The organism is Chromobacterium haemolyticum DSM 19808, from assembly GCF_000711885.1.
GTDB classification, from domain to species: Bacteria; Pseudomonadota; Gammaproteobacteria; order Burkholderiales; family Chromobacteriaceae; genus Chromobacterium; species Chromobacterium haemolyticum.
This window is the reverse complement of record NZ_KL543996.1, coordinates 44061-159403: the sequence shown is the minus strand read 5'-3', so window position 1 is coordinate 159403 and position 115343 is coordinate 44061. Positions and strand designations below refer to the sequence as shown.

Below are 115343 nucleotides of genomic sequence, written 5' to 3'. Positions count from 1 at the left end.
GAAGCGGAAACTCTAGAGGTGATCCAGGCCGCGCGCGACGCCAGCTTCAAATCCGTCAGCGTCGACCTGATCTACGGCCTGCCCTTGCAGACCCGTGAATCGGTGCGTCGCACGCTGGACAAAGTGATCGCCATAGGACCGGACCGGCTGGCACTGTACAACTACGCCCATTTGCCCACCGTGTTCATGCCGCAACGCCGCATCAACGAGGCCGATCTGCCGTCGCCGGAAACCAAGCTGGACATCCTGCAGGACTCGGTGCAACGCCTGGCCGACGCCGGCTATGTGTTCATCGGCATGGACCACTTCGCCAAGCCGGACGACGAACTGGCCTCCGCCTTGCGCCAGGGCCGGCTGCAGCGCAATTTCCAGGGTTATTCCACGCATGCGGACTGCGACATGATTGGCCTTGGCCTGTCCTCCATCGGCAAGGTCGGCCCCTGCTACAGTCAGAGCGCCAAAGATCTGGACAGCTACTACGCGGCGCTGGACAGCGGCCATCTGCCGGTGCTGCGCGGGCTGACGCTGGACAATGACGACATCCTGCGTCGCAGCATCATCCAGGGTCTGATGTGCCGTTTCTCGCTGTCCGTGGAAGCGCTGGAGGAAATTCACGGCATCAACTTCGCCGAGTACTTTGCGGAAGAGTTGCCGCAGATCCGCGAATATCAGCAACTGGGGCTGCTGTCCTTCGACGGCGACTTCATCATGGTGGAACCCAAGGGCCGTCTCCTGATCCGCAATATCGCGATGATCTTCGATAAGCACCTGCGCGAGCGCCGCACCCAGGCTCGCTACTCCAAAACCATTTAAGCCAGTCCCAGACAAAACAGCCCGCGTCTAAACGCGGGCTGTTTATCGTTGGAGCCTGGCAAAGGCTTACCAGATGTCTTTTTCCACCTTGGCCGCCAGTTCCGGGTAATCCGCCACCTTGAACACAGGGGTGGACTCTCCTTGCTTCAGCTGACGCTCATAGTCCTTCAACACGATGAAGAAGTAACGCGACAACAACACAATGGCCACCAGATTAATCAAGGCCATCAAGCCCATGGCGAAGTCGGCCATGTCCCATACCAGCGGCAGGCTGGCCACCGCGCCGAACATCACCATCGCCAGCACGATCAGCCGGAACACCAGCAAGATCCACTTGTTGCTGCGAATGAATTCGACATTGCCCTCGGCGTAAGCGTAATTGCCGATGATGGTGGAAAAGGCGAACAGGAACATCGCCACCGCCAAGAAGGACGCCCCGATCGGGCCGAACTGGGCCTCGATGGCCTTCTGCGTCAGCGCCACCCCGCTCAAACCCTGATCATGCACGCCGGACAACAGAATGATGGCCGCCGTGGCGGTACAGATCACCATGGTGTCGATGAAGACGCCGAACATCTGGATCGCGCCCTGGCTTGCCGGATGGCGCGAGGTCGCCGTCGCGGCGGCGTTGGGAGCGGAACCCATGCCCGCCTCATTGGAAAACAAACCGCGCTTGATACCCAGCATCATCGCCTGGCTCACGGCGTATCCGGCAAAACCGCCCGCGGCCTGCTCCAGACCAAAAGCGCTCTTGACGATCAACACAATCAGACCGGGCAACTCGGCGGCATGCACCGCCAACACATAGAAGGTCATCAGCAAATAGACGGCCGCCATCACCGGCACCAGCCATTCGGCCACCCGCGCCACCGAGCGCACGCCGCCAAAGATGATGGGCGCGCTCATCACCACCAGGGCGATGCCCACCATATAGCGGTTCCAGCCCCAGGCGCCCTCGGTGGCCGCCACGATGGAGTTGGCCTGCACCGCGTTGAACACCAAGCCGAAAGCCAGAATCAGGCACAAGGCGAAGATCACGCCCAGCCAGCGTTGCCCCAGGCCTTTCTGGATGTAGTAGGCCGGACCGCCGCGGAAGGTGTCGTCATGGTGATTGGTCTTGAACAGTTGCGCCAAGGTCGATTCGGCGAAAGCGCTGGCCATGCCCAGCATGGCGGTCAGCCACATCCAGAACACCGCGCCGGGTCCGCCGGCGGCAATGGCGATGGCCACGCCGGCGATATTGCCTGTGCCCACACGGCTGGCGAGGCCGGTGGCGAAGGCCTGAAACGGCGAGATGTCGTCCTTGCTGCGGTGGCCGCCGCGGCCGCCCATCATCTCGCGCCAGCCGCGCGCAAAAAGCCGCAACTGCAACAGGCCGGAGCGCAACGAGAAATACAAGCCGACGGCCAATAACAGGCCAATCAGCACTTTGCCCCAAATCACATCATTGGCGGCATTGATAAACGAATGAAGCAAGTCCATGGATCCTCTATAAAGCTCTGAGCGTGGCAATCTGGAAAATAGGCGACGCGCGCCGGAAGGATTGCAGACAGGAAGGTTGTCCTCGCCGCGGTCTTGGCGCCGGGCTTGAAAATTGCAGCCTTGACGAAACCGTTCCCCGCGACCGTCGGGTCGCCTGGTTCAGGACACTGCTTCATCAGACTGTTCGATGCAAAACCCGGCGAATTTAGCAAAATAGAGTGATTGCTGGCAATGCCGGGCAATCTTGGCCAAAGCCTCGCAAACGTCCATTCCCCCGTTTCAACGCACGCCTTTGTCATTGAATCGTTCCGAATAGCCGGACGCTGACCCAATGCCAAAACAATCCAAAGTCATTTTCAATGCCCCAGGCATTATTGCCGGTTATTCGCCCTAGCCAGACAAGCCAAAGCTCAGGCCCCTTAGCTAAACGAACTGATAAGCGCCTCATCCGACAAGCCATCGCATTTCATGCGGCAATCGCAGCCCGTGAAAATTGCCTATTCTGGAACTGGCGAAGCAGACGTCCACATTGCGTGCGTCTGCGCCACAGTCAGGAGCGAAATCATGACAACACCCGTGGTAAGGCTGATGCAGCGCTTGAGCTACCCCAGCCGCTTTGCGCTGATCGGCACGGTCTTTGCCGTCGCCTTACTGTACATGGTGTACGGTCTGTATCGAACCAATCAGGACAATATCGACTTTTCGCAAAAAGAAAGAGTCGGGGTGTCCTATATTCAGCCGCTGCAGCATTTGCTGGGCGCGCTGGAGCAAGCTCAGGACCTGGCCGTGCGCGCGGCTCAGGGCGAAGCCGCCGCCAAGGCCGCGCTTCCCGCGGCGCAGGCGCAGCTGGAACAAGGCTGGAACCAACTGCAAAGCGCTCACGAACGGTACGGCGGCATCTTGCAAACCGACGAAGCCTGGAAAACCGCCAGCGCCGCGCGAGGCACGCTGTCGCGGATCGGAGGCGCCCCGCCGCCCCAAGTCATCACCAGCTTTGACAGCACGGCGGACAAACTCAACGCCTTGCTAGGCGCCGCCAGCGACAACTCCAATCTGACGCTGGACCCGGACATAGACAGTTACTACCTGATGGACGCCGCAACCACCAAACTGCCCGCGCTCAGCAACTACATCGGCGAAGCGCTGGCCTGGGCCGCCAAGTCGGAGGCCGGCCAAACGCTGACACCAGCCGAGCGCGACCGCTTGGTGGAGCTGCGCCCGCTGATCAATGGCACGCTGGACGGCTTGAACAGCGATCTGGCCAAGGCGCTGGCCTACAATCCGTCGCTGAAAAACGCGCTGAGCGCAGAATCTCAGGCGCTCGCCGCCTTCCACCAAGGCCAGGCCGCGGCCATAGACAAAGCCATCACCGGCCAGACCGGCGCAGCCTTGGCCCTGAGCGGGATGGCGGCGAAAAACGCGGAGATCGGCTCCCGCTTCAGCGATGTCACGCTGAAAAACCTGGAGGCGTTGCTGCAAGCCCGCATCGACCGCATGCAGGCTCAGCGCAATCTTTACATCGGCATCGGCCTGGCCGCGATGCTGCTGGCCAGCTTCCTGTTTCATCAGCTCTACCTGTCCATCACCTTGCAACTGGGCGGCGAGCCTTTCTACGTGCAAAGCGTGGTCGAACAATTAGCCGCAGGCCAGCTGGGCACCCGGATCCAACTGCGCGAGCAGGACAGCAATAGCTTGCTGGCCTCCATTGGCAAGATGCGCGACCAATTGCGCGACACCGTGACGCAGTTGCTGGACACCTCGCGCGAAGTCAACGCGGCTGCGGACCAGATGGCTCAAAGCGCCCAGAACGTCTCCCATAGCAGCACCCGGCAAACCCAGGCCGCGGCCAGCATGGCGGCGGCGATCGAGCAACTGAGCACCAGCCTGATGGTCAGCGCCGAGCAATCGGAGCAAGCCAATCAGCTCTCGCGCGCCGCGGTCAGCCAATCCAGCGAGGGCAACGCCATCATCCACAACGCCAGCGCCAGCATGGACAGCATCGTGCGCGACGTGTCTTCTGCCTCGGAAACCATAGGCGCGCTGGGCCAGCAATCGGAGTCCATCGCCAGCATCGTCGATGTGATCCGCGATGTCGCAGACCAAACCAATCTGCTGGCGCTTAACGCCGCCATCGAAGCCGCGCGCGCCGGCGAACAAGGCCGCGGCTTCGCCGTAGTGGCCGACGAGGTGCGCAAGCTGGCGGAACGCACCGCGCAATCCACCACCGAGATCAGCACCATCGTTTCCGACATTCAGCGCACCTCGCAGCAGGCCATCACCAATATGCAAACCGGCATGAGCGCCATCATGAAAGGCCAGGAGAACACCCGCAACGCCGGCGCCAGCATCGCCTCCATCCGCCAATGCGTGGATCAGGTGCTGGACAGCATCCATCAAATCACTCAAGGTCTGAAGGAACAGAGCAGCGCCAGCCAGTCGCTGGCGCAAAACGTGGAAAGCGTGGCGCGGATGTCGGAAACCAACGCCAGCGCCGTCGAAGCCAGCGCGCAGACCGCCGGCGAACTGCAATCGGTGTCGCAACGGCTGGGGCAGCTCGCCGGCCGTTTCAGTGTCTAGACTACAATGCCGCGCCCGCTGATAAAGCTGATCGCGGCGTTGGCTTCGGCGCCCGCCGCGGCGGCCGGGCTGACCATTCTGGTCAGCCCTCAGCCTCCCATCATCGAAGTCTCCGCCGATCAGCAACACGTCTCCGGCGCCGCCATCGACTTGATGCGCGCGCTGTCCCTGCGCGCCGGCCTGCCGTTCAAGTTTACGCCCTACCCCACCGCCCGCGCCGTGCTGCTGGTCCAGCAGACCCCGGACGCCTGCTTGACCGCCGCTCGCTTTCCGGAACGGGAAACGCTGTTCCGCTGGAGCGAGCCTGTCATCCGCCTGCGGCTGGTGCTGCTGGCGCGCCATGACGAAACCCGCGACTTCGGCGGCGTGGAGCAGGCCAGGCAATTCCATATCGGCGCCGTACGCGGCACCGCCGTGGCCAGCCGGCTAAAACAGCAGGGCTGGACACTGGACGAGAGCGCCGACGCGGCAAGCAGCCTGCGCAAGCTGCAATTGGGCCGCATCGACTTGCTGGCCACGCTGGACGTGGGCATACAGGGCCTGGCCGACAAAATGAAAATGGCGACGCCGCGTGTCGCCCTGGTGGTGAATGAAACGGATATCTATTTCGCCTGTCATCCGCAGTTGAGCGACGACGCCATGCAGCGGCTGAACCAAGCCATCCTGGCGATGAAGGCGGACGGCAGCATCAAGGCTTTCAATCTGAAATAGGCCGCAGCAAATCCAAACGGTCGGTGCAGACGCTATCCACGCCCCAGGCCAGCAAACGTTCGGCATCGGCCGGCTGATTCACCGTGTAGCACAGCAATTGAAAGCCCGCTTGCTTGACGCTGGTCGCCAAGGCCGCGTCCAAGCTCTGATAGTCGCAATGCAAGGCCACGCAGTCCAGATCGCGCAAGCGCGACAGCCAGTCCGCCGGCACTCGCTCCACCAGCCAGGCGCGCGGCAGAGCCGGCGCAGCTTCCCGCGCAGCGCACAGCGCCTCGGCGGAAAAAGACGACAGCAAGGGCTGCAACGCGGCGCCGGCCCACAACCGGGCGGCTTCCGCCGCCACCGCAGCGCCGGTTTCCGCCTCCCGTCCCAGGCAGGGCTTGATCTCGATGTTCAAGGCAATGCCGTGCGCAAGGCAGCAGGCGGCGACCGTGTCCAGCGTCGGCATGGGCTCGCCGGCAAAAGCCGCGCCCTTCCAGCCGCCGGCGTCCAGCCGCGCCAATTGCGCCATGCCCAGCGCCGCCGCCGCGCCGCGGCCATTGCTGGTGCGCTCCACCGTGTCGTCATGCAGCAGAAAACAGACATTGTCGGCCGACAGCTTCACATCGCATTCGGCGCCTCGGTAGCCGTAGCGCAAACCTTCGCGAAAACCGGCCAGAGTATTTTCCGGCGCCAGAACGCCGCCGCCGCGATGAGCGATGAAGCGGGGATAAGGCCATTGCAGGCCGGGCGTGGAGTAAGACATGGGCGCTTCCTTGCAGACCTCGAACAAAAGGCATCATTGTCGCCGGCGAGGATTGCAGACGGATGACGCGCTCCCAGTATGGCAAAAGCCGCCTTCGCAGAGCAAAGACGGCTTGGTCAAACACGGCGCCAGATACCGGGCTTATTGGTAAGTCAGCGCATTGGCCTTGCCGTGGAACACCCGGTAGACAAAGGCGGTGTACAGCAGAATCACCGGCAGCACCACCGCCGCGCCCCAGAAGATCACCCACAAGGCCGCGGTGTCGCTGGCCGCCTGCCAGATATTCAGCCGGCCAATCACCACCTCGGGGAACACGCTATAAGTCAGGCCCCAGAACGACAGCAGCACGATGCCGACGGTGCAGGCGAACGGCGCCCAGCACCAATTATCATTGCCGGCGGCCTGACGCGCCGCCAAGCGCGGCAGGATCACCCACAGCGTGGCGAACAACACAATGCAGCCCAAGGGCAAAGGCAGCAGCAGCAAGAACTCCGGCAGGGCGAACCACTTTGCGGCGATATGGCTGCTGGCCAGCGGCGTGGCCGCCGACACCAGCAGCACAGACAGACCGGCGCCGGCCAGGCTGCGCCGCGCCCAAGCCACCGCCTTGGCTTGCAAAGCGCCGCTGGTCTTCATGATCAGCCAACCGGCGCCAAGCAAAGTGTAAGCCGCCGCCAAGCCGATGCCGGCCAGCAAGGCAAAGCCCCAGGCCAGCCAACCCTCGGCGAAGCCGGTCAGGTAGCGGCCCAGCATCACGCCCTGAGTCAGCGCCGCCAACAGCGAGCCACAGGCGAAAGCGACATTCCACCACGGCTTATGCGGCTCGCGCGCCTTGACGCGGAAGTCGAAGGCCACGCCGCGCACGATCAAGCCAGCCAGCATCAGCGCCACCGGCAGATAGAGCTCGCCCAGAATGATGCCGTGCGCCAGCGGAAAGCCCACCAGCAATAGGCCCACGCCCAGCACCAGCCAGGTTTCGTTGGCGTCCCAGAACGGGCCGATCGACGCGATCATCATGTCCTTCTCGTCGTCCTTGGCGAAGGGCAACAACAAGCCCACGCCCAGATCGTAGCCATCCAGCACCACGTAAATCAGCATGGCCAGGGCCATCAGGCCGGCGAACACCACCGGCAACCAATACACAGCGCCACTCATGCCAGTTTCTCCTCAAGATGCGCGGCCTCGCCGCCGGACTGGCCGGCCGCCTTGCCCGCCATGTAGAACAAGACCGACACATAGGCGGTCAGCAACACCAGGTACAAACCCAGGTACATCGCCAGCGTAGACGCCACCATACCGCCGGTCGCCGGACCCGCCGCCTGAGCGGTGGTCAGCACGCCCTCCACCAGCCACGGCTGACGGCCGATCTCGGTCACGTACCAGCCTGCCAGGGTCGCGACCCAACCGGCGAAGGTCATGCCCACCAGCGCCCGCAGCATCAGCGGCGCCAACTGGCCGCGGCGACGCAGTTGCCAACAGGCCAGCCAAGACACCAGCAGCATCAGCGCGCCCACGCCGGCCATCACGCGGAAGCTCCAGAACACCTTGCCCACAGGCGGATGCTGAGCGAACTCATTAAGACCGCGGATCTCGCCGTTGGGATCATGAGTGATGATCAGGCTGGCCAGCTTGGGAATGCCCACCGCCATATCGTTCTGACGGGTTTCCGCATTGGGCAGAGCGAACAGCAACAGCGGCGCGCCCTTCTCGGTATGCCAGATACCTTCAATCGCCGCCAGCTTGGCGGGTTGATGCTTGAAGGTGTTGAGGCCGTGCATGTCGCCCACGAAAATCTGCAGCGGAATCAGCAAGGCCGCGGTCACCACGCCGGTTTTCAGCGCCATCTTCGCGCCGTCGCTGCGATCGCCCTTCAGCCGGCGATAAGCGGACAGACCCGCCACCAGAAAGGCTGTGGTCAAGCCGGAGGCGATCAGCATATGGGTCAGCCGGTAGGGCAAAGAGGGATTAAAAATCACCTCCAGCCAACTGGTCACCACCGCCTTGCCGTCCACCATCTTGAAACCGGTCGGGGTCTGCATCCAGGAATTCAAGGCCAGAATCCAGAACGCCGACACCGTATTGCCGAAGGCGACCAGGAAGGTGGCCCAGGTATGCACTCGCTCGGACACCCGCGAACGGCCGAACAGCATCACGCCCAGGAAGGTGGCCTCCAGGAAGAAAGCGGTCAGGATTTCATACGCCAGCAGCGGGCCGGCGATATTGCCCACCGTCTGCATATAGCCAGGCCAGTTGGTGCCGAACTGGAAGCTCATGGTCACGCCGCTGACCACGCCCAGGGCGAAGGACAAGGCGAAGATCTTCACCCAGAAGCTATAGGCGTCCATCCAGCCTTGCTGACCGGTTTTCAGGTAACGCAGCTTGAAGAACAGCAGCACCCAGCCCATCGCGATATTGATGGTGGGGAACAAGATGTGAAAGGAAATATTGGCGCCGAACTGAATGCGCGCCAATACCAGCGGGTCAAAGTCCATAGCTACTCCCTGTCGCCGTCGCGACTGGTCAGTTTCGAAAGCGAGTGGGTGAACTGCAGGATTTTCTGCACCTGCGAACCCAGTTTCATCAGGCGCTGCAAGGTCTCCACGTCCATGTGCTGGATATCGGAGAACCAGGTGGTCACCAGTTCGATCAACTGGTGCATCTCCTTCATCCGCGCTTGGGCATGGCGTTCAGCGTCGCTGGCCGGCGTCTCCATGATCGCGCCGCGCAACATGGTCAGCGTAGGCTCCACCTCGCGCTTTTTGCGCTCCTCGGCCAGGGTTTTGAAAATGGCCCAGACATCGTCGGGCGTGGAGAAATATTCGCGGCGATCTCCGGGGAAATGCTGCAGCCTGACCAGCCGCCAGGACTCCAGCTCCTTGAGACCCATGCTGACGTTGGAGCGTGAAAAGCTCAGGCTCTCTGCGATTTCATCCGCGTTCAGCGGCTTCTCCGATACATAGAGCAGCGCGTAGATCTGCCCGACGGTGCGATTGATGCCCCAGCGGCTGCCCATTTCACCGAAATGCAGCACGAAAGACTGGACGAGTGGCGATAAATTCATGACGTTCTCAATTTTCAGGAATTTCTGAAACTTTGATATAAATCATAAATTCGCAACGAAACCAAGTCAATCACAACCATCATTGAGCCGCACGCTTGACAGAACCCCAAACCATGCATCTCGCATCTTTGCAGTCTGTGCCTGCACGGCTGACGCCGCAGTCGGGCTGCGCTAAAATAGCGCCGACTCTCCAAAAGCCCCGCCGCACGCGGGGTCGAAACATTAATCAGGGATGCTCTGGCGCCCGCGCGCCCTTGATCCGCGGGCAAAGGCCACGGCATCCTGTTGTCCATTCATAAGAGCCCACAGCCAATGAGCACGCCACAGCACACCCCGATGATGCAGCAATACCTAGCCATCAAACGCGAACACGCCGACAAGCTGGTTTTCTACCGCATGGGGGACTTCTACGAACTGTTCTATGAGGACGCGGAGAAGGCGGCGCGCTTGCTCGACATCACCCTGACCACCCGCGGCACCAGCGGCGGCAACCCGATCAAGATGGCCGGCGTGCCCTATCACGCCGCCGAAGGCTATCTGGCGCGCCTGGTCAAAATGGGCGAGTCCGTCGCCATCGCCGAGCAGATTGGCGACCCGGCCTTGTCCAAAGGGCCGGTGGAACGCAAGGTGGTGCGCATCGTCACCCCCGGCACCCTGACCGACGCCGCTTTGCTGGACGACAAGCGCGACAACCTGGTGATGGCAGTGAACATGGTCAAGGGCGTGCTGGGCCTCGCCTGGCTATCGCTCGCCAGCGGCGAGTTCAAAGTATTGCAGACCCGGGTAGACGAGCTCCACAGCGAGTTGGAGCGCTTGAAACCCGCCGAACTGGTGATCCCGGACGACACCGGCCTCAATGTGTTCGAAACCGTGGCCACGCCCAAGAAAAAGCTGCCGCCGTGGCAGTTCGACATCGAGTCGGCGCAGATGACGCTGACCCGGCACTTCGGCACCCGCGACTTGGCCGGCTTCGGCGCCGACACCCTGCCAGTGGCGGTGGGCGCCGCCGGCGCGCTGCTGGAGTACGTCAAGACTACTCAGAGCGTCAACCCGGCTCATATCGCCAATCTGGCGGTGGAGGACGCCGGCGAGTTGATCCGCATGGACGGCGCCACCCGCCGTAACCTGGAACTGACCGAAACCATACGCGGCGAGCCGTCTCCGACGCTGGCCTCGCTGCTGGACGGCTGCGCCACCAGCATGGGCAGCCGTCTGCTGCGCCATTGGCTGCATCACCCCATCCGCAGTCACGGCAAGCTGTCGCGCCGGCTGGAAGCGGTGCGCGCCTTGCTGCCGGCCTACGACGACGCCCATGCCCAGCTGCGCGAAGTGGCTGACATCGAACGCATCACCGCCCGCATCGCCCTGCGCAGCGCCCGCCCGCGCGACCTGGCCGCGCTGCGCGATTCGCTGAAGGCGTTGACCGGCGTCAAACGGCTGGCCGCCAATCTCGACGCAGAACTGCTGGGCGAACTGGCGCGCCTGCTGCCGGACGATTCCCCAGTGGAAACCATGCTCAGCCAGGCCATCCTGCCCGAGCCCTCCACCTTCCTTCGTGACGGCGGCGTGATCAATCACGGCCTCAACGCCACGCTGGACGAATTGCGCGCGATCCAGACCGACTGCGGCGCCTTTCTGCTGGCGCTGGAAGCCCGCGAAAAAGAACGCACCGGCATCCCCACCCTGAAAGTGGAGTTCAACCGCGTGCACGGCTTCTACATCGAAGTCACCAAGGCCCAAGGCGACAAGGTGCCGGACGACTACCGCCGCCGCCAGACGCTGAAGAACGCCGAGCGCTACATCACGCCTGAACTGAAGGAGTTCGAAGACAAGGCGCTGTCCGCGCAAGACCGCGCGCTGGCGCTGGAAAAGCAACTGTACGAAGACCTGCTGGATCAACTGGCGCCGCACATACCCGACCTGAAGCTGATAGCGCAAGCGGTGGCCGGACTAGACGTGCTGTCCGCCTTCGCCGAGCGCGCCAGCGTCAACAACTACGTGGAGCCGGAGTTCGTGGCCGAGCCGCGGCTGGAAATCATCGAAGGCCGCCACCCTGTGGTGGAGGCGGAGGTGGAACGCTTCATCGCCAACGACACCCGGCTGTCCGACACCCGCAAACTGCTGCTGATCACTGGCCCGAACATGGGCGGTAAATCCACCTATATGCGCCAGAACGCGCTGATTACGCTGATGGCGCACGTCGGCAGCTTCGTACCGGCCCAACGCGCGGTGATTGGACCGATAGACCGTATCTTCACCCGCATCGGCGCCTCCGACGACCTGGCCGGCGGCCGCTCCACCTTCATGGTGGAGATGACCGAAACCGCCAACATCCTCAACAACGCCTCCGAACACTCGTTGGTGCTGATGGATGAAGTGGGCCGCGGCACCTCCACTTTCGACGGCCTGGCGCTGGCCTGGGCCATCGCCAAGGCGCTGATAGAGAAAAGCCGCGCCTATACGCTGTTCGCCACCCATTATTTCGAGCTGACCAGCCTGGAAAGCGAGTACCCCAGCGTCGCCAACGTCCACCTGTCCGCCGTGGAGCACAAGGACCGCATCGTGTTTCTGCACCATGTGGAGGAAGGCCCGGCCAGCCAGAGCTATGGCTTGGCGGTGGCTCAGCTGGCCGGCGTGCCCGGCAAAGTGATCCGCGAGGCGCGTCGCTATCTGACTGAATTGGAGAACCACTCCGCCAGCCGCGTGCAGCCAGACCTATTTATCAGTTTACCCGCGACGACAACTGTGGAACCTGAAGCGAATCCGGCAGTCGAACGCCTTCTGGAGGTCGATCTAGACGATCTCTCGCCACGGGAAGCCCAGGCCCTGCTCTACGAATTAAAGAAACTGGCCAAATGACCAGGCCAGACCCGGGGACGTTTCCTATATTACTAGAAGGTAACATCCGAGACAGGAGCAACAACAATGTCGCTTGAAAACACTGCCACCGCCCCGGGCCTGGTCACACTGTTCAGTCAGGTCACGGACGATGGAAGCATTGCCCTTTCCTCCATCCGCGAGCGGGCCAACCTCGAATTGTCCAGCTTCGCCGAACTGGCGAGCCAACAATTGAAACAACTGGACATCAGCATGCCGCCTGCGATCAGTCTGATCAGCACGCCGGCCTGCCAGTTGGACTTGGAAAACAACCACCCGCATGCCGAGGAAATCCGGGCCTGGTTGCAGGGCAATGACAACATCACCCGAAAATTCAAGGAAGTGGAAGTGCTGTACGAGATCGTGCGCGCCGCGGAAAGCATAGGCGAAACCTTCCCGGAAAGCTCAACTTTCCACATCGGTTTAACCAGCGCCGGGCCCATCGCCTACTTCGAGGACAGCCATCGCGCTTAACGTCGGCACAACCAAGTTGGCCGCGTTCAACACCCAAAACGGGGAAGCTTTCGCTTCCCCGTTTTTCTTGCCCTAATCCTCCCTTGGCCAGGCCGCCCGCTCCCGCCGGTAAAACCGCGGATAAGCATTGATCAAACGCATCTCCTCCGGATAAGGGTAAAAATCTTCGATGTGGCCGGCGCGGATGCGGCGCTGGCGCAGCTGCCAAAACTCGGGACTCAGCAAATCCCGGTGATGGCGCAGAAAAACCTGCCTGACCTCGGGGTCGCCCAATAGAAAAACGCCGAACTCCTCGGGAAACACATCATTGCGCGCCACCGGGTACCAAACCTCGCCGGACATCTCCATTTCCGGGTTGGGCGCCTCCGGAATCCGCCGGAAATGGCAGTCGCTCAGGTATTCGATCTCGTCGTAGTCGTAGAAAATTACCCGCCCGTAACGCGTCACGCCAAAGTTCTTGAACAACATGTCGCCGGGGAAAATATTCGCCGCCGCCAGCTCCTTGATCGCCAGGCCGTAATCGCGCACCGCCCGCGCCTTCTCCGCCGGTTCGCAATTCATTAGGTAGAGATTCAACGGCTTCAGCCGCCGCTCGATGTACAAGTGCTTGATCACCACCTGCTCAGCGCCCTCCTCCATCATCGACGGCGCTTGCTCGCGCAACTCCCGCAGCAACTCTTCGGTGAAGCGCGCCTTGGGAAACGCCACATTGGAAAATTCCAGCGTATCCGCCAGCCGTCCCACCCGGTCATGGCGCTTCACCAGCTGGTACTTTGCCTTCACCGTGGCCCGGTCCACTTCCTTTGGTCCGCCGAACACGTCCTTGATCAGCTTGAACACATAGGGATAGGACGGCAGAGTGAATACCAGCATCACCAGGCCGCGGATGCCGGGCGCGATGACGAAACTGTCGTTGGAATGTTTCAGGTGCTGGATGAAGTCGCGGTAGAAGGTGTTCTTGCCCTGTTTCTGCAGCCCCAGCATGGTGTAGAGCTCAGCCTTGGTCTTGCCCGGCAGCATCCCTCGCAGGAACTGCACATAAGCGGACGGCACCTCCATATCCACCAGGAAGTAAGCGCGGCTGAAGGAGAACAGCACGCCGATGCGCCAGGGCTCCAGCAGCAAGGTATCCAGGTACAGCCCGCCCAGTGCGTCGTGCAATACCGGGACTGCGAATGGGTAATGCGCGCCGCCGTTGATTACCTTGCCGAACACATAAGCGGTCTTATTGCGGTAGAACGGCGACGACAGCACCTGTATCTGACAATTGGCCTCCGGCTGCGGCCAGCCCCCCTCCAGAAAGGACTCCGCCTGGCGCAACAGCAGGGCGATGTCCCGCCGCAGCCAGGTGAACGGCCGCCGCCAGCCAAAGTCCTCGACGATGCGACGCAATGCCCGCCGCAGGCCCTCGCGCGCGGGGTAATAGCTGCGGTAGGACGGCGGGTCTGACTCGATGTACTCGGTGGAGATCGCCGGCCGGATGAAGATGAAATCGTTGTTGAAGTAATCGCGGTGCAAGATGCGGGTGAACACGGAATTGAAGAAGGTTTCCGCGCACTCCGGTTGCTTGTGATTGGCCAACAGGCCGATGAAGTAAAGCTTGGCCTGCTGCCAGATCTCGTCGTCCAGCAGATCGGCGTGGAATTCGCCATGCAGCCTCGCCACCGTTTCCGCCACCCGTTCGTCGTAGAACTGGATACGGTCGCGAACCGCCTTTTGCACCCCTTGCCAGTCCCCGGACTCGAACAAATCCTTGGCGCCGCGATTGCACTCGCGGAACAGGCGGTAATGCTTGTCGAAACCGTCCACCAGCGCCTGTGCGATATCGCGCGCCACCGGGTTGTAGTACTCGGGAATCTGCATGCGCTCGCCCTCTTGAATCGCCAACGGCCGCGCCCTCGCTCAGGGCTTGCGCGGACCTCCGCGCCGGTCCCCGCCGACGCCGCGCGGCCGCGCGCCGGGCTTGGCGATGCGCTGAGCATGCGACACCCTCGGCAAATCCGCAAGATCCACCTCCAGCTCGCGCATCTCCCCCGGCTGCAGGCCGTCCAGCGTCCACGGTCCTATCGCCGCCCGCACCAGGCGCAACGTCGGCAGCCCCACTTTGGCGGTCATGCGCCGCACCTGGCGGTTCTTGCCCTCGCTGATGACGATCTCCAGCCAGCCGTCCGGCACCGTCTTGCGAAAACGCACCGGCGGCGTGCGTTCCCACAGCGCGGGCGCGTCGATGCGCCGCGCCTGTGCCGGCTGGGTGGTGAAATCGCCCAGGTCGACGCCGCGGCGCAGTTGTTCCAGTTGTTCGTCGCGGATCTGTCCCTCCACCTGCACCCAATAGGTCTTGGGCAGCTTCCAGCGCGGATTGGCGATGCGGTGTTGCAATTCGCCGTCGCCCGTCAAAAGCAGCAGACCTTCGCTGTCGGTGTCCAGCCTGCCCGCCGGGTACACGCCCGGCAACGGCACGCAGGACTTGAGCGTCGGATGCTTGGGATGCTCTGAAAACTGGCAGATGACGCCGTAGGGCTTGTTGAGCAGGATGAGTCGGGACATGGCATGAAGAGCGGCGAGAAAAGAATGAGGCGAATGATACAAGAGCCTGCCGCCGCGCGCCGCAAGTTTGCCGGCGAAGACGCTCCAGGCGCGGCCTATAATTCGCATTCGAACCCCTGCCGCGCAGTTATCAAGCATAAAAGTTCAAATGCGCAGCGAGCCAAGCGCGCGCGGAGAGGTATAATTCGCTTTTGAAAATTACCCGAGAGTCTCCGGACCGTGTTCAGGCCGCGTCGCCTGAACCGCCATCCGCCTTTCCAAGGTCTTTCCATGCGCCGGCAGCGCCCTGCGCAACCGTTCTGTCGTCACAAGATAAAAGGAGATAGAGTAATGCCTTCGGAACAGCCCAAAATCATCTACACCCTGACCGACGAAGCGCCGGCGCTGGCCACCAGCGCCTTCCTGCCGGTCGTGCAAGCCTTCGCCGGCTCCGCCGGCATTGAAGTCGCCACTGCCGACATTTCGCTGGCCGCGCGCGTCCTGGCCGAATTCCCCGACTATCTGGCCGACGAACAGAAAGTGCCGAACACGCTGGCCGAACTGGGCAAACTGACCCAGCACCCCGACACCAACATCATCAAGCTGCCCAATATCAGCGCCTCCGTGGCCCAATTGATCGCCTGCGTCAAAGAATTGCAGGCCAAGGGCTACCCGCTGCCGGACTATCCGGAAAACCCGGCCTCCGACGCCGACAAAGCCATTAGGGACCGCTACGCCAAATGCCTCGGCTCCGCGGTGAACCCCGTGCTGCGCGAAGGCAATTCCGATCGTCGCGCGCCGCTGGCGGTGAAAAACTACGCCAAGAAGCATCCGCACTCGATGGGCGAATGGAAGCAGTGGTCGCAAACCCACGTCTCCCATATGCACCACGGCGACTTCTACCACGGCGAGAAGTCGATGACGCTGGACAAGGCGCGCGACGTGAAGATGGAACTGACCACCAAGAGCGGCCAGACCATCGTGCTCAAACCCAAAGTCGCGCTGCAGGCCGGAGAGATCATCGACTCCATGTTCATGAGCAAGAAGGCGCTGTGCGACTTCTACGAGCGCGAAATGGAAGACTGCCGCGAATCCGGCATCCTGTTCTCCCTGCACGTCAAAGCCACCATGATGAAGGTGTCCCACCCCATCGTGTTCGGCCACTGCGTCAAGATCTACTACAAGGAAGCCTTCGAAAAACACGGCAAGCTGTTCGAAGAGCTGGGCGTCAACGTCAACAACGGCATGGCCACCCTGTACGAGAAAATCGAAACCCTGCCGGCTTCCAAGCGCGAAGAAATCATCCGCGACCTGCACGCCTGCCAGGAGCACCGCCCGCGCCTGGCCATGGTGGATTCGGCCAAGGGCATCACCAACTTCCACTCGCCCAACGACGTGATCGTGGATGCCTCGATGCCGGCGATGATACGTGCTGGCGGCAAGATGTGGGGGGCCGACGGCAAACCTTACGACGCCAAGGCCGTCATGCCGGAGTCCACCTTCGCCCGCATTTATCAGGAGATGATCAACTTCTGCAAATGGCACGGCAATTTTGATCCCAAAACCATGGGCACCGTGCCCAACGTCGGCCTGATGGCGCAGAAGGCCGAAGAGTACGGCTCCCACGACAAGACTTTTGAAATCCAGGAAGATGGCGTCGCCAACATCGTCGACCTCGCCACCGGCGAAGTGCTGCTGTCGCAAAACGTCGAGCAAGGCGATATCTGGCGCATGTGCCAGGTGAAGGACGCGCCTATCCGCGACTGGGTCAAGCTGGCCGTCACCCGCGCCCGCAACTCCGGCATGCCGGCGGTGTTCTGGCTGGACCCGTACCGCCCGCACGAGAACGAACTGATCAAGAAGGTCCACGCCTACCTGAAGGATCACGACACCAGCGGCCTGGAAATCCACATCATGTCCCAGGTTCGCGCAATGCGTTACACCCTGGAGCGCGTGGCGCGCGGCCTGGACACCATCTCGGTGACCGGCAACATCCTGCGCGACTACCTGACCGACCTGTTCCCCATCATGGAACTGGGCACCTCGGCCAAAATGCTGTCCATAGTGCCCCTGATGGCCGGCGGCGGCATGTACGAGACCGGCGCAGGCGGTTCCGCGCCCAAGCACGTGCAACAGCTGCTGGAAGAAAACCATCTGCGTTGGGACAGCCTGGGCGAGTTCCTGGCGCTGGCGGTATCCTTGGAAGAACTGGGCATCAAGACAGGCAACGGCAAAGCCAAGATCTTGGCCAAGACGCTGGACCTCGCCACCGGCAAACTGCTGGACGAGAACAAGTCCCCGTCGCGCCGCACCGGCGAGCTGGACAACCGCGGCAGTCAGTTCTACCTGACCCTGTACTGGGCCCAGGCACTGGCGGAACAGTCCGAGGACAAAGAGCTGCAGGCCCGCTTCGCCCCGCTCGCCCAAAACCTGGCTAGCAACGAGCAGAAAATCCTGGACGAGTTGAAAGCCGTGCAGGGCAAAGCGGCCGACATCGGCGGCTATTACCATCCCGACGCGGCCAAGTGCGGCGCCGTGATGCGCCCAAGCGCCAGCTTCAATGCCGCGTTGGCCGCCGTGCTCGGCTAAGCCCTTCCCAGTACCCCCGGGAACTTCCCGTCCGACAAAACGCCAAGACATAGGTCTTGGCGTTTTTTTTTGCGCCGTGTCAGCGACCCAGGCGGCAAGCTTTTCATGATTTTTCATAGATAATCAAAATACAAGCCTGCCCAGCGGCGTGCCGTTGCGCACCCCACCCTCAGGAGAGAAAGTATGAGCGTCACCCATATCAAGGTTCCGGCTAACGGCGAGAAGATCATCCCCGGCCAGCCGACGCCCGACCATCCGATCATTCCTTTCATCGAAGGCGACGGCATAGGCGTGGACATCACCCCGGTAATGATCAAGGTGATAGACGCCGCGGTGACCAAAGCCTATGGCGGCAAGAAAAAGATTCATTGGATGGAAGTGTACGCCGGCGAAAAATCCACCCGGCTCTATGGCCCGGATGAATGGCTGCCGAAAGAAACCTTCGACGCATTGAAAACGTATTCAGTGTCCATCAAGGGCCCGATGACCACCCCGGTGGGCGGCGGCATCCGTTCGCTCAACGTGGCGCTGCGCCAGGAGCTGGACCTGTACCAGTGCGTGCGGCCTGTTCGTTACTTCAAGGGCGTGCCCTCGCCGCTGAAACAGCCGGAACTGACCGATATGGTGATCTTCCGAGAGAATACCGAAGACATCTATGCCGGCATCGAATGGCAAGCGGGCAGCGACGCCGCCAAGAAAGTAATCGCCTTCCTTCAGGACGAAATGGGCGTGAAGAAGATTCGCTTTCCAGAATCCTCGGGCATCGGCATCAAGCCGGTGTCCAAAGACGGCACTGAACGCCTGGTGCGCGCAGCCATCCGCTACGCGATAGACAACGACCGCAAGAGCGTGACCATCGTGCACAAGGGCAACATCATGAAGTATACCGAGGGCGGCTTCCGCGACTGGGCCTACGCTCTGGCGAAAGACGAGTTCGGCGCGACGCCTGTCGATGGCGGCCCGTGGTGCGCGTTCAAAAACCCGAAGACTGGCCGCGACATCATGGTCAAGGACGCCATCGCCGACGCCTTCCTGCAGCAAATCCTGTTGCGCCCGGCGGAATACGACGTGGTGGCCACGCTGAATCTGAACGGCGACTACATCTCCGACGCGCTAGCCGCGCAGGTGGGCGGCATCGGCATCGCGCCCGGCGCCAACATTTCGGATCAATACGCGGTGTTTGAAGCCACCCACGGCACAGCGCCCAAATACGCGGGCCAGGACAAAGTCAATCCCGGCTCGCTGATCCTGTCCGCAGAAATGATGCTGCGCCACCTCGGTTGGAAGGAGGCCGCCGATCTGGTGATCAAGGCGATGGAAGCCGCCATCGCCGACAAGCAGGTGACTTACGACTTCGCCCGCCTGATGGACGGGGCCGTCGAAGTCAGCTGCTCCGCTTTTGGCGACGCGATGATCGCGCGAATGTAAAAAATCGCGGCGACACAAAAAGCCCGCGTTGCCGCGGGCTTTTTGAATTGGAGACCCGGCCGGCCTCAACGCCGCAGGTAATCGACGAAGGCGTAAGCCAGGCCATCGGCGCTGACGTGCGCCTCGCGGCTGTCCTCGCGCCAGAGTTCGGCGGACACCTCGGGGAAATGGGCGTCGCCCGGATACTCTCCGGCGATCTCGGTCAGCCGCAGACAGTCCGCGCTGGAGATCGCCTGGCGGTACAGCTCGGCGCCGCCGATCAAACACACTTCTTCCACCGCGCCGGCCAAAGCCAGCGCCTGCTCCAGCGAATGCGCGGCCTCCGCGCCGTCGGCGCTCCAATCCGCTTGGCGCGTCACCACGATGTTGCGGCGGCCCGGCAAGGGCCGGCCGATCGAATCCCAGGTCTTGCGGCCCATGATCACCGGCTTGCCCAGCGTCACCGCCTTGAAATGCTTGAGATCCTCCGGCAAATGCCAAGGCAAGCGGTTGTCTATGCCTATCACCCGCTTGGCCGCCATCGCCGCCACCAGGGTCAAGCGCGGCCTTCCCGCCGCCGTCATACCGCCACCGCCGCTTTGATGTGCGGATGCGGATCATAGCCTTCCAGTTCGAAATCCTCGAACTTGAAGCCGAAGATATCCTTGACCTGCGGATTGAGTTTGAGCGTCGGCAAGGCGCGCGGCTCGCGCGACAGTTGCAGCTCGGCCTGCTCCAGATGGTTGCTGTACAGGTGCGCATCGCCCAGGGTATGCACAAACTCGCCCGCTTGCAGCCCGCACACTTGCGCCATCATCATGGTCAGCAAGGCGTAACTGGCGATATTGAAGGGCACCCCCAGGAAGATATCGGCGGAGCGCTGATAGAGCTGGCAGGACAGCTTGCCGTCGGCCACGTAGAACTGGAACAGGCTGTGGCAGGGGGGCAGCGCCATCTCATCCACCAGCGCCGGGTTCCAGGCCGACACGATCAAGCGGCGCGAATCCGGATTGTTCTTGATCATCGCCACCACATTGGCGATCTGGTCGATGTGGCGGCCGTCCGGCGCAGGCCAACTGCGCCACTGGTAGCCGTAGACCGGCCCCAAATCGCCGTTTTCATCTGCCCACTCATCCCAGATCGACACGCCGTTTTCCTTCAGATAGCGGATATTGGTGTCGCCGGACAGGAACCACAGCAGTTCGTGGATGATGGAACGCAGATGGCATTTCTTGGTGGTGATCAGCGGAAAACCCTGTTGCAGGTCGAAGCGCATCTGGTGGCCGAATACCGAACGGGTGCCGGTGCCGGTGCGGTCGGACTTGTCGTGGCCATGTTCCAGCACATGGCGCATCAGGTCGAGATACTGTCGCATTGTGTTCATTCCATCGTTGACGCCGCCATTGTACCCGACTTGAAGCCGCCTCGGAAAAGCTGGCCCGGCCTCGCCGCTTCGGCTACCATTCTCTTTAAAATCAAGACAGAAGCATGAAACACCGGACATGGCTGAAGATTCCGACCTCGAACGCACCGAACCCGCCACCGCGAAACGGCTGGGCCTCGCCCGCGAAGACGGCAACATCCCCCGCTCGCGGGAACTGACCACCTTCGCCATCACCATGGCCGGCGTGGCGCTGCTGATGGCCCAGGGCGGCCATATCGCCGCCAATCTGGCGCAGACCATGCGCGCCCTGCTCACCTTCGACCAGACCACGGTGCGCAATGTGGAGCCGGCGCTGCTCCGCTTCAAGGAAACCATTTTCAGCGCGCTGTGGAGCCTGGCTCCGCTGCTGACCGGCCTGGCGCTGGTGGCGCTGTTCGTGCCCATGCTGGTGGGCGGATGGAACCTCACTTTCAAAGCGATCGAGCCCAAATTCAGCAAACTCAACCCGCTGCCCGGCATCAAGCGCATGTTCTCCGTCAACGCCGCCACCGAGGCCGTCAAGGCTATTCTCAAAAGCGTGCTGATCGGCGGCATCGCCACCTGGTTCATCTGGCGCGAACGCACTGAGATCATAGGCTTGATTTCCATGCCCCTGCCTACCGGCATCGCCAAGATGACCGATATGATCATCACCACCTTCTTCGTGGTGACTTCGGCGATGATTCTGCTGGTGGCCATCGACGTGCCGTTTCAGCTGTGGAGCTATCACAAGAAACTGCGCATGACCAAGGAAGAGGTCAAGCAGGAATACAAGGAAGCCGAAGGCTCGCCCGAGGTCAAAGGCCGCATCCGCCAAATGCAGCGCGAAGCCGCCCGCAAACGCATGATGCAGGAGATCCCCAGCGCCAACGTCATCGTCACTAACCCTACCCACTACGCGGTGGCGATCAAGTACGACGACGGCATGCGCGCGCCGCAAGTGGTGGCCAAGGGTTCGCTTAAGCTGGCGGAAAAAATCATAGACACCGGCAAAGAGCACCGCGTCATCGTCATGCGCTCGCCCAGCTTCGCCCGCGCGCTGTACTTCCACGCCGAGCTAGGCGACGACATCCCCGCCAAGCTCTACGCCGCCGCCGCCCAAGTGCTGGCCTATGTGTTCCAGCTCAAGAGCTACCAGGACAACGGCGGCCTGGCCCCGGTGTTCCCGGACCAGTTGGACGTGCCCGCCGAACTTGACCCGCAAAGCAAACGCCAGCAAGATGCGACGCCACCATAATGATAAGGTCGACGAACCGATTCGACCGGCTTGAGCCATAAATCCAGCATGGACTCCATACTAGACATACTGAAGCGCTTCAAAGTCACCCAGTTGGCCGGCCCCGTGCTCATCATCCTGATTCTGGCGATGATGGTACTGCCGCTGCCCCCGGTGCTGCTGGACATTTTCTTCACTTTCAACATCGCCGTCTCGGTGATCGTGTTGTTGGTGGGGATCAACGTGCGCAAACCGCTGGACTTTTCCGCCTTCCCCACCGTGCTGCTGGTCACCACCCTGCTGCGGCTGTCGCTGAACGTAGCCTCCAGCCGGGTGATTCTGCTGGAGGGGCACTCCGGGCCGGACGCCGCCGGCAAGGTGATCGAATCCTTCGCCCACTTCCTGATCGGCGACAACGTCGCCATCGGCATCGTGGTGTTCGTCATCATCACCATCATCAACTTCGTGGTGATCACCAAGGGCGCCGGCCGCATCGCCGAAGTCAGCGCCCGCTTCACGCTGGACGCGATGCCCGGCAAACAGATGGCGATCGACGCCGACCTCAACGCCGGCCTGATCGGCGAGGACGAAGCGCGCACGCGCCGCTCCACCATCGCGGAGGAAGCCAACTTCTTCGGCGCGATGGACGGTGCCTCCAAGTTCGTGCGCGGCGACGCCATGGCCGGCATCCTGATCATCGTCATCAATATCTTGGGCGGTCTGATCGTCGGCATGGTCCAGCATGATCTGGACGCCGGCGTCGCCGCCAAGACCTATACTCTGCTGACCATCGGCGACGGTCTGGTGGCGCAAATCCCCGCCCTCATCATCTCCACCGCCGCCGGCATCGTGGTGTCGCGCGTGGGCACCGACAAGGACATGTCCGAGCAATTCCTCGGCCAGATGTTCACCAAACCTCAAGTGCTGTATATCACCGCCGCGGTGATAGGCATGGTCGGCCTGATTCCCAATATGCCCCACTTCTCCTTCCTGCTGATCGCCGGCAGCCTGGGCCTGCTGGGCCGGGTGATGGAGAAGCGCCAGAAAGCCGAGGCGCTGCAGGCCGAACAGCAGCAACAGGCCGCGCCGCCGCCGGAACACACCACGACGGAGGTGAGCTGGAACGATGTACAGCACGTGGACCAGCTGGGCATGGAGGTGGGTTACCGGCTGATTCCGCTGGTGGACCGCAGCCAAGACGGGGAGCTGCTACGCCGCATCCGCGGCATCCGCAAAAAAATTGCGCAGGAGCTGGGCTTTCTGGTGCCGCCGGTCCATATCCGCGACAACCTGGAAATCAAGCCCAACGCCTACCGCATCCTGCTCAAGGGCGTGGAGCTGGGCACCGGCGAAGCCTTCATCGGCCAATACCTGGCCATCAATCCAGGCCGGGTCAACGGCGAACTCGCCGGCACTCCCACCACCGATCCGGCCTTCGGCCTGCCGGCGATCTGGATAGACGCCGGCAAGCGCGAAGAGGCGCAGAGCCTGGGCTACACCGTGGTGGACGCCAGCACCGTGGTGGCCACCCACATCTCCAACTTGCTGCAGACCCACGCGGCGGAGCTGCTGGGCCGTGAGGAAGTGCAGGCCTTGATTGATCACCAGGCCAAGGAGTCGCCCAAGCTGATCGAAGACCTGGTGCCCAAGGTGGTGCCGGTGGGCACGCTGCAAAAAGTGCTGCAGCAGTTGTTGACCGAAGGCATCCACATCCGCGATTTCCGCACCATACTGGAAACGCTGGCCGATCACGTGACCACCACCCAGGACATCGACGAGCTGACCAACATCGTCCGCACCGCCTTGTCCCGCGTCATCGTCCAGCAATTATTCCCCGGCGAGCAAGAATTACCCTTGATGACCCTGGAACCGACATTGGAAAATGTGCTGATGCAGGCGGTCCAGTCCAAGACCGGAGGCGGCCTGGAACCCGGCCTGGCGGAAAATCTGCTGGCCAGCGCCGCCCAGGAAACCGAACAAGTGGAAATTCAAGGGTACAATCCGGTACTCTTGACCGCGCCGGGGCTGCGGCCCTTGCTCGCGCGCTTCTTGCGCCGCGCGCTGCCGCAGCTGCGTGTTATTTCTCATAATGAGATACCGGACAATAAATCAATTCGTATAATTGCTGTAATTGGGGGAAGCAAGGGCTAATCGAACATGGTGGTGAAAAAGTTTTTCGGCAAAACCACGCGTGACGCGCTCAGACAAGTTCGAGAAGAACTGGGCGCGGACGCCCTGATTTTGTCCAACCGCCCCACCATGGGCGGAGGGGTGGAAATCATGGCGGTGGCGGACGCCGACGTCGCCAACCTCGCCACCAACCTGGCCACCTCCTCCAGCAAGCACCCGCCGCGCAACGCGCCGCCGGTGGTCAACCGCGCGCCCTCGCCGCTGCCCACCCCGGCGGGAGCGGCGGTCAACCGCGCCATTGCCCGCACTTACGCGATGCCGGTTGAGCCGCTGGACAGCCCGCCGCCGCCGCGCATCGAGGCGCAACAGCCGCGCCAGCGCATCGAACCGGCCTTTGCGCCGGAACCCCAGGCCGCGCCCCGGCCGGTCCAGCCCTCCTATACGCCACAGCAATACGCGCAAGCCGCGCCTCAAGCCGCCGCCGCGCCGCGCGCGCAAGCGCCGGCTGCAAGCGCCCCGCCGCCGCGCCCCGCTGTGCCTCCCGTCGCAACCAACGGCGAGGAGCCGGAGGTGATGGCTCAGGAACTCAAGCAGATCGGCGACGAGATCAAACTGCTGCGCAGCCTGCTGCAAAGCCAGTTGGCCAGCTTCGCCTGGTCCGATATGGAAGGCAAGGCGCCCAATCGCCTAGAATTGTTCAAGCACCTGCTGGCCATGGGTTTTTCCGCCCACCTGATCCGCCAACTGATCGAAAAGATGCCGGCTCAGTACGAGGCCGAGGTCGCGGTCAAATGGGCGCGCTCGGCGCTGATGCACAACCTGAAGTGCGCGGACTCCGACAAGGAAATCATGGACCGCGGCGGCATCTACGCGCTGGTCGGCCCCACCGGCGTGGGCAAAACCACCACCGTGGCCAAGCTGGCGGCGCGCGCCACCATGCGCTTCGGCGCCCAGCATGTGGCTTTGATCACCACCGACAGCTACCGGATCGGCGCTCAGGACCAATTGCGCATTTACGGCAAGATTCTCGGCATCCCGGTGTTCTCCATCCAGAACGAGGGCGATCTGCAGCTAACGCTGGCGGATCTTTCCAACCGCCACATCGTCTTCATCGACACCGTGGGCATGGGCCAGCGCGACGCCCGCGTACTGGCGCAGATTGAAATGTTCCGCACCGCCGGCCGGCCGATAGAGCGGCTGCTGCTGCTGGCCTCCAACGCCGACGGCCAGACGCTGGAAGACGTGGTGCGCCGCTATCGCGGCGACGGCCTCACCGGCTGCGTCTTGTCCAAAATAGACGAATCCGTGGCGATGGGCCCCAGCTTGGACGTAATCATTCGCAATAGGCTGCGTCTGTTCTACATCACCAACGGACAGCGCGTGCCGGAAGACCTGCACGCCGCCCACGCCGGCTTCCTAGTGGACCGCGCGATGCGCTCGCAGCAGCAGCATTCCCCCTTCACCCTTCAGGCCGACGAACTGCCCATCATGAACGCGGCCCAGGCCGGATGGCTGTAAGCGCGATGCAGGATCAAGCCGCCAGCCTCCGCCTGCTCAGCGCCCGGTCCGCGCGCGCGCCCAGCTTCGCCTTCATCGGTTCCGCCAGCGCCGGCGCCAGCACTCTGGCCACCGAACTGGCGCTGGGCCTGGCCTACGCCGGCCAGCGGCCGCTGCTGGTGGACTGCACGCTGGGCCAAGTGCAGGCGCGCCGGCTGGGCGTGCCCACCACCGCCACGCTGGAAAGCCAGGTGCTGACCCTGGGCGGGCTGGATGAGATGATGGTGAGCTCGCGCCAAGGCATTCAGTTGATCAATCTCTACGCGCGCCCGGAAGAGCGCGCGCTGTTCTCCGCCCAGTTGTGGCTGCGCTTGGGCAGCGAGTTCGCCGCGCTGGAGCGCGACGCCTCGGTGTTATTGGTTGACGCCCCCAGCCCCGCTCACGACCCGGTGCCCGCCAGCGTGGCGGACAATTTGGTATTAGTACTCACGCCGGCGGCGGAGTCGCTGACAACGGCCTACGCTAATATCAAGAGGTTGTCCGGCAGCTACGGCCGCCAGCGCTTCAATGTGCTGATCAACCGCGCGCGCCATCTGGAGGAAGCGCGCGAACTGTTCACCCGGCTGTCCGCCGCCACCGGCGAATTCTTGTCGGTGTCGCTGCGCTGGGTAGGCTTTGTGCCGATGGACAACGCGGTGCGCCGCAGCCAGACGCTGCGCCGGCCGCTGATGGAGGCGTTTCCGGACAGCGAGGCCGCGATGGCCTTCTCTCAGCTAGCCGCGGTGCTGCCGCAGTGGGACACCCAGGAAACGCCGCGCAGCGGCACCGGATTCATGGATTTGTTGATTGCCGCCTCGCGCGACTGGGCCGAGGCGGATGGAGTCAAACCGCTATGACCTTGCCGTCCTTACGCCGAACCGGCTACGTCGCCGCCTCGCCCCCCGTCGAGATCGACGTGGAGGCTTACGCGCCGCTGGTCAAGAAGCTGGCCGGCATGATGATCGCCCGCCTGCCGGCCTCGGTCGACATCGACGACCTGATTCAGGTCGGCGTCATCGGCCTGATCGAGGCCGCGCGCCAGTTCGATCCGGCCCAGGGCGTCATGTTCGAAACCTTCGCCAGCCAACGCGTGCGCGGCGCGATGCTGGACGAACTGCGCCGCGAGGACTGGATGCCGCGCCAAGCCCGCCGCCACTCGCGCCAGATCGAGGACGCCGTCCGCCAGCTAGAACATCAGCTGGGCCGCTCGCCTCTGGAGTCGGAAATCGCAGCCCAGATGGGACTGGAGCTGGAGCAATACCAGGACATGCTTGGCGATTGCCGCGGCATGACCTTGCTGCATTTCGAGGATTTTTCCAACGACGACGGGGGCGCGCTGCCGGACGCGGTGGCTAATGTCGCCGACGAGGACTCTCCGGACCCGTTCGCCGCACTGGCCGACGGCGGCTTCCGCCAAGCGCTGATAGATGGCATCAAACTACTGCCGGAACGCGACCAGCTGGTGATGTCCTTGTACTATGAGCAGGAGTTGAACCTGAAGGAAATCGGCGCGGTACTGGGTGTCTCCGAATCGCGGGTCAGCCAACTGCACAGCCAGGCCATCGCCCGGCTGCGCGCGCGCATCAAGGACTGGCTCTGAACCTCCGCGCCCTGACGCGGCATAACATTAAAAACCGGAACTTCGCGTGGACAAAATAAGCATTGTAGCCATTCTGATGGGCCTGACCGCCATTATCGCGGGACAGGCGCTGGAAGGCGGCAACATCGGCTCCCTGATGCAGCTGACCGCCTTCATGATCGTCATCGGCGGCACGATCAGCGCGGTGATGCTGCAAAGCACGCCCAAACAATTCGCCGCCGGCGTGCGCATGCTCAAATGGATTTTCCAGCCGCCGGTGCTGGACCACGACAAAATGATCCGCGAGATCATCAACTGGAGCCAGACCGCGCGCAAGGGCGGCCTGCTGGCTTTGGAAGGCTACATCAACCTTCAGAAAGATCCCTTCATCAAGAAGGCGCTGCAAATGCTGGTGGACGGCGCGGAGCCGGACACCTTGCGTTCAGTGATGGATGTGGAGATCTCCATGTTCGAACACGCGCGCAAACAAGCGGCGCGGATCTGGGAATCCGCCGGCGGCTACGCGCCGACCATGGGCATTCTGGGCGCGGTACTAGGCCTGATCCACGTAATGGAAAACCTGTCGGACCCGTCCAAACTGGGCGCCGGGATCGCCGTGGCCTTCGTCGCCACCGTCTACGGCGTCGGCTCCGCCAACTTGCTGTTCCTGCCCATCGCCAACAAGCTCAAGCACCTGATCGCCTCGGAAGTCGCCTTGAAAGAGCTGGTGGTGGAAGGCCTGGTCTCCATCGCCAACGGCGAAAACCCGCGCATTATTGAAAGCCGGCTCAAGGGCTTCCTGGCGATGCACGAATAAGCCGTCTCTTAGAACGTGTTTACGATCTCGCGAGCTAAGGCGAGACAAGGCGAAAATGGCTGAGAAAGCGGAATGTACGTGTGGTACATGAGCATTTCGAAGCCGTTTTCAACGCCGTATCGCCGACGTGCAGCAGATCGTAAACAGGTTCTTAGCTTGGCAACGGCCGACGGCGTCCAGCGTATGCTGAGTGCCGTCGGCCGTTCGCTATTGAAAGAACTGCTGCAGATAATCGACAAAAGCCCGGACCTTGCCCGGCACATGCCGCCGCGCCGGGTACACCGCAGACAGGTCTAGGCAATGCCAGTCGTAATCGCTGAGCAGCGGCACCAGCGTGCCCTCGGCCAAGCCCTGCTCCACCAGAAAGCGCGGCTGCAGAATCACCCCCATGCCGTGGATGGCCGCGTCCGTCAGGATGTCGCCGTTGTTGGCTCGCAGCATGCCCTTGACCTTGACCCGGCCGCTGCTGCCGTCCGGCGCGGTGAAATCCCATAAATTGGGCTGTGTCGTCAGCGCGTACAACAGGCATTGATGCTCGGCCAGATCCGCCGGCGTCGCCGGCGTGCCGCAGCGCTGCAGATAGCTGGGCGCGGCGACGACCAGGTCGCGTATCCGCGCCAGCCGGCGCGCCACCAGGGAGGAGTCCGACAGATTCGACACCCTCAACCCCAGGTCGAAGCCTTCCTCCACCAAGTCCACCCGCCTGTCGTTCAAATTGAGCTCCACTTCGATCTGCGGATACTGCTGATGAAAACCAGCCACCACGCGTCCCAGATAGCGCATGCCGAAGGAAACCGGCGCGGACACCCGCAAGCGGCCCACCGGACTGCTGGCGCCCTGCGATAAACGGGCGTCCAGATCGTCAAGCTCGGCCAATAGTCCACCGGCCTGGCCCAGATAAGTCTCGCCCGCCTCGGTCAGCGACAAACGCCGCGTGGTGCGATGCATGAGCCGCACACCCAAACGCCCTTCCAGACTGGACACCAGCTTAGTCACCATCGCTCGCGACAGCTCCAGCCGCTCCGCGGCGGCGGCAAAACTGCCCAACTCCGCCACGCAAACGAAGGCGCGGATTTCCGAAAAGCGGTCCATGATCATTTCCTATAGGTAAACAATATTTTTATTAATAGCGGATTTATTGAGTTTTCTCTACATGGTCAAATGCACCCCATCGCAAACTTGATTGGAACCCACCATGAACCGCTTCCAGAACCCCGCCCTCGGCACCTTGATCCTGCGTCTGTCGCTGGGTCTGATGTACTTGTCCCACGGCCTGCTCAAACTGCTGGTGTTCACCCCGGCCGGCACCGCCGGCTACTTCGCCAGCCTGGGCCTGCCCGGCTTTGTCGGCTACCTGGCCATCCTGGCCGAAGTCGGCGGCGGCCTGCTGCTGCTGTCCGGTTTCTTCGCCCGCTGGGTGGCATTGGCGCTGACCCCTCTGCTGCTCGGCACCATCGTGCTGGTGCACGGCGCCCATGGCTGGATGTTCGCCAACGAAGGCGGCGGCTGGGAATACCCGGCCTTCCTGATCGCCGGCTCGCTGGCCTTGTTCTTCCTCGGCGACAACAAGCGCCAGGCTTGAAACGTCGGCGCCTCCGGCGCGCGGCAAGGCGGCGGCCCCCAACGGGCCGCCGTTTTTCATTTCAGGCATAACAAAAATGCAACAGCCGCCCCGTTGCCGCGCTCGCGGCCAAGGCGGCTTCTTTTCCACGCAAAATCAATATCCGCCGCCACCGCTTCCCTCCCTCCACCGCCGACAAGGCGCGAACTAGTGCAAATACGTGAATTCCTACTTGCGCAATTTCTTGATTGCCATCAAGCTGCACCGTTATTTCGATGTAGTTAAACTACAATATTGGCATCATATCGCCAGTTGGACAGTAAGCGTCTGTACTGTTGCTGCGCCATGAATGTCACAGCGCCATCGAATCAAGACAGGCCTTTCCGTACGGTGTACCCTATCCGGCACGCCAATGCGGAACCGCTCATGAAGAAGCCGGCCGACGCTCGTAATAAAACAACTGATAAATTCCCGATCTGAGGAGTTACATATGAGCACACCCTTGCCAAGACTGAAGATCCTCGCCCCCCTCTCCGGGTGGCTGGTCGCCCTGGACACCGTCCCGGATCCGGTGTTCGCCGGCAAGATGGTGGGAGACGGCATCTCGCTGGACCCTACCTCCTGCAGTCTGCTCGCGCCGGTCTCCGGCGTTGTCAGCAACCTCCATTCCGCGCACCACGCGCTCACCATCACTTCGCCCGAAGGGGTTGAAGTCATGGTGCACATCGGCATCGACACCGTCATGCTAAAAGGCCAGGGCTTCCAGCCGCTGGTGGAACAAGGGCAGAGCGTCAACGCCGGTCAGGCGCTGATCGACTTCAATCTGGATTTGGTGGCGCGCAACGCGCAAAGCCTGCTGACCCAGATCATCATCACCAACGGCGACGAAACCGTCAGCGCCATGCACCGCGCGAGCGGCCTCGCCGAGGCCGGCAAGACAGCGGTGCTGGAACTGGAACTGGCCGGCGCGGCCGCCGCGGCGGCGCCAGCGGCAGGCGGAGCCAAACTGCTTTCGCCGGAAATCGAAATCACCAATCCCGCCGGCCTTCACGCTCGCCCGGCCGCCGTGTTCGCCAGCAAGGCGAAAAGCTTCCAGTCAGACATCCACTTGCTGTTGGACGAGCAGTCCGCCAACGCCAAGTCCGTGGTTGGCGTGATGGGCCTGTCCACCCGCAAGGGCGACAAAGTGCGCATCGAAGCCGCCGGCGCGGACGCGGAACAGGCGCTGGCCGAACTCACCCAACTGCTGCTGGACCGCTGCGGCGAGGCCGAAGACGAAGCGCCGGCAGCGCCCGCGCCCATCGCCGCCGTGGCCCAACAACAGGAAAGCGCGGAGCTGCTGGTCGGCGTCGGCGCCTCGCCCGGCCTGGCCATCGGCCGCGTCTACCATCACCGGCTGCAGGAATTCGACGTGCCGGAATTCGGCCAAGGCGCCAGCCTGGAGCAGCAACACTTCGCCCGCGCTACTGAAGAAGCGGCCCAGCAGATAGACGCGGTCAAAAACCAGCTGACCGACAAAGCCAAACAGGCCATCCTGTCCATGCACCAGGAACTGCTGCAAGATCCGGACCTGCTGGCGCAAACCTACGCCGGCCTGGCGGACGGCAAATCCGCCGCCTGGTCCTGGCGCGCCGCCTTCAGTTCCTACTCCGCGCGCCTGGAAGCGCAAGACAACGCGCTGCTGCGAGAGCGCGCCAACGACATCCGCGACGTGGGCCGCCGGGTGCTGGCCTTGCTGGCAGGCATCAAACAGGCCAGCCTGGACGTGCCGGCCGGCTCCATTCTGATCGCGGAAGACCTGGCGCCGTCCGACACCGCCGCGCTGGACCCCAAAAAAGTGCTGGGTTTCTGTACCCGCACCGGCGGCGCCACCAGCCACGTGGCCATCCTGGCCCGTTCGCTGGGCATCCCGGCGATCTGCGGCATCTCCCAAGCCGCGCTGGCCCTGCCCGACAGCGAACAAGTCATCATCGACGGCGGCCGCGGCACGCTGCGCATCGCGCCGAACGCCGAGCAACTGGCCACCGCCGAGGCGGAGATCGCGCAGATCGCGGAACGCCGAGCAGCCGAGGCGGCGATGTCGCAGCGGGAAGCCCGCACCAGCGACGGCGTCCGCATCGAAGTGGTGGCCAATATCCGCAACGCCGCCGACGCGCGCGAAGCGGTGGCCATGGGCGCCGAGGGCGTCGGCCTGCTGCGTTCGGAGTTCCTGTTCGACAACCGCGACACCCCGCCCAGCGAGCAGGAACAAGCTGATGAATACTGTGCGGTGGCCCGCGCGCTGGGCACGGAACGCCCATTGGTGGTGCGCACGCTGGACGTGGGCGGCGACAAGCCCTTGTCTTACCTGCCCCTGCCCAAGGAAGACAACCCCTTCCTGGGCTTGCGCGGCATCCGCGTCAGCCTGGAACGTCCGGACCTGCTGCGCACCCAGTTGCGCGCCATCTTGCAGGCCGCGCCGCTGACCCGCTTGCACATCATGTTCCCGATGGTGGCCTCGCTGGACGAGCTGCGCGCCGCCAAGGCCGTGCTGGCCGAAGAGCAGGCCGCAAGCGGCAGACAAGACGTCAAAGTGGGCATTATGGTGGAAGTGCCTTCCGCCGCCGTCATGGCCGCGCGCTTCGCGCCGGAAGTGGACTTCTTCTCCATCGGCACCAACGACCTGACTCAGTACGTGCTGGCGATGGACCGCGGCCACCCGCAGCTGGCCAAGCAAGCCGACGCGCTGCACCCGGCGGTGCTGGCGATGATCGCGATGACCTGCGACGGCGCCCGCGCCCACGGCAAATGGGTGGGCATCTGCGGCGGCCTCGCCTCGGACGAACGCGCCGCGCCGCTGCTGGTGGGCATGGGCGTCACCGAGCTGTCGGTCAGCACCCCGGCGCTGGCCGCGGTCAAGGCCACGCTGTCGCGCTGGAGCGCGGCGGAGTGCCGGACCCTGGCGCAGCAGGCGCTGGCCCTATCCACGGCGAGCGAAGTCCGCGAGCATCTGAACGCGCAAGCCCGATAAACGAAACTCTCCGGTAACCCGGAGCGATGTGGGGCGGCGAACGCCGCCCGCTATTTCCTACGCTGTTGAGCAAGGAATGAACCACCATGTTTAGTCAATCATTCGCATTTCTGCAAAAGATCGGCAAAGCGCTGATGCTGCCGGTGGCCGTGCTGCCGGTAGCCGGCCTGCTGCTGGGCATAGGCGCCACCGATTTCCACACCCAGAGCACCGTGGCGCTGGCCATCCTGTCGCTGATGAAAAACGCCGGCGATGTAATCTTCGGCAATCTGCCGCTGATCTTCGCCGTCGGCGTGGCGCTGGGCTTTACCGAGAACGATGGCGTGGCCGCGATCGCCGCGGTGATCGGCCATCTGGTCACCACCGTCACACTAGGGGTGATGGCCGGCCTGATGGGCGTCAAACCGGATACCATCATGGGCTTGCCGTCGATACAGACCGGCGTGTTCGGCGGCATTCTCGCCGGCGGACTGGCGGCGTATATGTTCAACCGCTATTACCGGATCAAATTGCCCGAATATCTGGGCTTCTTCGCCGGCAAGCGCTTTGTGCCCATCGTCACCGCCATCAGCGCCATCGCGCTGGGCGTGGCTCTGTCCTTCATCTGGCCGCCGATAGGCAACGCCATCAAGAGCTTCTCGCAGTGGGCCGCGGTCAGCGATCCGCGCACCGCCGCCACCGTCTACGGCTTTGTCGAGCGTCTGCTGCTGCCCTTTGGCCTGCACCACATCTGGAACGTGCCCTTCTTCTTTGAAATCGGCGCCTTCCCCGACGCGGTAAGCGGCAAAATGATACACGGCGACATCAACCGCTTCTTCGCCGGCGACCCCACCGCGGGCATCCTGTCCGGGGCCTTCCTGTTCAAGATGTTCGGCCTACCGGCCGCGGCCATCGCCATATGGCATTCGGCTAAACCGGAGAACCGCGTCAAAGTGGGCGGCATCATGATTTCCGCCGCGCTAACGTCCTTCCTCACCGGCATTACCGAGCCCATCGAATTCTCCTTCCTGTTCGTGGCGCCGGTACTGTATTTCCTCCATGCCTGCCTGGCGGCGTCGGCGCAATTCATCGCCAACACTCTGGACATGCACATGGGCTTCACCTTCTCCCAGGGCGGCATCGATTTCCTGATGTTCAACCTGATCGGCGACAAGGCCAAGCACGCCTGGTACGTGTTCATCCTCGGTCCGATCTACGCGGCCATCTACTACGGAGTGTTCCGCTTCGTCATCGCCAAGTTCAACCTGAAAACCCCGGGCCGCGAGGACGAGAGCGCCGATGCAGGCGAAACAGTCAGCGAAGACGCGCGCGCGCGCGAACTGGTGCTGGCCTTTGGCGGCCGCAGCAACATCAGCAGCCTGGACGCCTGCATCACCCGCCTGCGCATAGCGGTGCGGGAACCCGCCAAGGTGAATCAGGCCAAGCTCAAGAGCATGGGCGCATCCGGCGTGGTGGTAGTGGGCACCGGCATCCAGGCCATCTTCGGCCCGCAGTCGGAAAACCTGAAAACCGATATGGAAATCTATCTGCGCGGCGCCGGCGCGGACGCCGAAGTCGTCGCGCCCGCCAGCGCGCCGGCTCCAGTGCTTCATGCCGCAACACCGACGCCCGCCGCCGATCAGAACCAAGCCGCGGCGCTGCTCCAGGCGCTGGGCGGCAAGGCCAACCTGGCCAAGGTGGAAGCCATCGCTCATACCCGTTTGCGCGTGGAGCTGAAACAGGGCTCTCAGTTCAATCAAGACGCCGCCCACGCGGCCGGCGTGGCGGCGATGCAGGAAGTGGCTCCCGGCGTCTGGCACCTAATCGTCGGCGACCGGGCGGCCGGCCTGGCGCAAGCGCTGCAAGACTGAACGGGCGCGCCCCGACATGCAAAACGCCAGCGCTTGCGCTGGCGTTTTTTATTGGAACTCCCGATTCGATCTACAAGGCGAACAGCTCGCGCAAATGGCGGGCCACCCCTGCCTCGCGGTTGCTGCCTATGCGCGGCACATCCGGCAGTTGCTCTGCCAGACGAGCCTGGGCGTTGCCCATCATTCTCGGATGGCCGGCGGTGCGCAGCAGTTCGATATCATTCTGACCATCGCCGAAAGCCAGGCAATGCGCCTTGTCCAGGCCCAGATCCGCCAACACCAGTTCCAGCGCGTGACCTTTGGATACGCCGGGCGCCATCACTTCCAGGCAGTCGTCGGCCGAGAAAGTAATGTACAGCTCATCGCCAAAGGCCTGGTGCAGCTTGCGCTCCACCTCCAGCAAATGCGCGTGCTCGCCGATGTAGAGCACTTTGCCCACGCCCGAGCCGTTGTGCCCGGCCAGATCCGCCAATTGATAGCGCAAACCGGAATCGGCGTGGAAATTGAGCAGATACTGGCAAGGCTGATCAATCAGCCAAGCGTCGTCCAGATAGAAGTTCAGTACCGTGCCGGCAGCGAATTCCGCCTGCGCCAGCCTGCGCACCAAGGCGGGATCGATATCCTGGCGATGCACCAGCTTGTCGTCGGGATCATGGACCCGCGCGCCGTTGGAAGTAATCAGGTGAGCCCGGATGCCCAGCGCCTGACGAATGCCCTGCACGTCCAGATAATGGCGGCCGGTGGCGATGGCGAATCGCACGCCGCGCGCCTGCAAGGTCTGCAACGTGGCGGCGGTGAACGGGTCCACCGCGTGGTTGGGGTCCAGCAAGGTGCCATCCAGATCGGATGCGATGAAGTGATACACCATCAAACTCCCGCGACAACAGAAGCGTACATTATACGCGCGGCCGACGACGCTGCCCATCAATGCGAGCGAATGCTTTCTGGTCCGAACCGAGATCAGTTGGGCGCGCCCTCGCCGCCAAATTGCTCATAGGCCTGCAAGGCCTCCGCCGCCGTCATCAAGGACGGACCACCGCCCATATAGACGGCCACCTGCAGCATCTCCATGAATTCGGCGCGGCTGCAACCCAGTTCCACCAGCGCCTTGGCGTGGAAAGCCAGGCAACCATGACAACGGTTGGCGATGCCGATGGCCAGAGCGATCAGCTCCTTGGTCCGGTTCGACAATGCGCCGTCCGCGTGAGCGGCGCGGCTCATCTGGCCGAAGCCTTTCATGGTTTCCGGGATTTCCTTGCGCAGCTTGCTCAACTCCGCGCCGAGTTCCGCGCTTAATTCGGGATAGCTGTAACTCATGGCCTGCCTCATTAACATAACAATATATATTATATTTAATCATATATTGAAAGATAAAAGCAAGCCCTATCGAGGCACGAAGACAGCATGGCCGCGCGACCATGCCATCCCGTGCTCCTCTTCTTTACGATCGGCAGCCTCCTTGCCCGCCTAAACACCGCCCCTTCCCGGCAAGGCCAGCAAACGCTCCTTACGCGTCTTGCGCATGCCCACCAGGCTGATGACTATCCACAGCACTTGCGCCAGCAGTGACGCCAAATTAAAGGCATAGCACAGCGAGATCAATAGCAGCAGTGCACCAATCAGATTGAAGCCGCTATAGCTGTAGTCGCTCAAATCCACCAGCCTCCATTGCAACAGGCTGTAAGCCAGTAGATAGAAAAACACTCCGATCAGTCCTATCCAGTCATACCACATCATGACGCCCCCTCCCCTTGAGGAGCCCGACCCTATTGGGCACAGCGCGGCACATATTCGTCCCACTCCCGCTGCTGTAGCAGTTGCTCCCCCTCCCAGGCGCTTTGCCGCGCCATGATGCGGAAATGGCTGGCATCCGCCGTCAGCGCCAGCTCGCTCTCCACCCTGACTTGCCAATCACCACGCCCCGCGCCATAACTCCACTTCACCACGCCGCTGGCCGACAAGGGCTGATCAGGCCGGATTCGGTAGATTTCCTCGCAGGTTTGCGCCACTTCCAAACCGTGGTCGTCAAAACGATAGTGGCCGAAATCGTCTCGGATCACGGTGCGGACCTCACCGCTCATCGCGTCCTCGATGATTTCGCGGCTGCAGGCGGGAGAACGTAAATAACTCAAGGCCAGCGGCGGCGCGGCTTCTGGCGCGGCAAAGGGCTGCATTACCACGGTGCTCAAATCATGCACTGGCAGGCTTAGCTCGGCACTCGCCAAGTCCAAGGTCAGCCGGGCATGATCGGCCGCCGGCCAGATCAGCGGGAAGTAGGCGCTGGAAACGCTCAGCCGCAGCCGATGGCCAGCCGACAAACGGTAGCCGCAATCATCCAGTTGCAGCCGGATCTGCATCCATTCGTCCGGTCTTACCGCCTGCAGCTGTTGATAGTCGTCGCGCAGCGCCAGGTTCAGCACCCCGTAACTGATGCGGGTCACGGCGCCATCCGGCGCCACATCGTTGAGCCGCACCGCGAGTTGACCGCTGGAACTATCGCACTTCAGCCTCAGCCGCAGCACCGGCGCGCCTAGCAGCGGCAGTTCCCGCTCCAGCGCGCTGCTATCGAACACCAGCGAGCCGGCATCGTCGTGGCGTTGATCCAGCGGAAACTCCGGCCCCAGCCAAATCACACAGTATTCGCCGCAAGCGGCGCCGGTGGTCAGGGGCGAACGAATGCTGAGTTCGCCGGTATCGGACGCCCCCGGTCGCAGTTCGCCCGCGGCGCTCAGCCCCCATTGCTGCGGCCCGACATGCGGGCTGGGCCAGGCCGGATCGCGCAGCCAAACCCCCGGACGCGCGGCGTAACTGGCCTGCGGGGGCACTGCGTCTTGCAGATACAACGTGACCGGGTCTTCCGCCATGATGCCGGTGTCAATATCCTTCAACCAGTAGTCCCACCAGCGCAGCGCTTCCTGCAAAAAGCCAATCGCCGGATCCGGCACCGCGAAATGCGGGTACTTATGGGCCCACGGACCGATCAGCGCTTTTTTCGGACAACTCAGTTGCTGCATCATCCGGCCGACGGCGTTATGGTAGGCGTCCCCCCAACCGCCCACTGCGTAGACGGCGGCCTTGATGGCGCTGTAATCGGTGCAGATGGAACCATGCCGCCAATAGTCATCGTCAGTCTGATGACTCAACCAGGTCTTGAGCAGCAGCGGCATTCGCTCCAGCCGTTGCAACCATCGTTCGCGCCATGCTTCGCCCACCAACAGCGGATCGGGTACGGCGGCGCAGTAGCTGAACATAGTGCCGGCCCAACCCAGGTTCTCCAGCAATAAAGCACCGCCTTTGTAATGGATGTCGTCGGCGTAGCGGTGGTCGGTGGAGCATATGGTAATGACGGCTTTCAAGGCTTCCGGCTGACGAGCGGCCACTTGCAGGCTGTTGAAACCGCCCCAGGAAATGCCCATCATGCCCACCTTGCCGCTACACCATGGCTGCGCGGCGATCCAGGCAATCACTTCCAAGGCATCGTCCTGCTCCTGCCGCAGGTATTCATCGACAAACTCGCCGTCGGATTCGCCACACCCCCGCATATCCACCCGGAGACAGGCATAGCCGTGGCCGGCGAAATACGGATGGGTCAGTTGATCGCGCACAGCGGTGCCGTCTCGCTTGCGATAAGGCAGGTACTCCAGAATCGCCGGCACTGGCCTCGCTTCTGCGTCCAGCGGCAGCCACATCCTCGCCGCCAATTGGCAGCCATCAGCCAGCGTGATGGTGAAATGCTCCACGTCGCGAATGGCGTGCGGAAACTGCGTAACGGTTTTCATGCTTGTGTCTCTTTCGCGGCAGCGGATTCCTGAATATCAGTCCGAGAGACCAGCTTGCCGGAATTCACCAGGATGATGAGCGACAGCATGCAGCCCATAATGATGAGCAGGGCCGGCAAGCCCCCGAGGTTGGACATCATCTTGACGCCATCGACGCCGCCGGCGTAGCTGGTCATCACCCAGGACACCACGCCAATCACCGCGCCCCACACGACTTTCATGCCCATGCCGGCACTTTCGGCGCTGTCGGCTGAAAAGCCAGCGGTGCACAAATTGCTGATCGCATCGGTATTGCTGTCCGCCGCGGTGACATAGTTGAGAAAAGCGATGAAGACCACCATGGCCACCATGATTTCGCTCATTGGCAGTTGGCGGATGATGGTGTACAGCACATTCTCCACGCCCCGGCTCTCCAACACTCCTTTCAGCAGACCTGCCTGGCCCAGATCAATGGCAAGGGCGGAGCCGCTGAAAATCATGATCCACAGCGCGGTAAAACCAGCGGGCAGCAGCAGGTTCATTACAATCACCTCGCGCACGGTGTAGCCGCGGGAGATCTTGCCGAGGAACATGGCGCTGATCGGCGCCCAGGCAAACCATACCGCCCAGTAGAAGATGGTCCAGGACCCCGCCCAGCCATCCTGGCTGGCCGCGCCGGTGGACAGGCTTAGCCGGAAAAACTGGTTCAAATAGTTGCCGAATGATTCCAGACCAAACGCCAGGATGAAGGTGGTCGGCCCAAAGATCAGCAAAAAACCGGCCAGTGCCAGCAATATCCAGGTATTGATGCTGGACAGCCAAGTCAGCCCGCGGTGCAGGCCGCTGAGCGCAGAGCCGACAAAGGTCAGCACAATGGCGGCAATGACCAGCCCGATGCTGAACGGGCTGGCAGGTAGTGGCAGATACTGATTGATCCCCCCCACCAACGCCAACGCGCCGGTACCCAAGCTGGACGCCATCCCGGCCACCAAGGCATACAGCGCCAGCGCGTCTATCAATTGCCCGCTGCGGCCATCCACCCAGCACCCCAGCAAGGGCCGCAACATGCTGCCCACCGAAAACGGCTGCTTGAGGTTGTAAAACACCAAGCCGAACAACAGCGCCGGCACGGTGTAAATGGCATAAGGGGTGAACGTCCAGTGCAGAAACATCGCCGACATGGCGAAACTCGCGGCCTCGGCGCTGCCTGCACTCAGGTGATAAGACGCCGGAGGGTAGTACAGATGGTAAATCGGCTCGGCCGTAGTCCAGAACAGCACCCCAACCGCCATGGTCGTCATCAAGGTGACGGCAAACCAACGCTTGCGATTCAATAGCGGCTTGGCGTCCACACCGCCGATACGCAGCTTGCCTATCGGCGAGCAATAGACCCAGACACAGGTCAACAGCAGGCTGAAACTGGCCAGACTGAACAGCCAGGAAAAGTGACTGAGTATCCATTTATTGGCGGCGGCGGCCATGCCGAGAAAGGCCGGCAGGTCCAGATAGCTGAACAGCAAGGCCGCCAGCAGAAGCAAGAAAGTGGGCCAGAACACCAGAAGCCTGATGCGATGAGAACGATGCATGGTTTGTCTCCTTGATGGAGCCTGCCGCCGCTATCGCCACGGGGGCTGCCGGTCTAAGGCCGGCGCGGCTTGCAGACAAGCCGGAGCCTATTGCGCCGGCCAGACCAGTGTCGGCGATAAGTCCAGCCCGAAACAAACGATAGTTTTAGATAGATTTATGTTCCCAGCTCATCAATCCTCCCGCGCTACCCGCATATCGAGGGCCCCAGCCATCTGCCGTTATGACTGCGCCACCAGCGAGGTCAGCCAATCGGCAAACAATCGGGCAGCCGGCTTGAGCGGCCTACGTTCCGGACGCAGCAGATAAAAGGCGCCACTCATCGTTACCTTGGCCTCCGCCGCCATCACCAACGTGCCGCTGGCCAGGTAGCTGTCTATCAAATAAGCCCAGGCCAGCGCCACCCCTTGCCCGGCCAATGCGGCCTGCACCGCCAAGTGGTGATTCGTCACGCTGAACTGTCTGGCTGCCGGTCGCCAAGCGATGCCTTGAGCGGAAAACCATTGCGGCCAGTTGAACCAATCCCGCTGGCCGCCATCCATGGTGATCAGCCTCTCATCCAATAAAGCCTCCGCCGACAGCGGCCCCGCGAGCAAATAAGCAGGGCTGCAAACCGCGTACATTTGCTCATCGAACAAGGCCACCGCATTGGCCCCCTTGGGGGGCTGACGGAAATAGTAAACGCCGAGATCGAAGTCGCCCGCCTGGAGTTCCTGGACATTATCGTTAGCCAGGATGCGGATAGACAGATCCGGCTGCGCTTGGCGAAAGGCGGATAGATGGGGCATTAGCCATAAGGAGGCGATCGCGGTGGAACAGGCTACGGTGACCTGCTTGTCTTGCTGCCAATGCATCAGACTGGCGGTGGCGCCGACCAATTGCTCCAGGGCCGAACGCACCTCTGCCAGATACTGCTCGCCAGCCAGTGTCAGCTCCACTTTACGAGTGCCGCGCTGCAACAGCTTGCACCCCAGATAGTCCTCCAGCAGCAGTAACTGGCGGCTCACCGCACCTTGCGACAAATTCAGTTCCGCGGCGGTCTGAGTAAAGCTGGAAAGCCGGGCCACGGCTTCAAAGGCGATCAGGGTATAAAGTGGAGGTAGCGGTTTCATCGCTGCATTATGACATGACCCCAATCAGGGCCAGGCCCAAGGAGATCCCTCGTGCCAATGCAAAAAGCCGAACTCAATGAGTTCGGCTTTTTTGGTATCTGGTGGCCAGTCGCGGAATCGAACCACGGACACGCGGATTTTCAATCCGCTGCTCTACCAACTGAGCTAACTGGCCGACGAGTGCTATGGCAAGGCGGTGATGGTGGCCAGTCGCGGAATCGAACCACGGACACGCGGATTTTCAATCCGCTGCTCTACCAACTGAGCTAACTGGCCATCACTGCTGCGCTGTCGCGCCGTCAGAGCCACGCATTTAATCAGAGGACGCTATTCACGTCAAGGAATAATTGCAAAAAAACGGACGCCAGGCAGGCAGGAAAAACAGACGGGCCGGCCCTCTCAAGGGGGCCGGCCCGTCAGATCAACGACTTAGAACCTGTTTACCATCCGCTGCGCGCCGAGAGATGGACACGGAGAGTACCGCTTCGAAATGCTCATGTACCGCATGACCATTCCGCTTCCTCAGCGGTTTTCGCCTTATCTCGCTCTTGCTCGCAAGATCGTAAACACGTTATTGGATCGCGTTTAGATTGCGTCCGGCTGACGAGATGGATGCGCGTCGGCGAAAGCCGGCACCTGCTCAAGCGCGTCCGCCACGCGAACAATGTTCGGGTAAGCCGCCAGATCCACGCCGAAACGCCGAGCACTGAATACCTGCGGCAGCAGGCAGACATCGGCCAGCGTCGGCTGCTCGCCCGCCGCGTAGCGGCCAGGCGTTGCGGCCAGCAGCGGCTCCAGCGCGTCGAAGCCGGTGCGAATCCAATGCCGTATCCACTCCGACTTGCCTTCCTCGTCCTTGCCGTACTCGGTCTGCAGATACTTGCCGACCCGAGTGTTCTGCAAGGGATGGATGTCCGCGGCGATGGCCAGCGCCAACGCGCGGACCCGAGCCCTCGCCGCCGCGCCGGCCGGCAGTAGCCGCGGCGTATCCGGATAGGCTTCGTCCAGATATTCGCAGATGGCCAGGGACTGCGCGATCTTGACCCCGCCGTCATCCAGTAACGGCACCAAGCCCTGTGGGTTGATCGCCAGATACTCGGGGCTGCGCTGCTCGCCCTTGAGCAAATTGACCGCTTGATAACGGTAATCCAGCCCCTTGAGATTCAGCGCGATACGCACCCGATAGGCGGCGCTGGAACGGAAATAACCGTACAGCACGCGTTCAGTCATGCTTCACCACAATCTGCTCAATGGCGCCGAAGATGCTGGCGCCGGCGGCGTCCTTCATCTCGATGCGAACGCGGTCGCCCACTTTCATGAACGGAGTCGTCGGCGCGCCAGTCTCGATGGTCTCTATCATCCGCTGTTCCGCCAGGCAGCAGGAGCCTACGCTGCGGTCGTGATTGGACACGGTGCCGGAGCCGATGATGGAGCCGGCCGCCAGTTCTCGGGTCTTGGCTACGTGAGCCACCAACTGCGGGAAGCTGAACTGCATTTCCACGCCGGCGTTGGGATGGCCGTAAGGCGCGCCATTGTATTCAACCAGCAGCGGCAAATGCGCCTTGCCGTCGCGCCAGGCCGCGCCCAGCTCATCCGGGGTCACCGCAACCGGCGAGAAGGCGGTGGCGGGCTTGCTCTGGAAAAAGCCGAAACCCTTGGCCAGTTCGTTGGGGATCAGATTACGCAGGCTGACGTCGTTGACCAGCATCAGCAAGCGGATATGACCGGCGCAGGCGGCGGCGTCGGCGCCAAGCGGCACATCGCCGGTGATCACCGCCACCTCGCCCTCAAAGTCCAAGCCCCAGGCTTCGTCGCGCAGCGGAATGGGCGCCAGCGGCGGCAGGAAGGCGTCGGAGCCGCCCTGGTACATCAGCGGGTCGTGGTAGAAGCTGGCCGGCACTTCCGCGCCGCGCGCCTTGCGCACCAGTTCGACATGGTTCAGATAGGCGCTACCGTCCGCCCATTGATAGGCGCGCGGCAGCGGGCTATGACAACGCTGCGCCTCAAACGGGAAAGCGCCCGGCACCTCGCCTTCGTTAAGCGCGGCGTAAACCTCCTGCAAACGCGGCGCCAGCGCGTCCCAACCGTCCAGAGCCTGCTGCAGGCTGGCGGCGATCTGCGGCACCGCCACCGCGCGGGACAGGTCGCGGCTGACAACCAACAACTGGCCGTCGCGGGTTTGATTCTGATAAGTGGCGAGTTTCATCTTCTATTCTTTCTGCAGCTGGGCAGCTGAAATTCCAGTGATACGGTGTGACATCCACAACACCGCCTGAGCGCTATCGCGTCGCGAGCAGGCGGAGGCCGGCGGGAGAAGCGCAGCGGTACAAATGGCACCGCGAGCACCGCAGCGCCGAGATCGGCTTGCGCCGCAGCGATAACGCCAGGCGACTAGGGCTTGGGTTTCCAACTATCCACATATTGGGTCCACTCCACCTCCGGCATCTGCGGCCCCTGCTCCAACGCGTCGCGCGTGTCTATCATCACCGCCACTTCGTCGGTAAAGGTCTTGGGGTCTGTCATCGCCTTGGCGAAGGCTTTGGGATGGGGCCCGTGGGTGAAGCCGGCCGGGTGGAAAGTCAGCATGCCCGGCTTGATGTTGTCGCGGCTGAAGAAATCGCCGGCGTGGTAGAAGATCACTTCGTCGTAATCGTCGTTGTTGTGATAGAACGGGACCTTCAAAGCACCGGGATCGGACTCTATCGGCCGCGGCACAAAGGTGCAGATCACGAAACCGTCAGCGACGAAAGTCGTGTGCGCAGACGGCGGCAAATGGTAGCGGTGGCTCATCAGCGGCCGGATGTCGCGCCAGTTGATGCGAGCGACGGAATGGTTGCCGTGCCAACCTATCGCGTCCAGCGGATTGAACGGATAGGTCACGGTGGACAGGGCGCCGCGGCGCTTGATCACCACTTGCCACTCGTCCTCGGTCTGCTGGGCGCGGAAGGCGTCGTCGATCGCCGGCACGTCCAGCATCGCCTCGTCGAAAATGGCGTGCGGCCCCACCAGCCCCTTGTCCGGCAACTGGTAGGCACCGTTGCTAGCCTCAATCAACAGCATGGTGGTGGGTGCGGCCGGTTCGATACGCCAACTGGTGGAGCGCGGCATCAAGATGTAGTCGCCGTCGCGATAGCTCAAATGGCCGTAATCGCAAAACAGCTCGCCGCTGCCGGCGTGGATGAACAGCATGTCGTCGCCGTCGCCATTGCGGAACAGCTGAGTCATCGCCTGATCCACGCTCCAGATGCGCAGTTTGCACTGCGCATTGTGTAGCACCAACGGCGCGGCCCAAGGCGCGGCCACGTTCTTGGGCAGCTCGTTCAGGTCAAAAGCGCGCGGGCGCAGCGGGCCCTCCCAGGCGCTCCAGCCGGTGGGCGGGTGCTTGTGATGCAGATGAGTGGCGGGGCCGAAAAAACCACTGCGGCCCACTTCGCGCTCATAGATGGCTGTGTCCGGAAAGTCGGCGTGCGCCTGGCGCGAGACGGTGCCTTCGCGGTGGGGATATTGAATCCATTTACGCATGGTGTGTCCTTCAATCCCGCCGCCCAGGCGGCGGGATGGCATCGATAGAACTGCGGGCTTAAAGCCGGTTCGTAGTCTGCCGCGCCTCAGCGACGCCGTGTTGGAACCGGCGGCGGAATGCTCATGCGCCGTGGCGCGCTCCGCTTCTTCAGCCGCAACGGCTGGCTTCGCCTTGGCCCGCGGGATCGTAAACCGCTATTTAAATGACGCCGCGGCGGATCTGATCTTCTTCAATCGACTCGAACAGCGCGCGGAAGTTGCCCTCGCCAAATCCCTCGTTGCCCTTGCGTTGAATGATCTCGAAGAAGATCGGGCCGATCACGGTCTCGGTAAAGATCTGCAGCAGGATGCCGGCGCCGTCCACCGGCGCGCCGTCCACCAGGATGTGGTTCTTGCGCAGACGCTCCAGGTCCTCGCCGTGTCCCGGCACGCGCTCGTCCACTTTTTCATAATAGGTGTCTGGAGTATCGAGGAAACGAGTGCCGGCGGCTTTCAGCGTTTCCACGGTCTTGTAAATGTCGCGGGTGGTCAACGCGATGTGCTGGATGCCTTCGCCGTGGTATTCGCGCAGGAATTCCTCGATCTGGCTCTTGTCGTCGGAGGACTCGTTGATCGGGATGCGAATCTTGCCGCAGGGGCTGGTCATCGCCTGGGACACCAGACCGGTGAGCTTGCCCTCGATGTCGAAGTAGCGGATTTCGCGGAAGTTGGCGATATCAGTGTAGAAGCCCGCCCACTTGGCCATATTGCCGCGGAACACGTTGTGGGTCAGGTGATCGATCTCATACAGGCCCACGCCTTCCGGATGCTGGTCCACGCCCTCCAGCGGCACGAAGTCCACGTCGTAGATGCTGTGTTCCGGACCGTAGCGATCGACGAAATACAGCGCCGAGCCGCCAATCCCCTCCACTGCAGGAATATTCAGCTCCATGAAGCCGATTGGGCGCTCGTACTTTTTGGCGCCGTGGGCCAATGCGTATTCATAGGCCTTGGCCGCGTCCTTGACGCGCCACGCCATCGCACAAGCCGACGGGCCGTGTTCATGGCCAAAGGCGTTGGCCGGCTGCGACGGTTCGCCGTTCAAGATGAAATTGATATCGCCCTGGCGGAACAGGCTGACGTTCTTGCTGCGGTGGCGCGCGACTTCGCTGAACCCCAGCGACAGGAACAGGGCCTTCAGCTTGGCGATGCCTTCCGTTGTGGGGGACGTGTATTCGACAAATTCAAAACCGTCGGTAGCCAAAGGATTCTGCAGCATAGTTTCCATTTTCATCTGTTTCTCCTGTTGTAGATGAGTGTGTGGCCGGTAGGCGGCGAGCGGAGCATGACGCCGCTCTGAACTGGCGACTTGATCTTGCGTTCCGCGCAACAAGCTTGTTTATAAACAAATAACAGTAGCTTTTGATGACATGTCTTGTGATAGTCTTGTCATGACATGTTGTAAAAAGCCCTGCGCAACGCATTTGGCTTCGCGTGGAAAAGTCGGAAGGAAAAAGACTTATCAGGAGGGACGCGCTAGCCGCGCGTTGATTTAGCTTGCCGTGACGCGCGGCAAGCTTCTCCTCAAAATGTGAATCTTATCTCCGCCGTCTTATTCACTCGACAAACCCCGGTGCTTTTTTAGCGCCGTGTGTAGAATGCGTTTTTAGGCTTTTTATTCTATGGAAACTACGGGGCAATTTTCTTGCTAAATACCAAGAAACCATTAATAACTAAGTATAAAACACTAATATTTTGCCTCTTTTAGGAGAAAACATGCCAAGTCTTACATTAGATAAGACAGACTTGCGTATTCTGGCCGAACTTCAGCATGACGGCCGCTTAACCAATGTGGAATTAGCAGAACGGGTGGCCCTGTCTCCATCCCCTTGCCTGCGTCGCCTGAAACAGCTGGAGGAATCCGGCGTGATTCGCCAATACGTGGCGCTGCTGGACCCCGCCCGCATCGGTCTGGGCCTGCAAGCCTGGGTGCGGGTTACGCTGGAAAAACGCGGCAACGCGCATTTGCAAAGCTTCATCGAAGCGGTGCAAAGCTGGCAGGAGGTCATCAACTGCTTTGCGATGACCGGCGAGATGGACTATCTGCTGCAAGTGTATTTCGAGGACATGGAGCACTTTTCGCGCTTCGTGATGGACGAGCTGTTGCAACACCCCGGTGTCGCCGATGTGAAGTCCAGCTTCGTGCTCAAGGAGATCAAGCGGACGACTTCACTGCCGCTCGGCCAGTTGCGTGGTCTTTAAGCGGGGCGGCCTTGCGCCGCATACGGATTCGAAACAAAACAGCCCGGTATACCGGGCCGTTTTGCATGGGTGGAAAACCTAGTCAAAAGCTTTTAGACCCGGTTTACGATCTCGCGAACTAAGGCGAGACAAGGCGAAAACAACTGAGAAAGCGGAGTGTACACACGGTACAGAAGCATTTCGAAGCGGTACTCGCCATGTCACGTCACACAACGCGCGGCAGATCGTAAACAGGTTCTTACAAGCCTAATCGCTGCCAAACCGTGGACACCAGCCCCGCCTGATTCAGCGTGTAGAAATGCAGGCCCGGCGCGCCGTGCTGCAGCAAGCGGTCGCACAACTCGGTGACCACGTCCAGGCCCAGCGCGCGAATGGACGCGCTGTCGTCGTAATAAGCCTGCATGCGCTGGCGCAGCCAGCGCGGCACTTCCGCGCCGCACATGTCGGAAAAACGACACAGTTGCCCGAAGTTGGAGATCGGCATGATGCCCGGAACGATGGGAATATTCACGCCCCTGGCCTGAACTTCGTCGACGAAACGGAAATAGGCGTCGGCGTTGAAAAAATACTGAGTCATCGCCGAGTTGGCGCCGGCATGGACCTTGCGCACGAAGTTGTTGAGGTCGTCCTCGGCCGAGCGCGCCTGTGGATGGAATTCCGGATAGGCCGCTACTTCGATGTGGAAATGATCGCCGTGCTCGGCGCGGATGAACTCCACCAGCTCGTTGGCGTAACGAAACTCGCCGGCCGCCACCATGCCGGACGGGATGTCGCCACGCAAGGCGACGATATGTCGGATGCCGTTGTTGCGGTATTCGTTGAGGATGGCCCCGATATTCTCGCGGGTGGAACCGATGCAGGACAGGTGCGGCGCGGCGGCGTGGCCTTCACTGCGGATTTCCAGCACTGTCGCCAGCGTCCCGTCGCGGGTGGTGCCGCCGGCGCCAAAGGTGACGGAGAAAAACTGCGGCTTGAATTGAGCCAATTGCTGGCGCGTGGTGCGCAGCTTGGCAATCCCTTCCGGGGTTTTGGGCGGAAAGAATTCGAAACTGAAGGTTCGGCTCTGTGCTGTCATGATCTCTCTGTATCTCCCAACGGGAGACTCCTTTGTTTTTATATAGGATGACCGCGGTCCGCGGCGGCGGACAAGAAAAAACGGACAGCACCATTCTAATAGCCCTGTCCGTTTTTCTATCGTTATAAAAATCAATAACGATAGTGATCCGGCTTATAAGGGCCTTGCTTGGGCACGCTGATGTAGGCGGCCTGCTCGTCGGACAGCTCGGTCAGCCGGGCGCCGATGCGGGCCAGATGCAGGCGCGCCACCTTCTCGTCCAGATGTTTGGGCAGCACATACACCTGCTTGCCGTATTGCTGGCCGTTGGCGAAAATTTCCACCTGCGCCAGCACTTGGTTGGTGAAGGAATTGGACATCACGAAGCTGGGGTGGCCGGTGGCGCAGCCCAAGTTGACCAGGCGGCCTTCGGCCAACAGGATCACCCGTTTTCCGTCCGGGAAGATGATGTGGTCCACCTGCGGCTTGATATTGTCCCACTGGTACTGGCGCAGGCTGGCAACCTCGATCTCACTGTCGAAATGGCCGATATTGCAGACGATGGCGTTATTGCGCATCTTCTTCATGTGTTCGTGAGTGATCACGCCTACATTGCCGGTGGCGGTGACAAAGATGTCGGCCTGATCGGCCACCTCGTCCATGCGCACCACGCGGTAGCCTTCCATCGCCGCTTGCAGCGCGCAAATCGGGTCCACCTCGGTCACCCACACCGTGGCGCCCAGGCCGCGCAGGCTCTGCGCGCACCCCTTGCCCACGTCGCCGTAACCCAGCACCACCGCCACCTTGCCGGCCACCATCACGTCGGTGGCGCGCTTGATGCCGTCCACCAGCGATTCGCGGCAGCCGTAGAGATTGTCGAACTTGGACTTGGTCACCGAATCGTTGACGTTGAAGGCCGGGAACGGCAAGCGGCCTTCCTTCTCCAGCTGGTACAGGCGATGCACGCCGGTGGTGGTTTCCTCGGTCACGCCCTTGATGTGCTTGAGCCGCTTGGAGTACCACTGCGGATCTTTCTGCAAATAGCGGGCAATGGCGGCGAACAGCGCTGTCTCTTCCTCGTTGGACGGATGGCTGATCACCCCGCGATCGGTTTCCGCCTTGCTGCCCAGCATCAGCAGCAAGGTGGCGTCGCCGCCGTCGTCCAGAATCATATTGGCCGGCTCATGCTCCGGCCATTCGAAGATCTTGTGGCTGAACTCCCAATACTCGTCCAGGCTCTCGCCCTTGAAGGCGAACACCGGGATGCCGGCCGCGGCGATGGCGGCGGCGGCGTGGTCCTGGGTGGAGAAGATATTGCAAGAGGCCCAGCGCACTTCCGCGCCCAGCGCCACCAGGGTTTCAATCAAAACCCCGGTCTGGATCGTCATGTGCAGACTACCGGCAATACGCGCGCCGCGTAGCGGCTGGCTATGCCGGTGCTCATCGCGCAAGGCCATCAGGCCCGGCATCTCGGTTTCGGCAATCGCCAGTTCCTTGCGGCCCCAGGCGGACAAATTAATATCGGCAACATGAAAATCGGTGAAATCAGCCATCGCGAGCATTCCTTAGTTCACGCAGCCGGCCAGGATGCGGCTCACCCGCTCCCGTGCCCGGCACGGTTTTGATCAGGTGAGCGCCGTTGAAACGGGAGCGGCCCGAGCCTGGGGATGGATCATCCTCGCAGCGCCCCTCGGGCCGACCGGCCGCCGGCGGCGTGGACACGCGGACGGCGACGTTTCGATTATACCTATGCCGCTCGGAAAAGGTAGGAGTCTGCATGCCAAGAAGATACACTACCGGCTTGCCGATTCATCGTCGCCCCATGACTTTCGACTTCACCCCGCTGGCCGCCCTGTCCGGGATCGCCGCGCTGATTTCAACCGCTATCGCCGCCATTGCCTGGTATCGCCGCCAGTTTCCTGGCGTGCGGTGGCTGGCGCTGCTGATGAGTTCGGTGGCGTTCTGGGCCGCCGGCGCCATGTGCGAGCTGGCCGCCGCCAGCCTGTCCGCCAAAATCGCCTGGTCCAAGCTGGAATACCTCGGCACGCTGAGCACGCCGGTGCTGTTCCTGCTGCTGGCGCTGGACTACAACCGCATTCAGCTGAGCCGGCGCTGGTTGGCGGCGCTGTTCGCCCTGCCCTTGCTCTGCTTCGTCCTGGCGCTCAGCAACGAAAGCCACCACCTGGTGTGGACCAGTTACCGGCCCAGCCCCTCCGGCTACAACCTCCTGGTCTATGGGCACGGCCCGGCATTCTGGGTCGGCGTCGCCGGCTACTCCTACCTGATGATGCTGATCGGCTCGTTGATGCTGATCCGCGCGCTGCATTACTACCCGGCCCACTTCCGCGGCCAGTCCATCGTTCTGATGGCCAGCGCCTGCGCGCCCTGGCTGGGCAACATCCTCTACCTGAGCAGCGCCATGCCCTTGCAGGGCCTGGATCCTACACCTCTGGCCTTCACCATCACCGGCCTGGTGTTCGCGCTGGACCTGCTCTACCTGCGCCTGCTCTACCTGGTGCCGGTGGCCCGCGCGCGCTCCTTCGAAGCCATGGGAGACGGAGTGCTGGTGATAGACGACAAGTTCCGCATCCTGGACCTCAACCCGGCCGCCGCACGGCTGCTGGGCCGCCCCAGCCGCTTGCTACTGGGCCAGGCCTTGCCGGCGGACTGGCCCAGGGAACAGATTCTGAAAGGGCGAGACGCATCGCTGGAGCTATCCTTGCAAGACGGCGCGCGCATTCTGGACCTGCGCGTGTATCCGATCGCTCATCACCCTCAGCCTCACTCCAGCCGCATGCTGGTGGCGCGCGACATCACTGAGCGGCGCCGGGCCGAGGAAGCGCTGCGCGGCGCCAATCAGACCCTGGCCTTGCGCATCGCCGAAATCGAAGCACTGCAGGCGGCGTTGCGCGAACAGGCCTTGCGCGACCCGCTGACCGGTTTATACAACCGCCGTTATCTGGACGACACCTTCGCCCGCGAGCTGAGCCGCGCCCGCAGCGAGGGCGCGCCGCTCAGCATTGCGCTGATAGATCTGGACGATTTCAAACGCATCAACGACAGCTTCGGCCATTACTTCGGCGACGAAGTATTGCGCCGTTTGTCAGCGCTGCTGGCCGAAGACGGCCACCACGGCGACATCCTCTGCCGTCTGGGCGGCGAGGAGTTCCTGGTGCTGATGCCCGGCGCCGACGGCGAGCAGGCCCTGCGTCGCGCCGAGACCTGGCGCGCCGCCTTTCAACGGCTGCCGCACGGCGCTGGAGACGACAGTTTCTGCGCCACCTTCTCCTGCGGCCTGGCCGCCTTCCCATTGCACGCGGACAGCCCCGCCTCGCTGTACCAAGCCGCGGACCGGGCCCTGTACGCGGTCAAGGCCGGCGGCAAGAATGCCTGCCGCCTGAGCGCGGCCCTCTAAAACGCATTGACGATCTTGCGTGCTAGAACGAGGCGAGGCGGAAACAGCTGTAAAAGCGGAATGTACACACGGTACATGAGCATTTTGAAGGTGCACTCACCGAGCCACGTTTCACGACGCGTAGCAGATCATGAACAGCTTCTAAAAAGAAACGAAAAAACGCCTGTCCGTGGACAGGCGTTTCTTGGCATGAAGCCCAGCGAGGCTTACAGGCCGGCGTCGGCGCGCAGCGCCTCCACCTTGTCGGTGCGCTCCCAGCTGAATTCCGGCTCTTCGCGGCCAAAGTGGCCGTAAGCGGCGGTCTTGCTGTAGATCGGGCGCAGCAGATCCAGCATCTGGATAATGCCTTTGGGACGCAGGTCGAAGTGCTTTTTCACCAACTCCACGATCTTCTCATTCGGAATCGAGTTGGTGCCGAAGGTGTCCACCGCAATGGAGGTCGGCTCGGCCACGCCGATGGCGTAGGAAACCTGGATCTGGCACTGGCGTGCCAGGCCCGCGGCAACGATGTTCTTCGCCACGTAGCGGCCGGCATAGGCGGCGGAACGGTCCACTTTGGACGGATCCTTGCCGGAGAAAGCGCCGCCGCCGTGCGGCGCCGCGCCGCCATAGGTGTCGACGATGATCTTGCGGCCGGTCAGGCCGCAATCGCCCATCGGGCCGCCAATCACGAAACGGCCGGTCGGGTTGATCAGGAATTTGGTTTCCGGGGTAATCATCTCCGGCGGCAGCACCGGCTTGATGATGTCCTCGATCACCGCCTCGGTCAGCGTCTTGTGATCGATTTCCGGGGTGTGCTGGGTGGACAGCACCACGGTGTCGATGCGCTTGGGCAGGCCGGTGGCGCCGTCGTATACGCAAGTGATCTGGCTCTTGGCGTCCGGACGCAGCCACGGCAGGCGGCCGTCCTTGCGCAACTCGGCCTGACGCTGCACCAAGCGGTGCGCGTAGTAGATCGGGAACGGCATCAGCGTCGGCGTTTCGTCGCAAGCGTAGCCGAACATCAGGCCCTGGTCGCCGGCGCCCTGGTTCAAATCCAGGCCTTCGCCTTCATTGACGCCTTGGGCGATGTCCTGCGACTGCTTGTCGTAGCAAGCCATCACCGCGCAACCGCGGAAGTCGAAGCCCAGCGCGGAATCGTCGTAACCGATGCGCTTGATGGTCTCGCGGGCGATCTTGATGTAGTCGATATTGGCGCTGGTGGTGATTTCGCCGGCCAGCACGACCAGGCCGGTGTTCACCAGGGTCTCGGCGGCGACGCGCGCGTGCTTGTCCTCGCGCAGAATGGCGTCAAGGATGGCGTCGGAGATCTGATCGGCGACTTTGTCCGGGTGCCCTTCCGACACCGACTCAGATGTAAACAGATATTCGCTCATTTATTATTCGTTCCCGAAAAATGCAAAACCTTGTGATGATAAAATAGGTCGCTTTAAGACCAAGACTGAGCTTCATATGTCTAAGCTAGTCCATTTATTGCTGTCTTTCCTGGCGCACCTGCCTTTATCCTGGCTACAAGGCCTAGGTGCCGTTCTTGGACGACTGACTTATCATGCGTCCCCCCGCTACAGAGCACGGCTCCGGGAGAACCTAAGTTCTAGTAAAATCTGTGGAAATTATCAGCTTTTACCGCGTTTAGTCAAACAAAGCGCCGCGGAAACCGGCAAGGGCGCGCTGGAACTGGCCATCGCCTGGTGCCGCGAGCCGGACGACATCGCCGCCATGGTCAAGTCGTGCACCGGCTGGGAGCACGTCGAGGCGGCATTGGCCAAAGGCCACGGCATCGTCTTCGTCACCCCGCACCTGGGCAGCTACGACATCGCCGGCCGCTATATCAGCTCGCGGCTGCCGTTTCCGCTGACCGCGATGTACCGCCCTCCCAAGCTCTCCTGGCTGGAACCGGTGATGCAGGCCGGCCGCGCCCGCGGCAAGGGCAAGACCGCGCCGGCCACCGGCGCCGGAGTGCGCGTGCTTATGAAAGCGCTGAAATCCGGCGAAGCCACCATCATCCTTCCGGATCAAGTGCCCGGCAACGGCGAAGGCGTGTGGGCGCCGTTCTTCGAGCGTCCGGCCTACACCATGACTCTGGTGCCGCGGCTGGCTCAGATCAGCGGCGTGGAGACGCTGTTCTTCGTCGGCGAGAGACTGTCTTGCGGCCAAGGCTTCCGCGTTCACATCGAACCGCCCGCGCAAGCGTTCAGCGGCGATAAGGAGCAGGACGCCGCTCAGCTCAACGCCCAGGTAGAGGCGCTGATTCGCCGCTTCCCCAGCCAATACCTGTGGAGCTATAACCGCTATAAATGCCCGCCTGGCGTCAGCCGGCCGGACACGCAATAACAGAGAGGCTCGGAACACTCTCGCCCAGGACGCGCGGCGGGTTGTTCGAGCTTCTCGACAAGGAAACCTATGAAACTCGCTTTTTCCCTGCTGTGGTTGATCCGCCTGCTGCCGATGTGGGCGATCGGCCTGCTGGCCCGCGGCCTGGGCAATATCGCCTACTGCCTGGCACATGGCCGCCGCCGCGTCGGCATGATCAATCTGAGGCTATGCTTCCCCGACATGCCGTTGGCGGAACGCCGCCGGCTGATCCGCCGCAATTTCCAGCACATGATACGCATGGTGCTTGAGTACGGCGTGGTCTGGTGGAGTTCGGCCGCTCGCATCGACAAGCTGGTCGAGATCAAAAACCTGCACTACGTCACCGAGCTGCGCGAGCGCGGCGAAGACGTGATCCTGTTTTACCCCCACTTCGTCGGTTTCGAAATGTGCGTGTATTCGCTGAACCAGCACATCCCGTTGGTTAGCGTCTACTCCCACCAGAAGAACGAAGCTCTGGACCGCCAAATCTATAAAGGCCGCCAGCGCTACGACAACGCCTACATCGTGTCTCGTCAGGAAGGCCTGCGCCCCATCATCAAGGCAATGCGCAAGGACCACGCCCCCTTCCTCTACTTGCCTGATCAAGACTTTGGGGTGCGCGACTCGGTATTCGTCGACTTCTTCGGCGTCAAGGCCGCCACCATCACCGGCCTGTCCCGCATCAGCAAGCTGGCGCGCGCCAAAGTCGTCCCGGCCATCGCCCGCCGGGTGGGCAACCGCTTTGAGCTGGAGTTCTACCCGCCTTGGGACGACTACCCCAGCGAGGACGTCGAAGCGGACACCCGCCGCATGAACGCCTTCCTGGAACAACGCGTTCGCGAAATCCCGGACCAGTACTTCTGGCTGCATAAGCGCTTCAAAAGCCGGCCGCAGGGTGAGGCCCGCTTTTACTAAAGAACCTGTTTACGATCTGCTGCGCGTCGGCGATACCGTAAACATGTTCTAAGCAAGGCGCCCAAAGCGGCGCCTTTTTCAATCAGACGCTAGTGTCTGCAAAGACGTCCGCCAACGAGAAGATGGCCGCCTGCCGCTGCCGGCTGTCGATCTGCGGCTCCACTCCGTACCGCAATGCCGGTCCAAGGCCGCCCTGTCCGGCCAGGTTTAGATGAAGACGAAATGGCCTGAGTCTTTCTGATCGATGAACAGCTCATAGCGGATGCAGTCCGGCTCTTGCCGCGCCTTCTCCACCAAATTCGCGATACAGCGGCTCCACCTCAGCCACGCGGTCCAGCGGGGTGAAGTCCCGAGCAATCACCTTCGCTCCCCTCTTCTTATTGCGCGGCCAGAGGGGCTCCGCGCCCGCTTCCCCCCAAAAAAACAGCGCGGACGGGGTTTCCCCCATCCGCGCCGATACTGCTCGCCCTGCCCGCTGTTAACCGCGTCGCCGCCAGAAGTAACGATAGACGTAACCCGGAAACGCGAACACCAGGAACAACGACAAGGTCGTCACGTAGAACTGCCAATTCTGCGGCTGCACCGGCATCAACCGGCTTTCCAGCAGGTAGGCGAAGCCGCCCACCAGCAGATACAGCGCCATCAGTTCCAGAAAGCGCCAGCCAAAATGCTTATTGGCCACTTTCCACACGCCGCCCACTTTCTGGGTCAAGAACGGCAGGTTGGCCGCCGCCAAGGCGATGATCAGCAAAGCGATGACGCTGGATTGCATGGTATGGCAGCCTTAAATCACGGTAAGCGATTGACGCACGACTTGCAGGCACAACTCCAGCGCGCGCTCCGGCAGCAGGCCGATGACGAGCAAGGCCAGCGCGTTCAGCGACAGCACCAGCTTCATATCGCCGCGCACCACGATATCGCTGCGGTCTTCGGCATCGTCGAAGTACATGGTCTTGACCACGCGCAGGTAGTAGAACGCGCCGATCACCGACATCAGCACCGCGAAGATGGCCAGCTTGATCATGCCGATATCCACGATAGCCTTGATCACCGCGAACTTGGCGTAGAAGCCCACCAGCGGCGGAATGCCGGCCATGGAGAACATGGTCAGCAGCATCAGCAGCGCATACCAGCTGTTGCGGCTGTTCAGGCCCTTCAGATCCTCAACCTTCTCGCACTCGAAACCGGCGCGCGAGAGGGCCAGCAGCATTCCGAAGCTGACCAGCGACATCAGCACATAGCTCAGCGCGTAGAACAGCGCCGCCGAGTAGCCCACCTTGGTGCCCGCAAGGACGCCCAAGAGCAGAAAGCCCATGTGCGAGATCGTCGAGTAAGCCAGCATCCGTTTGATGTTGGTCTGCACGATAGCGGTTACGTTGCCGATCGCCATCGACAGCGCGGACACGATCACCAGCATCAGTTGCCAGTCCGCCACCAGCGCGTCCAGGCCCTGAGCCAGGATGCGCAGCGTGAAGACGAAGGCCGCCAGCTTGGGGGCCGCGCCCACCATCAGCGTCACCGAAGTCGGCGCGCCGTGGTAAACGTCCGGCACCCACATGTGGAACGGCACAGCGCCCAGCTTGAAGGACAGGCCGGCCACGATGAACACCAGACCGAAGACCAGCAGCACGTCGTTGGCCTTATGCGCGGCGATGGACTTGGCTACCGTCGCCAGTTCCAGCGAACCAGTGGCGCCGTAGACCATGGAAATGCCGTAGAGCAGCAGACCGGAGGCCAGCGCGCCCAGCACGAAGTACTTCATCGCCGCTTCGGTGGCCTTCACGGACTCGCGCTGCAGAGCGATCAGCGAGTACAGCGCCAGCGAGAGCAGTTCCAGGCCCATATACAGGGTCAGGAAATGCGAAGCCGACACCATCAGGTTCATGCCCAGCAAAGCGAACAGCGCCAGCGAAAAATACTCGCCCTTGAACAGCTGACGATCAGCAGTGTACTGCCGGCTGTAGATCAGCACGATGGCGGTCACAGCGTACATGGCCAGCTTGACCACGCCGCCCATCGGATCCGCGACGAACATGCCGGAGAAAGTCACGACCGGCTGCGAAGAGAAAGTCATCACCTGCGCCACCGCCGCGCCCAAGAGGGTCAGCAGGGTCAGGCCCAGGGTGATGCCGCGCTTTTCGTCCGAAACGAACAGGTCCGCCATCAGCACGAACAGGATCGCGCCGGCGAGGAACATCTCGGGGATTGCCGGTATCAGGTTGAGATCAGCCCAATTCATTGTTTCCATTCCTTCCGCGCTTACAGCTTGCTCTGCGAGACATGCAGGATCAGGTCATTGACCGACAGGTGCATTTTCTCGACGAAGGCTTGCGGATACAGGCCCATGCCCAGCACCGCGATGGCCAGGATGGCCAGCACCAGGAATTCGCGCTTGTTGACGTCGGACAGCTCCGCCACATGGCTGTTGCCCACATCGCCGAAGATCACGCGCTTGTACATCCACAAGGTATAGGCCGCGCCGAAGATCAGCGTGGTGGCGGCCAAGGCTGCGTACCAGAAGTTCACCTGCACCGCGCCCATGATCACCATGAACTCGCCGACGAAGCCGGAGGTGGCCGGCAGACCGGAGTTGGCCATGGCGAACAGCATCATGAAGGCCGCGAAGATCGGCATCTTGTTGGCCACGCCGCCGTAGTCGGCGATATTGCGGCTGTGCACGCGGTCGTACATCACGCCGATGCAGAAGAACATCGCGGCGGACACGAAGCCGTGGGACACCATCTGCACCAGCGCGCCTTCAACCGCCCACTGGTTCAGTTCGGAACCGGTGAACAGGAACAGACCCAGGGTGACGAAGCCCATGTGCGAAATAGACGAATAAGCCACCAGCTTCTTCATGTCGGACTGCACCAGCGCCACCAGACCGATGTAAACCACCGCCACCAGCGACAGCGCCACCATCACGCCGGACAGCTCGCGCGCGGCGTCGGGGAGGATGGGCAGCACGAACCGCAGGAAGCCGTAGGCGCCGATCTTCAGCGTGATCGCGGCCAGCACCATGGAGCCGCCGGTAGGCGCTTCCACGTGGGCGTCCGGCAACCAGGTGTGCACCGGCCACATCGGCACCTTCACCGCGAAGGACAGGAAGAAGGCGACGAAGAGCAGGATCTGCACCGTCAGCGGGATCTTGGCGATGTCGTGGAAAGCCTGGATGTCGAAGGACTTGCCGGCCTGGAAGTACAGGTAGATCAAGGCCACCAGCATCAGCAGCGAGCCCAGCAGGGTGTAAAGGAAGAACTTGATCGACGCGTACACGCGACGCGGGCCGCCCCAGACGCCGATGATCAGATACATCGGAATCAGCATGCCTTCAAAGAAGACATAGAACAGGATAGCGTCCAACGCGGCGAAAGCGCCGTTGATCAAGCCGGACATGATCAGGAAGGCGGCCATGTACTGCGACACGCGCTTCTGGATCACCTGCCAGCCGGCCACCACCACCAGCAGAGTGGTGAAGCTGTTGAGCACCACGAACAGCATCGAGATGCCGTCCACGCCCAAGTGGTAGTTGATGCCGAGGGACTCAATCCACGGCTTCATCTCGACGAACTGCATGCCGCCGCTGAGATTGTTGAATTCAGTGAACAGCGGCAGCGACAGCAGGAAGCCCGCCAGGGCCCCCGCCGCGGCCAGCCAGCGCGCCAGCGTGGCCCGCTGATCGCCCCCGGTTGCCAGCACCAGCAACCCGGCCGCTATCGGGGCCCAGATCACCAGAGTCAATAGATTTGTGAACATAGTCAAACCCAAGTTGTTATTCCAATCCCGGAGTCCGGGCTCAACGCCAGATCAGCGGCCAGAACCACATCGTCATCAGCGCCAGCACCCCGATGATCATCGCGGTGGCGTAGCTGTAGATGAAGCCGGTTTGCGCGCGGCGGATGAAGCCGGAGAACGTCGCCACCAGCTTGGCGGTGCCGTTCACTACCAGACCATCGATCAGCAACATGTCGCCCACCTTCCAGAAGAAGGTGCCCAGAGCCCGAGAGCCCTTGGCGAACACGGCGAAGTAGATCTCGTCCAGGTAGTACTTGTTTTCCAGGACCTTGTTCACCAGGCTGAACTTCTGCTTGATGGCGGCCGGAATCTGCGGCGCCTTCATATAGAAGAACCAGGCGGTGGCCACGCCGGCCAGCGCCAGCCACAGCGGCAGCGTGCTCAGCGAATGCACGCCCATGGCGGCGGCGCCATGGAACTCGCGGGCGATCTCTTCCATCGCCGGATGCAGTTCATGGTTGACGGTGATCACGCCCTTGAAGAAGTCGCCGTACAGCAGCGGCTCGATCGCGAAGTAACCCACCAGCACCGACGGAATCGCCAGCAGCACCAGCGGCAGGGTCACCACCCACGGCGACTCGTGCGGCTTATCGTTCGGGCCCAGGCCATGGTGATGATCGTGATCGTCATGGCCATGGTCGTGATGATCGTCCTTCTTCTCCATCCAGCGCTCCTTGCCATGGAAGACCAGGAAGTACATGCGGAAGGAGTAGAAGGCGGTCACGAACACACCGGCGATCACCGCGAAGTAGGCGAAACCGGCCGCGGACAGATTGGACGCGTGCACCGCCTCGATGATGGAGTCCTTGGAGTAGAAGCCGGAGAAGAACGGCGTGCCGATCAAGGCCAGCGAACCCAAGAGCGAAGTCAGCCAGGTGATGGGCATGTACTTGCGCAGGCCGCCCATATTGCGCATGTCCTGATCGTGATGCATGCCGATGATCACCGAACCCGCAGCCAGGAACAGCAGCGCCTTGAAGAAGGCGTGGGTCATCACATGGAACATCGCCACCGAGTAGGCCGAGGCGCCCAGCGCCACGGTCATGTAACCCAGTTGCGACAGCGTGGAGTAAGCCACCACGCGCTTGATGTCGTTCTGGACGATGCCGAGGAAGCCCATGAACAGCGCGGTGATGGAGCCGGCGACCATGATCACGTTCAGCGCGGTGTCGGACAGCTCGAACAGCGGGCTCATCCGCGACACCATGAAGATGCCGGCGGTCACCATGGTGGCCGCGTGGATCAGCGCCGAGATCGGGGTCGGGCCTTCCATCGAATCCGGCAGCCACACGTGCAGCGGGAACTGCGCCGATTTGCCCATCGCGCCGATGAACAGCAGGATGCAGGTCACGCTCAGCAGCGACCACTCGGTGCCCGGAATCAGGCTGATGGTCTTGCTGGCCAGCGCCGGAGCAGCGGCGAACACATCGCTGTAGTTCAGCGAGCCGCCGAAATAGGCCAGCACCAGGCCGATGCCCAGCAGGAAGCCGAAGTCGCCGACGCGGTTGACCAGGAAAGCCTTCAGGTTGGCGAAGATCGCGGTCGGACGCTTGAACCAGAAGCCGATCAGCAGGTAGGACACCAGGCCCACCGCTTCCCAACCGAAGAACAGCTGGATGAAGTTGTTGCTCATCACCAGCATCAGCATCGAGAAGGTAAACAGCGAGATATAGCTGAAGAAGCGCTGATAGCCCGGATCTTCCTGCATGTAGCCGATGGTGTAAATGTGCACCATCAGCGACACGCTGGTGACCACCACCAGCATCATCGCGGTCAGCGAATCCACCAGGAAGCCCACCGAGAACTCGTAGCCTCCCACTGTCAGCCAGGTGTAAACCGGACCGTTGAACACTTCAGCCTGCCCGGTCAGGAAGGCGTGAAGCACCTTGAGCGACAGCGCGGCGGACAGCGCCACGCCGGCTATCGTCACGACGTGCGAAGCGCGCCGGCCGATGGCCCATCCAAATAGGCCTGCAATGATGGAACCCGCCAGCGGGGCGAGTGCAATCAGCAGGTATAAGCTCTTCATATCCATGCTTGTGTGCTTTGTGTAGGTTCCGGTTTGCCTTAGCCTTTGAGGCTGCCCAAGTCTTCAACGTTGATGGTGCGCAGATTGCGGAACAGCACCACCAGAATGGCGAGACCGATCGCGGCTTCGGCCGCAGCCACCGTCAGGATGAAGAATACGAAGATCTGGCCCGCCGTATCCGACAGGTAATGCGAGAACGCGATGAAATTGAAGTTCACCGCGAGCAGCATCAGCTCGATGGCCATCAGCAGCACGATCAGATTTTTCCGGTTCAGGAAAACGCCTAGCACGCCGATGGCAAACAGGATTGCGGCCAGCACCAGGAAGTGAGTCAGTGTCAGCACATTTCCTCCCTTATGTTGATTGGCCGTCAGGCCTGTTGCTTACCGGATTCGGCCTCGGAGGCCTCCTCCACCGTGGATTCTTCAGCAGGCTGTTCGGCCTGCATTTTCACCAGTCGCACGCGGTCGTTGCGCTTGACCTTGACCTGCAGCGCCGGATCGATCGCCTTGGTGTCCTTACGGCTGCGCATGGTCAGGCCGATGGCGGCCACCATGGCCAGCAGCAGCACCACCGCCGCCACTTCGAAAGGCAGCAGATAAGTGGTGTACAGCTGACGCCCCAGCACTTTGACGTTGCTGAAGTCGGCCGCCAGCGGCGCGGCGGCCTGGTAGGCGTCAAGCCTGGCGCTGGGGCTGGCCAGAATCATCGCCATTTCAAACACCATGATGATGCCGACGGCGGCCGCGACCGGAAGATTCTTCCAGAAGCCCTCGCGCAGTTTCTCGATGTTGATGTCCAGCATCATCACCACAAACAGGAACAACACCATCACCGCGCCCACATACACCACCACGAGGGTGATGGCCAGGAACTCGGCCTCCATCAGCAGCCACAGACCGGCGCTGTTGAAGAAGGCCAGCACCAGGAACAGTGCGGCGTGAATCGGGTTCTTGGCCGTCACCACGCGGATACCCGCGAACACCAGGATGGCGGACAGAACATAGAAGACAAACATTGTGAAGTTCATGACCCCCCCTTAGCGATACTTGGCGTCGGCCGCCTTGTTGGCGGCGATCTCGGCTTCGTACTTGTCGCCGATCGCCAGCAGCATCGGCTTGGTGTAGTACAGATCGCCACGTTTTTCGCCGTGGTATTCGAAGATGTGGGTTTCCACGATGGCGTCCACCGGACAGGCTTCCTCGCAGAAGCCGCAGAAGATGCACTTGGTCAGATCGATGTCGTAGCGCGTGGTGCGGCGGGTGCCGTCATCGCGCTGTTCGGACTCGATGCTGATCGCCATCGCCGGGCACACCGCCTCGCACAGCTTGCAGGCGATGCAGCGTTCTTCGCCGTTGGCGTAGCGGCGCTGAGCGTGCAGGCCGCGGAAGCGCGGCGAAATCGGCGTCTTCTCTTCGGGGAACTGAACCGTGATCTTGCGGGCGAAGAAGTAGCGGCCAGTGACCATCAGGCCCTTGACCAGCTCCACCAGCAGGAAGGTCTTGAAAAAGTTTCGGATCGAATTCATCTTTTCACCTATCCCCGTCTCAGTGCCACAAGGACAGCGGGGTCATCATCCAGACGCCCACCACCAGGATCCACACCAGGGTCACCGGGATGAACACCTTCCAGCCCAGACGCATGATTTGGTCATAGCGATAACGCGGGAAGGTGGCGCGGAACCACAGGAAGCAGAACAGCACCATGGCTACCTTGAGCGCCAGCCAGAAGAAACCGCCCGCGCCCAGAATGCCCCAGGACGCCGGGAACGGCGACAGCCAGCCGCCGAGGAACAGCAGCGAGGTCAGCGCGGCAACCAGAATCATGTTGGCGTATTCGGCCAGGAAGAAGATGGCGAAGGCCATGCCCGAGTACTCAACGTGGAAACCGGCCACGATCTCGGATTCGCCCTCGGCCACGTCAAACGGCGCGCGGTTGGTTTCGGCCACGCCGGAAATCAGGTAGACCACGAACAGCGGGAACAGCGGCAGCCAGTTCCACGACAGCACGGAACCGCCCGCCATGCCCTGCCCTTGCTGCTGGACGATCTCCACCAGGTTCAGGCTGCTGGACACCATCAGCACGCCGATCAGCGCGAAGCCCATCGCCAGTTCGTAAGACACGATCTGAGCGGCGGAACGCATGGCGCCGAGGAAGGAGTACTTGGAGTTGCCCGCCCAGCCGGCGATGATCACGCCGTAAACCCCCATCGAGGTCAGCGCCAGGATGTAGAGCAGCGAGGCGTTGACGTTGGCCAGCACCAGCTTGTCGGTGAAGGGAATCACCGCCCAGGCCGCCAACGCCGGAGCGATGGACAGCACCGGCGCCAGCAGGAACAGGCCCTTGCTGGAGTTGGTGGGCAGGATGATTTCCTTCATCAGCAGCTTGACCGCGTCGGCGATGGGCTGCAGCAGGCCCAGCGGGCCTACCCGGTTGGGGCCGATGCGGATCTGCATGAAGCCGATGACCTTGCGCTCGGCATAGGTCAGGTAGGCGACGCACAGCAGCATCGGCAATACGATGGCGATGATCTTCAACAGGGTCCAAACCACGAGCCCCGCGTCAGTGCCAAGAATACCTTGCAAGAACTCCATGCTTTACCCCTGGGTGATCTCGATAGCGTCGAACATGCCGCCCAGCGCCAGCGTGGCCGCGTGAGCGGTGGCGATGCGGACCGTATCCTGCGGCAGGCGGTCGTCGGCGACGATGCGCACGCGCGCCTGGCCGGAACCCTGGCTCAGCAATGCGGTGCTGTCGACGGCAATGCCCAGCTTCTGCAGCAGGCCGCTGTGAGCGGAAGCCACCGGCTCGGCCGCATCGCGGGTCTGTTGCAGCGACTTGGCGCGGCGGCAGATGGCGTCGGCCTGATACAGCGGCACTTCGCCGATACGGCTCAGACCGGCAGCAGCGGTAGCGGCGACGTTCAGCTGGCTCAGCGCGTTGTTCAGACGCGCGGCGATGTCGCCCTTGGCCAACAGCTCGGCGCGTACTTCCTCGGCGCTGTTGAACTCAAAGCCGGACAGATTCAGCATATTGCCCAGTACCCGCAGCACTTTCCAGGCCGGGCGCGCTTCGCCCAACGGACGCACCACGCCGTTGAACGGCTGCAGCTTGCCTTCCATATTCACGAAGGAACCGGCGGTTTCGGAGAACGGCGCGATCGGCAGCAGCACGTCGGCGTAATCCAGCAAGCCCTGACCCTTGAACGCGGTCAACGCGATCACGGTGGCGGCCTGCTTCATCGCCGCGACGGCGGCCTGCGGGTTGTAGCTGTCGAACTCGACTTCGGTGTTCAGCAGCACGTAAGCCTTCTTCGGCTGCGCGATCATCGCGGCGGCATTGGCGCCCGCGCCTTGCGGCAGCGCGCCCGCCAGTTCCGCGCCCACGCTGTTGGCGGCCTCGGACAGCACGCCGAAGCTGGCGCCGCTCAGGCGCGAAATCTCCTGCGCCACGGACAGCAGCTGGCTGAACGCCGGATGATGCTGAGCCACATTGCCCAGCACCACGGCGGCGGTTTCTGCGCCGCTCAGGCTTTCGGCGATGCGGCGCGCCTCGGCGGAGACTTCCACCGCGGACAGATCAACGGAGGTTTCACCGCCCTTGATTTCCGCCACAGCCTTCAGCACCTGAGCGAAGCCGTTGACCAGCGCCAGCGGCGACACGATCAGCTTGGCGTTGATCTTGATCAGCAGGTCGTCGTCGGCGACGTGGATAATATTAAGCTCGCTGCCTTTTTTGGCCGCTGAGCGGAGGCGCGAAGTCAGCAGAGGCTGTTCCTTGCGCAGCGTGGAGCCCACCACCAGTACCGACTTGGCCGCGGCCAGATCGGAAATGCTGGAGCCCAGCCATTCCGCGCCCTGCTTGGCCGCATCGGCGGCGAAGTCGCTGCGGCGCAGGCGGTAATCAATGCTTTCCACGCCGAAGGCGCGCGCCAGCTTCTGCGCCAGATACAGCTCTTCGGTGGTGGAGTGCGGGCTGGTCAGGAAAGCGATGGCGTCCTTGCCGTGATCGGCGGACACGCCGTTCAGGCCCTTGACCACGTAATTGAGCGCGGTCTCCCAATCGGTTTCGTGCCACTTGCCGTCAAACTTGATCATCGGCTGCTTCAGACGCTCGGCCGAGTTCAAGCCCTCGTAGGAGAAGCGGTCGCGGTCGGCGATCCAGCACTCGTTGATGGCTTCATTTTCCAGCGGCAGCACGCGCATCACTTCATTGCTCTTGACCTGAACGATCAGGTTGGAGCCCAGGCCGTCGTGCGGGCTGACCGATTTGCGGCGCGACAGCTCCCAGGCGCGGGTGCTGTAGCGGAACGGCTTGGAGGTCAGCGCGCCCACCGGGCACAGATCGATGACGTTGCCGGAGATTTCCGAATCCACGGTCTTGCCGAGGAAGGGCAGAATCTCGGAGAACTCGCCGCGATGAGCCATGCCGATTTCCTGGAAGCCGCCGACTTCCTCGGTAAAGCGCACGCAGCGTGTGCAGTGAATGCAGCGCGACATTTCTTCCGCCGAGACCAGCGGGCCCATGTCCTTGCCCACCACCACGCGCTTTTCTTCCTGATAGCGCGAGGAGGAGTTGCCGTAGCCCACGGCCAGATCCTGCAGCTGGCATTCGCCGCCTTGGTCGCAGATCGGGCAATCCAGCGGGTGGTTGATCAGCAGGAACTCCATCACGCCCGCCTGGGCCTTCTTGGCCATGTCGGAGTGGGTATGGACCTTCATGCCGTCGGTCACCGGGGTGGCGCAAGCCGGCAACGGCTTGGGCGCCTTCTCCACTTCCACCAGGCACATGCGGCAGTTGGCCGCGATGGACAGCTTCTTGTGGTAGCAGAAGTGCGGAATGTACGTGCCCACCGAGTGGGCCGCTTCCATGACGGTGCTGCCTTGCGGGACCGTCAGTTTTTTTCCGTCGATTTCGATTTCAAGCATCGCTCAACACCATTTGTGGTCCACCAAGGTCTTTCCGTGTTCGATCGCGTACTCGAACTCGTGACGGAAATGCTTGGTGAAACTGCGAACCGGGAACACGGCGGCGTCGGCCAGCGCACAGATAGTGCGGCCCGCCATGTTGTTGCCCACGGAATCCAGAAGCTCCAGATCGCCCGGACGGCCCTGGCCGTTGGCGATGCGGTGGATCACACGGTACAGCCAACCGGTGCCTTCTCGGCACGGCGTGCACTGGCCGCAGGATTCTTCGTGGTAGAAGTAGGCCAGACGCTCCAGCGCCTTGATCATGCACACGTCTTCATTCATCACGATGACAGCGCCGGAACCCAGCATCGAGCCGGCTTTGGCGATGCTGTCGTAGTCCATCGTGCATTGCATCATGACGTCGGCGGGCAGAATGGGGGCGGACGAACCGCCCGGAATCACCGCCTTGAGCTTCTTGCCGTCGCGCATGCCGCCGGCCATTTCCAGCAGCTCGGAGAACGGAGTGCCCAGCGGGATCTCGTAGTTGCCCGGACGGTTCACATGGCCGGAGACCGAGAACAGCTTGGTGCCGCCGTTGTTCGGCTTGCCCTTTTCCAGGAACGGCTGCGCGCCGTCGCGGATAATGAAGGGCACCGAGGCGAACGATTCGGTGTTGTTGATGGTGGTCGGCTTGCCGTACAGGCCGAAGCTGGCCGGGAACGGCGGCTTGAAACGCGGTTGTCCCTTCTTGCCTTCCAGCGACTCCAGCAGCGCGGTTTCCTCGCCGCAGATGTAGGCGCCGTAGCCATGATGGGCGAACAGGTCGAAGTTGAAGCCGGAGCCCAGAATGTTCTGTCCCAGCAGACCCGCTTTGCGCGCCTCATCCAGCGCTTCTTCGAAACGCTCGTATTCGGCGAAGATTTCACCGTGGATGTAGTTGTAGCCGGCCTTGGTGCCCATCGCGTAACCGGCGATGATCATGCCTTCGATCAGCGAATGCGGATTGAAGCGCAGGATGTCGCGGTCCTTGAAGGTGCCCGGCTCGCCCTCGTCGGTATTGCAAACGACGTATTTGTCGCCCGGGAACGAACGCGGCATGAAGCTCCACTTCAGGCCGGTGGGGAAACCCGCGCCGCCGCGGCCGCGCAGGCCGGAGTTTTTCACTTCGGCGATCACGTCTTCCTGGGCCATCTTGCTGTCCAGAATGCGGCGCAGCGCCTGGTAGCCGCCGCGCGCCTCGTAGGCGCTCAGTTGCCAGCAATTGGGATCGGAAGTGTCGACGCCATCGAAAATCACGCCATTGACGAAGATTGCCATTATTTCAGCTCCGCCAGTTTCTTATCGATTGCTTCGGGCGTCATGAAGCTGCACATCTTGTGGTTGTTGACCAGCAAGACCGGCGCGTCGCCACAGGCCCCCATGCACTCCCCTTCCAGCAAGGTGTACTTGCCGTCCGCGCTGGTTTCGCCGATGGCGATGCCCAGCTTCTTGGAGATGTACTCAGCCGCGTTGACGCCGCCGGACAAGGCACAGGGCAAGTTGGTGCAGACAGTGATCTTGTACTGCCCAACCGGCTTCATGTCGTACATATTGTAGAAAGTGGCGACTTCGTAAGCGGCTACCGGCGGAATCTGCAGGTAGTTGGCGACGAATTCGATCACCTCGGTATTCAGGCAACGCTCCTCCGGAGCGGAGCCCGCTTCGCGACGTTCAGTCAGCGCGATGCGCAAGGCGCCCATCACCGCGGACCGTTTCTGGTCTGCGGGATATTTGGCGACTTCGCGATCGATTTTGGCTAGCGATTCAGCGGACAGCATCAGCGGTCAATCTCCCCAAACACGATATCCTGCGTACCGATGATGGCCACCACGTCGGCGATCATATGGCCCTTGGCCATCTCGTCCAGCGCCGCAAGGTGGGCGTAGCCGGGCGCGCGAATCTTCATGCGGTACGGCTTGTTTGCGCCGTCGGACACCAGATAGACGCCGAACTCGCCTTTCGGGTGCTCGGTGCCCACGTAGGCCTCGCCCTCCGGCACATGCATGCCTTCGGTAAACAGTTTGAAGTGGTGGATCAGGTCTTCCATATTGGCCTTCATGCCTTCGCGCGAAGGCGGCGCCACTTTATGGTTGTCGGTGATCACCGGGCCCGGATTCTTACGCAGCCATTCCACGCACTGGCGGATGATGCGGTTGGACTGGCGCATCTCTTCGATGCGCACCAGGTAGCGGTCGTAGCAATCGCCGTTGACGCCGACGGGAATATCGAAGTCCAGCTTGGAATACACATCGTAGGGCTGCTTCTTGCGCAAATCCCAGGCGATGCCGGAGCCGCGCAGCATCGGACCGGTCAGGCCCAGGTTCAGCGCGCGCTCGGGCGACACCACGCCGATGCCGACGGTGCGCTGCTTCCAGATGCGGTTGTCGGTCAGCAAAGTCTCGTATTCGTCGACATAAGTCGGGAAACGCTTGGTGAAATCGTCGATGAAGTCCAGCAGCGAACCCTGGCGGCCTTCGTTCAGGCGGGCCAGTTCGCGGGCGTTCTTGATCTTGGAGACGGTGTACTGCGGCATGCTGTCCGGCAGATCGCGATACACGCCGCCGGGACGGAAGTAGGCCGCGTGCAGACGCGCGCCGGACACCGCTTCGTAGCAGTCCATCAAGTCTTCGCGTTCGCGGAAGGCGTACAGGAATACGGTCATCGCGCCGATGTCGAGACCATGCGCGCCAATCCACAGCAAGTGGTTCAGCAGGCGGGTGATCTCGGCGAACATCACGCGGATGTATTGCGCGCGCTCAGGCACTTCGATGCCCAGCAGCTTCTCGATGGACAGACAGTACGCGTGCTCGTTGCACATCATGGACACGTAGTCGAGACGGTCCATGTAAGGCAGCGACTGAATGAAGGTCTTGCTCTCGGCCAGCTTCTCGGTGCCGCGATGCAGCAGGCCGATATGCGGGTCCGCGCGCTGGACGACTTCGCCGTCCAGTTCCAGCACCAGACGCAACACACCGTGAGCGGCAGGGTGTTGCGGGCCGAAGTTGAGGGTGTAGTTACGGATTTCAGCCACCGTAGTTCTCCTCGCGAATGATGCGCGGCGTAATTTCACGCGGCTCAATGGTCACCGGCTGATAAATCACGCGCTGTTGTGTCGGGTCGTAACGCATTTCCACGTGACCGGACAGCGGGAAGTCCTTGCGGAACGGATGGCCGACGAAGCCGTAGTCGGTCAGGATGCGGCGCAGGTCAGGATGGCCGTCGAAAACGATGCCGAACAGGTCGAACGCCTCGCGCTCGAACCAGTTGGCGCCGCTCCAGACGCCCACGACCGAAGCGACCACCGGGAAGGCGTCGTCTTCGGCGAACACGCGCAGGCGGATGCGCTGATTGTGCTTGACCGACAGCAGATGGTAGACCACGGCGAAGCGCGGACCGTCCCATACCTCGTCGCGGTACGCGCTGTAGTCCACACCGCACAAATCGATGCATTGCTCAAAAGACAGGTCGGCGTGGTCGCGCAGCGTGGTCGCCACGGCGATCAGATCCGCCGCCTTGCATACAATGGTCAGCTCTTCCAGAGCCAGCGTGCTTTGCACGAGCTTGTCGCCCAGCGCCTGCTGCACAGCCGACCCTAACGCTTCCATTTTCTTGGAGGCCATAAGTTTCTACCTTAGCGGGCGATGGTGTTGGTGCGTTTGATCTTGTTCTGCAGCTGAATGATGCCGTACAGCAAGGCCTCTGCAGTTGGCGGACAGCCGGGCACGTAGACGTCGACCGGCACAATGCGGTCGCAGCCTCGCACGACTGAATAGGAATAATGGTAATAGCCGCCGCCGTTGGCACAGGACCCCATCGAGATCACCCAGCGAGGCTCGGCCATCTGGTCGTAAACCTTGCGCAGGGCCGGAGCCATCTTGTTGCACAGCGTGCCGGCCACGATCATCAGATCGGACTGGCGCGGGCTGGGACGGAACACGATGCCGAAACGGTCCAGATCGTAACGCGCCGCGCCGGCATGCATCATCTCCACCGCGCAACAGGCCAGACCAAAGGTCATCGGCCACAGCGAACCGGTTCGGGTGTAATTGATGAGCTTGTCAGCCGTTGTGGTGACAAACCCTTTCTCCAGAATACCTTCTACTCCCATTCCAGAGCTCCTTTTTTCCACATGTAGACGAAGCCCAGGGTCAACACGCCCAGGAACTCCACCATGACGCCCAGACCATAAGTCCCCAACTCCTTCAACACCACGGCCCACGGCAGCAGGAAGGCGACCTCTAGGTCGAACAGGATGAAGAGGATGGCTATCAGATAATAGCGGACGTCAAACTTCATGCGAGCGTCTTCGAAAGCCTCGAAGCCGCACTCATACGGAGACAGTTTCTCAGGATCGGGACGATTGGGAGCCAGCAGTTTGCCCAATAAAATAGGGCCTACGCCGACCAACAGTCCGACCATGACAAACAGCAGAATGGGAAAGTAATTTTGCAGCATTTCCCGTACACCCCCACGAAATAAAGGGGGTTACCCCCCCTTTGGCTCCAAATAAAACAGGCCACCGGAGTCCCGGTGGCCTGTTTTTGAATGGTGGTGCCGACAGTGAGACTCGAACTCACACAGCTTTCGCCACTACCCCCTCAAGATAGCGTGTCTACCAATTTCACCATGTCGGCACAGCAAGCTTTAATTGTTACTCCGGTATTTTCGATGCCGTACCCGAAGCTTTATCGCTAGGCACACCGGCCGGGATTTGCGGTGCAACCTGTTCAACCTTGGTTCCCATTACGCCCAAATCGCTTTTTCCGCCCCCAGACAGAAAAACCAGAGCAAGGGAAGTCGAGAAGAACACGGCCGCTGCGACAGCGGTTGTCCTACTCAAGAAATTCGCAGAACCAGACGCGCCGAACAAGCTACCGGAAGAGCCGCTACCGAAAGCCGCCCCCATGTCCGCGCCCTTGCCGTGCTGCATCAAAACCAGCACGATAATAGTCCCTGCAGACAGGAGATTTACGATCCAAATAAGCGTCTTAATAAGTTCCATACTATATCAATTTTCCTGCGGCTTGGCAAATTGCCCTGAATGAACCGGCGTCCAGAGATGCCCCTCCAACAAGGGCTCCGTCGACATTTTCAGTCGCCAGAATCGCTTCGGCATTCTCTGCCTTGACACTGCCGCCGTAGAGGACGCGAATATTATCGGAGGCCTTGACGTTTTGCAAGCACCATTTTTTGATCGCGCCGTGGATTTCGGCGATTTGCGCCAGCGTCGCCACCTTGCCGGTGCCGATCGCCCAGACCGGTTCATAAGCCACAACGTATTCACCATGGTCTATCTCGGACAGAAGCGCAAGCTGATCTCTAATCACCTCGAGCTGACGGCCGGCTTCCCGCTCTTCCAGGGTCTCGCCCACGCACAGCACCGGCACCAGGCCGGCCGCGATGGCGTTCCGCATCTTCCGCAACAAAGCGGCGTTGCTCTCGCCGAAATACTGGCGGCGCTCCGAGTGGCCCACCAAAGTGTAGCCGCAGCCGATATCGGCCAGCATCGCGGCGCTGGTTTCGCCGGTGAAGGCGCCGTCTTGATCGAAGGCGCTGACATCCTGCGCGCACAGCCGGAGCGGCTGACCGCGCAGCCGTTCCGCCAGGCCGGCCAAGTAGACGGCCGGCGCGGCCACGCCCACCCAATCGCGGTTGCTCGTCTCATCCGCCAGCAGCGCCTGCAACAGCGTCTGCGCGCTGTCGGCGCGGGTATTCATCTTCCAGTTGCCAATTACCAGCTTGCCGGCCATTTCCGCCTCCCGCGATTCTTGAATATCCGCCGATTATATCCGCAGCCGCCTTGTTGGCTCAAACCGACATCCAGCTGACATTGATTGTCCGCAAACAAAGCCGTTTCCACGACTTGTAATATTCCTGAAAAATTTCCGTCTTAGCATGCGCCCATTACCACGCACCTCATCCATTCTCAGGAGTAGGCATGAAACAGTCTGTTCGTCTGGCCGCATCGTTTGTTCTCGGTTCCGTCTGCCTGTCCGGCGCGGCCGCGGCCGCCGACATCACCGGCGCGGGCGCTACCTTCCCGTACCCTCTGTACGCCAAATGGGCCGCCGCCTACAAAGCCGGCACCAACAACAACCTGAACTACCAGTCCATCGGCTCCGGCGGCGGCATCAAGCAGATCCAGTCCAAGACCGTGGATTTCGGCGCTTCCGACATGCCGCTGAAGCCGGAAGAGCTGGAAAAATCCGGCCTGACCCAATTCCCCACCGTGATCGGCGGCGTGGTGCCGGTGCTGAACGTGCCCGGCATCACTCCGGGACAGGTGAAGTTCACCGGCCCGCTGCTGGCGGACATCTACTTGGGCAAAGTCGCCAAGTGGAACGACCCGGCCATCGCCAAGCTGAATCCCGGCGTCAAACTGCCGGACCTGCGCATCTCCGTGGTGCGTCGCTCCGACGGTTCCGGCACCACCTTCATCTTCACCAACTACCTGTCCAAGGTCTCTCCGGACTGGGCCAAGGAAGTCGGCTCCAACACCGCGGTCAGCTGGAAAGGCAACCCGGTGGGCGGCAAGGGCAATGAGGGCGTGGCCAACTACGTGACCCGCATCAAGGGCGCGATCGGCTACGTGGAATACGCCTACGCCAAGCAGAACAAGTTGGCCTTCGGCCTGATGCAAAACCAGGCAGGCAGCTTCGTGAAGCCGGATGAGTCCAGCTTCAAGGCCGCCGCCGCCAACGCCGACTGGAAAAAAGCGCCGGGCTTCTACCTGCTGCTGACCAACCAGCCGGGCAAGGACAGCTGGCCCATCGCCGGCGCCACCTTCATCTTGATGCACAAGAAGCAGGACAAGCCGGCGCAAGGCGGCGAAGTGTTGAAATTCTTCGACTGGGCTTACAAGAACGGCGACAAGACCGCGCTGGATCTGGACTATATCCCGATGCCGGACGCGATCAAGGGCGTGATTCGCGCCAGCTGGAAGCAAATTGCCGACAACAGCGGCAAATCGGTGTGGAACTGAGCCGCATACCATGCACGCAGGCCGGGGAAGGCTTCCCCGGCTTTTTGTCTGATAAATGAGCATGCATATGCAAAAGTTGAGTCACTCGCAGCAAATCAAAACCCAGCTGCTGCTGGACAATCTGTTCCGCTGGGTTACCCGTTTCTTCGCCTTCCTGGTGCTGGCCTTGCTGGTGGGCATCCTGATTTCGCTGTTGATCGGCGCGCTGCCCAGCATTCAAGCCTTCGGCTTCAAGTTTCTGGTCACCAGCGACTGGGATCCGGTCAACGAGCAATTTGGCGCGCTGGTGCCCATTTTCGGCACCCTGGCCACCTCTTTCATCGCCCTGCTGATCGGCGTGCCGGTCAGCTTCGGCATTGCCCTGTTCCTGACCGAATTGTGCCCCACCTGGCTGAAGCGGCCGCTGGGCATCGCGGTGGAACTGCTGGCGGGTATTCCGTCCATCATCTACGGCATGTGGGGCCTGTTCGTGTTCGCTCCCATTTTCGCCGACCACGTGCAGCCGCTGCTGACCGACACCCTGGGCAACATCCCGCTGCTGGGCGTGCTGTTCCAGGGCGCGCCGATGGGCATTGGCATTTTCACCGCCGGGCTGATCCTGGCCATCATGATCATCCCCTTCATCGCCTCGGTTATGCGCGATGTGTTCGAAGTGGTGCCGGTGATGCTGAAGGAGTCCGCCTACGGTCTGGGCTCCACCACCTGGGAAGTGGTGCGCTATGTGGTGCTGCCCTACACCAAGACCGGCGTGGTCGGCGGCATCATGCTTGGCTTGGGCCGCGCGCTGGGCGAGACCATGGCGGTGACCTTCGTCATCGGCAACTCCACCCGCTTCGCCGCCGGCCTGTTCGAGCCGGGCAATTCCATCGCCTCCTCTCTGGCGAATGAATTCGCCGAAGCCAATGGCGAGCTTTATCTCTCCTCCCTGATTCAACTGGGCCTGATCCTGTTCTTCATCACCTTCGTGGTGCTGGCGTGCTCCAAACTGTTGTTGCTGCGCCTGAAGAAACAGGAAGGTCGCCCGTCCTGAACACGAGAGACGCTAACCGCATGAGCCAAACCGTTATGAATTCCGCCCTGCGCCCGCCCCAATCCGCCATTTCCTCCAAGGCCGACAGCAGCGTTTACCGCCGCCGCCGGCTGGTGAACCGCATCAATATGGGCGCGTCGATGTTCACCATGGCCTTCGGCCTGTTCTGGTTGTTCTGGATTCTGAGCACCTTGCTTCAGCACGGCTTGTCCGGACTCAACTGGGAGGTGTTCACCGCCAGCACGCCACCGCCGGGCAGCACCGGCGGCTTGGCCAACGCCATTTACGGCAGCCTGATGATGACGGCCTTTGGCACCCTGTTCGGCACGCCGATCGGCATCCTGGCCGGCATCTACCTGGCCGAGTTCGGCCAGCGCGGCTGGCTGGCGCCGGCCACCCGCTTCATCAACGACATCCTGCTGTCCGCGCCGTCCATCGTCATCGGCCTGTTCATCTACGAAGTCTACGTGGTATCGGTCGGACACTTTTCCGGCTGGGCCGGCTCCTTCGCGCTGGCCATCCTGGTGATCCCGGTTGTCGTGCGCACCACCGAGAACATGCTGCGCCTGGTGCCGGGCAGCCTGCGCGAAGCCGCGTCGGCGCTGGGCGCGCCGCAGTGGAAGGTCACCTTGCACGTCACCTTGCGCTCGGCCAAGGCCGGCGTGCTGACCGGCATTCTGCTGGCGGTGGCGCGCATTTCCGGCGAAACCGCGCCGCTGCTGTTCACCGCGCTGAACAACCAGTTCTTCAACAGCAATATGAACCAGCCGATGGCCAACCTGCCCATCGTGATCTTCCAGTTCGCGATGAGCCCGTACGAGGACTGGCACAGACTGGCCTGGGCCGGCTCCCTGTTGATCACCTTCAGCGTGCTGACGCTGAACATCGTTGCCCGCTGGATGGGCAGCCAGAAAAACCAATCGCATTAAGGCTTGCAGACCATGGCTGAAATCCACTCCAAGCTTCAGGTCAAGAATCTGAACTTCTTTTACGGTAATTTCCACGCGCTGAAGAACATCCAGCTGGAGATCGCTTCGCGCAAGGTCACCGCTTTCATCGGCCCGTCCGGCTGTGGCAAATCCACGCTGCTGCGCACCTTCAACCGCATGTACGAGCTCTACCCCGGCCTGCGCGCCGAGGGCGACATCCTGCTGGACGGCCACAATGTCCTGGGCCGCGACGTGGACGTCAACCTGCTGCGCGCCAAAGTGGGCATGGTGTTCCAGAAGCCCACCCCGTTCCCGATGTCCATCTACGACAACATCACCTTCGGCGTGAAGCTCTACGAAAAACTGTCCAAAGGCGAGATGGAGGACCGGGTGGAATGGGCGCTGCGCAAGGCCGCGCTGTGGGACGAGGTCAAGGACAAGCTCAAGCAGTCCGGCAACTCGCTGTCCGGCGGCCAGCAGCAGCGGCTGTGCATCGCGCGCGCGGTGGCGTCCAAGCCGGAGGTGCTGCTGCTGGACGAGCCCACCTCGGCGCTGGACCCGATTTCCACCGCTCACATCGAAGAGCTGATTCATGAGCTCAAAGAGGACTACACCATCGCCATCGTCACCCACAATATGCAGCAGGCGGCTCGGGTATCGGACTACACCGCCTACATGTATTTGGGCGAATTGATCGAGTTCGGCGACACCGACTCCATCTTCACCACCCCGCAGAAGAAGGCCACCGAAGACTACATCACCGGCAAGTTCGGCTGATCCCGTCCAGGCTCTCAGACCGCCGTCATGACCTCTCCGGGCATGGCGGCTTTTAACATTATCGCGAGCGCAATTTACCATGACGGCGGCAAAAAACCGCCTAAATCAGCCGGTCTCCCGGACCGGTCTGTCAAGGCGATTCCACATGGTTTGCCGGCAAATACGACACCATTTATTTTTTTTTTATAAGTACTTGACGGCATTGGCCTTGGACACAACAATCCCGCCTTTACGATACTGTGTGCACATTTCACCATGTTGGACCTGTTTTCCGGGCTTGAGACCCACGTCGCCATCACCCTGGTGCTTTCCCTGGGCTTCGTGCTCGCCTTTGAGTTCATCAACGGCTTCCATGACACTGCCAACGCGGTGGCTACCGTTATCTATACCCAGTCGATGAAACCGCGCCTCGCGGTGTTCTACTCCGGTATTTTCAATTTCCTCGGCGTCATCACCGGCGGCCTCGCCGTCGCCTACGCCATCGTGCACTTGCTGCCCGTGGACCTGCTGATCTCGATCAACACCACCCGCGGCATGGCCATGGTGTTTGCGCTGCTGACCGCCGCCATCGCCTGGAACCTGGGCACGTGGTACTTCGGCCTGCCCGCCTCCAGCAGCCACACGCTGATCGGCGCCATTCTGGGCGTGGGCGTGGCCAACAGCCTCATCCACGGCACTTCGCTGTCCCATGGCATCAACTGGAGCAAGGCCATCGACGTCGGCGCCTCGCTGCTGGCCTCGCCGCTGGTGGGCGCCTTGCTCGCCGCGCTGATCGTCATCCTGCTGCGGCGCTACCGGCCTCACAGCAATGTGCACAAGACCCCTTACCAACGCCAGCAGGTGGAAGGCCGCAAACATCCGCCGTTCTGGACCCGCTTCATGCTGATCGTGTCGTCGATGGGCGTCAGCTTCGCCCACGGCTCCAATGACGGCCAGAAAGGCGTGGGCCTGATCATGCTGGTGCTGATCGGCATCGTGCCGGCCAAGTTCGTGCTGGATCTGGACAGCACGCCCTACCAACTGGACCGCACTCGCGACGCCGCCATTCACTTGCAGAAGTTCTACGAACGTCATCAAGTCGAACTGAACAAGATCATCCTGCCGTCCAAGGGCTCCAGCCAGTACGAATGCCACCCGCTGGAAACCGGCGACACCGTCAAGCGCCTGCTGAGCACCATGGGCGACGGCGGCGACTACCATGCGCTGAGCTCCGAACAGCGCTGGAATGTGCGCACCGAACTGCTGTGTCTGGACGACGCCGCCAAGAAGGCCTCCGCCCTGCCCAAGCTGTCCGCCGACGACAAGCAGATGCTGCAGAACCTGCGCAAGGATTTGACCACCACCACTGAATACGCGCCCACCTGGGTGATCGTCGCCGTGGCGCTGTCCCTTGGCATCGGCACCATGGTCGGCTGGCGCCGCGTGGTGAAAACCGTGGGCGAAGGCATTGGCAAGAAAGACATGACTTACGCCCAGGGCGTATCCGCGCAAATGACCGCCGCCATCTCCATCGGCCTCGCCAGCCAGTTCGGCTTCCCGGTATCCACCACTCAGGTGCTGTCCAGCGCCGTGGCCGGCACCATGGTGGCGGACAAGGCCGGCTTGCAGATGTCCACTATCCGCTCGATCGCATTGGCCTGGCTGTTCACGCTGCCGGTATCGATGTTGCTGGCGGGCGGGCTGTACTACGTGGCCTCGCTCTGGTTGTAATAAAAGTCTTGCCAGACTCTTCAAGGCTGTCGAGAAAGTCAAAGCCACCGCATTGCGGTGGCTTTTTCTTTTGGCATTTCCTTGTCGGAAAATTTTCGATTGACCTGGGTCAAGCTTTAAGCCGGCACTGCTTGTGCCAATATTTTATAAATTGCTAATATTTGCTCGCTTCATCATGGTTTCTCCTTTGTTGTTTGCAGCAATCCCTTTGCGCCTCAGCCCCCCAGCCGAGGCGCTTTTTTTTGCCCTATTCGAAAGCCTGCTCCAAGGCTGGAGAGCCAGAGCCAAGCAAGGCGAGAACCGCTGAGAAAACGGAATGTGAACGTGGCTCATGAGCATTTCGAAGCGGCTCTCCACGCCCTTTATCCATCCATCCCGCCGAAGCGGAGCAAGCATTTAGCCGGCTTCAAGCTTTGAGAAACTGCTCGCGTCCGGCCAGCCAACGGTCCAGATGAGCGTCCACCGCCTGCGGGTGGCGCTCCAGCAGCAAGGGCGCCAGTTCCCGCGCCGCCTCCAACAGTTCCAGGTCCTCTTCCAGATTGGCGAAGCGCAGCATGGGCAGGCCGCTCTGGCGCGCGCCCAGTAGTTCGCCGGGCCCGCGAATCAGCAAGTCTTGCCGCGCGATCTCGAAACCATCAACATTCTCGTAAATCACTTTCAAGCGCGCCTTGGCCAAGTCGGATAACGGATTGTCGAACATCAGCACGCAGACGCTGCGCGCGCTGCCGCGCCCCACCCGGCCGCGCAACTGGTGCAACTGAGCCAGGCCCATGCGCTCTGCGTGCTCTATCACCATCAAGCTGGCGTTGGGCACGTCCACGCCCACCTCGATCACCGTGGTGGCCACCAACACTTGCAGTTCGTTTCGGGCAAAAGCCGCCATCACCGCCGCTTTTTCGTCCGCCTTCATCCGGCCATGCACCAGCCCGATGCCAAGCTGCGGCAGGTCGGCGGTGAGTTGCTGATGGGTGTCCACCGCGGTCTGCAATTGTAGGGTTTCCGATTCCTCGATCAGCGGGCACACCCAGTAGGCCTGCTGCCCGTCGGCGCAGGTCTTGGCCACGTGGGCGACGATCTCCTCGCGGCGAGCGCTGTTGATCAGCTTGGTCACGATGGGCGTGCGCCCCGGCGGCAGTTCGTCTATCACCGACACGTCGAGGTCGGCGTAGAAACTCATCGCCAGCGTGCGCGGAATCGGCGTCGCCGACATCATCAGCTGGTGCGGCTCGCCGCCCTTCTCCTTCAACGCCAGCCGCTGGCCGACGCCGAAACGGTGTTGCTCGTCGACAATGACCAGGCCCAGGCGATGGAAGGCCACCTCGTCCTGGAACAAGGCATGGGTGCCCACCGCCAGCCGCGTTTCGCCGCTGGCGATCGCCGCCATCGCTTCTTGCTTTTGCTTCTTGCGCAGGCTGCCGGCCAGCCAGCGCACGGGAACGCCCAAGGGCTCCAGCCAGGCGGAAAGTTTGAGGAAGTGCTGTTCGGCCAGAATCTCGGTCGGCGCCATCAGCGCCACTTGGTAGCCGGATTCAATCGCGGTCAAGGCCGCTAGGGCCGCGACGATGGTCTTGCCGCTGCCCACGTCGCCTTGCAACAGACGGTGCATCGGATGCGGCTGAGTCAGGTCGGCGCGGACTTCAGCCAAGGCCCGTTGCTGCGCGCCAGTCAGCGAGAACGGCAGGCGCTCGACCAACGCTCGGCTCAACGTGCCGTCGCCACGCAGCGGCGGCGCGCGGCCCAGTCGTCGAGCGCGATAGGCCAAACGCATCGACAGCTGCTGCGCCAGTAATTCGTCGAACTTGAGCCGCTGCCAAGCCGGCAGTCTCGGGTCGGCCAATTGGCTGGCGCTGTAATCCGGCGTTGGCAAGTGCAGCAGGCGGATCGCCTCGGCGAACGGCGTCAGCCGCAACGGCGCGGCCAGTTCCTCCGGCAACGTCTCGCCCAAAGGCTGGCTGTCCAGCTCGGCATGGATCAGCTTGCGCAGCGCCGGCTGGGTGAGGCCGTTGACCGTGGGATAGATCGGAGTCAGGCTGTCCGCCAGCGGCGCGCCATTGCCCACTTCGCGGATTTTGGGGTGCACCATCTCGTCGCCGGCGAAGCCGCGGCGGATCTCGCCCAAGGCACGCACCCGGTTGCCGGTGGTGAATTGCTTGACCTGATTGGGATAGAAATGAATGAAGCGCAGCACCAGGCTGCCGCTGGCGTCCTCAATGCGCGCCACCAGCTGACGGCGCGGCCGGAACTGGATTTCATGGGCGATCACCTCGCCCTCCACCAGCACCGCCTGGCCGTACGGCGCGTCGGCGATGGCGTACAGATGGGTCTCGTCCTCATAGCGCAGCGGCAGATGCAGGACCAGGTCGAAACGGCGGCGTATGCCCAGCTTTTCCAGCTTCTTGGCCAGTGCCGGCGCCACGGCCGGCGGCTGATTGGCGGGGTCGATTAGGGAGCTCATCAGCAGCGATTGTACCCAATAAAGAAAAAGGCGGGAGCTGTTCGCGCTCCCGCCTTGCTCATTCTCGCCGCGCCGCGGCGCTTGCGCTTACTGACGCTCCCACACCTGAGAACGGAAGAAGGGGCCGATGTAGCCGCGCACGCGCAGCTTCTTGCCGTCTTCGATCAGCTTGGCGCCGGAGGTGTAGATCTTGCCGGACTTGGGGTCCAGAATTTTGCCGCTGCCCCACTCGGCGCCGTCTTTCTTCAGCCCCCAGAGGATTTGCATGCCGTTTACCGGCTTGCCTTTGCGATCGCCTTCGCATTTGTCGCACACCGCTTCCGGGTTGGCGAACAGCTTGATGATCTTGCCGTTCAGTTCCCCGCTGGCGCTTTCCGTGATCTGCACCAGGGCCTTGGCCTGCTTGGTTTCGTCGTCTATCGTCTTCCAGACGCCGGCGGCGCTGTCGGCCAGCGCCATGTGGCTGAACAGGCCCAGCACGGACGCCAGGCAGGCGGCTTTGGCGAATTTGCTCATCTTGATTTCCTCGCGAGTCGGGCCGAGAGGCCGCTCCGCGAACGGGCGGCCGCATCGGCCTTTTAATTATCAGAACGCCGCCCCGGAATAGCCGGCACGCCGAAAAGAAACGTTGGTTTGGAGCAGCGGCTCTAGGATGCCAACAGCCAATGCCGCCGTCAAGAATGGAGACGAAGAGCGATGAAACTCACAAAGATATCTCTCCACGCCCTACCCTATGCACTCGCCCGCCCACCAGGATGCCGCCCTCGGCGTCCACTTGCAGATGCAGCACATTGGGCCGCGTCAGCGCCGCCCCCTGCTCCACCCGCCACTGCAAGGGTCCCAGGCCGTTGAGCGCGCACCAGCCGCCCAGATTGGCGCAGGCCGATCCGGTGCCTGGATCTTCCAGCACTGCGCCCCGCTGTTCGAAAAACAGCCGCACGGTGGCGACGCCGCCGTCCTCGTGCCACAGATAGGCGACGCTGCGCCCCGGCCTCAAGGTGGCGTCGCGCAGCAGCAAGGCATGCACCGGACGGGCGCGCAACACCGCGCCGGCGCTGGCGGCGCGAATCAGCAGCTGTTCGCTGCCGGTGTCCACCCATACTGGCTCCAGCGCGATGTCCTCCTCGTCCAGCCCCAGCATCGCCGCGGCCTGAGCACGGCTGAGGCCGGCGGCGCGCGCGCTGGGCGGGTTCGCCCGCAAGGTGTAAACGCCGTCGCTGTGGAGGATGGGAATCAGGCCGGCGTTGGTGCGCAACTGAAAGCGGGAGTCCAGCTCCCCGCGCCAATGCAGCACCGCCGCCGCGCCCAGCGTGGGATGGCCGGCGAACGGCAGTTCCTGGCTGGGGGTGAAGATGCGCAGCCGCGCAGCCGCCTCCCCGTCCGGGAACAAAAATACGGTTTCCGACAGATTCATCTGTCTGGCCAAGAGCTGCATCTCGCGCTCGTCCAGCCCGCTGGCGTCGGAGAACACCGCCAGTGGATTGCCGCCGAAGCGCTCCTCGGCGAACACATTGACCAATTCGAACGAATACCCGCTCATGCCCCCTCCCGGAATGGATGACACGCCGCCGCGGCCAGTTTTTCCTCGACGCCGGCCAGACGCTCGGCCAGGGACTTCCTGGCCGGCGCCGCCGCCAAGGACTGCCGCAAGCGCCGCTGTTGAAGCTCCAGACCATGACAGCGGCGACGCGCTTTGTCCAGTTCCCGCGCTTGCGCACTCTCAGCGCGGCTGCGTTGCGCCTGTCGCCGCCGGGCCTCGCGCGCCTCTTCGGCGGCCCAGCGCCGGCTTTGGGCCTGGGACTCGGCCACGCCCCGGCGCTGGCGCTCATCCTGTTCCACCACGCTCAACGGGGGCGGCCGGAACGCTTCCGCCGCGCCGCCGTCGGCGCAGGCCCGGTCGCGGTAGGTCAATCCGCCTTCCGCGTCCCGACATTTGTAAACCTGGGCCCAGACCAGGCCCGGCAGCAATAACAACAGTGCGATCCAGATGCTCATGCGACCTCCGCGGCAGGAATGAACGATCCGGATAGTTAACATGAAAAAAGGCGGCCTGGGCCGCCTTGTGGTCTGACATTTCGAGCAGTTGGGCTGCTCAGAGCCTGTTTACGATCTCGCGAGCAAGAGCGAGACAAGGCGAAAACGGCTGAGAAAGCGGAGTGTACACACGGTACACGGGCCTTCTGAAGCTGTTCTCAACGCCGTATCGCCAACGCGCAGCAGATCGTGAACAGGCTCTTAGAGCACCAGAACCGCTTCCGCCTCCACCAACACGCCCTTGGGCAGGCTGGCCACGCCCACGGCGGCACGCGCCGGGAAGGGTTGGCTGAAATACTGGCCCATGATTTCGTTGAAGGTGGCGAAATTGGACAGGTCGGTCAGGTAAGCGTTGAGTTTGACGATCTGGTCCAGGCTGCCGCCGGCGGCTTCGCATACCGCCTTCATGTTCTTGAACACCTGGTGGGTTTCAGCGGCGAAACCGCCTTCCACCACGTTCATGGTGGCCGGGTCCAGCGGGATCTGGCCGGACAAGTAAACGGTGTTGCCGGCTTTCACGGCTTGCGAGTAAGCGCCGATGGCGGCCGGGGCCTTGTCGGTGTGAATGATTTCCTTAGCCATTATTCATCTCCTTCTTTCAGGAACAGGGTTAATAAGTCATTGAGGAAGCGTTGGCCCTTGAGCGTGGGCCGCAACATCACGGCGTCGCGCTCAATCAGGCCTTGCGCCTCGGCTTGCGTCAACGCGGATTGTATGCCGGACAGCGGCAGACCGGTGCGCTCTTGGAACAGGCGCAATTCGAAGCCTTCGGTCAGCCTCAGCAGGTTCATCATGAATTCGAACGGCAGTTCGTCGCGCGTCACCTTGCGGCTGCTTTGCAAGGGCTTGCCCTCGGCCACCGCTTTCAGATAGGCGGCCGGCTGCTTGTGACGCATCTGACGGACAATGCCCGCGTGGCTGCTGATCTTGCCGTGGGCGCCGGCGCCGATGCCGACATAGTCGCCGAACTGCCAGTAGTTGAGATTGTGCCGCGCGCGGCGGCCCGGCCGCGCGAAGGCCGAGGTTTCGTAGTGCTCGAAACCGGCGGCGGCGAGCCGCGCTTCGATCGCCTCCTGCATATCGGCGGACACTTCGTCGTCCGGCAGATTGCGCGGCGTCTCTGCGGCAAACAGGGTGTTGGGCTCTATCGTCAGGTGATAGGCGGACAGATGAGTAATCCCATAGGACAGTGCGGTGTCCAGATCGGCCAGCGCTTCGTCCAGGGTCTGCCCCGGCAACGCGTACATCAGGTCCAGATTGACGTTGTCGAAGTGGCTGAGCGCGATGTCGATGGCGCGACGCGCCTCCTCGCCGTCATGGATGCGGCCCAGCGCCTGCAAATGCGCAGGCTTGAAGCTCTGGATGCCGATGGACAAGCGGTTGATGCCGGCCTCGCGGTAGCCGCGGAAACGCTCGGCCTCGAACGTGCCGGGATTGGCTTCCATGGTGATTTCCGCATCCGGCTGCAGACGCATGCGCGCGCGCACGCCGGCCAGCAGCGCGTCCATCGCCTGCGGCGAGAACAGGCTGGGCGTGCCGCCGCCCATGAAGATGCTGGTCAAGGGACGGCCCCAGACTTCCGGCAGGCTGAATTCTAGATCGCGCAGCAAGGCGTCGACATAGGCCATCTCGTCGAAACCGCTCTTGGGCTCGTGCGAATTGAAGTCGCAATACGGGCACTTGCGCACGCACCACGGGAAATGGATGTACAGCGACAGCGGCGGCAGCTCCGTCAAAGCGGGCTGCCCGCCCAAGCCCCCAAGCGCGGACAGCGAGATCTTGGTCACCTGCACGTTGCGGCTCCTTGTCGCTTCAGCCGGGCGCAGAAAGGAAGGAAGGGCTTCATGCCAGCGCGCGCAGCTTGGCCAGCAGCGCCTGCATCGCCTGGCCGCGGTGGCTGACGCGGTTCTTCTCCGCCGCATCCAGTTCGGCCACGCTACAGCCGTGTTGCGGCAGCCAGAAATGTGGATCGTAGCCAAAGCCGCCCGTGCCGGCCGCCTCGTCTTTCACCTCGCCAAACCACATGCCGTCCGCCACCAGCGGCTGCGGATCGTCGGCGTGGCGCACCAAGACCAGCACGCAGTAATACCAGGCGCGGCGGTTGGCTTCGCCTTGCAGCGCCGCCACCAGCTTGGCGTTGTTGGCGGCGTCGGACTTGGGCTCGCCGGCGTAGCGGGCCGAATACACGCCCGGCGCGCCGGACAACGCCTCGACGCAGATGCCGGAGTCGTCGGCCAACGCCGGCAAGCCGGTCATGCGGCTGGCGTGGCGCGCTTTTTCCAGCGCGTTTTCCAGGAAAGTGTGGTGGGGCTCCGGACATTCCGGCACCTGCAGTTCCACCTGCGGAATCACTTGTATGCCCAGCGGCGCCAGCAGCGAGGAGAATTCCTTCAGCTTGCCGGCGTTGTTGCTGGCCATCACTAATTTGTCGAACATTGAGAACTCCATCGAATGCAACGCAGCCCCGACGACGCCGGGGCTGCGGACATAAGTATAAGAACTTATTCAAAGTCTCGCGAGCTAGCGCGAGACAAGGCGAAAACAGCTGAGAAAGCGGAATGTACAAGTGGTACATGAGCATTTCGAAGCCGTTTTCAACGCCGTATCGCCGACGCGCAGCAGACTTTGTTCAAAACAAGCTTAACGGCTGACCTTCACTTCCGTCCACATCCGCGCCAGCGAGCGCCGTTCCACCGGCGTCAGCTCACGCAGCACCGTCCATTTCTTCACGGTGTCCGGCGTCGGATCGATCACCGGATGGGCTTTCAAATCCGCGCGGAAAAAGGGGGCGGCGGTTTTAACCGGATTAGTGGCGCCGTTAAGGTTGGTCAGTTGGGCGGCGTTCTTGCCGTCCAGCATGAAGTTGATGAACTGATGCGCCAGGTCCGGGCGTTTGGCGCTGGCCAACACCGCCATGGTGTCCACGCCCAGTTCATTGCCTTCCTTCTGCGCCACATTGGCGATGTGGAAGCGGCGCTTGGCCTGCCGCGCGTCCTCGGCGGCCTGGAAGAACTCGGTGGAATAGCCCAGCGACACCCAGATATTGCCCACTGCCAGCTCTTTCAGATAACTGGCGTTGGAGAAGGTGGCCCAGTAGGGCTTGGCCTGCTTGATCACCGCCTGCGCCGCGCGATAATCCGCCTGGCTGGCGGTGTTCGGGTTCTTGCCCAGGTAGAACAGCGCGGCGGCGAACACCTCGCGCGAGCTGTCCAGCACGGTGACCTTGCCCTTGATCTTCTGCAGCACCTTGGGATCGAAGATCACGGACCAGCTGTGCGGATCGATGCCCAGTTTCTGCAAGCGCTCCGCGTTGTAGCCGACCGAGGTCAGCGACAGCACCGTGGGCACGGTGTAACGGTTGCCGGGATCATAGCTTTGGGACAAGTAAGCGGGGTCGACGTTCTTCAGATTCGGCAGCTTGGCGTGATCCAGCGGCCGCAGCAGCTTCTGTTTGCTCATCGCCTGGATCACGAAGCTGGATGGAAACACCATGTCGTAACCCTTGGCCCCGGCCGCCAGCTTGGCCAGCATTTCCTCATTGTCGCCGTAGTAATTCTGCACCACGCGGCAATCACAGCTTTTCTCGAACTGACGGAGGATGGCGTCCGACAGTGAGCCGCTCCAGTTATAGATGTGCAAGACGTCCTTGGGTCCGGCCCAGACGGCGGACGACAGGATGGAGGACAATAGGACAAGCTTCAGCGGTTTCAATTCAGATTCACCTCCAGACGGCCATGACCAGCATGGCGAACAGAAAAGGCGGCAAGCCGCCATGGCGGGTTTCCCTCTTGGGAAGCCCCGCGACGTAGAACCTGTTCAAAGTCCGCTTAGCATCGACAAGCGTCGCGTTCTGATGCCCATGCGCGGTAGGCGCATTAACGCTTCTTCAACGGTTTCGGTCTTGTCTCGCGCTAACCAGCGAGACTTTGAACAAGCTCTTAAATACGGCGGCGTCGGGCCCTGCCTCAGCAAGAGCAACGCTCTCGCCTTGCTACAGCAGACCCCGGCGCCGCGAATCCGTTCCTGGCCGCAACGGCCAGGCGGTTTATTCGGCGCGGCGGGCTGCGCCCAGCGTCGCCTCCAGCGCCTGTTGCAGCAGGCGCTCGTCGGCGCCGTCCAGCAATTTGGCGTCGGACAGCATGCGCCGCCAGTTGCGCGCGCCGGGAATGCCCTGAAACAGGCCCAGGATGTGGCGGGCGATATTGCGTGTCTTGTGGCCCTCGGCCAGACGCGCCGCCACATAGGGCATCATCGCGGCCACCACCTGTTCTCGCTCCGGCGCGGCGGCGACGCCGTAGTAGCGCTGGTCCCAATCCGCCATCAGCCAGGGGTTGTGGTAGGCCTCGCGCCCCACCATCACGCCGTCGACGTGGCGCAGATGCTCGTCAATGTCGGCCTGGCTTTTGACGCCTCCGTTGATCAGGATTTCCAGATCCGGACGCTCCTGCTTCAGCCGATAGACGTAATCGTATTTCAAGGGCGGGATTTCGCGGTTTTCCTTGGGGCTCAGGCCTTTGAGAATGGCGTTTCGCGCATGCACGATGAAAGTGCGGCAGCCGGCGTCCGCCACCTGGCCGACGAAATCGCTCAGGTAATCGTAATGCTCGATGCGGTCGATGCCGATGCGGTGCTTGACCGTCACATCAATGGACACCGCGTCGCGCATCGCTTTGACGCAGTCGGCCACCAGCTGCGGCTCGGCCATCAGGCAGGCGCCGAAAGCGCCTTTCTGCACCCGTTCCGACGGGCAGCCCACGTTCAGATTGACCTCGTCGTAGCCCCACTCCGCCGCCAGCTTGGCGCAACGCGCCAGCTCCGCCGGCTCGCTGCCGCCCAGTTGCAAGGCCAGCGGATGTTCCGCCTCGTCGAAACGCAGGTGGCGTTCAACGTCGCCATGCAACAACGCTCCGGTGGTCACCATCTCGGTGTACAGCCAGGCATGCCGAGTGATCTGACGCGCGAAATAGCGGTAGTGACGGTCGGTCCAATCCAGCATCGGCGCCACCGATAGACGGCGCGGCGGCAAGCCGTCGCTGTTCCCAACCCTAGAATGCTGCACTCCGCTGTCCTGCATCGTATCCATATCCACCCGAAACCAGATCGCCGCTCAGCGCCGGCTGCAGACCGGCCCGCCATCGCGCTAAGCGTTTGAAAAAAGGCATGAATTATCCTCCCGCACCCGAACAAGGGTCAAGCATTTAGGCAAAAACACCGAGCAATCAAAGGGATATGGCGATTATGGCCCAACGATTCTCCCCCGCAGGCAACTTTTTCAAGAATTGAATTTCATAAGCTTTAACTACGGCGACCGCATCTTCGCGCCGGACGCGCCCTGGCAGGGGTGTCTGGCGTGCCAATCCATTACTAACAAGAATCATTCACAAATGAATATATTCATGAAAAGAGAATCCAGCCCTCGCGCCTGTCCGCCGGACCAGCGTTGCAGGCTGTCGGGCGGGCCTGCCCGTCATTCCGGATGTTTCCACTTCAGCACAAGGTTGACCCATGTTTAAACCATACTCCCTGCGCTTACCGGCGCTGATGCTATTGCCGGCGCTGTTGAGCGGCTGCCTGGACCAGCCCAGCGTCGAACAGCAAGCCGCGCGCATCGTCGAACAAATGAGCCCCCGCGAGAAAATCGGCCAGAAAATCATGATGGCCTTCCGCTACTGGTGCCCGGACGATCAGCCCGCCTGCACCGCCGGCATGACCGAACTGCCGGAAGCCGCCAGCCGCTCCTTGCGCGACAACGCCATCGGCGGCGTGATTCTGTTCGCCAACAATCTGACCGATCTGCAGCAAACCCGCCGCCTGTCCGAGCAGATCCGCAAGGCGCGGCCGCAAAACAGCCCGGTCGGCCTGTTGATTGGTTCTGACCAGGAGGGCGGCAATGTCTTCCGCTTGCCGCGTCCGCTGGCCACCAGCTTTCCTGGCAATATGGCGCTGGGCGCCGCCTATGAAGCAACTCGGGATAGTGGCCTGGCCCGCGACTCCGGCCGCGTGCTGGCCGCCGAGATCCGCGCCGTCGGCTTCAACGTCAACTTTGCCCCGGACGTGGACGTCAACAGCAATCCGCTCAATCCGGTAATCAATGTCCGCGCCTACGGCGACGACCCCGCCACCATCAGCCTGCTGGGCCAGGCCACGACGCAAGGCATGCGCGAGCAAGGCGTGATCGGCTCCTTCAAACACTTCCCCGGCCACGGCGACACCGCCACCGACTCCCATTACGGTCTGCCCGTGGTCAACAAATCGCGCGCCGACGCCTACGCCATCGACCTGGCGCCCTACCGCCAAGCCATCGCCTCCGGCCAGCCCCCGGAGATGATCATGACCGCCCACATCCAGTACCCGGCGCTGGACAACAGCCAAATCACCGCCCGCAACGGCGAACGCATGATCGCGCCGGCGACCATGTCGCGCAAAATCCAGCACGATCTGCTGCGCGGCGAGATGGGCTACCAGGGCGTCACCGTCACTGACGCGCTGGACATGAAGGGCATCAGCGATTTCTTCGAGCAGGCCGACGCGGTAATCAAGGTGTTCCAGGCCGATGTCGACATCGCGCTGATGCCCACCGAATTCCGCACCGCCGCGCAAGCCGGCCGGCTGCGTCAATTAATCGACCAAGTAGCCGCCGCGGTGGCGGACGGACGGATAGACCGCGCCGAACTGGACCGCTCGGTGCGGCGCATCGTGGCGATGAAGTTGCGCAACGAGGTCACCCCTGCCGGCGAAGCCAAGCCGTTGCCGGAGTTGAGCACCATAGGCGGTGCGGAACACCGCGCGGTGGAAGATAAGATCACCCGGCAATCCATCACCCTGCTGCGCAATCAGGGCGCGGCGCTGCCGTTGCGCTCGCCCAGCCAGCGCATCTTCATCCTGACGCCCTGGGGCGAGCAGGCCGAGGCGATGCGTCGCCGCTTTGATGAGAAAGGCTATCGCCAAGTCAGCGGCGCCAAGCTGAGCGCCACGCCGTGGGAGGCCCAGAAACAGGCGATCGATCAGGCCGACGTGGTCGTCATCGGCACCCTGGCCACCGGCGTCAGCCCGGTGGAGCGCAACGGCGACCCCAACGCGCCGGCCCTTGCGCCTCGACTGAAACGCAGCCTGCCGACTGAAGCGGCGTCGGCGCCGATGTCCGGCAACGGCTCCCTGGTCTTCAACGTGGCGGAAGACCTGCCGTCCTTGCAAACCCGTTTCGCCCGCAGCCTGTCCGCGCCGCCGCTCAGCGAGGCGCAACAAATGCGCAATGCGATGGAATACGCCAAACGGCAAGGCAAGAAGCTGATCCACGTGACCTTGCGCGCGCCTTACGACGTGATCAATTACGACGATCTGGCAGACGCCACGCTGGCCACCTACTCCTACTACGGTTATGAGAACGGCCTGCGCGGGCCCTCCATGCCGGCGCTGGTGGACGTCATGCTGGGCGCGAACCCGCCGGGCGGCAAGCTGCCGGTGGCCATCCATGCGCTGGATGAAAACGGCCAGCCGGGCGCGTTGCGCTACGCGCGCGGTTTTGGGCTGAGGTTCTGACGAAGCATCGCTCTTCTTAACCCTCCTCCTAACGCACCGCGGCCCTCCGGCCGCGGTGTTTTCTTTTGTCCTTGCGGGGGCGGAGCCGCAACCCCAAGGCATTCGCATCGAAATAGACACAATTTATACTGTATGAATATTTTGTGCGCTGCAGTATCATGAGATTGAACTCGCGGCTGAAGACGCCCGCACAACAGGGCCGCAAGCCGCGCGGAACCGGGCTACCCTCAAATAAGAAAGCAAGCGCATGGCCATAGAATCCAACGCTGTCCTGCCGGACTTCGCCGCGTGGAGCATGTCCAAGGACTTTCCCAGCGGTCATCAAGTCGGCCGCCACCAACACCGCGAAGGCCAACTGATTTTCGCCGTCTCCGGCGTGATGGAGCTGTCTACCTCCGACGGCCTGTGGCTGGTGCCGCCGCAGCGCGGCGTCTGGATGCCCCCGGCGGTGGAGCACAGCATGCGTGCCCGCGGCACGGTGTCCTTGCGCACGCTGTACATACAGTCCCCCCGCTACTTGGCGCAGTTGCCGCGTCACTCCAAAGCCATCGCCATTTCGCCGCTGATGCGGGAAATCATCATCCGCCTGATGCGCACGCACGCCATTCCCCACGACAACCAAAAAGAAGGCCGCTTGCTGGATTTACTGATCGACGAAATCGAATGGTCCAGCGAAACGGCCTTGCCACTGCCCCCGCTGGGCGACCCGCGCTTGCAACGGGTATGCTCGGCGATTCTGGCCAATCCAGGCGACCGCCGCGGCCTGAGCGAATGGGCGGAACTGGTGGGCGCGTCCAGCCGCACGCTGGCGCGCTTGTTCCAACAGGAGTTGGGCGTGTCCTATCTATACTGGCGCCAACAAGTATGCGCAATGGCGGCCCTGCCGCGGCTGGGCGCCGGCGAGCCGGTCACCCTGATTGCCTCCGACCTGGGCTACGAAACCCCCGGCGCGTTTTCCTCCATGTTCCGCCGCATTATGAACGCGGCCCCCAGCCAGTACTTCTCCTGAGCTCATAAGCTGTTCAAAGCCGCGCCGGCAAAAGCGAGGCTTTGAGCAGCCACTCCTCCACCTCGCGGCCCCGCGCGCCGACACAGCTTTGCCGCAGCGCAGCATGATTGTCCGTTTTGACGCAGCAATTGTCCGCTTGCAAGAAGCCTGAGCCAAACCGTTTCAATATGATAAATAGCTATTGAAACCGCTGTCTGGCCAGGTGACCATGTCCCATCCCAACTACGACGCCAAACGCTATTGGCTGCTGATTCTGGCCGCCACCTTTTTGTTTGGCTCCACCTTCCCCACCTCCAAGATCGTGCTTTCGGAAATGCCGCCCTTATGGGCGGCGGTGGCGCGCTTCACCGCCGCCGCCGCCGGCATCGTCCCCATACTGCTGTGGCAGCGCTTCCGCTATCCGCGCGCTTTCGTCCGCCCGCGCCCCTGGGGCGTGCTGGCGCTGATCGGGCTGCTGCAAACCGCCGGCTCGATGGGCTTTCTCAATATCGGGCTGCGCAGCACCACACCGGCCAAGGCCGCCATCCTGATGGCCTGCACCCCCTTGATCGTGGCCTTGATGTCGCGGCTGGCGCTAAAGGAAAAAATCCACCCTCTGGCCGCCGTCGGCCTGGTCCTCGCTTTCTTCGGCGTCGCCGTCTGCATCGGCTTGAACAAGCTGGACGGCTTCGGCGCCGGCGACGCGCTGGTGCTGTGCGGCGCGGCCTGTTGGGCCGCGTCCACGCTGGTGATCAAGGGCAGCCGCATCGTGATCAACGTCTGGGCGCTGACTTTTTGGCAGATGCTGGTCGGTTCGGCCTGCCTGGCGCTGCTGGCCTGGGCCGGCGGAGAAGTCCCCGCCCCGCCGCACAGCGAGCGGGTGTTGGCCGCCTTTTTGTGGCTGGCGCTGCCGGCCACCACCGGGGCCATGGCGCTGTGGTTCATGGCGCTGGACCTGGGCGGCGCGGTGCGCACCAGCGGCTTCCTGTTTCTATCTCCGCTGTTCGCCACCCTGATTTCCTTTGTCGCCTTCGGCTATTCGCTGTCGTTGCATGAACTGATCGGCGGCGTGCTGATCGGCGTTGGCATTTATCTGGTGTCCAAGCGCCCAACCGCCGCCGCGCAGCCTCAAACCGCGCCCGCCGGCGACCAGATCTGAGCGCCGTCGCTTTTTACCCTTTATTCACATGAGCTTTCCCACCATGCAAAAACTCATCATCACCGCCGCCGTCAACGGCGGCATCACCAGCCGGCAAAAACATCCGGGCGTTCCGTTCTCGCCTGAGGAAATCGCCCAGGCCGCCTACGAATGCTGGAACGCCGGCGCGGCGGTGGTCCACATCCACGCCCGCAACCCGGACGGCACGCCCAGCTACGACGCGGACGTCTACGGCGAGATCGTCCGCCGCATCCGCGATCGCTGCGACATCCTGATCAATCTGAGCACCTCCGGCCTCAACCTGCCGCCGCAACTGGAGAAGAAGGAAGCCTGGAATCACCTGCCCTTCCGCCCCGACATCGCCTCCTTCAACTGCGGCTCGGTCAACCACGGCAGCAAGCCCTTCATCAATCCGCCGGAGCTGGCGCGCGCGCTGGCCTTGGACATCCGCGAATACCGCGCCAAGCCGGAGATCGAGGTCTACCACCAGGGCATCATCGGCGAGGCGCTGAAACTGCAGGAAGATGGCTACCTGAGCGGCCCGCTGTGCTTCAGCTTCGCCATGGGCATACAGGGCGGCGCGGCCGCCACTTGCAAGAACCTGCTGCATTTCGTCGAAAGCATTCCGCAGGACAGCGTGTGGTCCGCCCTGGGCATAGGCAAACACCAGCTGGCGATCAATCTGCACACCCTGCTGCTGGGCGGCCATGTTCGCACCGGCCTGGAAGACAACGTCTATTACCGCTACGGCGAACTGGCCCGCGACAACGCCCAACTGGTGGAGCGCCTGGCGCGCCTGGCCGGCGAAGTCGGCCGCGAGATCGCCTCCCCCGCCGAAGCCAAGCAGATTCTGGGCATCCACTAAGAACATGTTTACGTTCTCGCGAGCAAGAGCGAGACAAGGCGAAAACGGCTGAAGAAGCGGAGTGTACATACGGTACATGAGCATTCCGAAGACGGTTTCAACGCCGTATCGCCGATGCGCAGCAGATCGTAACGCCAAGCCATTCAAAGGACACACTACATGAGCACGATCGATCCGAATCCGCACAAAGAACAAGGTCTGGAAATCTACGGCGCGCCGCTGAACCAGGCCAAACTGGCCGTGGTGCTGCTGCACGGCCGCCGCCAGAGCGCCCAGGACGCCTACAAAAACGGTGAGGCCATCGGCCTGGCCGACGTCGCCTATATCCTGCCCATCGCCAAGGACCGCACCTGGTATCCGCACAGCTTCATGGCGCCGCTGGAGAGCAATCAGCCCGCGCTGGATCAGGCGCTGGATTGCGTCGAGGCCACCATCGAAGAATTGCGCGGCTACGGCTTCGCTAACCGCCAGATCGTATTGATGGGCTTCTCCCAGGGCGCTTGTCTGGCCGCCGAATTCATCTATCGCCGCCCCAGCCCGATAGGCGGGCTGATCGCCTTCTCCGGCGGCCTGTTCGGCCCCGACGAGTCTGCCTGGGGCGAGCCAACCGCGGCGCTGGACTTCCCGGCCTTCTTCGGCACCAGCGACAGCGACAGCTGGATGCCGCTGGAGCGGATCCAACGCAGCGCCGAGACCTTCCGTCGCGCTGGCGCCAAGGTGGATTTCCGCGTTTATCCGGACATGCCCCACCACGTTTGCGCCGACGAAATAGACGCGGCGCGCGATTTGCTGTCCGCGCTGTTGCAACCGCAAACCAGCTTGAGCTGAGAGGAAACCGCAATGACCGACGCCTTCATCTGCGACGCCGTGCGCACACCCATCGGCCGCTTCGGCGGCGCCTTGTCCGGCGTGCGCGCCGACGATCTGGCCGCGGCGCCGCTGCGCGCCCTTCTTGAGCGCAATCCGGGCCTGGACCCGGCGGAGATAGACGAAGTCATCCTGGGCTGCGCCAACCAGGCCGGCGAGGACAACCGCAACGTGGCCCGCATGAGCCTGCTGCTGGCCGGCTATCCGGAGAGCGTCCCGGGCCTGACTGTGAACCGCCTGTGCGCCTCCGGTCTGGACGCGGTGGCGCTGGCGGCGCGCGCAATCAAGTCCGGCGAGGCCGAGCTGCTGATCGCCGGCGGCGTGGAATCCATGTCGCGCGCGCCCTTCGTGATGCCGAAGTCGGAAAAAGCCTTCGGCCGCGACATGCAGATCTACGACACCACCATAGGCTGGCGCTTCGTCAATCCGGTGATGGAGAAGCAATACGGCGTGGACACCATGCCGGCCACCGCGGAGAACGTGGCGCGTGAATTCGGCGTTAGCCGCCAGGATCAGGACGCCTTCGCGCTGCGCAGCCAGCAGCGTTACTTCGCCGCGCTGGAAACCGGCGCCTTCGCCGAGGAAATCGTGCCGGTGACGATTCCACGCCGCAAGCAGGACCCGCTCATCGTCAGCCGCGACGAACACCCGCGCCAGACTTCTCTGGAGGAACTGGCCAAGCTCAAGGCGCTGTTTGGCCCGGAATCCAGCATCACCGCCGGCAACGCCTCCGGCGTCAACGACGGCGCGGCGGCGATGATCATCGCCTCGGCTTCGGCGGCGCAACGTCACGGCCTGCGTCCGCGCGCGCGGGTGCTGGCCTCGGCCAGCTCCGGCATCGCGCCGCGCATCATGGGCGCGGGCCCGATAGAGGCCAGCCGCAAGGCGCTGCGCCAGGCCGGCCTGGGCATCGAGGACATCGACATCATTGAACTGAACGAAGCCTTCGCCGCTCAGGCGCTGGCGGTCACCCGCGCGCTGGGCCTGCCGGACAACAGCGAACGCGTGAATCCCAAAGGCGGCGCCATCGCGCTGGGCCACCCGCTGGGGATGAGCGGCAGCCGGCTGGTTTTGACCGCCGCCGCGCAGTTGCAGGCCAGCGGCAAGCGCTACGCGCTGTGCACCATGTGCGTGGGCGTGGGACAGGGCGCGGCTCTGATTCTGGAGCGGGTATAAGCCGGACGAGGCGGCCATGACGGCCGCCGCCAAACCATACGAGGGGGGAAACATGCATCAACACGCCAATATCAAAAAAGCCATTCAGTTGAGTAACAGCTTCTGGGACATCACCACCCAGGCCGGCATGGCCAATATCGTCACCCGCAACCTGGGCGACGGCCGTCACGAGGCGGTGGCCAACGGCAAGCGCTTCGTCAATATGTCGTCCTATTCCTATCTGGGCCTGGACTCGCACCCGGACATCCTGCAAGCGGCGGCGGACGCGGTGTTGAACACCGGCTCGTTGAATACCTCGATTTCGCGCATCCGCGTGCAGTTCGACATCCTGCAGCAGGCGGAGGACGCGCTGGCGGAACTGGTGGATGCGGAAACGCTGACCGTGCCGTCTTGCGCCGCCGCCGCCGCGGCCGCCCTGCCCCTGCTCGCCTCCGGCGCGCTGACCGAGGATGTGCCGCCCTTGATGGTGTTCGACAAGAACGCCCACTTCTGCCTGAACATGATGAAGCCGATCTGCGCCGACGAGGCCGAGATCCACACCATCCGCCACAATGATCTGAACACGCTGGAAGACCTGTGCAAAACGCATGCGCGCGTGGCCTACGTCGCCGACGGGGTCTACAGCACCGGCGGCATGGCCCCGGTACCGGAGCTGCTGGCGTTGCAGGACAAATACGGTTTGTTCCTGTTTTTCGACGAAGCTCACGGTCTGTCCACGCTGGGCCGCCATGGCCGCGGCCTGGTGCTGGAAACCATGGGCGGCATCAATGAGCGCACCTTGATCGTCACCTCGCTGAACAAGGGCTTCGGCGCGTCCGGCGGCGCCATCTTCCTGGGCCCGCGCCACCACGCGGAGCGCCGTAAGCTGGCCACCCGCTTCGGCGGACCGGTGACTTGGTCGCAACGCATCAACACCGCCGGCCTGGGCGCCATCATCCAGTCCGCGGCCATTCATCGCTCCGAGGAGCTGCCGCGCCTGCAACAGCGGTTGCAGGACAATATCCGCCTGTTCGACCAACACGTGGCCTCCGACAATAGCGGCGAGCCGCTGCCCATCCGCTTCGTCTCCATCGGCTCGGAAGAAAACACCATCTTCTACGCCAAGAGCTTGCTGGAAGACGGTTTCTACACCTCGCCCATCTTCTTCCCGGTGATCGCCAAGGGCCGCGCCGGCCTGCGCATCATGATCCGCGCCAATATGAGCACGCAGGAGATCGAACGCTTCGCCGCCTGCCTCAATCAGTTGCGAGCCGCCCATGAATGAAAAAACCCTGACCGCGCCGCAAGCGGCGCTGGCGCAGCCGGCCGGCCGGCTGATGGTGCTGGCCTGCCTGATCGTGTTCATGGCGCAGATGGCCACCACCGTGTATCTGCCTTCGCTGCCGGCGGTGATGCGGGAATTGGCGATGAGCCAGAGCCTGGTGGAGATGTCCATTTCCGGCTACGTGGTGGGCGCGGCCTTGCCGGTGCTGTTCTGGGGCTCGGCGGCCGACCGCTGGGGCCGGCGCGGACCGCTGCTGATTTCGCTGGCGCTATTCATCGTCTGCAGCCTGCTGCTCGCCTTCGTGTCCAACGCCGCGGAGCTGCTGACGCTGCGCGTGGCGCAAGGCATCGCCGGCGGCGGCGCGGCCATCATCGCCCGCATCATCGTGCGCGATCACTGGCGCGGCGACGATCTGGCTCGCAAATTATCCGTGCTGTCCATCGCCTTCATCACCGCGCTGGGCGGCGGCCAGTTCATCGGCGGTCTGATCGGCAAATACAGTCATTGGGAAGCCGGTTTCGCCTTGATGGCGGTCACCGGCGCCGTGGCGGCGCTGCTGACCATGGGCCTGCCGCTGCAAGCCGGCCGCCCGGCCGCCTCGGCCTCCGGCCCCAGCCCGTACTGGCGCATTCTGCGCCGCCCCGGCTTTCTATGGCCTGCCTGCGCCGGCGGCCTGGGCTTCGCCACCACGGTGACCTTGCAAGAAGTCAGCCCCTTTGTGTTTCAGGAGCACTTCGGCCTCGCGGTGGCCGGTTTCGGCAACGTCGGCCTGTTGATCGGCCTGTCTTACTTCAGCGGCGCCATGGTGGTGAACCGTCTGGTGGCCCGCGTGGGCGGGTTGCGGCTGATGCGCGCCGGCTCGGCGCTGCTGGCCGCGGCCACGCTGGCCATGCTGCTGGGCTGGCATCTGGGCTTGTTGGAGCATCAGCCCGGCTTGTGGCTGTTCATCGGCCTCTACTGCCTGACCATCTTCGGCCAGGCGGTGCTGTTTCCCAACAGCATGGCCACCGCCGTCAGCGACGCCAAGGAACACGGCGCGCATGCGATGGCCTTGTGCGGCTTCCTGCAGCAAGGGCTGGCCGGCATCGCCGCCACCGTCTCGGTGCTGCTGCATCACGATGGCGCCTGGACGCTGGCGGTAGCCGCCCTCGGCCTGTTGACCCTGTCCCAAGTGCTGTTCAAGGTGCGCCCGCGCGCGTCCTGAATCGAGGAAGCTTATTCATGTCCCGTATTGAATCCCGCGTTCCCGCCTCCGGCGAGGCGTTTGAACGCAATGCCGAAGCCTACCGCCAACTGCGCGAGCGCATCGCCGCCGCCCGCGACGCCGCCCTGCAAGGCGGCGGCCCCGAAGCGCGCGCCAAACAGGCGGCCAAGGGCAAGCTGTCCCCGCGCGAGCGCTTGTCGCTGCTGCTGGACCCCGGCACGCCCTTTCTGGAGATCGGCCAACTGGCCGCCCACGACGTTTACGACCACGCGGTGCCCTGCGCCGGCATCGTCACCGGCATCGGCATCGTCGCCGGCCACGCAGTGGCGGTATTCGCCAACGATGCCTCGGTCAAGGGCGGCACTTATTACCCGCTGACACTGCGCAAGCATCTGCGCACCCAGCAGATCGCCCGCGAACAAGGCCTGCCCTGCCTCTATCTGGTGGATTCCGGCGGAGTCTACCTCCCCTTGCAGGAAGACATTTTCCCGGATGAGCAGCACTTCGGCCGCATCTTCCGCAATATCGCCGAGATGTCGGCGCTGGGCCTGCCGCAGATCTCCGCGGTGCTCGGCTCCTGCACCGCCGGCGGTGCCTACATCCCGGCGATGAGCGACGAAACCATCATCGTGCGCGGCAACGGCTCCATCTTTCTGGGCGGCCCGCAACTGGTGCGAGCCGCCACCGGGGTAATCGTGGACGCGGAAACCCTGGGCGGAGCCGACGTGCACGCCCGCGACAGCGGCGTGGCAGACCACTATGCGCTGAGCGACGAGCACGCGCTGCGGCTGATGCGCGACATCGTGGCCCGCCGCGGCCGCGGCAGGCAGTACGCACCGCCGCAAACGCCGCGGCCACCGCGTTATGATCCGGCTGAGCTGGCCGGCATCGTCAGCGCCAACCCGCGCGAACATATTCCGGCGCGGGAAATCCTGGCCCGGCTGCTGGACGACTCCGCCTTTGCCGAATACCGCGCCCGCTTCGGCGCCACCATTCTGTGCGGCACCGGCCACATCGGCGGCTATCCGGTGGGCGTGCTGATCAACGACGGGGTGTTGTTCTCGGAGAGCGCGCAAAAAGCGGCCAACTTCATCGAACTATGCGCGCAACGCGGCATTCCCCTGCTATTCCTGCACAATATCAACGGCTTCATGGTGGGCGCGGAATACGAGGCCGGCGGCATCGCCAAGCACGGAGCCAAGATGGTCAACGCCGCCTCCTGCGCCCGCGTGCCCAAATTCAGCATCCTGATCGGCGGCAGCTACGGCGCCGGCAATCTGGCCATGTGCGGCCGCGCCATCGGCCCGCAGTTGATGGCGATGTGGCCCAACGCCAAGACCACGGTGGTGGGCGGGGAGCAGGCGGCAACAGTGCTGGCGCTGATCCGCGCGGAACAATTGGAAAAACAGGGCAAGGCCTGGACGCCGGAAGAAGAGGAAAGCTTCAAGCGGCCGATCCGCGACGCCTACGAGCGCCAGGGCCAGGCGCTGTACGTGGCGGCCCGCATGTGGGTGGACGCCATCGTCGACCCGGCCCAGACCCGCGAATGGCTGGCGCTCAGCCTGGCGCTGGCCGCCGCCGCTCCCGTCCAAGACACCCGCTTCGGCGTTTTCAGGATGTAAACACCATGTTCAAACGAATTTTGATCGCCAACCGCGGCGAGATCGCGCGCCGCATCGCCCGCAGCTGCCGGCGGCTCGGTATCGAGCATGTCGCCGTCTACTCCACGGCCGACGCCGACGCCGCGCACCTGGAAGGGGCCGCGGAGCGGCGCTGGATAGGCGAGGCCCCGGCCAGCGCCAGCTATCTGAATGGAGAGGCCATCATCGCCGCGGCGCTGGCCAGCGGCTGCGAGGCCATTCATCCCGGCTACGGCTTCCTCTCGGAAAACGCCGACTTCGCCCGAGCGGTGACCGCCGCCGGCCTGGTTTTCATAGGCCCGGACGCCGACACCATCGCCCAGATGGGAGACAAAGCGCGCGCGCGTCAGTTGATGGCGGCGGCGGGCGTGCCGGTAACGCCGGGCTCGGCGGAGGCCACCGAATCCTACGGTCTGATCCTGGAGAGCAGCGCCGAGATAGGCTATCCGGTCATCCTCAAGCCGGTGGCCGGCGGCGGCGGAAAAGGCATGCAGGTGGTGTGGAAAGAAGCCGCGCTGCGCGAGGCGGTGGACGCCGCCGTGCGCGTCGGCCGCTCCAGCTTCGGCGACGGCCGCTTGCTGGTGGAGCGCTACATCGCCCAACCGCGCCACCTGGAAGTACAGGTGTTCGGCGATAGTCACGGCAATGTGGTGCATCTGTTCGAACGCGAGTGCTCCTTGCAGCGTCGCCACCAGAAAATCATCGAAGAGGCGCCGGCCTGCGCGATGCCGGCCGCCACCCGCGCCGCGCTGCTGGACACCGCGGTGCGCGGCGCGGCAGCCATCGGCTACCGGAACGCCGGCACTTTTGAATTCATCCTGGCGCCGGACGGCCAGTTTTATTTCCTGGAAGTGAACACCCGCTTGCAGGTGGAACACCCGGTTACCGAGGCCGTCACCGGCCTGGACTTGGTGGAATGGCAGCTGCGCGTGGCCGCCGGCGAAGCCTTGCCGCTGCGCCAGGAGGAGATCCGCGCAGATGGCCACGCCATCGAGTGCCGAGTCTACGCCGAAGACCCGCTGCGCGAATTCGCGCCCATGCCGGGCAAGGCGCTGCTGGCGCGCTGGCCGCAAGGCTGCCGAGTGGACGCGGCCTTCGACGGCGGCGGCGGCGAAGTACCGGCCTTCTACGATCCGATGCTGGCCAAGCTGATCGCCCACGGCGGCAACCGCGGCGCGGCGCTGGACACGCTACAGGCCGCCGCGCGCGACACCGCGCTGCCGGGCCTGACCAGCAATCTGGGCTTCATCGACCGGCTGCTGCGCGAACCGCGAGTGCGGGCCGGCCTGCTGGACACCCATCTGGTCGACCAGCTCGCCGCCGCGCCGGAAAGCGCGCCGGTGGCCGAAGCCGTCGCCTGCGCCGCAGCCGTCGAACTGGCGCTGAACTGCGCCGAATCATCCTCGCCCTGGCAGGGCGGCATCGGCCCCCACGACCGCGCCGCGCTGGACCCGGACGCGCCCTTGGGCCGCCTGAGCTATCGCGCCGGCGCTTCGCGCTGGCAGGCCCGGCTGCTGGAACGCGCCGGCGCCCATGCCCGCGTGGCGGTGGGAGAGCGGAGCCTGTGCGTGGAACTGAGCCGCGACGGCGAGCTGTGGCGCGGCGAGGTGGACGGGCTGCGCTGGAGCGCCCTGCCCTGCGGCGACGATATGGAGCTGACGGTGGGCGGCCATCGACTGCGCTTACAGGCGGAGCAGCCGGAGGCCGCCGAGGCGGACGCCGACGCCGGCCAACGGGTGACCTCGCCGATGCCGGGCACGGTGGTGGCGCTGCCGGTGGCCGTCGAACAGCGCGTGGAAGCCAACCAGGTACTGGCCGTGGTCGAAGCGATGAAGATGGAAAACCGGATCTATGCGCCGCGCGCCGGCGTCGTCAGCGCGCTGCACTGCCGGGTGGGCGACATTGTCGCCGCCGACCAGGTGCTGGTCAGCGTCGCGGCCGACGACGTGTGATCGCGCTCTAGCCGCTCAGCCATGAAAAAAGCGCGGGCCACGGCCCGCGCTTTGTCTTGGCTTGCTGACGTTCAGGACTGCGCGGTGGCGCTCAGGCCGGCCAGCTGTTGGCGTTCCGGCTGCCGGAAATCCACCGCCATCATCACGGATAGCGCGGTGATGGTGATGATGGAAAAGAAGAACACCTGACGCGCCCAGACGCGGTCGTCGGTGCTGCTCTTGTAGCCGGACAAGGCCATCTTCAGCCACCACAGGCTGGTGGCTCCGGCCACCGCCAGATAGCCGTAGCCGGCGTATCCGCCGAAAGCCAGCATCGCGGTGGCGGCGCCGAAGGCCAGGATGTAAAGCACGATCTGGCGCTTGGCGCTGGAAATGCCCTTGACCACCGGCAACACCGGAATCCCCGCCGCCTGGTAATCCTGCAGGCGGAAGATGGCGATGGCGTAGGAATGCGGCATCTGCCACAGACAGAACATCAGCAGCAGGATAGCCGCGCCGGCGTCGAAACGGCCGGTCACCGCGCAGTAGCCGGCCACCGGCGGCACCGCGCCGGACAAGCTGCCCACCAGGGTGCCGTACACCGAATGGCGCTTCATATAGAGGCTGTACACCCCCACATAGATGACGAAGCCGAACAGCACGCAGCCGAAGGCCAGCGGATTGGTCCAGCGCCACAGCGCGTAGAAGCCGGCCAAGCCGAGCAGCAGGCCGTGAGCCAGCGCCGCCCGGGTGCTCATCGCGCCGGTGACCAGCACCCGCTTGCGGGTACGGGCCATCTTGGCGTCGATGTCCTGGTCTATGCAGTTGTTGATCGCACAGCCGGACGCCACCACCAGCGAGAGGCCGGCCAGCGTGGCCAGCAGCAAGCTCCAGTCAACCCGGCCCTGGGCCGCCAGCAGAAAGCCGCCGACGGCCGAGATCAGGTTGCCGAAGATGATGCCCGGCTTGGTCACCTGCAAATAGCGCTTGAATTTCAAGGCGGTCTCTCTCAACGCCGTCTCAACGCATCATCAGCGCGTCGGCGGTGTAGATGATCCAGATCGACAGCCCGACCAGCAGCACGATCACCATGCCGGTGAACAGGAAGGACATGGTGTTGAGCTTGCCCTCCTTGCTGAAGTCCAGGTGCAGGAAATACTTCAGATGCACCACGATCTGCACCACCGCCAGCGCGAAGATGCCGATGGCCGTCGCCTGCGGCGTGAAGGCGCCGCCCATCACCATCCAGAACGGAATGGCGGTGAGCACCACCGACAGCAGGAAGCCGATCAGATAGCTTTTCACGCTGCCGTGCGCGGCGTGTTCATGTGCCTGGCTCATCCCATGGCTCCTTTCAGGTAGACGACGGTGAACACGCAAATCCACACGATGTCGAGGAAGTGCCAGAACAGCGACAGGCAGTTCAGGCGCGTCATCGCGCGGCCGGTCAGGCCGGTCTTGGCCACCTCCATCATCATCACCGCCATCCAGATCAGGCCGGCGGTCACGTGCAGGCCGTGCAGACCCACCAGGCCGAAGAAGGCCGACAGGAAGGCGCTGACCTGCGGGCCGTGGCCCTCGGAGATCAGGTGATGAAACTCGTTGATTTCCAGGCCGATGAAGGCGGCGCCAAACAGGAAGGTCATGCCCAGCCAGCCCAGCACCGCGGATTTATTGCCCTTCTGACCGGCGATCATCGCAAAGCCGTAGGTGATGGAGGACAGCAGCAGCGCCGCGGTTTCCACCAGCACGTATTGCAGATCGAAGATATCCTTGCCGGACACGCCTTCCGCCACATTGCGGAACAGCACGGCGTAAGCCGCGAACGCGCTGGCGAACAGGATGCAGTCGGTCATCAGGTAGAACCAGAAGCCCAGCACGGTTTGCGAACCGCTGTCGTGGTGCTCGTGGTCCTCATGCGCTTCGTGCGCGTCTTTTACATAAGTCGTCATGTCGGATTCAGCCCCTTACGCGGTGGTGGTCGGACGCACAGCCTTTTGCGGCTGGGCCGGATCACGCTCGGTGTAGTTGTCCACGTCGATGCCCAGCTTCTCGAAGCGCTCGCGCTCGATGGCTTCCACTTCCTCCGGCTGGACGTAGTAGTCCAGGTCGTTGTCGTAGGCGCGCGCCAGCATGCAGCCAACGATGCCCACCAGGCCAAAGATGGCCAACCACCAGATATGCCAGATCAAGGCGAAGCCCAGCACCGTGGTAAAGCCGCCGATGTAGACGCCCACCGCGGTGTTCTTGGGCATGTGGATAGGCTCGTAGGACGACGGCACCGCATAGGCCACGCCTTTTTCCTTCATGTCGGTGAAGGCGTCGATGTCATGCACCACCGGCAGCTTGGCGAAGTTGTAGAACGGCGCCGGCGACGAGGTGGACCACTCCAGGGTATGGCCGTTCCACGGGTCGCCGCTGACGTCGGCGAGCTTCTTGCGGTCGCGGATGCTAACCGCGATCTGCAGCAGCTGGCAGGCGATGCCGCAGGCGATCAACAGCGCGCCGAACAGCGCCAGGTACAGCCACGGCTCCCATTCAGGATTGGTGGTGTAGTTCAGGCGGCGGGTCATGCCGAGGAAGCCCAACACATACAGCGGCATGAAGGCGAACATGAAGCCGATCTGCCAGAACCAGAACGAGGCCTTGCCCAGTTTCGGGTTCAACTTGAAACCAAACACTTTCGGGAACCAGAAGGTCACGCCGGCCAAGTAGCCGAACACCGCGCCGCCGATAATGGTGTTGTGGAAGTGGGCGATCAGGAACAGGCTGTTGTGCAACACGAAGTCCGCGCCCGGCACCGCCATCAACACGCCGGTCATGCCGCCGATGGAGAAGGTAACCATGAAACCCAGCGTCCACAGGATGGGAGTTTCAAAGCGCAGGCGGCCGCGGTAGATGGTGAATAACCAGTTGAACAGCTTCACCCCGGTCGGGATCGAAATGATCATGGTGGCGATGCCGAAGAAAGCGTTGACGCTGGCGCCGGAACCCATGGTGAAGAAGTGATGCAGCCATACCATGAAGCCCAGGATGGAAATCGCGCCGCTGGCGTAGATCATGGACTTATGGCCGAACAGGCGCTTGCCGGTGAAGGTGGACACCACCTCGGAGAAAATGCCGAAGGCGGGCAGCACCAGAATGTACACCTCGGGGTGACCCCAGGCCCAGAACAGGTTCAGATACATCATGGCGTTGCCGCCGGCTTCCGCGGTGAAGAAATGGAAGTCCAGGTAGCGGTCCAGGCTCAGCATGGCCAGCGCGCCGGTCAGGATCGGGAAGGAACTGGCGATCAGCACATTGGCCCAGGTGCAGGTCCAGGTGAAGATGGGCATGTCCATCAGCTTCATGCCCGGAGCGCGCATCTTGATCACGGTGACCAGGAAGTTGATCGCCGTCAGCGTCGTCCCTATCCCTGATATCTGCAAGGCCCAGGTGTAGTAATCCACCCCCACGTCTGGACTGAATGCAATGCCGGCCAAGGGCGGATAGGCCACCCAGCCGGTGCGGGCGAAGTTGCCCACGCCCAACGACAAGTTGACCAGAATCACCGCCGCCACCAGCAGCCAGAAGCTCAGCGAGTTCAGGAAGGGGAAAGCCACGTCGCGCGCGCCGATCTGCAGCGGCACCACGATGTTCATCAGGCCCGTCATGAACGGCATCGCCATGAAAATGATCATGATCACGCCGTGGGCGGTGAAGATCTGATCGTAGTGATCGGGCGGCAGCACGCCATGGCTGCCGCCCGTGGCGATGGCCAGTTGCGCGCGCATCATCAGCGCGTCGGCGAAGCCGCGCAGCAACATGATCATGGCGACGATGATGTACATCACGCCGATCTTCTTGTGATCGACCGAAGTCAGCCACTCATGCCACAGATAGCCCCATTTGCCCATTTTGGAGATCAGGGCCACCAGCATCAGCCCGATCAGGCCGGCGCCGCCCAGCGCGCCCATCACGATGGGTTCGTGGAAAGGGATGGCGTCCAGCGTCAGTTTGCCTAACAGCATGTCTTGATTACTCCTTCACCGTCAGCGGTTCACACAGGCTCTTGGCCAGCGCGGCCAGCTTGACGTCGGCCTCGGTGGCGGCCAGCGAGGTGCGGCCGGTCATGTATTTGTGCAACACGCCCTGGAACAGATAGGGGGTGACGGCGCCGTAATAGGTCACCGGGTTCTTTTCGCTAGGCAGCACCAGGCCGCGATAGCCGTTGACGTCCAGCGTCTTGCCGGAAGCCTTGACCTTGGCCACCCAGGCATCGAACTCAGCCGGCGTCTTGGTGGCGACGGCGTTGAACTTCATGCCGGAGAAGCCGGCGCCGCTGTAGTTGGCGGAGAAGCCCTTGTACACGCCCGGCTCATGCGCCAGCAGATGCAACTGGGTCTGCATGCCGGCCATCGCGTAAATCTGGCCGCCCAATTGCGGGATGAAGAAGGAGTTCATCGCGGCGTCGGAAGTGATCTTGAAATTCACCGGCACATTACTGGGGAAGGCCAGCTCGTTGATCGTGGCGATCTGCTGTTCCGGGTAGATGAACAACCATTTCCAGTTCAACGCCACCACCTGCACCTCGATCGGCTTCTGATCCGAATCCAGCGGGCGGTACGGATCCAGCTTGTGGGTGGTTTCCCAGGTGAGCACGGCAAGGAAGGCGATGATGATGCAGGGAATCAGCCAGACCACCAGCTCGATCTTGGTCGAGTGCGACCATTTGGGCTCGTAGACGGCGTCCTTGTTGCTGGCTCGGTACTTCCAGGCGAAGAACAGGGTCATCACGATCACCGGGATGACCACCAGCAGCATCAGCGCGGTTGCCGTGATGATCAGGGACTTCTGCTCCGCCGCCACCGGGCCCTTGGGGTCAAGGATTCCGCCTTGACACCCGGCGAGCAGCAACGCCGAAGCAACAGCAAGTCCCCGCCACAGGCGTGAGGGTCTTTGGTTTCTCATCATTTACGACTTTACGGGTTGAACATTCTTGTTATCTCGCCCGGGCGCTACGGCTGCGCGCCATCGGCCCCGGCGGCGGTAATCCAGGCCCGGCTCATGACCGGACGGCAACAGCGAGCCCTTGCGCGGCCGACGGCCATGCAAATGCTATCGTCATAATAAAAAACAATGCGGAACTCGCAGCGCGAGCTGATCAAAATCGAAAGGTCGGTATGATCAATCGACAGGGGCGACGTGAATCGCTCCAAGTGGATGACGCGACAGGAGAGCGGCGACAGCCGGCTTTCTCCTGCTGGGACATCACAACGCTGACAGCCGGCGAACCCTCGGGCGGAGACGCGTCTTCCAGCGGGCAAGCAGCCCTGGACGGCGCAGAAAGCGGCGGGAGCATCCCGGTTGTGAAGCCAGGCGGCGCTATTAAAAACAGTTCGCCCCTAACTTTCAAGGGCAAATTTGATCCAGGTTAATGGCCGCCCGCAGGGCAAAACCAGATCACTTGTTACAGATCAATGACGAAAATAACGCCCAAGCTCAGACATGGCGTGATCTAGAACGAAAGCATGAAGTAAATACTCGAACATATACACAGTTTCAAACTGTTACAAAAAAGCAGGAACTCCACCCTTTGCTGTGCACAAAAACAACGCGATTCAATACAAATCGCAACAAAAACATAAACCAAACCGTATGGATTGACAGCCGCGGGAAAAGCCCTTCCCGCGTGCTTCAGGACTCAGGCAGGCATAGCAAGGCATTGCGCAGAAACTCTTCGAAGCTGCGGCTTTCCACCAGCCGGACGCCGGCGCGCTGGCGCATGAAGGAAACGAACAGTTCGTAGATCGCCATCGCCTCCTCGTACTCGGTCTTGCTGATCGCCAGCAGAAAAATCACCCGCGCCACGCTGCCCTCGCCCCAGGCGACGCCGTGCGGCGCGATGATGGTGCACACCGTGGTTTTGCGCGCCAGCAGGCCCAGCGAGTGCGGCAAGGCGATACCGTCGCCCAGCATGGTGCTGAGAATGTCCTCGCGCTCGCGCACCGAAGGCAGGAAATCGGCGTCGACATAGCCCTCCTCGCGCAACTGCCCGCAAACACGCTCGAACAAGGCCTGCTGACTCAGTCCCGCTTCCGCCACCCAGAAATGCTTGGCGGAAAAATAGCGTTCCAACATATAAGGCCGGGTACGGTCCACCGCCACCAGCCGCGCCAATTGCTCCAACTGGTAATCCGATGGAAACGGCGACAGCAGCGCCACGGGCTTGCGCTTGTCTTCCAAGCGCACCGTGGACACCACGAAATCCGCGCTCACATGCTCCAGCGCCTCGTATTCCTGACAGGACAAGGAGGCGCATACCTCCAACTGCGGGAAACGGCGCCGCAACACCGCCTCCAACGTGCGCAGCGTGGCGTTGCCGCCGTCGCACACCAGCAGGGCCTGCGGCCGGCGCAGATAGCCGATCTGGTAATGGCGCTCCAGCCCCACGCCGATGTGCAGCACCAGATAGCCGATCTCATTTTCCGAGATCCGGTACGGCGAGTGCTTGGCCCAGCTAGACACCGCCGCCAGCGTGAAGTCATAGGCCAGCGCGTAATGCTGCTTGATGTCGGCCAACACCGGATTGGGCAGATTAATCTGGTAACGCACCCGGGTGATCATGGTTTTAACGTGGGTGATCAGGTCCTCTCGCAATTGCCGGTCGGCGCGCAGATCGTAACGGTAATGGCGGTTGATGTAGTCGAGGATGTAGCAGACCAAGGCGTCGGCGTCGTCGGCGTTGATCGCGCTGGGCAACATGCCGGTCAGGCTGCGCGCGGCAATGTTGACGCAGAGAAAGGCCCGCTCGGCGGCGGCGATTTCCACTCCGCTCATGCGCCTCAGCAGGCCGACGATATGCGTGGCGGCCTGATCCACCGCCGGCAGCGTCTCCTCGCCGCAGAAGTCCTGCAGCGGAAAACCGTCGACGATGCGCTTGGCCGCCACCGCGCAATAAAAGGTCAGAAACTGAGCGCCATCGTCGCTGAGACGGACGCCGGCGCGGCTCAAACAGCCTGGCAGGCCGGCGCGCACCGTCGCCAGCGCGTCGGCCAGCACCGGGTCCGCGCTCAACAGCGGGTGGTCCGGCCGCTCCGCCGCCAGTTGCGCCAATAGATCGCTAAGGCAGACGCGGATGGAGGATTCCGCGCCCAACAGCTTCATGCCGTAGTGCGGCTTGGCCTCTATGCTCAGACCGTAAGCGGCCAGACGCTCGCGCACCTCGGCCATGTCCGCCTGCAAGGTGGCGCGGCTCACGCACCAGGCGTCGGCCAGATCTTGCAGCTTCAAGGCGTAGGCGGAGCCTAGAAATTGAGCCAGCAGGTAGTGCACCCGCTCGCCGGCCTGTCGCGGGATGGCGCGGCCGGAACCGGCCTGCGGCCGCACCCGCTGGAAGCGTTCCGGGTCGTCGGCCTGCAGCCGGTAGCCCTCGCCGCGCTTGAGCACGAAGCGCGCGCCGTGCTCGGCCAGAATGGCGTTGAGCGCGTCGATGTCGTTGCGCACGGTGCGGGTGGACACCGCCAGCCGACGCGCCAGCTCTTCCTGCGGCAGCGCTTCCGCCTGCAGGGCGGCAAAGGCCTGGGCCAGCCGTTGATAGGGGAATTTGACCATGAGCCTCTTTCTTGAACCCATCCGCGCCCGGCCTCCCCGGGCGCGTCTACAACAAGGCTTTCACCATCGACAGCAGCCGTTCAACGTCGCCCGGCCGGGTTTCGCCATTCGCGTCGATGATGGAGCTGTACACATGCGGAATCACCTTGGGCACGCCGGCCTCCAGCGCCAGGCGGACGATCTCGCTGAAGTTCTCCAGCGAGATGCCGCCAGTGGGCTCCAGCCAGAAATCATGGCGCGCGCAGGCTTCCGCCACCGCCAGATACTCGTCGCGGCAGTCTAGTCCTCCCATGGGAAAGTACTTGATCGAACTGCCGCCCATATCCTTGAGCATGGCGATGGCGGTGTCCACCGGCGCCGCGCAAACGGGCGATTCTGCGCTGAGCGGACCGGTGGACACCTTCACCAGGCCAGGAATGCCGCTGGGCGAAACCAGGCCGTTGACCACGGTACGCGCCTGGCCCAGCAGCGCGCGGCTGGCGCCGACGCCGGTGAACACCTGATTGACGTGCTGCGGCTGCACTTGGCCGGCAATGGCGCTGACCATGTCCGACTGGCGCGGATCGCCGGCGCCCAGCCCCACCGACAAGGCGTTGTCGATCAAGGCCGCGTATTCGCGCATGTCGGCAACCGCGCTGTCCACATCGGCGTAGTTCTTCGACAAGACTCCCACCAATACGTGTCCTTCCGCCGCCTGGTGGATATCTCTGGCATTGTGCTTGCTTCCCGCCAACACATTCAAGCAAACGCGGCCTTGATAAAAATTGGGTTCCAGTTTCATGCTTGTTCTCCCGTCAGCAAGCGGCGGATGCGCGCGCTGATCTGTTCCAGCTGGGCGGCGTCCACGCTGCGCGCGTCCACTTCCAGCTTGCCCTCGTTAGCCCGGTATTCCCGGAAATAAATGGCGATGTCCCCCTGTTTCAGCGCGGCGGCCGCGGCGGCCGCGCTGAGGCCGGACGCGGCGGCGTCAAAAGCGATCTCGGCGCGAGCGATGTCGCGGCCGGCGGCGTCCCAGACCAGCCGCGCGCTCACGCCGGCCAGTTGGTTCAGGCCGGCGATGAAGGGCTGCAGCCGTTCCGCCATGGCCGCTCCGCTTTCCTTGTCCTGTTTGAGATAGCGTTCGATCGCGCAGGTCAGGCCCAGGATGCCCTCCTTGCCCACCTTCATCGCCCGGCCTATGCCCTGGCTTTGCAGCTTGACCCATTCCACATACTGGCGGCGGCCCAGCACCAGGCCGCTGGTCGGCCCCTCAATCGCCTTGGCTCCGCTGTAGATCACCAGGTCGGCCCCTTGCAGGTAGTAGGCGCGCAAGTCCTCCTCCGCCGCCGCATCGACGATCAGCGGCACATGGCGGCGGCGCGCCACCTCGGCGGCCTCGGCCACGCTGAGCACGCTTTTCTGCAAGGCGTGATGCGACTTGATGTACAGAATGGCGGCCGTGTCGGGCCCCACCGCGGCCTCAAGCTGCGCGGCCGAACACTCATTGCCCCAGCCGGCTTCCACCACCTGACCGCCGCCCAGCGCCACCATGGTGCCGACCGGCGCGCCGAAATTGACGTTGTGCCCTTTGGGCAGCACGATTTCACGCGGCCCGTTGACTGCCTGCGCGTGCAGGTTCACCAGCAGGCGCGGATCATCGCGGACAATGACCGCGGCCACCGACTGAGCAATGCCGGCGGAAGCGCAGGACACCACGGTGGCGGCCTCCACCTCCAGCAAGCGGGCGATGTAGTCGCCGGTTTTGTCGACCAAATCCTTCATCTCGAAATACTGGCCCAGGCCCTGCGCCACCGCGGCCGTCACCTCCGGCGCAGGCGTGGATACGCCAAGCATGGTCATGCGGCCGGAGGCGTTGATCACCGGTCGCAGCTGGTACCGTTCATAGATTGAAGACATGGCAAGCCTTTCCTTGTTCGGTGGGCAGCAAAACGCCGCCCGCCACCGCCGCCAGCGGCACCAGGTTACGCACGCAAGTCAGCGTGTCGCCGTCGCTGTCGCTCAGCGGCCGCGGCGCGGTTTCGATGTCGAAAATGGTGAGATCGGCGTCCGCGCCTACTTCCAGCCGCCCTTTGCCGCTGAGCCGCAGCGTCTCTGCCGGCCGCCGGGTCACGCAGTCCAGCACCCGATCCAGCGGCATGCCCAGGCTCAGGAATTTGGACATCACCGCCGCCAGGCCGAACACCGGCCCGCTGACGCGGTTGCGGCAATAGATGTCCGAGCTGATGGTGTCCGGGTACACGCCCAGCGCCATGGCTTCGCGCGCTACGCGGAAACTGAAGCTGGCGCTGCCGTGGCCGACATCCAACAACACGCCGCGCTCGATCGCGGCCCGCACCGAGGCGCGCAGCGCGCCGGCGGCGTCCAGGATGCGGTTGGGCTTGCCATTGAAACAATGGGTGACGATATCGCCCGGCTCCAGCCATTCTGCGATCTCGTCCAGCGACGGCGGAGTATTGCCGATGTGCACCATCAGCGGCAGCGGCCCAAAGCGGCGCTGGATCTCCTTGGCCCGCGCCAGCGGCGCGATCCCGTTGGCGCCGACCACGCTGCCGCTCAGCCGAGCCTTGATGCCGACGATGAAATCGCGATGAGCGCGGATCGCCGCGCCCGCCAACGCCACGTCGACATCGTCTAGATTGGCCAACTCATGCTGAGTGGCGAGGCCGATGCGCGAAATATTCAACAGCGCGCGCACATCGGTGCGGCAGCCGCCGGCCAACTCGCGGAAAGCGGCGACATCGTCGGCTCCGACGCTCCCCGCGTCCACTACCGTGGTGACGCCGCCGGCCACGCCCACCAGGTCCGGCTCATCGTGATAAATCGGCGAAGCCGGGTTGCAATGCACATGGCCGTCTATCCAGCCGGCGCTGAGCCGCCAACGGCCATCCAGCCGCACCGTGCGCCGGGCCGGTCCTTCCTGGCGCCCCAGCCCCGCGATCTTGCCGTGGCGGACGGCGACGTCCAGCACCGAGCCATCGGCCAGCAAGGCATCCTTGATCAGCAAGTCATCCATCAGCGCCTCCTCAGGCAATCGCCACCGGGAACAGCGTGCCCAGCAGCATCGCGCCGAGGATGGCGCCGCCGGTGATGGGTTTGCCCCACAGATAGAAGACCAGCGCGCCCAGCAGCGAGCCCACGCCAATGGGAATGGACGCCGCCATCGCCGACAGGATGATCAAGGGGCCGAGGAAGCGACCAGAGGAGTTGCCGGCGCCCATCATCACGTCGGCGCCGTAAGTGGAATTGCCCTGATTGATGGTGAATTTGCGCGCAAAGACAATCACCGCGCCTATCAGCAGGCCGATGACCAGGCCGGTGGCCAGCGCCGCGCCGAAGTTTTCCACCGGAAACAGAATCCCCGCGCCGAGGAACATGGCCGGAATGCCGAGGCCGACGCCGGTCATGATGGCCCCGCCTATGTCCAGAATGCCCACCAGCGAGCCTTCTATCACCCGGGCAAAGAGGAAGCTGGCGCCGAAGGCCGCCACCGCGCCGTAAACGCCGGTATCCATGCCCGCTCTCAGCATCGAGACGAAAGCCACCTCGTTGAAAGCGCCGATGCCGTAGACGTAATACATATGCGTGCCGGCGAACACGCCGGCGGACAACAGCCCCACCAGCAGGGGAAAAGACCAGTCCGCCAGCCAGAAACCGCCGGCTTGTGCTTGTTCAGTCATCATTCTCTCCTTCAGCCTCAAGCGCCGCGCACGGCGGCGTGCACCAGTTCCAACCAGGACGGGGCGTTCAAGTGGAAGCTGCTGAGCAACTTCAGATCAAAGCCGCGGAAGAAGGCGCTGAGCGCGAACAAGGCCACGATAGCCGCCATCATCAACTTGGTGATCTTGTTCCAGCCGCCCTCGTCCACTCCCTTGCCGATCAGAATGCCCAGCACCAGGCCCGGCACGGCATTGCCCATGATCAACTGGGCCAGACCGCCAAACACCGTGCCCCACAAACCGGAGCGACGGCCGGCCTCAATCGCCGCCAGCCAGAAAATCACCGGCATCACGGTATTGACCAGCAGATTGGCCGCGGGCACCAAGACCTTGACCGCGGTGATTTGCAGCGAAGCCGGCACCGCCGAAGCGGTGGTGTTCAGGAAGGCCACCAGCAGCATGCCTATCACCCCGCACACCAAGGCCATCTTGCGCGGGTTGTGCAGGGTCTCCGCCAGGTTGCGGTTGCGCGCCAGCAGCGCCGCCGCCCCCCAGTGCGGGATCACCCGGTGATCGATGTCCTGAGTGAAAGCGCCGGCCGCCACCGACGAGGCCCAGGCGTTGAAGAAAAAGCCCAGGCCGAAGGAAAAATGCGAGGCCGGATCGCCCTCGCAGGAATTGAGTTCGCCCAGGGTGCGAAAGGCGCCCATGCCTTGGGACGTTGGCGCATGGAACATGCGGGCCGCGCCGGCGCCCACCGCAACCCCGACCAAGCCGCCGATCAACAGCGACTTGAGAAGAATGATCAGAAGCATGGCTTCCTCCTCTGGTATGAAACGACAGCCAGCGCCTAAGCTTGGCGCACAGTGAACGGCACGGCCTCGATATCCAGTACGGTCACGCTGACCTCCACCTCCAACGTGACGGCATAGCTGAGCCGGTCCCGCGGCAGAAAGAAGAACAAAAAGCGCTCGCGACGGCGGACTTCCTCCGCCGCGACCACCGCCACCCGCAGGGGCTCAATGCGCAGCAGCACCTGATGGCCGGCCGCCGTCACCGCGCGCTGCACGCCGGACAAGGCATCGGCGCAAGCCTGAGCCTTGCTGTCGCCGCGGCCGCTGACCGTCACGCTGGATTCGAAACGCCTTTGCATCGCTCAGCCGCCGTATTTCTTCAAATAGGCGGCCACCAGCCGCTGCCCCAGCTCTTCCTTGTCCATGAAACCGAACCCGAGCACGGTGTAGCCCTCCTCGATCGCGGTCACGCCCTCCTCCACCGAGCGCATGCCGTATTTGGCCTTGTAGCCGTACTTGGTCTGCGCGGTGATGGCGCCGGCGCCGCCGCTGCCGCAGAAGGAAATCCCCAGCTGCGCGCCCTCCGCCTGCATCACGTCGCCCAATTTCATGTCCGCGGCCATGCCCGGAACCACCACCGCGCGCGCGCCGGCGGCTTCCGCCCCCGCGCCCACTTTCTGTCCCTTGCCCAGGCGGTCGCCAATCACTACGGTTATCTGCGTCATGGTCTTCTCCTCTATCTCTCTAGCTTTGCACGGCGGACTTCAGGCCTTGTTCTTGGCCATCTCGAAATGAATGGACAGCAGCAGCGCTTCTTCTTCCGGCAGGTTGCCGAATAAGGCCACCACGGCGGCGGACAAACGCCGCGTAGTGTCCGAGATCTCGTCGAACAGGCTCTTGTCGAAATCCGGCAGGCACTCTCCGGTCAAGGAACGGCGCGCCATCGCCAGCACATGCGAATCCAGCTTCTGCTGCTGAACCTCGGTCAAATATTTGCCGGCCGCGTCCAGCAAGGCGGGAACCTGCCCCAAAACCTGGTCCGCCAGACGACGGATAGCGGCCTGGTCGACAGCGATGGGACGGACTTGATCGTTCATGGGGTTTCCTTTGCAAAACGGTTGGCGATGCCGAGAAACTGTAATCAAGCCGCTGCCAACTGTGGACCGGTGGATTTTCCGCTTCGAAACGGAAATCGCCTGCTCGCCGGACCGGAACAACACCGTCCTGACCGTGCTTGCAGTTGAAGCGCGCGGCGGCTCGGGCGATACTTCGCGGATTGACCACTGAATAGATGGATGCAAGGCATGACTCACCGCATCGTGTTTGTAGAAGACGACGCCGACCTGGCCGAGCTGATCAGCGACTTCCTGTCCCGTCATGAAATGGACGTGGTTGTGGAGCCGCGCGGCGACGCCGCGCTGGACACCATAGCCCGCGAAGCGCCGGATCTGGTGCTGCTGGACATCATGTTGCCCGGCAAGGACGGTCTCTCCATCTGCCGCGAGCTGCGCCCCAAGTTTGACGGCCCCATCATCATGCTGACCTCGCTGGACAGCGATATGAACCAGATACTGGGCTTGGAACTGGGCGCCAACGACTACATTCTGAAAACCACGCCGCCCTCGGTGCTGGTAGCGCGGCTGCGCGCCCAATTGCGCAACCTGCGGCCCGCTCCGGCCAACGCCGACGCCGCCGCGCCCAAGCCGGGCACCCGGAAAGTGGTGTTCGGTCAGTTGGCCATAGACCCGATCAGCCGCGACGTGACGCTGGCAAACGAAAAGATTCCGTTGTCCACCTCGGACTTCGATCTGCTGTGGTTGCTGGCCAGCCACGCCGGCGAAACCCTGAACCGAGATATCCTGCTCAAGGAAATGCGCGGCGTCAGCTACGACGGACTGGACCGCAGCATAGATGTGGCCATCTCGCGGCTGCGCAAAAAACTGGGCGACAACCCCAGCGAGCCGTTCCGCATCAAGACCGTGCGCAACCGCGGCTATCTGTTCTCCTTGTCCGGCTGGGAGTAAGCGCGCATGCGCCGATTGTTCATCCAGTTCTACCTGCTGCTGATGACCTGTTTCCTGGTGGCAGTGGTCTTGGTGGGCGCGGTCTACAAACAGGCGGTGGACGATGTGGGCGAGCGCTATCTGTCCGACCTGCTGCGTACCACGCTGTCGCTGATCGAGGCCGATTTGCGCGGCGTGCCGGAAGACCGCTGGAGCGAAACGCTGGCCAACTCCGATCACGGCTTCACCTTCCGCGTCAAAGTGGAAAAGATGAGCAGCTATCTGCTGGACGACGAATCCAAGCAGGCGCTGGACCGCGGCGAAATCGTGATGCTGGAAGATAAATACGTATTCCTGCAAAAACTGGAGGACAGCAACTACCTGTTGGTGGCCGGCCCGCTGCGCTATCTCTTTTTCCTGCATCAGCTCAAATGGTTCGACTACGCACTGCTGGGCTTCATCGGCCTGTCGCTGGCGATCCCGGTTTTCCTGTGGATGCGTCCGCACTGGCGCGATCTGGTGGCTCTGGAACAAACCGCCGGCAAGCTGGCCAGCGGCAACCTTTCCGCCCGCGTCGATCTACCGCCGCGCTCTGGCGTCAGCCAGTTGGGCGTCGCCTTCAACCACATGGCCGACAATATCGCCGCGCTGATCAACAGCAAGAAAACACTGACCAACGCCGTGGCCCATGAGCTGCGCACGCCGCTGGCGCGGCTGCGCTACCGGATGGCGCTGCTGGAAGGAGACGAAAGCAGCCCGGAGCGGCAGGCGATCGAACGCGACTTGTCCGCCATCGACAAACTCGTGGAAGAATTGCTGCTGCACGCGCGGCTGGACCGGCCTGAAGCGCCTCTTAAGCTCAGCACCTTCGACGCCATTCCCTGGGCCAAAGACCGCATCTCCGGCCAAGCCGCATTGACGCAGGACATTCAGTGGCTGGAGCCTGCCGGCGCCAGCCTGGCCATCACCGCCGACGAACACCTGCTGACCCGGGTGCTGGACAACTTCCTGTCCAACGCCCGCCGCCACGCCAACCACCTGGTGCAAACCAGCATCATCGTCGAGCAGCGCCACTGCATCATCATGGTGGACGACGACGGCCCCGGCATTCCCGAACAAGACCGCAGCCGAGTATTCGACGCCTTCGTGCGGCTGGACGAAAGCCGCGGCCGCAAAACCGGCGGCCATGGTCTGGGCCTGGCCATCGTCGCGGGCATCGCCCGCGCCCACCGAGGCGAAGTCAAAGTGGAAAGCTCGCCGCTGGGCGGCGCGCGCTTTCTGTTCCGCTGGCCGATCTGAACCCCGCCGCCGCCAAATATGTACATTCCGTAACATTGGGATACACAGAGAGCATAGACTCAGCCCCTTGTCATGGTTAGCATTTCGGCCTGAAAAGGATTATGTGTCCACTTTCATACCAATCCAAGAAACTTAGGAGTTTCACAAATGAAAAAGCTGGCTCTGCTTGCTCTGACCGCTGCTTTCAGCCTGGTGTCCGTTAACGGCTTCGCCGCTGAAAAAGCTGCTGCTTCCGCTCCGGTTGCGATCCACAAGGCTAAAAAAGCCGAGAAAAAAGTAGCGAAGAAAGAAGCTTCCGCTGCTCAAAAAGCTCAGGCCGCCAAAGCCGAAGCTTC

101 protein-coding genes, 3 tRNA genes and 1 riboswitch (1 of these 105 only partly in view) are annotated in these 115343 nt (G+C 62.6%); of the genes, 38 read left to right on the top strand and 66 right to left on the bottom strand.

The genetic code is table 11. The features are described from left to right. Nucleotides 1-813, top strand: partial view of an oxygen-independent coproporphyrinogen III oxidase gene (gene hemN / locus BR71_RS22200; protein ID WP_043642266.1) — the 3' portion only. It extends 594 nt beyond the left edge of the window; 813 of the gene's 1407 nt are visible here — the last part of the coding sequence; the start codon falls outside the window, past its left edge; its stop codon occupies nt 811-813. 66 nt (nt 814-879) lie between these two features. On the opposite strand, the gene BR71_RS22195 is transcribed toward hemN, so the two are convergent. Next, complete coding sequence (locus tag BR71_RS22195) at nt 880-2295, bottom strand: alanine/glycine:cation symporter family protein (RefSeq protein ID WP_019101096.1); 1416 nt, start codon at nt 2293-2295, stop codon at nt 880-882. Between the two features lie 564 nt (nt 2296-2859). Here BR71_RS22195 and BR71_RS22190 point away from each other — a divergent pair. Further along, nucleotides 2860-4872, top strand: a complete 2013-nt coding sequence (locus BR71_RS22190) for a methyl-accepting chemotaxis protein (protein WP_162179248.1) — start codon at nt 2860-2862, stop codon at nt 4870-4872. 6 nt (nt 4873-4878) lie between these two features. Beyond that, nucleotides 4879-5583, top strand: coding sequence for a substrate-binding periplasmic protein (locus BR71_RS22185; protein WP_043642262.1), 705 nt, complete (start codon nt 4879-4881; stop codon nt 5581-5583). Here the strand turns inward: BR71_RS22185 and ugpQ are convergent. From ugpQ to BR71_RS22165, 4 genes are all read right to left on the bottom strand, one after another. Further along, nucleotides 5570-6328 carry a glycerophosphodiester phosphodiesterase gene (gene ugpQ / locus BR71_RS22180; protein ID WP_043642260.1) on the bottom strand — a complete coding sequence of 253 codons (759 nt, stop codon included), beginning with the start codon at nt 6326-6328 and terminating at the stop codon, nt 5570-5572. The genes BR71_RS22185 and ugpQ overlap by 14 nt on opposite strands. Before the next feature lie 141 nt (nt 6329-6469). Next, nucleotides 6470-7483, bottom strand: coding sequence for a cytochrome d ubiquinol oxidase subunit II (locus tag BR71_RS22175; protein WP_043642257.1), 1014 nt, complete (start codon nt 7481-7483; stop codon nt 6470-6472). Further along, nucleotides 7480-8820, bottom strand: coding sequence for a cytochrome ubiquinol oxidase subunit I (locus BR71_RS22170; protein ID WP_043642255.1), 1341 nt, complete (start codon nt 8818-8820; stop codon nt 7480-7482). The genes BR71_RS22175 and BR71_RS22170 overlap by 4 nt, the downstream gene beginning before the upstream one ends. 2 nt (nt 8821-8822) lie before the next feature. Beyond that, nucleotides 8823-9389 (bottom strand): GbsR/MarR family transcriptional regulator, encoded by a 567-nt coding sequence (locus BR71_RS22165; protein ID WP_043590797.1) that lies wholly within the window; start codon nt 9387-9389, stop codon nt 8823-8825. A gap of 312 nt (nt 9390-9701) precedes the next feature. On the opposite strand from BR71_RS22165, the gene mutS reads away from it, so the two are divergent. Both mutS and BR71_RS22155 read left to right on the top strand, forming a co-directional pair. Then, on the top strand, nt 9702-12248 hold the full coding sequence (gene mutS / locus BR71_RS22160) for a DNA mismatch repair protein MutS (RefSeq protein WP_043642252.1): 2547 nt from the start codon (nt 9702-9704) through the stop codon (nt 12246-12248). Between the two features lie 66 nt (nt 12249-12314). Next, nucleotides 12315-12740 (top strand): hypothetical protein, encoded by a 426-nt coding sequence (locus BR71_RS22155; RefSeq protein ID WP_043642250.1) that lies wholly within the window; start codon nt 12315-12317, stop codon nt 12738-12740. A 72-nt stretch (nt 12741-12812) separates the two neighbouring features. Here BR71_RS22155 and aceK read toward each other — a convergent pair whose 3' ends face one another. Both aceK and BR71_RS22145 read right to left on the bottom strand, forming a co-directional pair. Beyond that, a complete protein-coding gene (gene aceK / locus BR71_RS22150; protein WP_043642248.1) occupies nt 12813-14603 on the bottom strand; it encodes a bifunctional isocitrate dehydrogenase kinase/phosphatase in 1791 nt (596 codons plus the stop codon). A 39-nt stretch (nt 14604-14642) separates the two neighbouring features. Then, entirely contained in the window at nt 14643-15287 is a 645-nt protein-coding gene (locus BR71_RS22145) for a pseudouridine synthase (RefSeq protein WP_043642312.1), read from the bottom strand. Between the two features lie 330 nt (nt 15288-15617). Between BR71_RS22145 and BR71_RS22140 the strand changes: the two genes are divergently transcribed. Next, the gene (locus BR71_RS22140; RefSeq protein ID WP_043642246.1) at nt 15618-17855 is read left to right on the top strand and encodes an NADP-dependent isocitrate dehydrogenase; all 2238 of its coding nucleotides are present in this window, start codon (nt 15618-15620) and stop codon (nt 17853-17855) included. A 183-nt stretch (nt 17856-18038) separates the two neighbouring features. Beyond that, nucleotides 18039-19283, top strand: a complete 1245-nt coding sequence (gene icd / locus BR71_RS22135) for an NADP-dependent isocitrate dehydrogenase (RefSeq protein WP_043642244.1) — start codon at nt 18039-18041, stop codon at nt 19281-19283. Between the two features lie 65 nt (nt 19284-19348). Here icd and BR71_RS22130 read toward each other — a convergent pair whose 3' ends face one another. Then, the gene (locus BR71_RS22130) at nt 19349-19846 is read right to left on the bottom strand and encodes a dihydrofolate reductase (protein WP_043642241.1); all 498 of its coding nucleotides are present in this window, start codon (nt 19844-19846) and stop codon (nt 19349-19351) included. Next, complete coding sequence (locus BR71_RS22125; RefSeq protein ID WP_043642239.1) at nt 19843-20637, bottom strand: thymidylate synthase; 795 nt, start codon at nt 20635-20637, stop codon at nt 19843-19845. Before BR71_RS22125 ends, BR71_RS22130 begins: the two co-directional genes overlap by 4 nt. A gap of 127 nt (nt 20638-20764) precedes the next feature. On the opposite strand from BR71_RS22125, the gene flhB reads away from it, so the two are divergent. Genes flhB through BR71_RS22095 form a run of 6 tightly spaced genes read left to right on the top strand, consistent with a single transcriptional unit; the run spans nt 20765 to nt 27963 of the window. Continuing rightward, nucleotides 20765-21922, top strand: coding sequence for a flagellar biosynthesis protein FlhB (gene flhB / locus BR71_RS22120; RefSeq protein ID WP_043590786.1), 1158 nt, complete (start codon nt 20765-20767; stop codon nt 21920-21922). A gap of 48 nt (nt 21923-21970) precedes the next feature. Next, entirely contained in the window at nt 21971-24052 is a 2082-nt protein-coding gene (gene flhA / locus BR71_RS22115) for a flagellar biosynthesis protein FlhA (RefSeq protein WP_043642237.1), read from the top strand. A gap of 6 nt (nt 24053-24058) precedes the next feature. Next, entirely contained in the window at nt 24059-25549 is a 1491-nt protein-coding gene (gene flhF / locus BR71_RS22110; protein WP_043642235.1) for a flagellar biosynthesis GTPase FlhF, read from the top strand. Nucleotides 25550-25554: 5 nt separating this feature from the next. Beyond that, on the top strand, nt 25555-26424 hold the full coding sequence (locus tag BR71_RS22105) for a MinD/ParA family ATP-binding protein (RefSeq protein ID WP_043642233.1): 870 nt from the start codon (nt 25555-25557) through the stop codon (nt 26422-26424). Further along, the gene (locus BR71_RS22100; protein WP_043642232.1) at nt 26421-27167 is read left to right on the top strand and encodes an RNA polymerase sigma factor FliA; all 747 of its coding nucleotides are present in this window, start codon (nt 26421-26423) and stop codon (nt 27165-27167) included. The genes BR71_RS22105 and BR71_RS22100 overlap by 4 nt, the downstream gene beginning before the upstream one ends. Before the next feature lie 46 nt (nt 27168-27213). Further along, entirely contained in the window at nt 27214-27963 is a 750-nt protein-coding gene (locus BR71_RS22095; protein WP_043642231.1) for a flagellar motor protein, read from the top strand. A gap of 207 nt (nt 27964-28170) precedes the next feature. Here BR71_RS22095 and BR71_RS22090 read toward each other — a convergent pair whose 3' ends face one another. Further along, nucleotides 28171-29055 (bottom strand): LysR family transcriptional regulator, encoded by an 885-nt coding sequence (locus BR71_RS22090; protein ID WP_043642229.1) that lies wholly within the window; start codon nt 29053-29055, stop codon nt 28171-28173. A 103-nt stretch (nt 29056-29158) separates the two neighbouring features. Here BR71_RS22090 and BR71_RS22085 point away from each other — a divergent pair, with 103 nt between their 5' ends. The 3 genes from BR71_RS22085 to ptsG all read left to right on the top strand — a co-directional run bounded on the left by BR71_RS22085 (nt 29159) and on the right by ptsG (nt 34384). Then, nucleotides 29159-29545 (top strand): DoxX family protein, encoded by a 387-nt coding sequence (locus BR71_RS22085; protein WP_019103721.1) that lies wholly within the window; start codon nt 29159-29161, stop codon nt 29543-29545. A 469-nt stretch (nt 29546-30014) separates the two neighbouring features. Then, nucleotides 30015-32534: a phosphoenolpyruvate--protein phosphotransferase gene (gene ptsP, locus BR71_RS22080; RefSeq protein ID WP_043642227.1), complete on the top strand. Its 2520-nt coding sequence runs from the start codon at nt 30015-30017 to the stop codon at nt 32532-32534. 86 nt (nt 32535-32620) lie between these two features. Continuing rightward, nucleotides 32621-34384: a PTS glucose transporter subunit IIBC gene (gene ptsG, locus BR71_RS22075; protein WP_043642225.1), complete on the top strand. Its 1764-nt coding sequence runs from the start codon at nt 32621-32623 to the stop codon at nt 34382-34384. A gap of 70 nt (nt 34385-34454) precedes the next feature. Here the strand turns inward: ptsG and BR71_RS22070 are convergent, their stop codons facing one another. From BR71_RS22070 to hppD, 12 genes are all read right to left on the bottom strand, one after another. Beyond that, nucleotides 34455-35252, bottom strand: a complete 798-nt coding sequence (locus BR71_RS22070) for a Cof-type HAD-IIB family hydrolase (protein ID WP_196783841.1) — start codon at nt 35250-35252, stop codon at nt 34455-34457. A 92-nt stretch (nt 35253-35344) separates the two neighbouring features. Beyond that, nucleotides 35345-35701 (bottom strand): carboxymuconolactone decarboxylase family protein, encoded by a 357-nt coding sequence (locus BR71_RS22065; RefSeq protein ID WP_043642223.1) that lies wholly within the window; start codon nt 35699-35701, stop codon nt 35345-35347. A gap of 150 nt (nt 35702-35851) precedes the next feature. Continuing rightward, entirely contained in the window at nt 35852-36121 is a 270-nt protein-coding gene (locus tag BR71_RS22060; protein ID WP_043642221.1) for a CBU_0592 family membrane protein, read from the bottom strand. 29 nt (nt 36122-36150) lie between these two features. After that, nucleotides 36151-38163 (bottom strand): CocE/NonD family hydrolase, encoded by a 2013-nt coding sequence (locus tag BR71_RS22055; protein WP_043642219.1) that lies wholly within the window; start codon nt 38161-38163, stop codon nt 36151-36153. After that, the gene (locus tag BR71_RS22050) at nt 38160-39728 is read right to left on the bottom strand and encodes a BCCT family transporter (RefSeq protein WP_052371011.1); all 1569 of its coding nucleotides are present in this window, start codon (nt 39726-39728) and stop codon (nt 38160-38162) included. The genes BR71_RS22055 and BR71_RS22050 overlap by 4 nt, the downstream gene beginning before the upstream one ends. 219 nt (nt 39729-39947) lie before the next feature. Then, on the bottom strand, nt 39948-40838 hold the full coding sequence (locus BR71_RS22045) for a LysR substrate-binding domain-containing protein (RefSeq protein WP_043642217.1): 891 nt from the start codon (nt 40836-40838) through the stop codon (nt 39948-39950). Between the two features lie 99 nt (nt 40839-40937). Further along, a tRNA-Phe gene (locus tag BR71_RS22040) sits at nt 40938-41013 on the bottom strand. Between the two features lie 25 nt (nt 41014-41038). Then, nucleotides 41039-41114, bottom strand: a tRNA-Phe gene (locus BR71_RS22035). A gap of 309 nt (nt 41115-41423) precedes the next feature. Continuing rightward, complete coding sequence (gene maiA, locus BR71_RS22030; RefSeq protein ID WP_043642215.1) at nt 41424-42068, bottom strand: maleylacetoacetate isomerase; 645 nt, start codon at nt 42066-42068, stop codon at nt 41424-41426. Continuing rightward, nucleotides 42061-43044, bottom strand: a complete 984-nt coding sequence (locus tag BR71_RS22025; protein WP_043642212.1) for a fumarylacetoacetate hydrolase family protein — start codon at nt 43042-43044, stop codon at nt 42061-42063. Before BR71_RS22025 ends, maiA begins: the two co-directional genes overlap by 8 nt. Before the next feature lie 185 nt (nt 43045-43229). After that, the gene (locus tag BR71_RS22020; RefSeq protein WP_043642210.1) at nt 43230-44360 is read right to left on the bottom strand and encodes a homogentisate 1,2-dioxygenase; all 1131 of its coding nucleotides are present in this window, start codon (nt 44358-44360) and stop codon (nt 43230-43232) included. Nucleotides 44361-44559: 199 nt separating this feature from the next. Then, complete coding sequence (gene hppD / locus BR71_RS22015) at nt 44560-45633, bottom strand: 4-hydroxyphenylpyruvate dioxygenase (RefSeq protein ID WP_019103728.1); 1074 nt, start codon at nt 45631-45633, stop codon at nt 44560-44562. A gap of 482 nt (nt 45634-46115) precedes the next feature. Here hppD and BR71_RS22010 point away from each other — a divergent pair, with 482 nt between their 5' ends. Further along, entirely contained in the window at nt 46116-46601 is a 486-nt protein-coding gene (locus tag BR71_RS22010; protein ID WP_039756263.1) for an Lrp/AsnC family transcriptional regulator, read from the top strand. Nucleotides 46602-46839: 238 nt separating this feature from the next. Here BR71_RS22010 and metF read toward each other — a convergent pair whose 3' ends face one another. Then, nucleotides 46840-47676: a methylenetetrahydrofolate reductase [NAD(P)H] gene (metF, locus tag BR71_RS22005; RefSeq protein WP_043642207.1), complete on the bottom strand. Its 837-nt coding sequence runs from the start codon at nt 47674-47676 to the stop codon at nt 46840-46842. 131 nt (nt 47677-47807) lie between these two features. After that, nucleotides 47808-49217, bottom strand: coding sequence for an adenosylhomocysteinase (gene ahcY / locus BR71_RS22000; protein WP_043642204.1), 1410 nt, complete (start codon nt 49215-49217; stop codon nt 47808-47810). Between the two features lie 62 nt (nt 49218-49279). After that, nucleotides 49280-49353: riboswitch (S-adenosyl-L-homocysteine riboswitch) on the bottom strand. 79 nt (nt 49354-49432) lie between these two features. On the opposite strand from ahcY, the gene BR71_RS21995 reads away from it, so the two are divergent. Then, nucleotides 49433-51070: a histidine kinase N-terminal 7TM domain-containing diguanylate cyclase gene (locus BR71_RS21995; RefSeq protein ID WP_081862786.1), complete on the top strand. Its 1638-nt coding sequence runs from the start codon at nt 49433-49435 to the stop codon at nt 51068-51070. A 206-nt stretch (nt 51071-51276) separates the two neighbouring features. Here the strand turns inward: BR71_RS21995 and metK are convergent, their stop codons facing one another. Further along, nucleotides 51277-52446, bottom strand: coding sequence for a methionine adenosyltransferase (gene metK / locus BR71_RS21990; RefSeq protein ID WP_019101982.1), 1170 nt, complete (start codon nt 52444-52446; stop codon nt 51277-51279). Between the two features lie 76 nt (nt 52447-52522). On the opposite strand from metK, the gene BR71_RS21985 reads away from it, so the two are divergent. Beyond that, nucleotides 52523-53404 (top strand): lysophospholipid acyltransferase family protein, encoded by an 882-nt coding sequence (locus tag BR71_RS21985; RefSeq protein WP_043642199.1) that lies wholly within the window; start codon nt 52523-52525, stop codon nt 53402-53404. 69 nt (nt 53405-53473) lie between these two features. Next, nucleotides 53474-54340 (top strand): lipid A biosynthesis lauroyl acyltransferase, encoded by an 867-nt coding sequence (locus BR71_RS21980; RefSeq protein ID WP_043642195.1) that lies wholly within the window; start codon nt 53474-53476, stop codon nt 54338-54340. A gap of 478 nt (nt 54341-54818) precedes the next feature. On the opposite strand, the gene BR71_RS21970 is transcribed toward BR71_RS21980, so the two are convergent. From BR71_RS21970 to tpiA, 18 genes are all read right to left on the bottom strand, one after another. Then, the gene (locus BR71_RS21970; protein ID WP_043642191.1) at nt 54819-55112 is read right to left on the bottom strand and encodes a DUF2818 family protein; all 294 of its coding nucleotides are present in this window, start codon (nt 55110-55112) and stop codon (nt 54819-54821) included. A 12-nt stretch (nt 55113-55124) separates the two neighbouring features. Then, nucleotides 55125-56579, bottom strand: a complete 1455-nt coding sequence (gene nuoN, locus BR71_RS21965) for an NADH-quinone oxidoreductase subunit NuoN (protein WP_043590766.1) — start codon at nt 56577-56579, stop codon at nt 55125-55127. 20 nt (nt 56580-56599) lie between these two features. After that, nucleotides 56600-58096 (bottom strand): NADH-quinone oxidoreductase subunit M, encoded by a 1497-nt coding sequence (locus BR71_RS21960; RefSeq protein ID WP_019103712.1) that lies wholly within the window; start codon nt 58094-58096, stop codon nt 56600-56602. A gap of 40 nt (nt 58097-58136) precedes the next feature. Beyond that, entirely contained in the window at nt 58137-60170 is a 2034-nt protein-coding gene (gene nuoL / locus BR71_RS21955; RefSeq protein ID WP_043642189.1) for an NADH-quinone oxidoreductase subunit L, read from the bottom strand. Nucleotides 60171-60202: 32 nt separating this feature from the next. Continuing rightward, nucleotides 60203-60508, bottom strand: a complete 306-nt coding sequence (gene nuoK / locus BR71_RS21950; RefSeq protein ID WP_019102195.1) for an NADH-quinone oxidoreductase subunit NuoK — start codon at nt 60506-60508, stop codon at nt 60203-60205. A 26-nt stretch (nt 60509-60534) separates the two neighbouring features. Further along, entirely contained in the window at nt 60535-61194 is a 660-nt protein-coding gene (locus BR71_RS21945) for an NADH-quinone oxidoreductase subunit J (protein WP_039755352.1), read from the bottom strand. Between the two features lie 9 nt (nt 61195-61203). Beyond that, on the bottom strand, nt 61204-61683 hold the full coding sequence (gene nuoI, locus BR71_RS21940) for an NADH-quinone oxidoreductase subunit NuoI (protein WP_196783887.1): 480 nt from the start codon (nt 61681-61683) through the stop codon (nt 61204-61206). Nucleotides 61684-61711: 28 nt separating this feature from the next. Beyond that, nucleotides 61712-62758 carry an NADH-quinone oxidoreductase subunit NuoH gene (gene nuoH, locus BR71_RS21935; RefSeq protein ID WP_043642185.1) on the bottom strand — a complete coding sequence of 349 codons (1047 nt, stop codon included), beginning with the start codon at nt 62756-62758 and terminating at the stop codon, nt 61712-61714. Between the two features lie 3 nt (nt 62759-62761). Then, entirely contained in the window at nt 62762-65092 is a 2331-nt protein-coding gene (gene nuoG / locus BR71_RS21930; protein WP_043642183.1) for an NADH-quinone oxidoreductase subunit NuoG, read from the bottom strand. 3 nt (nt 65093-65095) lie between these two features. After that, nucleotides 65096-66391, bottom strand: a complete 1296-nt coding sequence (gene nuoF, locus BR71_RS21925; RefSeq protein ID WP_019103467.1) for an NADH-quinone oxidoreductase subunit NuoF — start codon at nt 66389-66391, stop codon at nt 65096-65098. Continuing rightward, nucleotides 66391-66891, bottom strand: coding sequence for an NADH-quinone oxidoreductase subunit NuoE (gene nuoE / locus BR71_RS21920; protein ID WP_019103468.1), 501 nt, complete (start codon nt 66889-66891; stop codon nt 66391-66393). The genes nuoF and nuoE overlap by 1 nt, the downstream gene beginning before the upstream one ends. Then, nucleotides 66891-68144 carry an NADH-quinone oxidoreductase subunit D gene (locus tag BR71_RS21915; protein WP_043590760.1) on the bottom strand — a complete coding sequence of 418 codons (1254 nt, stop codon included), beginning with the start codon at nt 68142-68144 and terminating at the stop codon, nt 66891-66893. Before BR71_RS21915 ends, nuoE begins: the two co-directional genes overlap by 1 nt. Further along, nucleotides 68137-68733, bottom strand: coding sequence for an NADH-quinone oxidoreductase subunit C (locus BR71_RS21910; protein ID WP_019103470.1), 597 nt, complete (start codon nt 68731-68733; stop codon nt 68137-68139). Before BR71_RS21910 ends, BR71_RS21915 begins: the two co-directional genes overlap by 8 nt. Nucleotides 68734-68744: 11 nt before the next feature. Then, on the bottom strand, nt 68745-69221 hold the full coding sequence (locus BR71_RS21905) for a NuoB/complex I 20 kDa subunit family protein (protein ID WP_019103471.1): 477 nt from the start codon (nt 69219-69221) through the stop codon (nt 68745-68747). Beyond that, a complete protein-coding gene (locus tag BR71_RS21900; RefSeq protein ID WP_019103472.1) occupies nt 69212-69568 on the bottom strand; it encodes an NADH-quinone oxidoreductase subunit A in 357 nt (118 codons plus the stop codon). Before BR71_RS21900 ends, BR71_RS21905 begins: the two co-directional genes overlap by 10 nt. 94 nt (nt 69569-69662) lie before the next feature. Next, nucleotides 69663-69747, bottom strand: a tRNA-Leu gene (locus BR71_RS21895). A 17-nt stretch (nt 69748-69764) separates the two neighbouring features. After that, the gene (gene secG / locus BR71_RS21890) at nt 69765-70115 is read right to left on the bottom strand and encodes a preprotein translocase subunit SecG (protein WP_043590758.1); all 351 of its coding nucleotides are present in this window, start codon (nt 70113-70115) and stop codon (nt 69765-69767) included. A gap of 1 nt (nt 70116) precedes the next feature. Beyond that, nucleotides 70117-70863, bottom strand: a complete 747-nt coding sequence (tpiA, locus tag BR71_RS21885; protein ID WP_043590756.1) for a triose-phosphate isomerase — start codon at nt 70861-70863, stop codon at nt 70117-70119. A gap of 188 nt (nt 70864-71051) precedes the next feature. Between tpiA and pstS the strand changes: the two genes are divergently transcribed. The 5 genes from pstS (at nt 71052) to BR71_RS21860 (ending at nt 76541) form a co-directional block, all read left to right on the top strand. After that, complete coding sequence (gene pstS, locus BR71_RS21880) at nt 71052-72095, top strand: phosphate ABC transporter substrate-binding protein PstS (RefSeq protein ID WP_043642181.1); 1044 nt, start codon at nt 71052-71054, stop codon at nt 72093-72095. A 67-nt stretch (nt 72096-72162) separates the two neighbouring features. Further along, nucleotides 72163-73125: a phosphate ABC transporter permease subunit PstC gene (gene pstC / locus BR71_RS21875; RefSeq protein WP_019103115.1), complete on the top strand. Its 963-nt coding sequence runs from the start codon at nt 72163-72165 to the stop codon at nt 73123-73125. A gap of 35 nt (nt 73126-73160) precedes the next feature. Then, a complete protein-coding gene (gene pstA, locus BR71_RS21870; protein WP_143330180.1) occupies nt 73161-74054 on the top strand; it encodes a phosphate ABC transporter permease PstA in 894 nt (297 codons plus the stop codon). A gap of 12 nt (nt 74055-74066) precedes the next feature. Further along, nucleotides 74067-74831: a phosphate ABC transporter ATP-binding protein PstB gene (pstB, locus tag BR71_RS21865; protein WP_043590752.1), complete on the top strand. Its 765-nt coding sequence runs from the start codon at nt 74067-74069 to the stop codon at nt 74829-74831. 255 nt (nt 74832-75086) lie between these two features. After that, on the top strand, nt 75087-76541 hold the full coding sequence (locus BR71_RS21860) for an inorganic phosphate transporter (protein ID WP_043642176.1): 1455 nt from the start codon (nt 75087-75089) through the stop codon (nt 76539-76541). A 406-nt stretch (nt 76542-76947) separates the two neighbouring features. Here the strand turns inward: BR71_RS21860 and recG are convergent, their stop codons facing one another. The 9 genes from recG to dusA form a co-directional block, all read right to left on the bottom strand. Then, nucleotides 76948-78996, bottom strand: a complete 2049-nt coding sequence (recG, locus tag BR71_RS21855; RefSeq protein WP_052371010.1) for an ATP-dependent DNA helicase RecG — start codon at nt 78994-78996, stop codon at nt 76948-76950. A gap of 87 nt (nt 78997-79083) precedes the next feature. Further along, entirely contained in the window at nt 79084-79512 is a 429-nt protein-coding gene (locus BR71_RS21850) for a DUF2147 domain-containing protein (protein ID WP_043590748.1), read from the bottom strand. A gap of 187 nt (nt 79513-79699) precedes the next feature. After that, nucleotides 79700-80536: a PhzF family phenazine biosynthesis protein gene (locus BR71_RS21845; RefSeq protein WP_043642173.1), complete on the bottom strand. Its 837-nt coding sequence runs from the start codon at nt 80534-80536 to the stop codon at nt 79700-79702. Continuing rightward, a complete protein-coding gene (locus BR71_RS21840; protein ID WP_043642171.1) occupies nt 80533-80991 on the bottom strand; it encodes a DUF4124 domain-containing protein in 459 nt (152 codons plus the stop codon). Before BR71_RS21840 ends, BR71_RS21845 begins: the two co-directional genes overlap by 4 nt. Before the next feature lie 240 nt (nt 80992-81231). Next, nucleotides 81232-81612: a RidA family protein gene (locus BR71_RS21835; RefSeq protein WP_043642167.1), complete on the bottom strand. Its 381-nt coding sequence runs from the start codon at nt 81610-81612 to the stop codon at nt 81232-81234. Continuing rightward, a complete protein-coding gene (gene hemW, locus BR71_RS21830) occupies nt 81612-82823 on the bottom strand; it encodes a radical SAM family heme chaperone HemW (protein ID WP_043642165.1) in 1212 nt (403 codons plus the stop codon). The genes BR71_RS21835 and hemW overlap by 1 nt, the downstream gene beginning before the upstream one ends. 49 nt (nt 82824-82872) lie before the next feature. Continuing rightward, the gene (rdgB, locus tag BR71_RS21825; protein WP_019104483.1) at nt 82873-83466 is read right to left on the bottom strand and encodes an RdgB/HAM1 family non-canonical purine NTP pyrophosphatase; all 594 of its coding nucleotides are present in this window, start codon (nt 83464-83466) and stop codon (nt 82873-82875) included. Between the two features lie 204 nt (nt 83467-83670). Beyond that, nucleotides 83671-84741, bottom strand: coding sequence for an ABC transporter substrate-binding protein (locus BR71_RS21820; RefSeq protein ID WP_019104484.1), 1071 nt, complete (start codon nt 84739-84741; stop codon nt 83671-83673). Between the two features lie 334 nt (nt 84742-85075). Next, nucleotides 85076-86104 carry a tRNA dihydrouridine(20/20a) synthase DusA gene (dusA, locus tag BR71_RS21815; protein ID WP_052371008.1) on the bottom strand — a complete coding sequence of 343 codons (1029 nt, stop codon included), beginning with the start codon at nt 86102-86104 and terminating at the stop codon, nt 85076-85078. A gap of 431 nt (nt 86105-86535) precedes the next feature. On the opposite strand from dusA, the gene BR71_RS21810 reads away from it, so the two are divergent. The 10 genes from BR71_RS21810 to BR71_RS21765 all read left to right on the top strand — a co-directional run bounded on the left by BR71_RS21810 (nt 86536) and on the right by BR71_RS21765 (nt 99684). Beyond that, a complete protein-coding gene (locus BR71_RS21810) occupies nt 86536-88569 on the top strand; it encodes a glycoside hydrolase family 3 protein (RefSeq protein ID WP_043642162.1) in 2034 nt (677 codons plus the stop codon). A 247-nt stretch (nt 88570-88816) separates the two neighbouring features. Further along, entirely contained in the window at nt 88817-89578 is a 762-nt protein-coding gene (locus BR71_RS21805) for an AraC family transcriptional regulator (protein WP_208854926.1), read from the top strand. A 208-nt stretch (nt 89579-89786) separates the two neighbouring features. Beyond that, nucleotides 89787-90716, top strand: a complete 930-nt coding sequence (locus BR71_RS21800; RefSeq protein WP_043642301.1) for a DMT family transporter — start codon at nt 89787-89789, stop codon at nt 90714-90716. Between the two features lie 43 nt (nt 90717-90759). Further along, nucleotides 90760-91581, top strand: coding sequence for a beta-keto acid cleavage family enzyme (locus BR71_RS21795; RefSeq protein ID WP_043642161.1), 822 nt, complete (start codon nt 90760-90762; stop codon nt 91579-91581). A gap of 159 nt (nt 91582-91740) precedes the next feature. Continuing rightward, a complete protein-coding gene (locus tag BR71_RS21790; protein WP_043642159.1) occupies nt 91741-92409 on the top strand; it encodes an alpha/beta hydrolase in 669 nt (222 codons plus the stop codon). Between the two features lie 12 nt (nt 92410-92421). Then, the gene (gene pcaF, locus BR71_RS21785; RefSeq protein ID WP_043642154.1) at nt 92422-93624 is read left to right on the top strand and encodes a 3-oxoadipyl-CoA thiolase; all 1203 of its coding nucleotides are present in this window, start codon (nt 92422-92424) and stop codon (nt 93622-93624) included. A gap of 52 nt (nt 93625-93676) precedes the next feature. Beyond that, the gene (locus tag BR71_RS21780; RefSeq protein WP_043642152.1) at nt 93677-94888 is read left to right on the top strand and encodes an 8-amino-7-oxononanoate synthase family protein; all 1212 of its coding nucleotides are present in this window, start codon (nt 93677-93679) and stop codon (nt 94886-94888) included. After that, nucleotides 94881-96092, top strand: a complete 1212-nt coding sequence (locus BR71_RS21775; protein ID WP_208854925.1) for an MFS transporter — start codon at nt 94881-94883, stop codon at nt 96090-96092. The genes BR71_RS21780 and BR71_RS21775 overlap by 8 nt, the downstream gene beginning before the upstream one ends. Before the next feature lie 17 nt (nt 96093-96109). After that, on the top strand, nt 96110-97714 hold the full coding sequence (locus BR71_RS21770; protein WP_043642150.1) for a carboxyl transferase domain-containing protein: 1605 nt from the start codon (nt 96110-96112) through the stop codon (nt 97712-97714). Nucleotides 97715-97719: 5 nt separating this feature from the next. After that, complete coding sequence (locus BR71_RS21765; RefSeq protein ID WP_043642147.1) at nt 97720-99684, top strand: acetyl/propionyl/methylcrotonyl-CoA carboxylase subunit alpha; 1965 nt, start codon at nt 97720-97722, stop codon at nt 99682-99684. Between the two features lie 71 nt (nt 99685-99755). Here BR71_RS21765 and cyoE read toward each other — a convergent pair whose 3' ends face one another. The 14 genes from cyoE to BR71_RS21695 form a co-directional block, all read right to left on the bottom strand. Continuing rightward, entirely contained in the window at nt 99756-100661 is a 906-nt protein-coding gene (gene cyoE, locus BR71_RS21760; protein WP_039754342.1) for a heme o synthase, read from the bottom strand. 22 nt (nt 100662-100683) lie between these two features. Next, nucleotides 100684-101004, bottom strand: a complete 321-nt coding sequence (gene cyoD, locus BR71_RS21755) for a cytochrome o ubiquinol oxidase subunit IV (RefSeq protein ID WP_043591087.1) — start codon at nt 101002-101004, stop codon at nt 100684-100686. Further along, nucleotides 101001-101615, bottom strand: a complete 615-nt coding sequence (gene cyoC / locus BR71_RS21750) for a cytochrome o ubiquinol oxidase subunit III (RefSeq protein WP_019100421.1) — start codon at nt 101613-101615, stop codon at nt 101001-101003. Before cyoC ends, cyoD begins: the two co-directional genes overlap by 4 nt. A gap of 15 nt (nt 101616-101630) precedes the next feature. After that, the gene (gene cyoB, locus BR71_RS21745; RefSeq protein ID WP_043642145.1) at nt 101631-103673 is read right to left on the bottom strand and encodes a cytochrome o ubiquinol oxidase subunit I; all 2043 of its coding nucleotides are present in this window, start codon (nt 103671-103673) and stop codon (nt 101631-101633) included. 7 nt (nt 103674-103680) lie between these two features. Further along, nucleotides 103681-104613: a ubiquinol oxidase subunit II gene (cyoA, locus tag BR71_RS21740; RefSeq protein WP_043591143.1), complete on the bottom strand. Its 933-nt coding sequence runs from the start codon at nt 104611-104613 to the stop codon at nt 103681-103683. A gap of 726 nt (nt 104614-105339) precedes the next feature. Further along, complete coding sequence (locus BR71_RS21735) at nt 105340-107256, bottom strand: BglG family transcription antiterminator (protein WP_043642142.1); 1917 nt, start codon at nt 107254-107256, stop codon at nt 105340-105342. 46 nt (nt 107257-107302) lie between these two features. After that, nucleotides 107303-108037 (bottom strand): 2-dehydro-3-deoxy-phosphogluconate aldolase, encoded by a 735-nt coding sequence (dagF, locus tag BR71_RS21730; RefSeq protein WP_043642140.1) that lies wholly within the window; start codon nt 108035-108037, stop codon nt 107303-107305. After that, the gene (locus BR71_RS21725; RefSeq protein WP_043642138.1) at nt 108034-109152 is read right to left on the bottom strand and encodes a DgaE family pyridoxal phosphate-dependent ammonia lyase; all 1119 of its coding nucleotides are present in this window, start codon (nt 109150-109152) and stop codon (nt 108034-108036) included. The genes dagF and BR71_RS21725 overlap by 4 nt, the downstream gene beginning before the upstream one ends. Next, nucleotides 109136-110269 carry an amidohydrolase/deacetylase family metallohydrolase gene (locus BR71_RS21720; protein WP_043642136.1) on the bottom strand — a complete coding sequence of 378 codons (1134 nt, stop codon included), beginning with the start codon at nt 110267-110269 and terminating at the stop codon, nt 109136-109138. The genes BR71_RS21725 and BR71_RS21720 overlap by 17 nt, the downstream gene beginning before the upstream one ends. A gap of 10 nt (nt 110270-110279) precedes the next feature. Next, complete coding sequence (locus BR71_RS21715) at nt 110280-110933, bottom strand: DUF4310 family protein (protein ID WP_043642134.1); 654 nt, start codon at nt 110931-110933, stop codon at nt 110280-110282. A 17-nt stretch (nt 110934-110950) separates the two neighbouring features. Next, entirely contained in the window at nt 110951-111727 is a 777-nt protein-coding gene (locus BR71_RS21710; RefSeq protein WP_043642133.1) for a DUF4311 domain-containing protein, read from the bottom strand. Nucleotides 111728-111762: 35 nt separating this feature from the next. Next, nucleotides 111763-112065, bottom strand: a complete 303-nt coding sequence (locus tag BR71_RS21705; RefSeq protein ID WP_043642131.1) for a DUF4312 family protein — start codon at nt 112063-112065, stop codon at nt 111763-111765. A gap of 3 nt (nt 112066-112068) precedes the next feature. After that, nucleotides 112069-112431, bottom strand: coding sequence for an SFCGS family glycine-rich protein (locus BR71_RS21700; RefSeq protein ID WP_043642128.1), 363 nt, complete (start codon nt 112429-112431; stop codon nt 112069-112071). 39 nt (nt 112432-112470) lie between these two features. After that, a complete protein-coding gene (locus BR71_RS21695) occupies nt 112471-112803 on the bottom strand; it encodes a hypothetical protein (protein ID WP_043642126.1) in 333 nt (110 codons plus the stop codon). Nucleotides 112804-113010: 207 nt separating this feature from the next. On the opposite strand from BR71_RS21695, the gene rstA reads away from it, so the two are divergent. The 3 genes from rstA to BR71_RS24540 all read left to right on the top strand — a co-directional run. Continuing rightward, nucleotides 113011-113730, top strand: coding sequence for a two-component system response regulator RstA (rstA, locus tag BR71_RS21690; RefSeq protein WP_039755039.1), 720 nt, complete (start codon nt 113011-113013; stop codon nt 113728-113730). A 6-nt stretch (nt 113731-113736) separates the two neighbouring features. Next, nucleotides 113737-115008 carry a two-component system sensor histidine kinase RstB gene (rstB, locus tag BR71_RS21685; protein WP_043642124.1) on the top strand — a complete coding sequence of 424 codons (1272 nt, stop codon included), beginning with the start codon at nt 113737-113739 and terminating at the stop codon, nt 115006-115008. A 147-nt stretch (nt 115009-115155) separates the two neighbouring features. Next, a partial coding sequence (locus tag BR71_RS24540) for a hypothetical protein (RefSeq protein ID WP_043642121.1) occupies nt 115156-115343 on the top strand: 188 nt, incomplete at its 3' end.

Bases quoted from the DNA above. Each gene is read 5' to 3' on its own strand.
- nuoL (WP_043642189.1), bottom strand. From the start codon at position 60,170: ATGGATATGAAGAGCTTATACCTGCTGATTGCACTCGCCCCGCTGGCG.
- BR71_RS21715 (WP_043642134.1), bottom strand. From the start codon at position 110,933: ATGACTGAACAAGCACAAGCCGGCGGTTTCTGGCTGGCGGACTGGTCT.
- BR71_RS22125 (WP_043642239.1), bottom strand. From the start codon at position 20,637: ATGCGACAGTATCTCGACCTGATGCGCCATGTGCTGGAACATGGCCAC.
- dagF (WP_043642140.1), bottom strand. From the start codon at position 108,037: ATGAAACTGGAACCCAATTTTTATCAAGGCCGCGTTTGCTTGAATGTG.
- BR71_RS21780 (WP_043642152.1), top strand. From the start codon at position 93,677: ATGCATCAACACGCCAATATCAAAAAAGCCATTCAGTTGAGTAACAGC.
- BR71_RS22130 (WP_043642241.1), bottom strand. From the start codon at position 19,846: ATGACGGCGGCGGGAAGGCCGCGCTTGACCCTGGTGGCGGCGATGGCG.
- flhA (WP_043642237.1), top strand. From the start codon at position 21,971: ATGGACTCCATACTAGACATACTGAAGCGCTTCAAAGTCACCCAGTTG.
- BR71_RS22085 (WP_019103721.1), top strand. From the start codon at position 29,159: ATGAACCGCTTCCAGAACCCCGCCCTCGGCACCTTGATCCTGCGTCTG.
- ugpQ (WP_043642260.1), bottom strand. From the start codon at position 6,328: ATGTCTTACTCCACGCCCGGCCTGCAATGGCCTTATCCCCGCTTCATC.
- BR71_RS21995 (WP_081862786.1), top strand. From the start codon at position 49,433: ATGCCAAGAAGATACACTACCGGCTTGCCGATTCATCGTCGCCCCATG.
- BR71_RS21720 (WP_043642136.1), bottom strand. From the start codon at position 110,269: ATGGATGACTTGCTGATCAAGGATGCCTTGCTGGCCGATGGCTCGGTG.
- BR71_RS22175 (WP_043642257.1), bottom strand. From the start codon at position 7,483: ATGAGTGGCGCTGTGTATTGGTTGCCGGTGGTGTTCGCCGGCCTGATG.
- BR71_RS21775 (WP_208854925.1), top strand. From the start codon at position 94,881: ATGAATGAAAAAACCCTGACCGCGCCGCAAGCGGCGCTGGCGCAGCCG.
- cyoB (WP_043642145.1), bottom strand. From the start codon at position 103,673: ATGCTGTTAGGCAAACTGACGCTGGACGCCATCCCTTTCCACGAACCC.
- BR71_RS21705 (WP_043642131.1), bottom strand. From the start codon at position 112,065: ATGCAAAGGCGTTTCGAATCCAGCGTGACGGTCAGCGGCCGCGGCGAC.
- BR71_RS21725 (WP_043642138.1), bottom strand. From the start codon at position 109,152: ATGTCTTCAATCTATGAACGGTACCAGCTGCGACCGGTGATCAACGCC.
- cyoD (WP_043591087.1), bottom strand. From the start codon at position 101,004: ATGAGCCAGGCACATGAACACGCCGCGCACGGCAGCGTGAAAAGCTAT.
- BR71_RS22020 (WP_043642210.1), bottom strand. From the start codon at position 44,360: ATGCGTAAATGGATTCAATATCCCCACCGCGAAGGCACCGTCTCGCGC.
- nuoG (WP_043642183.1), bottom strand. From the start codon at position 65,092: ATGCTTGAAATCGAAATCGACGGAAAAAAACTGACGGTCCCGCAAGGC.
- BR71_RS22190 (WP_162179248.1), top strand. From the start codon at position 2,860: ATGACAACACCCGTGGTAAGGCTGATGCAGCGCTTGAGCTACCCCAGC.
- BR71_RS21805 (WP_208854926.1), top strand. From the start codon at position 88,817: ATGGCCATAGAATCCAACGCTGTCCTGCCGGACTTCGCCGCGTGGAGC.
- BR71_RS22010 (WP_039756263.1), top strand. From the start codon at position 46,116: ATGCCAAGTCTTACATTAGATAAGACAGACTTGCGTATTCTGGCCGAA.
- pstA (WP_143330180.1), top strand. From the start codon at position 73,161: ATGAATTCCGCCCTGCGCCCGCCCCAATCCGCCATTTCCTCCAAGGCC.
- BR71_RS22055 (WP_043642219.1), bottom strand. From the start codon at position 38,163: ATGAAAACCGTTACGCAGTTTCCGCACGCCATTCGCGACGTGGAGCAT.
- BR71_RS21795 (WP_043642161.1), top strand. From the start codon at position 90,760: ATGCAAAAACTCATCATCACCGCCGCCGTCAACGGCGGCATCACCAGC.
- BR71_RS22090 (WP_043642229.1), bottom strand. From the start codon at position 29,055: ATGGACCGCTTTTCGGAAATCCGCGCCTTCGTTTGCGTGGCGGAGTTG.
- BR71_RS22070 (WP_196783841.1), bottom strand. From the start codon at position 35,252: ATGGTGTATCACTTCATCGCATCCGATCTGGATGGCACCTTGCTGGAC.
- BR71_RS21960 (WP_019103712.1), bottom strand. From the start codon at position 58,096: ATGTTCACAAATCTATTGACTCTGGTGATCTGGGCCCCGATAGCGGCC.
- BR71_RS21695 (WP_043642126.1), bottom strand. From the start codon at position 112,803: ATGAACGATCAAGTCCGTCCCATCGCTGTCGACCAGGCCGCTATCCGT.
- recG (WP_052371010.1), bottom strand. From the start codon at position 78,996: ATGAGCTCCCTAATCGACCCCGCCAATCAGCCGCCGGCCGTGGCGCCG.
- flhB (WP_043590786.1), top strand. From the start codon at position 20,765: ATGGCTGAAGATTCCGACCTCGAACGCACCGAACCCGCCACCGCGAAA.
- metK (WP_019101982.1), bottom strand. From the start codon at position 52,446: ATGAGCGAATATCTGTTTACATCTGAGTCGGTGTCGGAAGGGCACCCG.
- BR71_RS21860 (WP_043642176.1), top strand. From the start codon at position 75,087: ATGTTGGACCTGTTTTCCGGGCTTGAGACCCACGTCGCCATCACCCTG.
- flhF (WP_043642235.1), top strand. From the start codon at position 24,059: ATGGTGGTGAAAAAGTTTTTCGGCAAAACCACGCGTGACGCGCTCAGA.
- BR71_RS21850 (WP_043590748.1), bottom strand. From the start codon at position 79,512: ATGAGCAAATTCGCCAAAGCCGCCTGCCTGGCGTCCGTGCTGGGCCTG.
- BR71_RS22025 (WP_043642212.1), bottom strand. From the start codon at position 43,044: ATGAAACTCGCCACTTATCAGAATCAAACCCGCGACGGCCAGTTGTTG.
- BR71_RS21770 (WP_043642150.1), top strand. From the start codon at position 96,110: ATGTCCCGTATTGAATCCCGCGTTCCCGCCTCCGGCGAGGCGTTTGAA.
- aceK (WP_043642248.1), bottom strand. From the start codon at position 14,603: ATGCAGATTCCCGAGTACTACAACCCGGTGGCGCGCGATATCGCACAG.
- pcaF (WP_043642154.1), top strand. From the start codon at position 92,422: ATGACCGACGCCTTCATCTGCGACGCCGTGCGCACACCCATCGGCCGC.
- BR71_RS21910 (WP_019103470.1), bottom strand. From the start codon at position 68,733: ATGGCCTCCAAGAAAATGGAAGCGTTAGGGTCGGCTGTGCAGCAGGCG.
- BR71_RS22170 (WP_043642255.1), bottom strand. From the start codon at position 8,820: ATGGACTTTGACCCGCTGGTATTGGCGCGCATTCAGTTCGGCGCCAAT.
- BR71_RS22045 (WP_043642217.1), bottom strand. From the start codon at position 40,838: ATGAAACCGCTACCTCCACTTTATACCCTGATCGCCTTTGAAGCCGTG.
- cyoC (WP_019100421.1), bottom strand. From the start codon at position 101,615: ATGACGACTTATGTAAAAGACGCGCACGAAGCGCATGAGGACCACGAG.
- BR71_RS22195 (WP_019101096.1), bottom strand. From the start codon at position 2,295: ATGGACTTGCTTCATTCGTTTATCAATGCCGCCAATGATGTGATTTGG.
- mutS (WP_043642252.1), top strand. From the start codon at position 9,702: ATGAGCACGCCACAGCACACCCCGATGATGCAGCAATACCTAGCCATC.
- nuoF (WP_019103467.1), bottom strand. From the start codon at position 66,391: ATGGCAATCTTCGTCAATGGCGTGATTTTCGATGGCGTCGACACTTCC.
- nuoE (WP_019103468.1), bottom strand. From the start codon at position 66,891: ATGCTGTCCGCTGAATCGCTAGCCAAAATCGATCGCGAAGTCGCCAAA.
- BR71_RS22050 (WP_052371011.1), bottom strand. From the start codon at position 39,728: ATGCATCGTTCTCATCGCATCAGGCTTCTGGTGTTCTGGCCCACTTTC.
- rstB (WP_043642124.1), top strand. From the start codon at position 113,737: ATGCGCCGATTGTTCATCCAGTTCTACCTGCTGCTGATGACCTGTTTC.
- BR71_RS22065 (WP_043642223.1), bottom strand. From the start codon at position 35,701: ATGAGTTACAGCTATCCCGAATTAAGCGCGGAACTCGGCGCGGAGTTG.
- ptsG (WP_043642225.1), top strand. From the start codon at position 32,621: ATGTTTAGTCAATCATTCGCATTTCTGCAAAAGATCGGCAAAGCGCTG.
- BR71_RS21900 (WP_019103472.1), bottom strand. From the start codon at position 69,568: ATGCTGCAAAATTACTTTCCCATTCTGCTGTTTGTCATGGTCGGACTG.
- nuoH (WP_043642185.1), bottom strand. From the start codon at position 62,758: ATGGAGTTCTTGCAAGGTATTCTTGGCACTGACGCGGGGCTCGTGGTT.
- BR71_RS21810 (WP_043642162.1), top strand. From the start codon at position 86,536: ATGTTTAAACCATACTCCCTGCGCTTACCGGCGCTGATGCTATTGCCG.
- BR71_RS21985 (WP_043642199.1), top strand. From the start codon at position 52,523: ATGTCTAAGCTAGTCCATTTATTGCTGTCTTTCCTGGCGCACCTGCCT.
- maiA (WP_043642215.1), bottom strand. From the start codon at position 42,068: ATGACTGAACGCGTGCTGTACGGTTATTTCCGTTCCAGCGCCGCCTAT.
- pstC (WP_019103115.1), top strand. From the start codon at position 72,163: ATGCAAAAGTTGAGTCACTCGCAGCAAATCAAAACCCAGCTGCTGCTG.
- ahcY (WP_043642204.1), bottom strand. From the start codon at position 49,217: ATGCTCGCGATGGCTGATTTCACCGATTTTCATGTTGCCGATATTAAT.
- BR71_RS21980 (WP_043642195.1), top strand. From the start codon at position 53,474: ATGAAACTCGCTTTTTCCCTGCTGTGGTTGATCCGCCTGCTGCCGATG.
- pstS (WP_043642181.1), top strand. From the start codon at position 71,052: ATGAAACAGTCTGTTCGTCTGGCCGCATCGTTTGTTCTCGGTTCCGTC.
- hppD (WP_019103728.1), bottom strand. From the start codon at position 45,633: ATGAAAATGGAAACTATGCTGCAGAATCCTTTGGCTACCGACGGTTTT.
- BR71_RS21765 (WP_043642147.1), top strand. From the start codon at position 97,720: ATGTTCAAACGAATTTTGATCGCCAACCGCGGCGAGATCGCGCGCCGC.
- tpiA (WP_043590756.1), bottom strand. From the start codon at position 70,863: ATGGCCGGCAAGCTGGTAATTGGCAACTGGAAGATGAATACCCGCGCC.
- ptsP (WP_043642227.1), top strand. From the start codon at position 30,015: ATGAGCACACCCTTGCCAAGACTGAAGATCCTCGCCCCCCTCTCCGGG.
- BR71_RS21840 (WP_043642171.1), bottom strand. From the start codon at position 80,991: ATGAGCATCTGGATCGCACTGTTGTTATTGCTGCCGGGCCTGGTCTGG.
- BR71_RS22060 (WP_043642221.1), bottom strand. From the start codon at position 36,121: ATGATGTGGTATGACTGGATAGGACTGATCGGAGTGTTTTTCTATCTA.
- rstA (WP_039755039.1), top strand. From the start codon at position 113,011: ATGACTCACCGCATCGTGTTTGTAGAAGACGACGCCGACCTGGCCGAG.
- BR71_RS21710 (WP_043642133.1), bottom strand. From the start codon at position 111,727: ATGCTTCTGATCATTCTTCTCAAGTCGCTGTTGATCGGCGGCTTGGTC.
- nuoN (WP_043590766.1), bottom strand. From the start codon at position 56,579: ATGAATTGGGCTGATCTCAACCTGATACCGGCAATCCCCGAGATGTTC.
- dusA (WP_052371008.1), bottom strand. From the start codon at position 86,104: ATGCAGGACAGCGGAGTGCAGCATTCTAGGGTTGGGAACAGCGACGGC.
- BR71_RS21905 (WP_019103471.1), bottom strand. From the start codon at position 69,221: ATGGGAGTAGAAGGTATTCTGGAGAAAGGGTTTGTCACCACAACGGCT.
- BR71_RS21700 (WP_043642128.1), bottom strand. From the start codon at position 112,431: ATGACGCAGATAACCGTAGTGATTGGCGACCGCCTGGGCAAGGGACAG.
- BR71_RS21790 (WP_043642159.1), top strand. From the start codon at position 91,741: ATGAGCACGATCGATCCGAATCCGCACAAAGAACAAGGTCTGGAAATC.
- BR71_RS21970 (WP_043642191.1), bottom strand. From the start codon at position 55,112: ATGCAATCCAGCGTCATCGCTTTGCTGATCATCGCCTTGGCGGCGGCC.
- BR71_RS22165 (WP_043590797.1), bottom strand. From the start codon at position 9,389: ATGAATTTATCGCCACTCGTCCAGTCTTTCGTGCTGCATTTCGGTGAA.
- BR71_RS22145 (WP_043642312.1), bottom strand. From the start codon at position 15,287: ATGTCCCGACTCATCCTGCTCAACAAGCCCTACGGCGTCATCTGCCAG.
- BR71_RS22185 (WP_043642262.1), top strand. From the start codon at position 4,879: ATGCCGCGCCCGCTGATAAAGCTGATCGCGGCGTTGGCTTCGGCGCCC.
- BR71_RS22105 (WP_043642233.1), top strand. From the start codon at position 25,555: ATGCAGGATCAAGCCGCCAGCCTCCGCCTGCTCAGCGCCCGGTCCGCG.
- pstB (WP_043590752.1), top strand. From the start codon at position 74,067: ATGGCTGAAATCCACTCCAAGCTTCAGGTCAAGAATCTGAACTTCTTT.
- BR71_RS21800 (WP_043642301.1), top strand. From the start codon at position 89,787: ATGTCCCATCCCAACTACGACGCCAAACGCTATTGGCTGCTGATTCTG.
- secG (WP_043590758.1), bottom strand. From the start codon at position 70,115: ATGGAACTTATTAAGACGCTTATTTGGATCGTAAATCTCCTGTCTGCA.
- metF (WP_043642207.1), bottom strand. From the start codon at position 47,676: ATGACAGCACAGAGCCGAACCTTCAGTTTCGAATTCTTTCCGCCCAAA.
- BR71_RS21735 (WP_043642142.1), bottom strand. From the start codon at position 107,256: ATGGTCAAATTCCCCTATCAACGGCTGGCCCAGGCCTTTGCCGCCCTG.
- BR71_RS21945 (WP_039755352.1), bottom strand. From the start codon at position 61,194: ATGAACTTCACAATGTTTGTCTTCTATGTTCTGTCCGCCATCCTGGTG.
- icd (WP_043642244.1), top strand. From the start codon at position 18,039: ATGAGCGTCACCCATATCAAGGTTCCGGCTAACGGCGAGAAGATCATC.
- BR71_RS22155 (WP_043642250.1), top strand. From the start codon at position 12,315: ATGTCGCTTGAAAACACTGCCACCGCCCCGGGCCTGGTCACACTGTTC.
- BR71_RS21845 (WP_043642173.1), bottom strand. From the start codon at position 80,536: ATGAGCGGGTATTCGTTCGAATTGGTCAATGTGTTCGCCGAGGAGCGC.
- BR71_RS21835 (WP_043642167.1), bottom strand. From the start codon at position 81,612: ATGGCTAAGGAAATCATTCACACCGACAAGGCCCCGGCCGCCATCGGC.
- BR71_RS22100 (WP_043642232.1), top strand. From the start codon at position 26,421: ATGACCTTGCCGTCCTTACGCCGAACCGGCTACGTCGCCGCCTCGCCC.
- BR71_RS22140 (WP_043642246.1), top strand. From the start codon at position 15,618: ATGCCTTCGGAACAGCCCAAAATCATCTACACCCTGACCGACGAAGCG.
- rdgB (WP_019104483.1), bottom strand. From the start codon at position 83,466: ATGTTCGACAAATTAGTGATGGCCAGCAACAACGCCGGCAAGCTGAAG.
- cyoA (WP_043591143.1), bottom strand. From the start codon at position 104,613: ATGAGAAACCAAAGACCCTCACGCCTGTGGCGGGGACTTGCTGTTGCT.